The sequence below is a fragment of the Duganella sp. FT27W genome (assembly GCF_009295655.1).
Lineage (GTDB): Bacteria > Pseudomonadota > Gammaproteobacteria > Burkholderiales > Burkholderiaceae_D > Rugamonas > Rugamonas zoogloeoides.
Window position 1 is genome coordinate 1,081,040 of record NZ_WHIV01000002.1, and the last position, 115,343, is coordinate 1,196,382.

Annotated in this window: 97 protein-coding genes, 1 tRNA gene and 2 pseudogenes (2 of these 100 running past the window's edge); 53 read left to right on the forward strand and 47 right to left on the reverse strand. The window is 63.6% G+C overall.

Going from position 1 to position 115,343, the window contains the following annotated elements; genetic code table 11:
* A protein-coding gene (gene pepN / locus F8197_RS10920) for an aminopeptidase N (RefSeq protein ID WP_152881824.1) crosses the window boundary here: on the reverse strand, positions 1-1,443 show its 5' portion. 1,206 nt of this gene lie to the left of the window's left edge; the window shows 1,443 of its 2,649 coding nt (coding positions 1-1,443); it begins with the start codon at positions 1,441-1,443; its stop codon lies beyond the left edge, outside the window.
* 209 nt (positions 1,444-1,652) lie between these two features.
* Here pepN and F8197_RS10925 point away from each other — a divergent pair, with 209 nt between their 5' ends.
* Positions 1,653-2,339, forward strand: a complete 687-nt coding sequence (locus F8197_RS10925; protein ID WP_193333395.1) for a DUF4136 domain-containing protein — start codon at positions 1,653-1,655, stop codon at positions 2,337-2,339.
* Between the two features lie 90 nt (positions 2,340-2,429).
* Here the strand turns inward: F8197_RS10925 and F8197_RS10930 are convergent, their stop codons facing one another.
* The 5 genes from F8197_RS10930 to F8197_RS10950 form a co-directional block, all read right to left on the reverse strand.
* Positions 2,430-2,609 (reverse strand): CsbD family protein, encoded by a 180-nt coding sequence (locus F8197_RS10930; RefSeq protein WP_019923087.1) that lies wholly within the window; start codon positions 2,607-2,609, stop codon positions 2,430-2,432.
* Positions 2,610-2,712: 103 nt separating this feature from the next.
* Positions 2,713-3,204: a DUF6328 family protein gene (locus tag F8197_RS10935; protein ID WP_056141233.1), complete on the reverse strand. Its 492-nt coding sequence runs from the start codon at positions 3,202-3,204 to the stop codon at positions 2,713-2,715.
* Positions 3,201-4,175, reverse strand: coding sequence for a quinone oxidoreductase (locus tag F8197_RS10940; RefSeq protein ID WP_152881825.1), 975 nt, complete (start codon positions 4,173-4,175; stop codon positions 3,201-3,203). Before F8197_RS10940 ends, F8197_RS10935 begins: the two co-directional genes overlap by 4 nt.
* Positions 4,176-4,214: 39 nt before the next feature.
* Positions 4,215-4,601 carry a methylglyoxal synthase gene (locus F8197_RS10945; protein WP_152881826.1) on the reverse strand — a complete coding sequence of 129 codons (387 nt, stop codon included), beginning with the start codon at positions 4,599-4,601 and terminating at the stop codon, positions 4,215-4,217.
* 58 nt (positions 4,602-4,659) lie between these two features.
* Positions 4,660-7,182 carry an alkaline phosphatase gene (locus F8197_RS10950; protein WP_152881827.1) on the reverse strand — a complete coding sequence of 841 codons (2,523 nt, stop codon included), beginning with the start codon at positions 7,180-7,182 and terminating at the stop codon, positions 4,660-4,662.
* Between the two features lie 201 nt (positions 7,183-7,383).
* Between F8197_RS10950 and F8197_RS10955 the strand changes: the two genes are divergently transcribed.
* From F8197_RS10955 to rng, 8 genes are all read left to right on the forward strand, one after another.
* Entirely contained in the window at positions 7,384-8,109 is a 726-nt protein-coding gene (locus tag F8197_RS10955) for a YebC/PmpR family DNA-binding transcriptional regulator (protein WP_019923092.1), read from the forward strand.
* Between the two features lie 6 nt (positions 8,110-8,115).
* Positions 8,116-9,402, forward strand: coding sequence for a phosphoribosylamine--glycine ligase (gene purD, locus F8197_RS10960; RefSeq protein WP_152881828.1), 1,287 nt, complete (start codon positions 8,116-8,118; stop codon positions 9,400-9,402).
* A gap of 2 nt (positions 9,403-9,404) precedes the next feature.
* Complete coding sequence (hemF, locus tag F8197_RS10965) at positions 9,405-10,331, forward strand: oxygen-dependent coproporphyrinogen oxidase (RefSeq protein ID WP_152881829.1); 927 nt, start codon at positions 9,405-9,407, stop codon at positions 10,329-10,331.
* Positions 10,328-10,999, forward strand: a complete 672-nt coding sequence (locus F8197_RS10970; RefSeq protein ID WP_373996839.1) for a nicotinate-nucleotide adenylyltransferase — start codon at positions 10,328-10,330, stop codon at positions 10,997-10,999. The genes hemF and F8197_RS10970 overlap by 4 nt, the downstream gene beginning before the upstream one ends.
* Positions 10,999-11,682: a ribosome silencing factor gene (gene rsfS, locus F8197_RS10975; RefSeq protein WP_152881830.1), complete on the forward strand. Its 684-nt coding sequence runs from the start codon at positions 10,999-11,001 to the stop codon at positions 11,680-11,682. The genes F8197_RS10970 and rsfS overlap by 1 nt, the downstream gene beginning before the upstream one ends.
* 6 nt (positions 11,683-11,688) lie before the next feature.
* A complete protein-coding gene (gene rlmH / locus F8197_RS10980; RefSeq protein ID WP_056141254.1) occupies positions 11,689-12,159 on the forward strand; it encodes a 23S rRNA (pseudouridine(1915)-N(3))-methyltransferase RlmH in 471 nt (156 codons plus the stop codon).
* 2 nt (positions 12,160-12,161) lie between these two features.
* Positions 12,162-12,788, forward strand: coding sequence for a nucleoside triphosphate pyrophosphatase (locus F8197_RS10985; protein ID WP_152881831.1), 627 nt, complete (start codon positions 12,162-12,164; stop codon positions 12,786-12,788).
* A 62-nt stretch (positions 12,789-12,850) separates the two neighbouring features.
* Positions 12,851-14,329 carry a ribonuclease G gene (gene rng / locus F8197_RS10990; RefSeq protein ID WP_152881832.1) on the forward strand — a complete coding sequence of 493 codons (1,479 nt, stop codon included), beginning with the start codon at positions 12,851-12,853 and terminating at the stop codon, positions 14,327-14,329.
* Between the two features lie 70 nt (positions 14,330-14,399).
* On the opposite strand, the gene F8197_RS10995 is transcribed toward rng, so the two are convergent.
* Complete coding sequence (locus tag F8197_RS10995; RefSeq protein ID WP_152881833.1) at positions 14,400-14,612, reverse strand: hypothetical protein; 213 nt, start codon at positions 14,610-14,612, stop codon at positions 14,400-14,402.
* Between the two features lie 307 nt (positions 14,613-14,919).
* On the opposite strand from F8197_RS10995, the gene F8197_RS11000 reads away from it, so the two are divergent.
* Positions 14,920-16,551 (forward strand): ParB-like protein, encoded by a 1,632-nt coding sequence (locus F8197_RS11000; RefSeq protein ID WP_193333396.1) that lies wholly within the window; start codon positions 14,920-14,922, stop codon positions 16,549-16,551.
* 60 nt (positions 16,552-16,611) lie between these two features.
* Here the strand turns inward: F8197_RS11000 and F8197_RS11005 are convergent, their stop codons facing one another.
* The 3 genes from F8197_RS11005 to F8197_RS11015 are packed head-to-tail and all read right to left on the reverse strand — an operon-like array spanning position 16,612 to position 19,170.
* A complete protein-coding gene (locus tag F8197_RS11005) occupies positions 16,612-17,997 on the reverse strand; it encodes a caspase family protein (protein ID WP_152881835.1) in 1,386 nt (461 codons plus the stop codon).
* Positions 17,994-18,620: an anti-sigma factor gene (locus F8197_RS11010; RefSeq protein WP_152881836.1), complete on the reverse strand. Its 627-nt coding sequence runs from the start codon at positions 18,618-18,620 to the stop codon at positions 17,994-17,996. The genes F8197_RS11005 and F8197_RS11010 overlap by 4 nt, the downstream gene beginning before the upstream one ends.
* Positions 18,613-19,170, reverse strand: a complete 558-nt coding sequence (locus F8197_RS11015) for an RNA polymerase sigma factor (RefSeq protein WP_193333397.1) — start codon at positions 19,168-19,170, stop codon at positions 18,613-18,615. Before F8197_RS11015 ends, F8197_RS11010 begins: the two co-directional genes overlap by 8 nt.
* 260 nt (positions 19,171-19,430) lie before the next feature.
* On the opposite strand from F8197_RS11015, the pseudogene F8197_RS29445 reads away from it, so the two are divergent.
* The 8 genes and pseudogenes from F8197_RS29445 to F8197_RS11055 all read left to right on the forward strand — a co-directional run.
* Positions 19,431-19,571 (forward strand): annotated as a pseudogene (locus F8197_RS29445) (zinc ribbon domain-containing protein); the annotation flags it as partial.
* A 600-nt stretch (positions 19,572-20,171) separates the two neighbouring features.
* Positions 20,172-21,026 (forward strand): hypothetical protein, encoded by an 855-nt coding sequence (locus F8197_RS29090; RefSeq protein WP_229214484.1) that lies wholly within the window; start codon positions 20,172-20,174, stop codon positions 21,024-21,026.
* A 17-nt stretch (positions 21,027-21,043) separates the two neighbouring features.
* On the forward strand, positions 21,044-21,760 hold the full coding sequence (locus tag F8197_RS11025) for a hypothetical protein (protein ID WP_056141282.1): 717 nt from the start codon (positions 21,044-21,046) through the stop codon (positions 21,758-21,760).
* Between the two features lie 47 nt (positions 21,761-21,807).
* Entirely contained in the window at positions 21,808-22,821 is a 1,014-nt protein-coding gene (locus F8197_RS11035) for a zinc ribbon domain-containing protein (protein ID WP_193333398.1), read from the forward strand.
* Positions 22,822-22,869: 48 nt separating this feature from the next.
* Positions 22,870-23,628, forward strand: coding sequence for a hypothetical protein (locus F8197_RS11040; protein ID WP_152881841.1), 759 nt, complete (start codon positions 22,870-22,872; stop codon positions 23,626-23,628).
* A 73-nt stretch (positions 23,629-23,701) separates the two neighbouring features.
* Positions 23,702-24,823, forward strand: coding sequence for a hypothetical protein (locus F8197_RS11045; protein ID WP_152881842.1), 1,122 nt, complete (start codon positions 23,702-23,704; stop codon positions 24,821-24,823).
* Positions 24,820-26,478: a hypothetical protein gene (locus tag F8197_RS11050; RefSeq protein WP_152881843.1), complete on the forward strand. Its 1,659-nt coding sequence runs from the start codon at positions 24,820-24,822 to the stop codon at positions 26,476-26,478. Before F8197_RS11045 ends, F8197_RS11050 begins: the two co-directional genes overlap by 4 nt.
* Positions 26,465-27,271 carry a hypothetical protein gene (locus F8197_RS11055; protein ID WP_152881844.1) on the forward strand — a complete coding sequence of 269 codons (807 nt, stop codon included), beginning with the start codon at positions 26,465-26,467 and terminating at the stop codon, positions 27,269-27,271. The genes F8197_RS11050 and F8197_RS11055 overlap by 14 nt, the downstream gene beginning before the upstream one ends.
* 124 nt (positions 27,272-27,395) lie before the next feature.
* On the opposite strand, the gene F8197_RS11060 is transcribed toward F8197_RS11055, so the two are convergent.
* The 3 genes from F8197_RS11060 to F8197_RS11070 form a co-directional block, all read right to left on the reverse strand.
* Positions 27,396-28,424 carry a hypothetical protein gene (locus F8197_RS11060; RefSeq protein ID WP_152881845.1) on the reverse strand — a complete coding sequence of 343 codons (1,029 nt, stop codon included), beginning with the start codon at positions 28,422-28,424 and terminating at the stop codon, positions 27,396-27,398.
* Positions 28,414-29,067 (reverse strand): RNA polymerase sigma factor, encoded by a 654-nt coding sequence (locus tag F8197_RS11065; RefSeq protein ID WP_152881846.1) that lies wholly within the window; start codon positions 29,065-29,067, stop codon positions 28,414-28,416. The genes F8197_RS11060 and F8197_RS11065 overlap by 11 nt, the downstream gene beginning before the upstream one ends.
* 103 nt (positions 29,068-29,170) lie before the next feature.
* Positions 29,171-30,100, reverse strand: a complete 930-nt coding sequence (locus tag F8197_RS11070; protein ID WP_152881847.1) for a hypothetical protein — start codon at positions 30,098-30,100, stop codon at positions 29,171-29,173.
* A gap of 239 nt (positions 30,101-30,339) precedes the next feature.
* Between F8197_RS11070 and F8197_RS11075 the strand changes: the two genes are divergently transcribed.
* Complete coding sequence (locus F8197_RS11075) at positions 30,340-31,104, forward strand: hypothetical protein (RefSeq protein ID WP_152881848.1); 765 nt, start codon at positions 30,340-30,342, stop codon at positions 31,102-31,104.
* A gap of 151 nt (positions 31,105-31,255) precedes the next feature.
* Here the strand turns inward: F8197_RS11075 and F8197_RS11080 are convergent, their stop codons facing one another.
* From F8197_RS11080 to F8197_RS11090, 3 genes are read right to left on the reverse strand one after another with little or no spacing between them, the layout of a single operon-like run.
* Positions 31,256-32,650 (reverse strand): vWA domain-containing protein, encoded by a 1,395-nt coding sequence (locus F8197_RS11080; protein ID WP_152881849.1) that lies wholly within the window; start codon positions 32,648-32,650, stop codon positions 31,256-31,258.
* Position 32,651: 1 nt separating this feature from the next.
* Positions 32,652-33,275: a TadE/TadG family type IV pilus assembly protein gene (locus tag F8197_RS11085; RefSeq protein WP_152881850.1), complete on the reverse strand. Its 624-nt coding sequence runs from the start codon at positions 33,273-33,275 to the stop codon at positions 32,652-32,654.
* Positions 33,275-33,784: a TadE/TadG family type IV pilus assembly protein gene (locus F8197_RS11090; protein WP_152881851.1), complete on the reverse strand. Its 510-nt coding sequence runs from the start codon at positions 33,782-33,784 to the stop codon at positions 33,275-33,277. The genes F8197_RS11085 and F8197_RS11090 overlap by 1 nt, the downstream gene beginning before the upstream one ends.
* Positions 33,785-34,106: 322 nt before the next feature.
* Here F8197_RS11090 and F8197_RS29450 point away from each other — a divergent pair, with 322 nt between their 5' ends.
* The 14 genes from F8197_RS29450 to F8197_RS11160 all read left to right on the forward strand — a co-directional run bounded on the left by F8197_RS29450 (position 34,107) and on the right by F8197_RS11160 (position 49,578).
* A complete protein-coding gene (locus F8197_RS29450; protein ID WP_152881852.1) occupies positions 34,107-35,789 on the forward strand; it encodes a histidine kinase in 1,683 nt (560 codons plus the stop codon).
* Positions 35,790-35,843: 54 nt separating this feature from the next.
* A complete protein-coding gene (locus F8197_RS11100) occupies positions 35,844-36,488 on the forward strand; it encodes a response regulator transcription factor (RefSeq protein ID WP_152881853.1) in 645 nt (214 codons plus the stop codon).
* A 196-nt stretch (positions 36,489-36,684) separates the two neighbouring features.
* Positions 36,685-36,858: a Flp family type IVb pilin gene (locus F8197_RS11105; protein ID WP_152881854.1), complete on the forward strand. Its 174-nt coding sequence runs from the start codon at positions 36,685-36,687 to the stop codon at positions 36,856-36,858.
* 143 nt (positions 36,859-37,001) lie between these two features.
* Positions 37,002-37,577 carry a prepilin peptidase gene (locus tag F8197_RS11110; RefSeq protein WP_152881855.1) on the forward strand — a complete coding sequence of 192 codons (576 nt, stop codon included), beginning with the start codon at positions 37,002-37,004 and terminating at the stop codon, positions 37,575-37,577.
* On the forward strand, positions 37,574-39,019 hold the full coding sequence (locus F8197_RS11115; protein ID WP_373996840.1) for an ATP-binding protein: 1,446 nt from the start codon (positions 37,574-37,576) through the stop codon (positions 39,017-39,019). The genes F8197_RS11110 and F8197_RS11115 overlap by 4 nt, the downstream gene beginning before the upstream one ends.
* Positions 39,016-39,906, forward strand: coding sequence for a Flp pilus assembly protein CpaB (cpaB, locus tag F8197_RS11120; protein ID WP_152881856.1), 891 nt, complete (start codon positions 39,016-39,018; stop codon positions 39,904-39,906). The genes F8197_RS11115 and cpaB overlap by 4 nt, the downstream gene beginning before the upstream one ends.
* A 47-nt stretch (positions 39,907-39,953) precedes the next feature.
* Positions 39,954-41,576, forward strand: a complete 1,623-nt coding sequence (locus F8197_RS11125; protein ID WP_152881857.1) for a type II and III secretion system protein family protein — start codon at positions 39,954-39,956, stop codon at positions 41,574-41,576.
* A gap of 8 nt (positions 41,577-41,584) precedes the next feature.
* On the forward strand, positions 41,585-41,854 hold the full coding sequence (locus F8197_RS11130; protein ID WP_152881858.1) for a pilus assembly protein: 270 nt from the start codon (positions 41,585-41,587) through the stop codon (positions 41,852-41,854).
* A gap of 18 nt (positions 41,855-41,872) precedes the next feature.
* Positions 41,873-43,042: an AAA family ATPase gene (locus F8197_RS11135; RefSeq protein WP_152881859.1), complete on the forward strand. Its 1,170-nt coding sequence runs from the start codon at positions 41,873-41,875 to the stop codon at positions 43,040-43,042.
* Between the two features lie 9 nt (positions 43,043-43,051).
* Complete coding sequence (locus F8197_RS11140; RefSeq protein WP_019924814.1) at positions 43,052-44,395, forward strand: CpaF family protein; 1,344 nt, start codon at positions 43,052-43,054, stop codon at positions 44,393-44,395.
* Positions 44,396-44,403: 8 nt separating this feature from the next.
* A complete protein-coding gene (locus tag F8197_RS11145; protein ID WP_152881860.1) occupies positions 44,404-45,378 on the forward strand; it encodes a type II secretion system F family protein in 975 nt (324 codons plus the stop codon).
* Between the two features lie 2 nt (positions 45,379-45,380).
* The gene (locus F8197_RS11150) at positions 45,381-46,310 is read left to right on the forward strand and encodes a type II secretion system F family protein (RefSeq protein WP_152881861.1); all 930 of its coding nucleotides are present in this window, start codon (positions 45,381-45,383) and stop codon (positions 46,308-46,310) included.
* 14 nt (positions 46,311-46,324) lie between these two features.
* On the forward strand, positions 46,325-47,341 hold the full coding sequence (locus F8197_RS11155) for a LytR C-terminal domain-containing protein (protein WP_193333400.1): 1,017 nt from the start codon (positions 46,325-46,327) through the stop codon (positions 47,339-47,341).
* Positions 47,338-49,578, forward strand: coding sequence for a hypothetical protein (locus F8197_RS11160; RefSeq protein WP_152881863.1), 2,241 nt, complete (start codon positions 47,338-47,340; stop codon positions 49,576-49,578). Before F8197_RS11155 ends, F8197_RS11160 begins: the two co-directional genes overlap by 4 nt.
* Here the strand turns inward: F8197_RS11160 and F8197_RS11165 are convergent.
* The gene (locus F8197_RS11165; RefSeq protein WP_193333401.1) at positions 49,560-50,807 is read right to left on the reverse strand and encodes an O-antigen ligase; all 1,248 of its coding nucleotides are present in this window, start codon (positions 50,805-50,807) and stop codon (positions 49,560-49,562) included. The two genes, F8197_RS11160 and F8197_RS11165, sit on opposite strands and share 19 nt — an antisense overlap.
* A gap of 51 nt (positions 50,808-50,858) precedes the next feature.
* Between F8197_RS11165 and F8197_RS11170 the strand changes: the two genes are divergently transcribed.
* From F8197_RS11170 to F8197_RS11185, 4 genes are all read left to right on the forward strand, one after another.
* A complete protein-coding gene (locus F8197_RS11170) occupies positions 50,859-51,674 on the forward strand; it encodes a glycosyltransferase family 2 protein (RefSeq protein WP_152881865.1) in 816 nt (271 codons plus the stop codon).
* Complete coding sequence (locus F8197_RS11175; RefSeq protein ID WP_152881866.1) at positions 51,671-52,771, forward strand: glycosyltransferase family 2 protein; 1,101 nt, start codon at positions 51,671-51,673, stop codon at positions 52,769-52,771. Before F8197_RS11170 ends, F8197_RS11175 begins: the two co-directional genes overlap by 4 nt.
* Positions 52,772-52,773: 2 nt before the next feature.
* Entirely contained in the window at positions 52,774-53,862 is a 1,089-nt protein-coding gene (locus tag F8197_RS11180) for a glycosyltransferase family A protein (RefSeq protein WP_152881867.1), read from the forward strand.
* A gap of 85 nt (positions 53,863-53,947) precedes the next feature.
* Positions 53,948-54,181: a DUF6139 family protein gene (locus tag F8197_RS11185; protein WP_056141351.1), complete on the forward strand. Its 234-nt coding sequence runs from the start codon at positions 53,948-53,950 to the stop codon at positions 54,179-54,181.
* 119 nt (positions 54,182-54,300) lie between these two features.
* Here the strand turns inward: F8197_RS11185 and dnaE are convergent, their stop codons facing one another.
* Entirely contained in the window at positions 54,301-57,849 is a 3,549-nt protein-coding gene (dnaE, locus tag F8197_RS11190) for a DNA polymerase III subunit alpha (RefSeq protein WP_152881868.1), read from the reverse strand.
* 141 nt (positions 57,850-57,990) lie between these two features.
* Here dnaE and F8197_RS11195 point away from each other — a divergent pair, with 141 nt between their 5' ends.
* Entirely contained in the window at positions 57,991-58,902 is a 912-nt protein-coding gene (locus F8197_RS11195; protein ID WP_152881869.1) for a sulfurtransferase, read from the forward strand.
* A gap of 15 nt (positions 58,903-58,917) precedes the next feature.
* Here the strand turns inward: F8197_RS11195 and F8197_RS11200 are convergent, their stop codons facing one another.
* Complete coding sequence (locus tag F8197_RS11200; protein WP_056141357.1) at positions 58,918-59,562, reverse strand: response regulator transcription factor; 645 nt, start codon at positions 59,560-59,562, stop codon at positions 58,918-58,920.
* On the reverse strand, positions 59,549-61,231 hold the full coding sequence (locus F8197_RS11205) for an ATP-binding protein (RefSeq protein ID WP_373996841.1): 1,683 nt from the start codon (positions 61,229-61,231) through the stop codon (positions 59,549-59,551). Before F8197_RS11205 ends, F8197_RS11200 begins: the two co-directional genes overlap by 14 nt.
* Positions 61,232-61,440: 209 nt before the next feature.
* Here F8197_RS11205 and F8197_RS11210 point away from each other — a divergent pair, with 209 nt between their 5' ends.
* Positions 61,441-62,397 carry a VirK/YbjX family protein gene (locus F8197_RS11210; protein ID WP_152881871.1) on the forward strand — a complete coding sequence of 319 codons (957 nt, stop codon included), beginning with the start codon at positions 61,441-61,443 and terminating at the stop codon, positions 62,395-62,397.
* 30 nt (positions 62,398-62,427) lie between these two features.
* Here F8197_RS11210 and F8197_RS11215 read toward each other — a convergent pair whose 3' ends face one another.
* From F8197_RS11215 to F8197_RS11230, 4 genes are all read right to left on the reverse strand, one after another.
* Positions 62,428-63,753 (reverse strand): TolC family outer membrane protein, encoded by a 1,326-nt coding sequence (locus tag F8197_RS11215; RefSeq protein WP_373996842.1) that lies wholly within the window; start codon positions 63,751-63,753, stop codon positions 62,428-62,430.
* Positions 63,754-65,115: an HlyD family type I secretion periplasmic adaptor subunit gene (locus tag F8197_RS11220; RefSeq protein WP_152881872.1), complete on the reverse strand. Its 1,362-nt coding sequence runs from the start codon at positions 65,113-65,115 to the stop codon at positions 63,754-63,756.
* Positions 65,112-66,902, reverse strand: coding sequence for a type I secretion system permease/ATPase (locus F8197_RS11225; RefSeq protein WP_152881873.1), 1,791 nt, complete (start codon positions 66,900-66,902; stop codon positions 65,112-65,114). Before F8197_RS11225 ends, F8197_RS11220 begins: the two co-directional genes overlap by 4 nt.
* A 211-nt stretch (positions 66,903-67,113) precedes the next feature.
* Complete coding sequence (locus F8197_RS11230; protein ID WP_152881874.1) at positions 67,114-68,133, reverse strand: hypothetical protein; 1,020 nt, start codon at positions 68,131-68,133, stop codon at positions 67,114-67,116.
* 210 nt (positions 68,134-68,343) lie between these two features.
* On the opposite strand from F8197_RS11230, the gene F8197_RS11235 reads away from it, so the two are divergent.
* The 5 genes from F8197_RS11235 (at position 68,344) to F8197_RS11255 (ending at position 76,285) form a co-directional block, all read left to right on the forward strand.
* Positions 68,344-69,597 (forward strand): tetratricopeptide repeat protein, encoded by a 1,254-nt coding sequence (locus F8197_RS11235; protein ID WP_152881875.1) that lies wholly within the window; start codon positions 68,344-68,346, stop codon positions 69,595-69,597.
* Positions 69,598-69,760: 163 nt separating this feature from the next.
* Positions 69,761-70,555: an ABC transporter permease gene (locus tag F8197_RS11240; protein ID WP_152881876.1), complete on the forward strand. Its 795-nt coding sequence runs from the start codon at positions 69,761-69,763 to the stop codon at positions 70,553-70,555.
* Positions 70,555-71,925 (forward strand): ABC transporter ATP-binding protein, encoded by a 1,371-nt coding sequence (locus tag F8197_RS11245; RefSeq protein WP_152881877.1) that lies wholly within the window; start codon positions 70,555-70,557, stop codon positions 71,923-71,925. The genes F8197_RS11240 and F8197_RS11245 overlap by 1 nt, the downstream gene beginning before the upstream one ends.
* Before the next feature lie 79 nt (positions 71,926-72,004).
* Positions 72,005-73,219, forward strand: a complete 1,215-nt coding sequence (locus F8197_RS11250) for an FkbM family methyltransferase (protein ID WP_152881878.1) — start codon at positions 72,005-72,007, stop codon at positions 73,217-73,219.
* Positions 73,220-73,222: 3 nt separating this feature from the next.
* Positions 73,223-76,285, forward strand: coding sequence for a glycosyltransferase (locus F8197_RS11255; RefSeq protein WP_152881879.1), 3,063 nt, complete (start codon positions 73,223-73,225; stop codon positions 76,283-76,285).
* A 19-nt stretch (positions 76,286-76,304) separates the two neighbouring features.
* On the opposite strand, the gene F8197_RS11260 is transcribed toward F8197_RS11255, so the two are convergent.
* The 8 genes from F8197_RS11260 to F8197_RS11295 all read right to left on the reverse strand — a co-directional run bounded on the left by F8197_RS11260 (position 76,305) and on the right by F8197_RS11295 (position 86,132).
* Entirely contained in the window at positions 76,305-76,706 is a 402-nt protein-coding gene (locus F8197_RS11260; protein WP_373996843.1) for a GtrA family protein, read from the reverse strand.
* A complete protein-coding gene (locus F8197_RS11265) occupies positions 76,703-77,992 on the reverse strand; it encodes an NAD(P)/FAD-dependent oxidoreductase (protein WP_152881880.1) in 1,290 nt (429 codons plus the stop codon). Before F8197_RS11265 ends, F8197_RS11260 begins: the two co-directional genes overlap by 4 nt.
* A 2-nt stretch (positions 77,993-77,994) precedes the next feature.
* Positions 77,995-78,951: an NAD(P)-dependent oxidoreductase gene (locus F8197_RS11270; RefSeq protein ID WP_152881881.1), complete on the reverse strand. Its 957-nt coding sequence runs from the start codon at positions 78,949-78,951 to the stop codon at positions 77,995-77,997.
* A 9-nt stretch (positions 78,952-78,960) separates the two neighbouring features.
* Positions 78,961-80,940: a hypothetical protein gene (locus tag F8197_RS11275; RefSeq protein ID WP_152881882.1), complete on the reverse strand. Its 1,980-nt coding sequence runs from the start codon at positions 80,938-80,940 to the stop codon at positions 78,961-78,963.
* Between the two features lie 3 nt (positions 80,941-80,943).
* A complete protein-coding gene (locus tag F8197_RS11280) occupies positions 80,944-81,696 on the reverse strand; it encodes an SDR family NAD(P)-dependent oxidoreductase (RefSeq protein WP_152881883.1) in 753 nt (250 codons plus the stop codon).
* A gap of 1 nt (position 81,697) precedes the next feature.
* Complete coding sequence (locus F8197_RS11285; RefSeq protein ID WP_152881884.1) at positions 81,698-83,005, reverse strand: FAD-binding oxidoreductase; 1,308 nt, start codon at positions 83,003-83,005, stop codon at positions 81,698-81,700.
* Positions 82,996-84,435, reverse strand: a complete 1,440-nt coding sequence (locus tag F8197_RS11290; protein WP_152881885.1) for a UbiA family prenyltransferase — start codon at positions 84,433-84,435, stop codon at positions 82,996-82,998. The genes F8197_RS11285 and F8197_RS11290 overlap by 10 nt, the downstream gene beginning before the upstream one ends.
* 254 nt (positions 84,436-84,689) lie before the next feature.
* Positions 84,690-86,132 (reverse strand): DEAD/DEAH box helicase, encoded by a 1,443-nt coding sequence (locus F8197_RS11295; protein ID WP_373996844.1) that lies wholly within the window; start codon positions 86,130-86,132, stop codon positions 84,690-84,692.
* Between the two features lie 116 nt (positions 86,133-86,248).
* On the opposite strand from F8197_RS11295, the gene F8197_RS11300 reads away from it, so the two are divergent.
* Together F8197_RS11300 and F8197_RS11305 are read left to right on the forward strand one after the other, a co-directional pair.
* Positions 86,249-86,431: a hypothetical protein gene (locus F8197_RS11300; RefSeq protein WP_152881886.1), complete on the forward strand. Its 183-nt coding sequence runs from the start codon at positions 86,249-86,251 to the stop codon at positions 86,429-86,431.
* 426 nt (positions 86,432-86,857) lie between these two features.
* A complete protein-coding gene (locus F8197_RS11305) occupies positions 86,858-89,917 on the forward strand; it encodes a ligand-binding sensor domain-containing diguanylate cyclase (RefSeq protein WP_227012193.1) in 3,060 nt (1,019 codons plus the stop codon).
* Here F8197_RS11305 and F8197_RS11310 read toward each other — a convergent pair.
* The 5 genes and pseudogenes from F8197_RS11310 to F8197_RS11330 all read right to left on the reverse strand — a co-directional run bounded on the left by F8197_RS11310 (position 89,914) and on the right by F8197_RS11330 (position 99,507).
* Complete coding sequence (locus F8197_RS11310; protein ID WP_152881887.1) at positions 89,914-91,992, reverse strand: TonB-dependent siderophore receptor; 2,079 nt, start codon at positions 91,990-91,992, stop codon at positions 89,914-89,916. The genes F8197_RS11305 and F8197_RS11310 overlap by 4 nt on opposite strands.
* Before the next feature lie 107 nt (positions 91,993-92,099).
* Positions 92,100-93,812 (reverse strand): annotated as a pseudogene (locus tag F8197_RS11315) (methyl-accepting chemotaxis protein).
* A 177-nt stretch (positions 93,813-93,989) separates the two neighbouring features.
* Complete coding sequence (locus tag F8197_RS11320; protein WP_193333402.1) at positions 93,990-96,224, reverse strand: TonB-dependent receptor; 2,235 nt, start codon at positions 96,222-96,224, stop codon at positions 93,990-93,992.
* 109 nt (positions 96,225-96,333) lie between these two features.
* Positions 96,334-98,631, reverse strand: a complete 2,298-nt coding sequence (locus tag F8197_RS11325; RefSeq protein ID WP_227012194.1) for a bifunctional diguanylate cyclase/phosphodiesterase — start codon at positions 98,629-98,631, stop codon at positions 96,334-96,336.
* Positions 98,632-98,901: 270 nt separating this feature from the next.
* Positions 98,902-99,507 carry a LysE/ArgO family amino acid transporter gene (locus F8197_RS11330; protein WP_152881888.1) on the reverse strand — a complete coding sequence of 202 codons (606 nt, stop codon included), beginning with the start codon at positions 99,505-99,507 and terminating at the stop codon, positions 98,902-98,904.
* Between the two features lie 86 nt (positions 99,508-99,593).
* Here F8197_RS11330 and F8197_RS11335 point away from each other — a divergent pair, with 86 nt between their 5' ends.
* Positions 99,594-100,490, forward strand: coding sequence for a LysR family transcriptional regulator ArgP (locus F8197_RS11335; protein WP_152881889.1), 897 nt, complete (start codon positions 99,594-99,596; stop codon positions 100,488-100,490).
* 150 nt (positions 100,491-100,640) lie between these two features.
* On the opposite strand, the gene F8197_RS11340 is transcribed toward F8197_RS11335, so the two are convergent.
* A complete protein-coding gene (locus F8197_RS11340) occupies positions 100,641-101,333 on the reverse strand; it encodes an SOS response-associated peptidase (RefSeq protein ID WP_152881890.1) in 693 nt (230 codons plus the stop codon).
* A 3-nt stretch (positions 101,334-101,336) separates the two neighbouring features.
* Positions 101,337-101,699 carry a DUF5710 domain-containing protein gene (locus F8197_RS11345; RefSeq protein WP_019924774.1) on the reverse strand — a complete coding sequence of 121 codons (363 nt, stop codon included), beginning with the start codon at positions 101,697-101,699 and terminating at the stop codon, positions 101,337-101,339.
* An 85-nt stretch (positions 101,700-101,784) separates the two neighbouring features.
* On the opposite strand from F8197_RS11345, the gene F8197_RS11350 reads away from it, so the two are divergent.
* Entirely contained in the window at positions 101,785-102,450 is a 666-nt protein-coding gene (locus tag F8197_RS11350; protein ID WP_152881891.1) for a hypothetical protein, read from the forward strand.
* Positions 102,451-102,465: 15 nt separating this feature from the next.
* Here the strand turns inward: F8197_RS11350 and F8197_RS11355 are convergent, their stop codons facing one another.
* Positions 102,466-103,566: a Gfo/Idh/MocA family protein gene (locus F8197_RS11355; protein WP_152881892.1), complete on the reverse strand. Its 1,101-nt coding sequence runs from the start codon at positions 103,564-103,566 to the stop codon at positions 102,466-102,468.
* Between the two features lie 162 nt (positions 103,567-103,728).
* Between F8197_RS11355 and F8197_RS11360 the strand changes: the two genes are divergently transcribed.
* The 4 genes from F8197_RS11360 (at position 103,729) to F8197_RS11375 (ending at position 106,104) form a co-directional block, all read left to right on the forward strand.
* A complete protein-coding gene (locus tag F8197_RS11360) occupies positions 103,729-104,364 on the forward strand; it encodes a M17 family peptidase N-terminal domain-containing protein (protein ID WP_152881893.1) in 636 nt (211 codons plus the stop codon).
* A gap of 49 nt (positions 104,365-104,413) precedes the next feature.
* On the forward strand, positions 104,414-104,890 hold the full coding sequence (locus tag F8197_RS11365; RefSeq protein ID WP_152881894.1) for a DUF3016 domain-containing protein: 477 nt from the start codon (positions 104,414-104,416) through the stop codon (positions 104,888-104,890).
* Between the two features lie 78 nt (positions 104,891-104,968).
* Positions 104,969-105,448, forward strand: coding sequence for a helix-turn-helix domain-containing protein (locus F8197_RS11370; RefSeq protein ID WP_152881895.1), 480 nt, complete (start codon positions 104,969-104,971; stop codon positions 105,446-105,448).
* On the forward strand, positions 105,448-106,104 hold the full coding sequence (locus F8197_RS11375; RefSeq protein WP_152881896.1) for a nucleotidyl transferase AbiEii/AbiGii toxin family protein: 657 nt from the start codon (positions 105,448-105,450) through the stop codon (positions 106,102-106,104). The genes F8197_RS11370 and F8197_RS11375 overlap by 1 nt, the downstream gene beginning before the upstream one ends.
* A gap of 61 nt (positions 106,105-106,165) precedes the next feature.
* Here the strand turns inward: F8197_RS11375 and F8197_RS11380 are convergent.
* From F8197_RS11380 to ybiB, 7 genes are all read right to left on the reverse strand, one after another.
* Positions 106,166-106,244 (reverse strand) — tRNA-Ile (locus F8197_RS11380).
* 104 nt (positions 106,245-106,348) lie between these two features.
* The gene (rpoD, locus tag F8197_RS11385; RefSeq protein ID WP_373996845.1) at positions 106,349-108,604 is read right to left on the reverse strand and encodes an RNA polymerase sigma factor RpoD; all 2,256 of its coding nucleotides are present in this window, start codon (positions 108,602-108,604) and stop codon (positions 106,349-106,351) included.
* A gap of 455 nt (positions 108,605-109,059) precedes the next feature.
* A complete protein-coding gene (gene dnaG / locus F8197_RS11390; RefSeq protein ID WP_373996846.1) occupies positions 109,060-110,853 on the reverse strand; it encodes a DNA primase in 1,794 nt (597 codons plus the stop codon).
* An 86-nt stretch (positions 110,854-110,939) separates the two neighbouring features.
* Entirely contained in the window at positions 110,940-111,389 is a 450-nt protein-coding gene (locus tag F8197_RS11395) for a GatB/YqeY domain-containing protein (RefSeq protein ID WP_056141431.1), read from the reverse strand.
* A gap of 156 nt (positions 111,390-111,545) precedes the next feature.
* A complete protein-coding gene (rpsU, locus tag F8197_RS11400) occupies positions 111,546-111,758 on the reverse strand; it encodes a 30S ribosomal protein S21 (protein WP_008451879.1) in 213 nt (70 codons plus the stop codon).
* 354 nt (positions 111,759-112,112) lie between these two features.
* A complete protein-coding gene (locus tag F8197_RS11405; protein ID WP_152881897.1) occupies positions 112,113-113,318 on the reverse strand; it encodes an NAD(P)/FAD-dependent oxidoreductase in 1,206 nt (401 codons plus the stop codon).
* Between the two features lie 112 nt (positions 113,319-113,430).
* Positions 113,431-114,414, reverse strand: a complete 984-nt coding sequence (gene ybiB / locus F8197_RS11410) for a DNA-binding protein YbiB (protein ID WP_056141436.1) — start codon at positions 114,412-114,414, stop codon at positions 113,431-113,433.
* 111 nt (positions 114,415-114,525) lie between these two features.
* On the opposite strand from ybiB, the gene F8197_RS11415 reads away from it, so the two are divergent.
* Positions 114,526-115,343, forward strand: partial view of a 3-deoxy-7-phosphoheptulonate synthase gene (locus F8197_RS11415; protein WP_056141438.1) — the 5' portion only. The gene runs 241 nt beyond the window's last position; 818 of the gene's 1,059 nt are visible here — the first part of the coding sequence; it begins with the start codon at positions 114,526-114,528; its stop codon lies off the right edge, out of view.

Here is a 115,343-nt window from a genome sequence, read left to right on the forward strand (position 1 = left end):
CGGGTGGTTGCTGCGCTGGCTCAGGATGATGTCGAAGTTGCGTTTGACAGCATCGTAGCGGGTGCGCGCGGTGACCACCGGCGTGCCGGCCTGGCTGTACCAGCGTTCGAACTGGCGCAGGTCGCGGCCGTTGGCATCGGCCATGGCGGCGCGGAAGTCGTCGCAGGTGACAGCCTGGCCGTCGTGGCGCTCAAAATAGAGGTCCATACCCTTGCGGAAGCCGTCGCGGCCCACCAGGGTCTGGTACATGCGCACGACTTCAGCGCCCTTCTCGTACACGGTGACGGTGTAAAAATTGTTGATCTCGACGAACGAGTCGGGACGCACCGGGTGCGACATCGGGCCGGCGTCTTCCGGGAACTGCGCCTGGCGCAAGGTGCGCACCTGGTCGATGCGGGTAACGGCGCGGCCGCTGTCGCTGCCGATCATGTCGGCGCTAAATTCCTGGTCGCGGAACACGGTCAGGCCTTCCTTGAGCGACAGCTGGAACCAGTCGCGGCACGTCACGCGGTTACCGGTCCAGTTGTGGAAGTACTCGTGGCCCACCACGGCTTCGATGCCGGCGTAATCGACGTCGGTGGCGACGCGCGGGTTGGCCAGCACGAACTTGGTGTTGAAGATATTGAGGCCCTTGTTTTCCATCGCGCCCATGTTGAAGTCGCCCACGGCAACGATCATGAAGCGGTCGAGGTCCAGCTCGAGGCCGAAGCGCTCCTCGTCCCAGCGGATCGAGTTTTTCAGCGACTGCATGGCGTAATCGGTCTTGTCGAGATTGCCGTCTTCCACCCACACTTGCAGCAGCACGTCGCGGCCCGAGTTCAGGGTGTAGGTCTCTTCCTGGCACACCAGCCTGGCCGCAACCAGCGCAAACAGGTAGGACGGCTTCTTGAACGGGTCTTCCCACTTGGCATAGTGGCGGCCGTCGTCGAGGTCGCCCTCTTCGATCAGGTTGCCGTTCGACAGCAGCACCGGGTACGTGGCCTTGTCGGCGCGCAGCACCACGGTGTACTTGGCCATCACGTCCGGACGGTCGGGGAAATACGTGATGCGGCGGAAGCCTTCAGCTTCGCACTGGGTGAAGAAGTTGCCGTTCGACACGTACAAACCGGACAAGGTGGTGTTTTCCACCGGCGCGCACAAGGTTTCGATTTCCAGCACCACGTGCTCGGGCGCATCTTTAATCGTGAGCAGCACGCCGTCGATCTGGTACTCGCCCGCTTCCAGCAGCTTGCCGTTCAGCCGCAGTTGCACCAGTTCAATTTCCTCGCCGTGCAGGACGATATCGCTGTGCGTGCCTGCCGGGTTACGCTGCATGCTAATGCGGTTGGCAACAATGGTGCGGTTGGGGTCCAGGTCGAAGCCCAGTTCAACCGTATCGACCAGGAAGGCGGGAGGGGTGTAATCTTTGCGGTAAATCGTCAGTGGGCTGCTATCGGTGCGCATGGGATTGTGTTGGACGTTAGGCAAAAGTCTATTTTACCAATACCAGCGCCGCGCCGACGCTTGATTTTCCTCAAGGCCGGTCGAAAGTTGCTGATTTCCACGCTGCCGTAACATTCTGTAATAATGATGCGTAGTCTGTGTGTGCGACGTAAACTGTAGTACTGAACATACCGTCTTTCCCGCGTTTTCCCGTTTTTAAGAGGCCTATCATGAGATATCTCGCCATCCTGGCGACTGCCGCCGTCATGTTGTTGACCGGTTGCGCCACCACCATCCGCAGCGACGTTACCGCTTTTAACGCCTGGCCGGCAGACCTGCAGGCCAAAACCTACGCGTTCGAGGCGCCGCGCGGCGTGGACGATACGCTGGAATACCGGAGCTACCAGGTGCTCGTGAGCAATGAATTGAGCAAGCTGGGCTTCCAGCAGGCCGACGAGGGGCAGCAGCCAAACCTGATGGTGGGCATGAAATACCTGACCATCGACCAGCCGGTGCGCGTGATCCGCGAAGATCCGTTCATGGGCGCGCCATGGGGCAGCCCATACTGGGGCCGTCCCGGCTATGGCCGCTACGGCTGGGGCTATTCGCGCTGGGCTTACAGCCCGTTCTACGATCCGTTCCGCTACAACGGTTTCGGCGTGGAAGAGCGCATACGCCACCAGTACCAGCGCCAGTTGCGCGTGACCATCAACACCACCAGCGGCCGCAAGCTGTATGACGTCACGGTGCAAAACACCAGCAGCGTCGCTGCCACGCCGCACGTGATGCCGGCGCTGGTGCAAAGCGCGTTCACCGGCTTCCCGGGCCAGAGCGGCGTGCCGCGCCGGGTGGAAATCACCATCGATCCGAAGGTCGATACCGTGGTGGCTGGTCAGCCTGCCGTCAAGGCAAATTGAGGTTGAGTCGTTCCCGCCAATGCGGGAACGACGGACAAAAGAAAAGCGCCTGTGTTTGCACACAGGCGCTTTTTCTTTTACGTCAACCAATTACTTGGTGGCGATTTTAGCGGCTTCTTTCAGGTCGCCCACTTTTTCCTGGACTTTGCCTTCGCCTTGCTTGGCCAGGCCTTTTGCTTCTTGCTCTGGGCTGTCGATCAGATCGCCAACGCCTTCTTGAATTTTGCCGCCGATGTTTTTCAGTTTGCCTTCGATTTGGTCTTTGTTCATGATGGAACTCCTGGTCTGGGCAACAGCCGGAATGGCTTTGCATTGAGACCAGAATACTTCCCACTAGCAAACCCGTCTGTACGCTTGCGTACAAAAACCCGGACTACACGCCGGCATGCTTTTTCAGGTACTTGGGCATCCACCACCAGACCACCAAGATCAGCAGCGCCACCAGGCCGGACGTGATCAGGCCCACCATGGCGCCAAACACTTCCGAGATCACCAGGTCGGTGCCCAGCACCAGGGCAATGGCCAGCGTGAGTGAACCGCTGACCATCAGCTTGGTGGCCACGCGCTTGAAACGGGCCCGGTCCTTCAAAGGCCGCATCATGCGGTGCTGCACCGCTGGCGCACTCAGCAACACCAGGCTGGTGAGCGACAACACGAAGGTGGCCAGGAACAGCAGCTTCTCGCTATGGACGATGCGCGCAAAGCCACCGTTGAACGGCAGGATGATCAGGAAGGCCGTCAGCATTTGCGCACCCGGCAGCAGGATGCGCATTTCGCTCAGCATGTCCGAAAAATCGCCGTCGTCTTCGTCGTCATCCTCCTGGCGATGGCGCCCTTCGTTTTCGTCGAAAATCTGCTTGCTCATGGCAGCAGGATGGTCGAACCCGTGGTCTTGCGGCTTTCCAGGTCGCGGTGGGCCTGGGCCACGTCGGCCAGCGCGTAGCGCTGGCGCACGTCCACTTTTACTTCGCCGCTGGTCACCACGCCGAACAGCGAACGCGCCGCCGCTTCCAGTTCTTCGCGCGTGGAGAGATACGCCGCCATCGACGGCCGCGTCACGTACAGCGAGCCGCGCTTGGCCAGTTCGGCCAGCGCGAACGACTCCACCGGGCCCGATGCGTTGCCGAAGCTGACCATGGTGCCCAGCGGCGCCAGGCAGTCGAGCGAGGCGATGAAGGTGTCCTTGCCGATCGAGTCGTACACGGCGCGCACGCCCTTGCCGCCGGTGATCTCGCGCACCCGTTCCGTGAAGTTCTCGGTGTTGTAGTTGATGACGTGGGCGGCGCCGTGTTCGAGGGCCAGTGCAGCCTTTTCGCTTGATCCCACCGTACCGATCAGCGTCACGCCCAGCACCTTGGCCCACTGGCAGGCGATCAGGCCCACGCCGCCGGCAGCGGCATGGAACACGATGGTGTCGCCGGCCTTGAGCGCGACCGTACGGTGCAGCAGGTACTGTACCGTGAGGCCTTGCAGCATCATGGCGGCAGCGGTGTCGAACGCCACGTTCTCGGGCAGCACCAGCAGCTTGGACGCGGGCATATTGCGCGCCTGCGCATACGCGCCGATCGGGCCGCCGGCATAGGCCACGCGGTCGCCGACTTTTACTTCCGTCACACCCTCGCCCACCGCTTCCACCACGCCGGCGCCTTCCATGCCCAGGCCGGCCGGCAGCGGTTGCGGGTACAGGCCGGTGCGGTGATAGACGTCGATGAAATTGAGGCCGATGGCCTCGTGCCGCACTTGCGCCTCGCCGGGGGCCGGCGCCGGCAGGTCCACGTCCACCAGTTCCATCACTTCGGGGCCGCCGTGGCGGGAAATACGAATTGCCTTGGTCATCGTTTGCTCCAGTATGTAATGGTGGCAGTGTAGCGCGCGTTACGCGGTCGCAGCGCGCAGCTGCAATTGGGACAGCACCAGATGCGCCGACGAGACGTTGGTGGCGCACGGTGTGTTATGGACGTCGCAGGCGCGCACCAGGGCGTTGATGTCCGGCTCGTGCGGCTGCGGCGTCATCGGGTCGCGCAGGAAGATCACGCAGTCGATTTCGCCCTGCACCAGCATCGAACCGATTTGCAGGTCGCCGCCGAACGGGCCCGAATGCTTGCGGTCCACAGTGAGCCCCAGCTCGTTGGCCAGGCGCCCGCCGGTGGTACCCGTCGCCACCAGGTCGCAGGTGGCGAGGTACGCGCGGTACTGGCCGGCCAGCAGGATCATGTCGTCTTTTTTCTTGTCGTGCGCAATCAGGGCAATACGGGTTTTCATGGTCTCATCCGTTTATATGATTTACAGATGATACCAGCCCGGATTGCCCTCTTGACAGCTAGCTGACGACCACTGCCGCCACACCCGCCGTCACGGTGGCAGTGGTCGTGCGGGCCACCAGCGTGGCCGGTGCGCTGGTGCCCACCAGCTTGTTCACTTGGCGGAACTGCGCCACCAGCCGGCCCGGCGTGAGCGTGACCAGCGTGTAGCCTTGCGCATCGGTGTTCAGGTGCTTGATCCAGCCGTTGTTGCCGAGCGCCGCCAGTTGCTGCGCCAGCGCCAGCAGGCTGGTATTGAAGTCGCTGCTCGCCTGCAGGCCTGCCATTACCGCCGTGACGGTCGCTTCCAGCGCGCCTTCCGCCACGCCTTTCGCTGCCAGCGCGCCGCGCAGCTGCACCCGCAACTGTTCAAGCAACTGCGCCAGCGTGGGCGCGGCCTTGCCCATGGTGTAGTCGAGCAGGTTGAAGTTCAGGCTCACCGTGCCCACGCCCGGCACGGGAATCGCCAGTGGGTACGACACCAGTGTGCCGATGTCGCCCAGCGCAGATGCCGCGTCGCGCAGGTAACTGAAGAAGGAATCGGAGCTGATGCCCGCCGAGACCAAATCCACCATCACCGGCGTACCGCCGCCGGCAGCGTCGAAGTCGTCGTTGACGGTGCCGGCAAAGAAGGCGTGGATGTCGCCGGTGAGCGCCACCACGTTGCCGATGTTGTTGGACTTGAGGTGCGCCATCAACGCCTTGCGCTCGCCGTTGTAGCCATCCCACTGGTCGCAGTTAAGCAAGAAGCGCGCGAAGAACGGCGCCAGCGCCTCCTGCTTGCCCGACGCGGCAACGAAACTCGAGGCGGCGCCGTTGGCCTGCACATCCTGCTTGATATAGCCGAACGCGATGGTCTGCGCCGCTGCGCCGGCCTGCGCGGTGGCAGCAGCACCGCCAGCGGCGGCCGTGGTCACCGCCGCATACACGGCCACCGCCAGCCCTGCCTGGGTGGCGGTCAAGCCAGCGGCAACGCCGGCGCCAGCCTGCGCTTGCGCCGCGCCACCGGACAGGGCCGCCGTCATGATGGCGACCGCGCCATTTTGCGCGGTTCCGGCAGTCGCACCGGCGATGGCGGCAGCGACGATGGCACCCGCCAGCGCCACGTTGCCGGCAGTGGCGCCAGCCGTGGTACCCACCTGCGCGGCCACGGTGGGCACGGCGTTCAGGGCCAGCAGCGTGGCAATCGCATCGATGCCATTCATGCCCATGCGCAGCAGCGACACTTCATTGCCCCACAACTTCCAGGTACTGGTGGCAGCCTTCATCTTGTCCATCCACCACTGGCGCTGGGTGTTGCCGAGGATGGAGACACCGGCCAGCGGCGCCTGCCCTGCGGCGGTGGCGCCGGCGATTTTTTGCGCTTCGACGGCGGCCAGCGTCTGCTGCGGCACCAGGTAACGCGAGCCGATGCGGCCCAGCGGCTTGCCGGTGGCCGGATTGATGCTGGACTCGGGAATGATGTGATCGGAGCGGTACAGACGCTGGTCGGTCATCACCAGCTGCATCAGTTTGCCGAACTGGAAATCGCGGTAGATGCGGATGTTCTGGAACGAGCTGTCGGCCGCGTCGAACGACACGTCGGCCGGCATGAACTCGAACCACGCCTGGTTGGCGTTGCGGCGGCGGCTGGACTGGTGCAGGTCGGTGCCGTCGGCATTGGTGCTGCCGTCGTAGGTTTGCGCGTCCTGCCAGGAGTCGTCGGTGAATTCGTGGTCGTCCCACACGGCGATGAAGGCAAAGCGCTCGTGCAGCGCCTGCAAACGTGGATCGGTGCGGTACTGTTTATACAGGTAGCGGTAGTCGGCCAGGGTGTTGGCGTACTTGGCTGTGCTCGATCCCGCCTTGGCCACGCCGTCGGGCAGCGTCAGCGCGCCGTGGCGGCTTTCCACGGCGCCCAGCTGGAAATCGTCGCCCACGGTCTCATAGATGTAGTCGCCCAGGTGGACGATGAAGTCGAGCTGCTCGGCGGCGATCGACGTCATCGCGCCCCAGTGGTTCACGCTCCAGTCCTGGCAGGTCATATAGACGAACTGCAGTTGCGCGACGTCGGCGGTGGCCGCTGGCGCTGTCTTGAAGCGGCCCACGTTGGAGCGGGTATCGCCAGCGACGAACTGGTAGTAATAGACGACGCCCGGCGCCAGGCCCGTCACCTTGTGACGCACCGTGTTGTCGTACTGGCCAAGCAAAGGCAGGTGCACGTCCACTACCGGGGCGCCCGCCAGCACGGCGTTCGAACCGAGTGCGGCGCTGTTGTCGCCAGCGGTGACCAGCAGGCGGATCGCGCCGTCCTGGCCCGCAGGCGCGACGGCGACATTGTCGGCGGCAGCCGGCACGGCGCGCGTCCACAGCAGGATGCTGTCGGCACGCGGATCGCCCGACGCCACGCTTTGCGGGAATTTCCAGGCGCCCGTGACCAGCGGCGCGCCGGTGTCGCCCACCACGACGGTGTTATCGCTGCCACCGCAGCCGGCCAGGCCCGCGCCGGTCGCTACCGACGCCGTAATAAAACCGCCCCACTTCAAAAACCGCCTTCTGTCCATGTCGTTCCGCCTTTGCAACAGTATAAAAAAATAAAGGCTAACACCCGTATATGACAGCATCTCTACAAGAACTTGAGCGTTGCCTCTAGTAAACGGGAGCGACTGCGTCCCTGCCCCCGCTGGCGGTTTTGGCAAGGGGTCTTGTGCTAGAATACCGCCCTCACCGGATACCTCAAATCTACCGCCAAAGGACGACCGAACATGGCTGGACACAGCAAATGGGCCAACATCAAGCATAAAAAGGCTGCCACCGACGCAAAACGGGGCAAGATCTGGACGCGCCTGATCAAGGAAATCACCGTTGCCGCACGCATGGGCGGCGGCGACATCGCGTCCAACCCGCGCCTGCGCCTGGCCATCGACAAGGCGGCCGACGCCAATATGCCGAAAGATAACGTGCAACGCGCGATCACGCGCGGCACCGGCGGCGAGGACGGCGCCAGCTACGAGGAAGTCCGCTACGAAGGCTACGGCATCGGCGGCGCAGCCATCATCGTGGACTGCATGACCGACAACCGCGTGCGCACCGTGGCTGAAGTACGCCACGCGTTCAACAAGAACGGCGGCAACATGGGTACCGAGAACTCGGTATCGTTCATGTTCAAGCACTGCGGCCAGTTCCTGTTCGCACCGGGCACCAGCGAAGACGCATTGATGGAAGCGGCGCTGGAAGCTGGTGCCGAAGACGTGCTGACCGACGACGAAGGCGGTATCGAAGTGCTGTGCGGCCCGCACGACTTCGCCGGCGTGAAAGATGCGCTGGAAGCGGCCGGGTTCAAGGCCGAAGTGGCCGAAATCATCATGAAGCCCGCCACCGAGACGGTATTTACCGGCGACGACGCGCTCAAGATGCAAAAGCTGCTCGACGCCCTGGAAAACCTGGACGACGTGCAGGAAGTGTATTCCAACGCACTGATTGAAGACTGAGGACTTATGAAAATTTTGGTAGTCGGCTCCGGTGGCCGTGAGCACGCGCTGGCCTGGAAACTGGCGCAGTCCGAACGCATCCAGATGGTGTACGTCGCCCCCGGCAACGGTGGCACCGCGCACGACTCGCGCATGGTCAATGTCAACATCACCGACCTGCACGAGCTGGCGAACTTCGTCGAGAAAGAGCATATCGGCCTCACCGTCGTCGGCCCGGAAACCCCGCTGGCCGGCGGCATCGTCAACCTGTTCCGCGCGCGTGGCCTGAAGATCTTCGGACCCACCAAGGAAGCGGCGCAGCTCGAATCGTCGAAAGACTTCGCCAAGGCGTTCATGCAGCGCCACGGCATTCCGACTGCCAAATACCAGACCTTCTCGGACGTGGCGCAAGCGCACGCCTACATCGATGCCAACGGCGCCCCGATCGTCATCAAGGCCGACGGCCTGGCTGCCGGCAAAGGTGTGGTCGTGGCGCTGTCGCTCGAAGAAGCGCACCGCGCGGTCGATGACATGCTGGCCGATAACCGCTTCGGCGACGCCGGCGCGCGCATCGTGATCGAAGAATTCCTCGCTGGCGAAGAAGCGAGCTTCATCGTCATGTGCGACGGTAAAAACGTGCTGCCGCTGGCCACCAGCCAGGACCACAAGCGCCTCAAGGATCACGACGAAGGCCCGAACACGGGCGGCATGGGCGCCTACTCGCCAGCGCCAATCGTCACCCCGGCCATGCATGCACGCGTGATGCGCGAGATCATCAACCCGACCATCGCCGGCATGACCCGCGACGGCATCGTGTTCACCGGCTTTTTGTATGCCGGCCTGATGATCGACGCCGAAGGCAACCCGCGCACGCTGGAATTCAACTGCCGCATGGGCGACCCGGAAACCCAGCCGATCATGGCGCGCCTGAAAACCGACCTGCTGTCGGTGATGGAACACGCAGTCAACGGCACCCTCAACCAGGTCGAACTGGAATGGGACCGCCGCACCGCCGTGGGCGTGGTGCTCGCTGCCGCCGGCTACCCGGATGCGCCACTGAAAGGCGCCGTCATCAGCGCGATTCCGGCCGAAACGCCGGAGTCGGTCACCTTCCACGCTGGCACTGCGCTCGCTGGCGAGGGTCACAACGGCGGCAACCAGCTGGTGGTCACCGGTGGCCGCGTGCTGTGCTCCGTCGGTCTGGGTGACAGCGTCAAGCTGGCGCAGCGCCAGGCGTACGACGTGGTCGACCAGATCTCGTTCGACGGCATGCAGTGCCGCCGCGACATCGGCTGGCGTGGCCTGAAGCACTGATCATGTCCGCCGCACTCGCCGCCGCGCCCGACACCGCCGCCGTCAAGGCCTGGCTGCTCGACCTGCAAGAGCGCATCGTCTGCGCGCTCGAAGCGGTGGACGGCACGCCCTTCCTGCGCGACGCGTGGGACCGGCCCGAGGGCGGTGGCGGCATTTCGCGCCTGGTCGAAGAAGGCAATGTGATCGAGCGCGGCGGCGTCAATTTTTCGCATGTGATGGGTTCCAAACTGCCGCCATCGGCCAGCGCGCTGCGCCCGCACCTCGGTGGTCAGCCGTGGCAGGCGATGGGCGTGTCGCTGGTGATCCATCCGCGCAATCCGTATGCGCCCACGGTGCACATGAACGTGCGGTTTTTCAGCACCACGACCAACGAAGGCGAGCCGGTTTGGTGGTTCGGCGGCGGCATGGATCTGACGCCGTATTACGGTTTCGTGGAAGATGCGAAGCACTTCCACCAGACCTGCCACGATGCGCTGGCGCCGTTCGGCGCCGATCTGCATGGGCGCTTCAAAAAGTGGTGCGACGAGTATTTTTATCTGAAACACCGGCAGGAAGCGCGCGGCGTGGGCGGCATCTTCTTTGACGACGTCAACGAAGGCGGTTTCGAGCAATGCTTCGCCATGGAGCGCAGCGTGGGCGACGCGTTCCTGGCGGCCTACCTGCCGATCCTTGAGCGCCGCAAGGATAACGAATACGGCGAGCGCGAACGCGACTTCCAGGCGTACCGGCGCGGCCGGTACGTGGAGTTCAACCTGGTGTTCGACCGTGGTACCCTGTTCGGCCTGCAGTCCGGTGGCCGCACCGAGGCGATCCTGATGTCGATGCCGCCGGTAGTGAAGTGGCGCTATCGCTGGGAGCCGCAGGACGGCACGCCCGAGGCGGCGCTGTATTCCGACTTCCTGCCGCATCGCGACTGGCTGGCTGCGTGACCGGGCCGCACGCACAGCGGATCGCTCTGCTGGGCGGCAGCTACGATCCGGTTCACCTTGGCCATGTGGCGCTTGGCGCGCATTTCGCGCAGCTGCTGCAAGTGGATCAATTGCGCGTGGTGCCTGCCGGTTTGCCGTGGCAAAAATCCACGCTCAAGGCCACGCCCGACCAGCGCGCCGAGATGGTGACGCTGGCGTTTGCAAAACAACCGTTCCCGGTGGTGGTGGACATGCAGGAAATCGAGCGGGCCGCGCGCGGCCAGCCGACCTACACCATCGACACCCTGCGCGCAGTGCGCGCGGAACTGGGGCCGCAGGCCTCGATAACCTTTCTGATGGGAGCCGACCAGTTGCAGCGGCTCGACACCTGGCACCAATGGCAAGCGCTGTTCGACCACGCCCATATCTGCGTGGCCGCGCGACCAGGTTTTAGTATCGATGGCGCAGGGCTACCAGCCGCCGTCGCCGCGGCGTTTTCCAGTCGACTGGGAACGCCCGACAACATCCGCAACACGCCGCACGGTCTGACGTATCTGGCACAAGACTTCGCGGTGGATATTTCCGCCACTCAGATACGTGCGGCATTACAACGGGGGGAGCAGGCAAATTCGCTTATCCCGCCGCTAGTGCTAGACTATATTGAACAACATAATTTATACAGAAGCTAATGGACATCAAAAAATTGCAAGCCCTCGTCGTTGACGCCCTCGAAGACGTCAAGGCACAAGACATCACGGTATTCGATACGACCCACCTGACCAGCCTGTTCGACCGCATTGCCATCGCCTCCGGTACCTCCAACCGCCAGACCAAGGCGCTGGCCGCTTCGGTACGCGATAAAGTCAAAGCCGCCGGCGGCGACGTGTACGGCATGGAAGGCGAGGACACCGGTGAATGGGTGCTGGTCGACCTGGGCGACATGATCGTCCACATCATGCAGGCACCAATCCGCGCCTACTACCGCCTGGAAGAAATCTGGGGCGACAAGCCAGTGAAACTGGGCGCCGCCAAGCGCAAGGGCACCGTGGAAGCGGAAGAAGCAGCACCCAAGAAAGTCAGCTCGCACCTGGCCGCCGGCAAAAAAGCGGTCGATGCATCGCCTGTGGTCGAGAAGAAGACCCCGGCACGCAAGCCTGCCGCCGCCAAGGCCACCGCTACCGGCGAAAAGAAAACCGCCAAGCCGGCCGCCGTACCAGCCGGCAAGAAGATCAAGGTCGCCCAGCCAAAAGCGACCGTCGCCGCCGTGAAAGCGTTGAAAGCCACGCCGAAGCCGAAGGCCGCCAAGCCGAAAGCCGAAGAAGCGCCGGCCAAGACCGTCATCAAGCGTATCAAGAAACCGGCAGCGGAATAACGCTGTATGCAGCTGATCATCGCTGCGGTCGGCCACAAAATGCCGGCCTGGATCGAAAACGGCTACGCCGAATACGTCAAGCGCATGCCGCCCGAACTGAAGATCGTGCTCAAGGAAATCAAGCCGGTCGAACGTTCGGGCAGCAAGACTGCCGCCACCGCGATGGCGCTCGAGCGCGAACGCATCGAAGCGGCATTGCCGAAATCGGTGCGCATCATCGCGCTGGACGAACGCGGCAAGGACCTCACCTCGGTGGGCCTGTCACAGCAGCTCGAAACCTGGCAACAGGACGGCCGCGACACGGCCTTCCTGATCGGCGGCGCCGACGGCCTCGATCCTGCGCTCAAGGCACGGGCCGAGGGCCTGATCCGCATCTCCAGCATGACCCTCCCCCACGGCATGGTGCGCGTGCTGCTGGCCGAGCAGCTGTACCGCGCCTGGACCATCACGCAAAACCATCCCTACCACCGGGTCTGATCATGACAAACAGGTTAGTCGATAAAAAGATCTACCTTGCCTCGAAAAGTCCGCGCCGGCGTGAGCTGCTGCGCCAGGTCGGCATCGACTTCGAACTGCTGCTGCTGCGCGCCGACGGTCCGCGCGGCGCCGACGTCACCGAAGAAGTGCTGCCCGGCGAAGCGCCGCTAGCTTACGTCGCGCGCGTGGCGCTGGAAAAGGCCGTGTTCGCGCACGGGCTGCTCAAGCGCCGCCATCTCACCCCGCGCCCCGTGCTCACGGCCGACACCACCGTCACCATCGACGGCCAGATCCTCGGCAAGCCTGCCAACGCGCAGGAAGCGACCGCCATGCTCGAACAGCTGTCGGGCCGTACCCACCAGGTACTGACCTCGATTGCGGTGTGCAGCGCCGGCTTCCAGGAGCAGGTGACGCAGGTATCGGAAGTGCGCTTCGGCGTGCTGACGCCGGAAGCCATTGCCGCCTATTGCGCCAGCTCCGAACCGTACGACAAGGCCGGCGGCTACGGCATCCAGGGCCCGGCCGCGCAGTTCATCGAACACATTGCAGGGAGCCACTCCGGCATCATGGGCCTGCCCCTGTACGAAACCGCGCAGCTGCTGCGCCAGGCGGGTTTGCCGCTGCCCTAGCGGCCCCACTGGCGTGCGTGTATGATCGTCGTTCAAATAGCCAGCGCAGCCCGCGGAGACACATGAACGAAGACATCCTGATCAACATCACCCCGCAAGAGACCCGTGTCGCCCTGATATTGCAGGGCGCGGTGCAGGAACTGCACATCGAACGCACGCTCACGCGCGGCCTGGCGGGCAATGTCTATTCCGGCAAAGTGGTACGCGTTCTCCCCGGCATGCAGTCGGCCTTCATCGACATCGGCCTCGAACGCGCGGCGTTCCTGCACGTGGCCGACATCTGGGAAGCGCGCCCGCACGATGCCGCCAACAGTTCCACCGCCGGCGCCATCCCCACCCCGATCGAAAAAATCCTGTTCGACGGCCAGGTGCTGACGGTGCAAGTGATCAAGGACCCGATCGGCACCAAGGGGGCGCGCCTGTCCACGCAAATCTCGATTGCCGGGCGCATGCTTGTGTACCTGCCGCAGGATAACCATATCGGCATCTCGCAAAAGATCGAAAAGGAATCCGAGCGCGAAGCGCTGCGCACGCGCCTGCAAAAGCTGCTGCCGGCGGACGAGAAAGGCGGCTACATCGTGCGCACCCAGGCCGAGGACGCGTCCGACGCCGACATTGCTGCCGACGTCGAGTACCTGCGCAAGACCTGGAGCGCGATCACGCACGGCGCGCGCACCCTGCCCGCCACCACGCTGCTGCACCAGGACTTGAGCCTGGCCCAGCGCGTGCTGCGCGACTTCGTCCACGAGCACACCGCCACCATCCAGGTGGACTCGCGCGAGAACCACCTGATGCTGCAGGAGTTCGGCCAGGCCTACACGCCCGGCGTGCTGCCGCGCTTGCAGCACTACACGGGCGAGCGCCCGCTGTTCGACCTGTACGGCGTGGAAGAAGAAATCCTGCGCGCGCTGGGCCGCCGCGTGGACCTCAAATCCGGCGGCTACCTGATCGTCGATCAGACCGAGGCGATGACAACGATTGATGTGAACACCGGCGGCTTTGTCGGTGGCCGCAATTTTGCCGACACGATTTTCAAAACCAACCTGGAAGCCGCGCACGCCATCGCCCGCCAGCTACGCCTGCGCAACCTGGGCGGCATCATCATCCTCGACTTCATCGACATGGACAACACCGAGCACCGCTCAGCCGTGCTGTCGGAACTGAAAAAGGCGCTGTCGCGCGACCGCACCAAGGTGTCGGTCTCGAACTTCTCGGCGCTGGGCCTGGTGGAAATGACGCGCAAGCGCACCCGCGAATCGCTGGCCCACATCCTGTGCGAACCATGCCCGGCCTGCAGCGGCAAGGGGCAAGTCAAAACCTCGCGCACCATCTGCTACGAAATCCTGCGCGAACTGCTGCGCGAAGCGAAGCAGTTCAACCCACGCGAATTCCGCATCCTGGCGTCGCAGGAAGTGGTCGATATGTTCCTGGAAGAGGAATCGCAGCATCTGGCCATGCTGGGCGACTTCATCGGCAAGAAGATTTCTTTGCAGGTGGAGACGGCTTATCATCAGGAGCAGTACGACATCATTTTGATGTGACCCGAGGGCCGTCAAACATCACCAACCGATGAGTGCGACAGCGTCGCGCTCATCGATCGAGCTGCCGGAATCAAACCTGAAGCCCCGACGCAATCGACTCACCCGAAATCACTTCAAGACTGATATCTTCGTCAAGAAACCGCATGCGCTCATGCAGTTCAGGATCGACCAGCAGCACTTCTTCGCTATCGATCAGAAATGCAAAAAAAAACGGCATGTGCGCAAGCTGAGCGATAATCGTCCCGCAACCGATCCAGTTGGCCCGGTATTGCGTCACGATCACGCAGAGCCTTGATCGCGACGACGAAGGTTTCTTCTTTATTGTCGCTGCGCATACGCGTGGCCAGAATGTCGGCACTGAAGCGGCCTCCGCATGGCACATCCTTGTAGGTAATGTAGCCGTTCCTGACCAATGCCAGTGACACCAGCGAGGTCGCAAATTTTTCAGGACTTCTCATCATTACCCTCCTAGAATCCATCAGGTGCTGCTGCCTTGCGCGTCGGATGATGCTACGACATTTCACCAACCGCTGGTAACAAAGCCGTCACATTCCCCCGGTATGCTCACGCGTTTTCCTAACGGAGTTCCCATGCACTCGACGCGCCAGCGCCCTACCGGTTTTCCACGCCACCTGCCTTTGCTGCTCACCCTGCCACTGCTGCTGGCCGCCTGCGGCGGTGGCGATGCGAACCTGGATACGACGCCCACCCGCGCCATGACCGTGGTGGCCGCCACCGGCAAGGCCATGGCTGGCGCCGCTGTGACGGTGCAGGATGCGGCCAAAGCTACGGTCGGCAGCGGCACCACCGATGCCAACGGCAAACTGGTGCTGAACCTGCCGGCCAGCGCTGCCGCGCCGTTCCTGTTGACGGTCACGCCGACCTCGGGCAGCGCCCAGTACGCGGTCACGGTCAAGGAGACCGCCGTCAATGTCACGCCGCTGACGTCGGTGCTGGCGATGCAACTGCTGGGCACCACGCCGGCAGCGACCAGCGCCAGCCAACTGGCAGCCGTCGATGGGACAAAAATCGCCACCGCGCAAACCCAGCTGTCCACCGCGCTGGCCGATGCCATGCGCGCCATGGGCGTGTCTGCCACCTACGATTTCGTCAACGGCCCGCTGGTGCCCGGCAGCAGTACCGATGCCGCCGACAAGCTGCTCGACCAGCTGGCGGTCAAGGTCAGCGGTACCGATATCGACATCGTCAACACCAGCGGCGCCATCCTGGCGCAGAGCACCGGCGGCAGCGTGCCGCGTGCCACCGGCACGGCGCTGCTGGCCACGCCTGCCACCCCGACCGCGCGCCAGCAGCAACTGATGGCGATGGTGCCGGGCACCGCCGCCGCGCCGGTGTTCATCGAAGTGGCGCTGGACGAATTGCTGCCGACTCAACCGGCAGTCGGCTACGACCAGATCTATTACAAGCTCGGCCGTTACAGCGCCGAAGATCTGATCATGGACAAGACCAACAAGCCGAAGAAATTCGCCGAACTGTGCGAAGCCAACGGCCAGGACGACGTGGTGACCAAGACCGCCAACGTCACCGGCGCCACGCTGATCAAGCCACCCGCCGCGTTCGCGTGCAAGTCGCCGGTGGGCACCAAACCGGGCGACATGAAGACGGTCGTGGTCGGCCCTGGCGGCAAGCTGTACCTGACCGACGGCCACCACACCTTCAGCGCGTTCTGGAATGCCGACGGCGGCGTCAACCAGAAACTGAAAGTGTGGGTCAAGCTGACCGACAACCTGAGCAAGCTGAACGAAGTGGATTTCTGGAGCGCGATGAAGGCCGGCAAAAAAGTCTGGCTCAAGGACGGCGCCAACCGCCCTATCGTCACCGGCCAACTGCCGCAGCAGATCGGCCTCGCTGCCCTGGGCAACGACCCTTACCGAGCGCTGGTGTACTTCACCCGCGACGCCGGCTACATCGTCCCGGAAGCCAGCACCGAGTTCCTCGAGTTTTACTGGGGTGACTGGCTGCGCAGCAAAATCGACCTGGCCGGCTACGATCTGACCAGCAGCGCCAGCTACTCGTCGGCCATCCTCAAGGCCTCGCAGGCGATGGTGGCGTTGCAGGCGACCGACGTGGTCAGCGGTGGCAATACGGCCGCGTCGCTGGGCTGGTCCGGCAAGCTCGACACCAAGGCGCTGGATGACCTGGTCACGCCGACCGGCAAGCTGACCTATTCGATCGCCTACAAGAAGACGCTGGCCAAGTAACGCGCGATAGCGCTGCCGACGTTTCGGCAGCGCTTGCTGAGCATCGTCTCCGCCGGGGCATCAGCGTCCGGGCGGCGCCATCATCGACTGGTTGCTTTTCATCAGCGTGTCGAGCAGGTTGCGCACCGCTTCCGGCGAGCGGCTTTGCATCATGTCGAGCTGGGCCAGGTTGATGCGCGCGCGCGGGTAGTTGGCCTGCGCTGCCTGGGTCAGCCAGCGGCGCGCGGCCGCCAGGTCTTTCGGTACTTCGCGGCCTTCGTAGTACATCTCGCCCAGCTCGTTTTGCGCCACCGGGAAACCAAGCGTGGCCGCTTGCTGGAACCACTGGCGTGCGCGCTTGCTGCAGGCGGTGCGTGCGGCGCCGCCCTGGCAGGCCTGCTCGATGCGTCCGAGGGTGGTCATGGCCACCACGTTGCCCTTGGCGGCGCGGCGCTTGAGTTCGGCCACTTCCTCGGCGCCGGACTGGCCGACGCGCTGCTGCAATTGCCAGTCGAGCTCGGTCCAACCGCGCTCGTCGAGGTGGCGGTACCAGGCCGCATCGCCTTCGCTGCCCAGCGCGCCGGGCTTGTCGCCGGAACGGTAGCGGCCTGCCGGCTTTGCTGCACCGGCAACGGCGCCGGTCTTGTCTGGCGCCATCGGCGCGCCATAGCGCAGTCCCGGCGGCGGCCGGAAATAGGCATCGCCCACCAGCGATGATTCCACCCACGGCTGCTGGTCTTCCAGCGTGCGCCGCCGTACCTGGTCGGCCAGGGTGCGGAACAGTTCGGTTACCGGCAGTCCCGGCTGGCCGATCAGGCCGGCCAGCGTTTCGGTATAGATGCTGTTCTTGCGGCCGGTGCCATCTTCCGCCAGCTGGCCCGGCGCGGTCGAATAGGCCACCAGGGTGCCGCGCGGCGCCACCGCCGGCCCCAGGCCGAGGTTGCCGATGGCGCGCATGCGCACGGCCGGCATCGGCTGGAACGGGTTGTTGCGGCAGGCGTCGAGGATCACCATGTTGACCGCCGACGGCGCCAGCGCCAGCCGTTCGTGCAGGGCCGACAGCGGATACGCCTTGAGCGCCACCCCGGCTTCGCTGGTGGGCGACATATCGGTCGGGATCAGGTAATTGACGCCATTGATCTGCATGCCGTGGCCGGCGTAATACACCACCGCCGTGGCGCCGGCCGTCAGGCCGGTGGCGAACTGGCGCACCGTGTCGTACAGGGCGCTGCGGCCCAGGTCCTTGGCCACGGTGACGCGAAAGCCGGCGCGGCGCAAGGCGCCGGCGATCAGGTCGGCGTCGGCACGAGTGTTGGGCAGCAAGCCGTTGTTGTAGGCGCCGTTGCCGATCACCAGCGCCTGCCGTTCGGGCGGGGCCGATACCGGTTCGGCGGCGCGCACGACAGGCAAGCCTGACCACGCGGTCGCTACCAGCAGCGCCAGCAAGGTGCGGCGCTGAGGTCTCATCGGCGCACCAGCAGCACGTCTTCCACCAGCGGCGAGGCGGCCAGGCGGGCCCGCACCGGTTCGGCGCTGCCCGGCTCGTCGAGGGCGATCCACAATTCGCCCGATACCGACGGTCCCCACACGATGTGGCAACGGTTTTGCACCAGCAGCTCGGCCAGGTCGGCAAAGCGGGCGTCGCGCCGCACCACCAGCTTGAGGTCGGCGGCGCGCGCCGGCTGCGCGGCCGTGCCGCGATAGCTGACCGTGGGGGTTTGCTGGTCGAGGCGATAGACGTTCCAGCCCATTTGCACCGCGATCAACGCCACCCCCAGCGCACCGACCGGCGCCCAGCGCGCGGCAGCCAGTCCCTGCCACCAGCGCTGCCACCAGGCCGGCGCCGGTGGACGGCTGGCCTCCAGACGCGCGGCCAGCGCCTCGTAGCCGGCCAGCGGCGCGCGTTCGGCCACGCGCTGGCGCGCGGCAGCGGTCACGGCCTGCAGGAATTGCAGTTCCTGGCGGCCGTTGGCGTCATGCGCCAGCCATTCCTCCACCTCCTGGCGCCGGGCCGGATCGAGCGTGCGGTTCAGGTAAAACGGCAGCAGCTCGCGCAGGCGCAGGCGGTCGTCGTCGGTGTAGTCAGCCACGGTTGCCTCCCAGGTAATCGGGGCCGAAGGCCCGGGCCAAGCAGTCGCGGATACGCTGGCGCGCGTGGAACAGGCGCGACTTGAGCGTGCCTTCCGGCACTTCCATATCGCGGCTGGCCTCGGCCAGTCCCTCCTCTTCCACGGCGGTACGGTAGATCGCTTCGCGCTGGCTGGCGGGCAGCTTGTCGATGCACACCAGGATCGCCTGTGTGGCTTCGTCCTGCTCGATCCCGGTCAGCACGTTCCAGTCGAGGTTGCCGTGTTTGTCGGCGATCGCGGCGGTCAGTTCTTCCGTTTCCAGTTCGGTGGCCATGTCGCGCTGCCATTGCCGGATGCGGTTGTTGGCGATGCCGCACAGCCAGGTGGAAAACTCCGACAGGCCGTTGTAGGCGGCTGGCTTGCTAAAGGCGATAAACAGACTATCCATCGTGATTTCCTCCGCGCTCATGTCGCTCCAGACCCGGTAGCGCACATAGGCAAACAATTGCGGCTGATACACGCTGTACAGCCTTCTCGATGCTTGATCGTCGCGGTCGGCGATCCGGTTCAATAAATTTCTGACTTCCGCGCGCGGCAGATTATGCATAAAAAGGCGTGTTCAAAACAGCTGAAAAAATTGCGAAAAATAATGTGAACCGAATCGGCAAACGCTGCGATAGAGCTGGAAAGGACGCCAAAAAGCGTGCTTCAGGACTTTACGCTGCTATGCGGCAATTTTTCCACTTGACAATATTATTATTTGCATTTGGGAAACGTTACTTGTAAGATTCAGGTGTATTTTATACAATTTCTTTGGGGAACGGTAATCAAATGACGATTTGCACGAATTGCCAGACCATTAATGCTGCACATGCAAAATTTTGCAAAGGGTGCGGCACCGGTCTGACGCCAGCTTCGAGCGACACCCAGTGCGAGTGCGGTGCGCCGCTTGCTCCTGCGGCCAAATTCTGCCGCAATTGCGGCAAACCGGCTGCGCTTCCAGCCGCAGTAGCGGTGGCCGTACCTGTGTCCGAGCCGATTCCCGAGGCGGTGGCGGTGATTGATCCGGTGCCTGAGCCAGTGCTGGAGTCCGGTACTGTGATTGAGCCTCTGCCTGAGCCAGCACCGGTTCCTGAGCTCGTAGCTGAGCGTGAGCCTGCGCCGGTTGTCGAGCATGAGCCAGTGGCTGAGCCTGAACCAATTCCTGCGCCGGCACCCGAGCCGGTGCCAGTGCGGATGTTCGTGCCTGAGCCAGAACCGTTGGAAGCTCCGGTGGAGGAGCCTGCTAAGGCACCTGCACTCGATCGGGTGCAAGCGCCTGTGCTGGAGAATGCGCCTGAACCGATGCCCGCGCCGGTATCCATGCCCGTGCCTGAACCATTGACAGCTTCGGTGCAGGAACTTGCCCCGGCCCCCGAGCCGCGCCAAGCGCCTGTGCTGGAAACCAAGCCTGAGCCTGAACCGATTCCTGCGCCGGTACCAGAGCCAGCGCCAGCGCTCTTGTCCGAGCCTGAAGTATTGACGACTCCGGTGGAGGAGCCTGCTCCGGCCCCGGCAACCGAGCCTGTGCCTGTGCCTGTGCCAAAACCGGTGACCGAACCGGAAACGTTGGCGCAAGCTGAGCCACTGCCTGATCCGGTCCTTGTCCCGGCATCGACGATCGCCACGCCCGAAGCGCCGCCATCATCGCCACCGTGGTCTGCGCCTGTTTCAACCGAGCCGCCGGCCCGCAAGTGGGCGCTGATCGCTGCTGCCGCGACTGCGGTCGTCGCGCTCGCCGGCGGTGGCGCCTACTTCTGGCAGTCGTCCAAATCCGCAGCGCCAGTTGCAGCTCCTTTGACAGAGCCGACCAGCGGACCGGTGGCCGGCAATCCGGTGGCCAGCAATCCGGTAGCCGGCGAACCGGCGGCTGGAGCAACGACATCTGGAGCGCCGGCAGCCACCGCGCCAGCAGCGATCCCGCCCGAGGCAGGTGCACCTGCACCTGCAACTGCTCCTGCTCCTGCTCCTGCTCCTGCTCCTGCTCCTGTTCCTGTTCCTGTTCCGGTTCCGGCTACGGCTACGGCTCCTACCCCGGCAAAATCTCCCGCCCCGGCCCCTGCAGCAACGCAAGCACCTACCGCAGCACCAGCGCCGGCAGCGGCACCGAAAGCGACACCAGCCAGCCCCAAAGCCACGCCACCGGTCGCAGCCCCGCGCGTGGACCGCGCACCGGCGGCGCCGGCAAGCAACCCGCTCAGCGGCAAGATCAGCGCCATGCTCGACAAGGCAGAAAACTTCATCGCGCAGCGCCAGTTCGACAAGGCCATCGCCACTGCCGAAGCCGCGCTCGATCTCGATCCCGCCAGCGGCGCCGCCAGGGCTACGCTGACCAAAGCCAAGACCAAGCAATCCGAAGCATTGAAATCCGGCAGTTCCATCGAATAATCGCGAAAGGTCATACCATGAAAAAAACTACCCTTGCCGCCAGCGCCTGCCTGATTGCCGCGCTGACCGGTTGCGCCGCGCCCAACGGTCCCGGCGGTCCTGGCGGCGGTAACCAGCCAACCTCCGATAACAACACTACCGCCATCCGCTGCGGCTCGATGGCGCTCGGTGGCGCCGTGCTGGGCGGCCTGCTCGGCGGCAAAAAAGGCGCGCTCAAGGGCGCGGCCGTGGGCCTGGCCGCGTGCGCCGTGGTTGAAGTGGCCAGCCGCCAGACCAGCTCGTCCGCCGACGTGGAAAAGACCTACCGCACCGCCAACCGCAACGCCTTGCCGCCGAAAGCCAAGATCGTCGCCTACACCACCGCCGTCACGCCGCAGGGCGTGGCCCGGACCATGGAACCGATCAAGGTGCAATCGACGATCCGCGCCGTGTCCGGCACCGGCGAGCCGGTGCGTGAAGTGAAGGAGGTGCTGATCGCCTACGGTCCGGACGGCGAAGAGTTCAAGCGCGGCGAAAAAATCGTCAACGACAAGGGCGGTAGCGGCGAGTTCGACAACAGCTTCACGCTGCGCCTGCCCGAAGGCGCGCCCGAAGGCGTGTACAAGCTGCGCACCCAGTTGTACCTGAACGGCGCCATGGCCAGCACCAACGAAGGCGCATTGCAAGTCTTCAGAGGCGGCAAGGTCGCACTGCTGCCACGCGACGGCGCCATCGTGACGCTGGCGTCCCGCTGAACAAACCCAACTTCCATTCAAGAAATTCAATAACGAGGAGTATGTCCATGTCTGCTGTTCCAGTCTTTTGCGGTGCCTGCGGTAAATCCGCCGCTCCCGAATCGCGTTTTTGCGAAGATTGCGGCACGCCGCTGAAAACCGCCGCTGCCGTGACGCCCGATCTGACCAGCGCCGCAGCGCCGGTCATCCCGCTGCCGACACCAGCCCCGGCCCCTGTCCCGGCAGCAGCGACAGCCCCCACAACGGCACCTGCCCCCGCAGCCGCCACCGCGCGCGGCGTGGTCTTGCGCGACACCAATGCCGGCCCCGGCCTGGTGGTCGTGGATGGCCGCCAGTTGACGTTCACGCTCGAACAGCATTGGCGCAGCCCGACCAGCGCGCCGACGGTCAACACCCAGGTCGATGTCGCGCTCGACGCAAGCGGTCAGGTACTGGCGGTAACGCCGGTGCCGGAGTCGGTGCTGGCCAAGGAAAAGCTGGACAAGATGAAGGACGGCATGAACGACCTGAAGGACGAGTACCTGCCGAAACTGATGGTGCGCGTGGACCAGGTCGGCAAGCCGCTGCTGATCGCAGTCGCCCTGCTGGCCATCGCCTGGATCTGGCTGCCGGCCGTGTCGATAAACATCAGCGCCAGCATCGTGCAAAACCTGACGATGTTCGACCTGCTGCGCCTGGCCAACGTCAGCTCCAGCCTCGAAGGCATGATGCAAAGCGGTACCGGTAGCAGCGGCCTGTACGGCTTCCTGTGCGTAGTCGCCATGATTGCCCCGCTGGCCCACGTGTTCGTGGCCGACAAACGGGCGGCGTTCGGCCTGTTCGCACCGCTGGCCTTCCTGGTGCTGACCGGGCTGGGCATTTACCTGAAAATCCGCAACCTGACCAGCGCCGCCAGCGAAAGCATGCGTGGCTTCGGCGGCAGCCAGATGGGCGACTTTGCCGGCGCCATGATGAAACAGGCGCTGGCCGCCTTCTCGGTCGGCTACGGCAGCTACATCGCCCTGATCGTGGCGCTGTACCTGGCCTGGCGCGGCGTCCAGAAAGTTCTGGCAGCACGCTGATCGACACGACCACAACAACTATTTTGACCTTCCACACCAAGGAAACTCATGAACCGCATTCTTCGTAACGCTGCCCTGATCCTCTGCAACACCGCCCTGCTGGCCAGCCTGGCCGCCTGCAGCAAACCGGCCGACACCGCCGCGCCGGCAGCCGACGCCTCGGCGCCGAAGCCCAGCCTGCAAGACCTGCAAAACCCGAAAGCGGTGCAACAGGCCGTGGCCAGCACCCTGCCGCAGGGCGACAAGGCCACCCCGCTGACCAGCTACCGCAAGATCGACAGCGGCCACCAGGTGATGTTCCTCTACTACGGCATGTCGAGCCTGCCGGTGCCGTACGAAGACGTGGCGCAGATTTACTCGGCCGAGTACAGCCGCACCAGCGACGGCTTCCAGCGCAAGGACATCCTCAAGGCGCTGCAACCGCGCATCGACCAGGAAATCGAACGCGCCAAGGCCGGCCGCTACGTCATCCTCGAAAGCCGCGACGGCGCGCTGCTGGAGCGCTACAACTTCGAGAAGAAGACCTTCACCATCAAGGACATGACCAGCAACGACCGCTACACCTACTTCCACGACAACAGCCAGTACACGCTGGGCCAGAGCAACGCCACCGATTTCGCCAACCTGCCGGTACCGGACGAAACCAAGGCCCGCGCCATCGAGGGTTACCTGAGCAAGTACGCCCAGCTGCGCATGGAAGTCTACGGTTTTGCGCAAGATGCCGACCCGAGCAGCCGCCGCGTCAAGCTGCAGGTGATGAAAGTGCGCCTGTATAGCCCAAGCAACGAACTGCTCGCCGAGATCTAAACTCCGCCAGCCGCCGGCCCCCTGCTGCATGCGCGGGGAGCCGGCGGCGCCAACCACGTTACTGGTTCTACCTATGTTCAAGTCCTACCGCGCGCTGTACGCGCTTCCTGTCGTTGCCGCGCTGCTGCTGAGCGCCTGTGCGGTCAACCGCCAGGGCAACAACTTCAAATTCGGCATCGACGTCGACGAGCTGACCGCCTCCACGCTGCAGGAATTCCAGCTGGGCACGGCGCGTGGCGTCCTGCGCCGCACCCAGCAGAACCAGGTGCAAATCAAACTCTACGACCGCATGAAACTGATCGACCTGGGCCAGCTGTCCACGGTGCGCATCGGCGACGCGGTACGGTTTCCCGCGCACGACCTGATCCTGGTCCATGTGCCGACCGCCCACTGCCCCTACGCCTACCGGCTGTACCAGCTGAGCGGCTATGAAGTCGGCATGTGGAACCTCAACGATATCGCCGGCCGCTGCAGCATGCCGCTGTCGTTCAGCGCCGACGCCCAGAGCTGGGTGGCGCAGCAGCAGTCGGTACCCAACCCGGTGGCCTGGGCCTGGTCGAACGGCCAGCTGGTGAGCGGACCGCTGCCGCGCGCACCGGGCGCCGACAATGCCACCGCCAACCTGCCGCGCAACGGCGCTGGCACCATCGAAGGCAGCTTCCAGCGCGGCGACTCGGCGTCGGGCGCCGTTGCACCGGGCACAGTGATGTCGGGCCCTGCAGCGCCGGGTGCAGCGAGGTCGGGCACTATCTCAGGCGCAGGTATGTCGGGTACCGCAGCACCGGGCGTCGGTACGCAGGGCAGCGCCACGCAGGGCGTCGCTACGTCAGGGAGTGCGACACCGGGCTCAGCAACAGCAGGCGCTACCGCACCGGGGGTGAACACCCGGCCGGCAGCAGGCATGCGCTTCGAAACTGCCGATGGCGCGACCAGCCGCGCCGGCGCCGGCAGCACCGCTCCACGCGACAGCGCCGCATCGGCGTCGGCTCCTGCTGCTACGGCTGCGCCGGGGTCGGCATCGGCACCGGCCCGTGCCGCCTCAACGCCCGCGCCGCGCGCCAGCGCCCCGACTGGCACGCTCAAACGCGTGGACAGCGGCAGCTATGCACGTCTGCCCGACGCCAGCAGCGCCACGGTAGTGCCGCCCACCCGCATCATTTTGCGCAACAGTAACGGTGAAGGCGCCACGCAATGACGAAGACCGACGCGCCGCGTCGGCGTTTTGCGTTGTTCGGCCCGCAGCCACGCGCGCCGTGGGTCTGGATCATGGCGCTGGTTACCGGTGTCTATCTGCTGGTGGAGTGCGGCTTCAACTCGCGCCTGCTCGACGTGGTGGGTGGCATGCCCGACCAGGAGGCAGTCGAAGCCATCGAGGAAATCGGCCGCAGCCTGTCCGGAATTGCACTGGCGCTGATGTTCTGGCCTTGGGTGCTCAAGCGGGCCGCCGACAAACGCTGGAATTACTTCCTCACCGCGCTGGCACTGCTGGTGCTGACCATTGTCGTCGCCACGACTGTGTATCGCGGCGAACAGAAACTGGTGGACGGTATCGTCGAGCGCTCCAGCGCCGAGCAGCGCTTCCTGGCGACCAACCTCGTGGCCCTGCAAGGCGCCCTGGTGAGCAACAAGGTGCTGCTTGACGAGCTGCCGCTCACGCCTGAGCAACTGCGCGCACCCGACGGCAAGAGCTTCCTGGCCGTGTTCCCGCTGCTGGCGCTGTCCACGCACGAACTCGACCAGGTACTGCAGGCGCAAAAGCCGCTGATCCTGCGCGCCATGGCCGACCAGCTGCACGGCGGCGAGAGCGCCAGCTACAACCATTTTCTGACGTCGCGCGAAACGCTGATCGAGACCTATAACGATCACTATGTGCCGGCGTCCAACGCGTACCAGGACAGCCTGGGCGGCATCGGCGCGCGCCAGGACAAGGCCTGGAACGATTACCTGGCGCGCCTGCGCAAGCGCGGCGTCGATCCCGACAACGTGCCGCCGGCCTACTGGTCCGATATCCGCAAGGACGTGCGCAAGCGCGGCGTCAATGTGGCCAAGGACTGGGACCCGGGTGACCGTGCCGGCTTCGAACGTGCGGTGGGCCTATCGGTGCGCAGCGAGTCGGACAAGCGCTTCCGCGAGGGCGTGGCCAAGCATCTCGATGGCAATAGCCTGCCGCCGGGACTGGGCATGGGCGCCTTCTTCGGCCATGCCGTGGTGCAGGCCAAGTGGCGCAAGAGCCTGCATTACAAGAACAGCAGCTTCGCGCTGCCGGTCGAGCTGCCGCCACAGGCGCAGGCACCGCACTTCTTCAACCGCACCGTTTACCAGCGCGTGCTCGATGACGATGTGCGCGCCACGCTGCCGCAATACACGGCGCCGGTGGCCACCTTTGCCGATGGCGGCAAGAACAGCGACCTGGGGCGTGACAGCCTGCGCGCGCTGGCCGTGCCGCCGATCGCACTGGGCTTTTCCATCGTCGGCGCGCTGATCCACCTGGTCAAGCTGACGCTGTTCGTGATCCAGCTCGCCTGCGCCTGGGGATTCCTGAGCGGCATCGTCAAGGGCTTCTGCGTGCCGGCGCTGGCGCTGTTGCTGCTGGCGGTGTTCCACTTCATTCCTACCAGCGAGATCACGCGCCAGCCGCTGTACGACTATTTCGAGCAGCGCGGCGCCGGTCTCGGTGCAACCGAACCCAACTGGCAAGGCCGCACCGCCATGTACTTCACCCGCGCCGTGATCCACGCCCAGGTACCGGCCTACCCCTTGTTCGAGGCGATACGCCTGAACCTGCTGGGCGGCTACGAATTCGGCTACGAAAGCCATCAAAAGACAGGAAAATCCGATGCGAACAAATAACTTCATGCGCCCGCTGCTGCGGGCCGCCGCGCTGCTGGCTACGCTGATGACAGGGCAGGCAAACGCCGGCGCCCTGCCCGATGTGCAGAACGTGATGCAACTGGAACCGGAGGGCTATGTCCCTCTCAACAAGATCACCACGCCGCTGCTGTACCCGGTCCACACCGGCAAACCCTACAACACCAAGTTCCTGCTCAGCATAGGCCGCGAGAACCTGCCGCCCGACCTGCGCAAGCTGCAGCCCGACCTCGAGGACATCAACGAGTTCCGCGTCCACGCCCTGCTGCAACAGTTCGAGCCATACCTGAACGGACGCATGGAAGCGCTGCGCAACGCCAAGGGCTACCTGGTGCCGTTGCAGGCCAAGCTGGGCGAATACGATTTCCAGCGGCGCCGGTTTCCGCTGTCGCTGAACATGATGGTGACCAAGCCGAAGTCGCCCGACAGCTACCACTGCGCCGGCGCCTACGACGAATTCCGCCATACAAGGCTGAGCGCCTGCGTGTCGGCCACCAACTGGAACAACCAGAACAAGGCGTTCCAGTTCCTGGCCATCGACGACATGCAGCAGGCAGAACACATCAAGCGCCAGCTGCTCAACAAGCAGGCCGGGTTTTACTTCCTGATGCAAAACGACGGCCGTTTCCGCGTTGTCGATAACGCCAAGATGAAATACGGCGGCTTCATGGAACCGACGCTGGCCTCGGGCGTGCTGCCGGCGCGCGTGATCGGACTGCTGCTGGTCGATCACACCAACAGCGCCATCATCCTGGCGGGCGAGATGACGCCTTGATGCGCTGATGCGCTGATGCGCTAAAGCGTCGACTACCTGACGCGCGACTGCCATTGCCACTAAGGCTGCGGCTGCGGCTGCGGCCAAGGCTATGGCTATTGCTATTGCTATGACTGCGCCACGATTATTGCGGGGACTGCGCCTGCGATGCGGGTAGCGGCAAGGCATCGAGTACCAGGCCGGTGGCCTGCAACTGCTGCGCGGCCTGCACCGCGTCGCCCTGCCCTGCCGACAACAGATACGCGCCCTGGGCATCGGGACCGTGGACGATATTCAAGCCCAGCCGGTGCAACGCCAGCCGTATCGCGCCGGCGCTGGCGCGGTCGTCGAACACCACCTTCAGTTGCGCCGTCGCAGCGGCGCCAGTGCTCGCCCCCGCCTGCCCGCGATAGCGCGCGGCCTCCACATCGGGCGCTCCCACCTGTGCCAGCCGCCAGCTCTGCACCGATACCCCGGCTACAAGCACCGCCATCACCCCATACGCCAGGCCGCCCGGCAGCGGATGGCGCCACCATGCTTGCACGCGCGCCAGCAAGCTCCGCGCCGCTCGTTGCGTTGCCGGCTGGGTTGCCGGTGCTTGCTGCGTTGCCGGCTGGGTTGCCGGTGCTTGCTGCGTTGCCGGCTGGGTTGCCGGCGCTTGCCGCGTTGCCGGCTGGGTTGCCGGCGCTTGCTGCGTTGCCGGCTGGGTTGCCGGCTGGGTTGCCGGCACTTGCCGCGTTGCCGGCTGGGTTTCAGGAGGCATTGCTGACTGCGTTGCCGGCTGGGTTGCTGACTGCGTTACCGGTTGCGCTGACGGCTGCGCGACAGGCGACGCTAATGGCTCTATAGCAGGCACTACCGTCGGCTGCGCTGCCGATGACACGGCAGGCTGCGATGCGGCCTGCGGTAGCGCGGTTTGCTGCGGCGCGGATGCCTCGCCGTCAGCCAGCGCCGCCAGCACCTGGTCGAACGACACCAGCGGCGGCGCCGCCAGTTGCCGCTCGGATTCGGCGGCGCGCGCTTCCATCACCAGCAGGCGCTCCTGCTCGAAGCGCGCGCGCCAGTGCGGATGGCGGGCCATCATGGCGTCCATCCATGCCGCCTCCTCGGCGCTGGTCTTGCCGCACGCGTGCAGAAAGCACAAGCCGTCGAACTGTTGTTGGTCATCCTGCATGGTTGCCGCCCTTCTTGCCAGGTTGCAGACGTGCGCGCACGCAGTCGTCGAGTTTCTGCTTGCCGCGCCGGATCCAGCCGCGCACCCGTTCGAGGTTGATCTGTTCACCGGGCGGCGCCTGTGCCGCCAGGATCTCGGTCATCTGCGCGTGGCTCAGATCTTCGTCCAGGCACAGCTGCATCGCCAGCCGGAAATTGGGGCCGTCGCGCTCGGGCAGCTCGTCGATGCACCGCGCCAGCACGCGCCGCAAGGCCGCGCTGTCGGCCTGCTCGTCGGGCAGCGGCAGTTCGCACGCGGTATCGGGCGGCGGCTCGTCAGGCCACGGCGCCATCCAGCGCTCGCGGTAGTCCTGGCGCAGCTGGTCGATCGCGCACTGCGAAGTAATCAGCTTGGCCCAGGTGATGACGCCGGCCTTGCTGCTGTCGTAGGTCGAAGCACTGCGAAAGATCTTGATCCAGGCTTCCTGCACCGCGCGCGCGGCCAGCTCCTCGTTGTAGTTGACGACATGCAGCGCCAGCGCTTCGAGCTTGCCTTGCAGGCGCTGGTACAACCGTTGCTGCGCCTGGCGCTGTTGCTGCGTACTGCCCTCGGGCTGCCAGAAACTGCGCAGCAGCAGCGCCAGATCGTCGTCGTGCTGATTCATGAACTAGAGGCCGCATGGCCATGACCGGAAGCCGGCCATGCTACCGCATTTTTGACAACATTAACATTCCATGCGGAAATTTTTATGATGGCGCATGGCCCTCTTATTTGCGGCCTGCGGCCAGTGCCGCCTGCAGGCCGGCATCGCTCCATGCCAGCGGCCGGGTGGTGCCGGTTTCACCGCCGGAGAGCGTGATGCTATTGCGCGCGAAAGTGGCGTTCAGTGCCTGCAAGGCGCCCAGGCGCACGATCATCAGGTGACCCTGGTCGGGACGGTCGGCGCCTGCTTCGTGCATCGGGCTCATCACGGTGACTTGCCAGGTGCTGGTGCCGTTGCTGACGGTGTACACCAGGTTGTTGCTGGTGCGCTCGGGCTGACCGTTGCGGAACACCACCGTGGTGCTGGTGGAGCCGGCGTTGCTGATGGTGTAGTCGCTGGCCTGGCCCGCGCGGATACGCAGCCCGGTGGCGGTAAAGGAGAAGCGGTCGCCGCTTTCGCTGCTTACCACGTCGCCGGTGATCTCGCCGTCGGTGATCGTGTATTCGAGCGCGCCGGTGTCGGCGCTGACCACCCGCACCGACGGCGACCGGATCGCGGCCGACACCTGGCTGCGATCGGTGTTGCTCACCAGTTGAGAAATGCTGTTGCGGCCGCTATAGACCTGGTACGGGAAGGCGCGCGTGTGGCACTGCACGAGGGTGCTGACGCCGGCAACGGCGTCGTACGCCACCGTGCCGCCCAGGCCGCAACTGCCGGTGCCGCCGGCAGCCATTTGCAGCATGTTGACGGAAGCGAGCATCTGGTACGACATCCAGGCGGCAGTAAAGCTGGCCAGGTCCTGTTCGCTGGCGGTGGGCGGTGTCGTCGGCGTGGTCACGGGAGGCGTTACCGGTTGCGTGACCGGCGGGATTTGCGGATTGTCGGCGACGGCATCGGCCTCGCCGCCCCCGCCGCAGGCCGACAGGGCCAGGCACAGCGACAGGGTGGCCAGGGTGGTAACGCGGGCAGACGACAGGTGATGGATGACGCGCATGGAAAGCTCCTCGAAAAATTCAACGTTTGGTCCGCAGCACAGGCGGTGTTTTTCCTATTCGCTGGCGTGCGCCAAAAGTGGACAAACTTTTTGAATTTTTTTTGCCGAGCCCGTTGCCGGCCATTTCAGCTTGCAATCAAGGTTTACGCAACAAAGACGGGACTATTTGAACGGAAGTCGTACACGCAAAAATCGTTGTGATAGTGTTGATGTCGCAAATATAACGAGAAGGAGACGAAATGTACCAAACTCGACTTGCCCGCCGCTGGACGCCCCTGGCGCTCAGCCTTTCCCTGGTCTTCACCGGCGCGTCCGCCCTGGCCGCCGAGCAGCCCCCGCCCGCCCCCGCCCCCAGCCCCGCCATCGGCGACAACTGGACCTACCAGTACACTGACGCCCGCAACGGCGTCAAAGGCAATATCAGCCGCCTCGAAGTGTCGGCCATCGACACCACCGGCGTGCACGTGGACATCCACCGCCCCGGCGGTACCGCCCCCATCGGCAAGCAATTATTCAGCGCCGACATGAACCCGATCGACCGCGGCAGCATGCACTTCGCGCCGTCATTCGCGCGCTACGCCTTCCCTCTCACGCCGGGCAAGGAGTGGAACAGCGAGGCCGTGGCCGACAACACCAAGCTCGGCAAGCAGTGGCGCTATGCCATCAAGGGCAAGGTGGTGGACTGGGAAAAAGTGCGAGTGCCGGCCGGCGAGTTCCACGCGCTCAAGGTGATCGTGGAAGCCGAGTATCGCGGCAAGGACACCGGCCCCAACAGCGGCAACGGCAACCTGGTGGAGACCGTGTGGTTCGTCCCCGAGATCAACAACTTCGTCAAGCTCGACTACCGCGACACCGACTGGCAGGGCCGCACCGTCAACCGCGACGGCTGGGAGCTGGTATCGTACGGCCACAAGGCAGCGGCACCAGCCACACCGATGCCACCGGCCACACCGGCAGAACCGGCCCCGCTGACAGCACCGCCAGTAGCCAGCGCCACCCGCTGACCAGTTGCACTTCGGTAGCGGCTGAGAACGCTTCCAGCGACGCAGTGACGAATCGAAGCGTCTGAGAAAGCCTTCAGCGCAAGGCGCAGCGACGAAGACAGTACGCCAGGAGGCGAGGAACTGCAACGCCGCGATGGAGGCTTTATCAGCGCTACCGCGAGATGCGCATGATGGCGGAGGCTAGTTTGGAAAAGCACGGCGTCAGATCGCTGGTGGTAGCCGCATAACAGTACAGACCGACGGGCTTGGCCGCGTTGAAGCAGCGCGCCGGGGCGTCGGTCGAATTGGCCATGCATTTAAGAGTATCCTCGCCCTTTTCGCCGTCGACGCCGGTGCCCGACTTGAGCGCCGAACCGAGCCCCAGCGTAAACACGTATATCCCCTCGTCCTGCGACTTTTTCGCCATCGCCTCGACCAGGTTGCGGGCAGCACGGTTGACGTTGGTGAAGGTGACGGCATTGGTGACCTTGCGCGGAGAATCGGTAACGACAGCGAACTCGCGCAGGTTGGGATCGTTGGGCTTGCTTTCCGGGTTGTGGCCGTTGTACCAGTCGGGCAAGGCGCTGGCCTTGTCGTCGATGTCGTAGTAGTAGCGGCCATAGCGGTCGTAGCCGTAGGCGTAATTCGGGTTGCAGCGCTGGTCGGTCAGCACGCTGGCCTGCACGTCGGTGCGGTACAGGCCGCCCGGGGTGCCGGAACTGTCGTCGTCGGTGGTGATCACGCCGGCCTTGGTGCAATCGCTCGGGGTTTTCCAGGTCAGGTAGCTGGCGAACGAGTTCGGCGCGCCATCCGAGAAGAATACGATCACGCGCAGGTTGGAGCGGTTGTTGTTGGACGTGGGCACGCTGTTGAGCTGCTGGCGCGCCCAGTACATGCCCTCCGGCGACGCGGTCGAGCCGCTGAAGTCGAAGTCGTTGATGTGCTTGATCATCGAAGTGCGGTCGAAACCGCGCGCCACCGGGCGGATCGGATCATCGACCACCGCGCCGTACGAAAAATGGATCAGCCCCACGCGGTCCTGGTCGGCGTTGAACTGGTTGAGGAAGGTCTTGGCCGAGGCGATCACGTTGCTGCCCTGGTAGTACAGCGAGCCCGAGGTATCGAGCACCACGGCCATGTCCAGGTCCTTGCGCACCGCCTGCGAGGCCACGGCCGGTGACAATGGCGATACGCCGATGAAGCCCAGGAACGACAGCGGCATAGTAGCCTTGGCACCAACCGAGATCGTCACCATGCCGTTGTTGAACGCCACGTTGGGCGGGTCGAGCCTGGCGCTTGCGCCCATGTAGTTGGCCGGGAAATTGGCGTTGAAAAAGCGAATCGCGGCCGCCTGCGCATTGGCGCGCTGTTCAGTCTCATTCTTTCCCTGCGATACTGCACGGGCAGCTGCAAGGCTGGCGGCATCGGTGGCGGCGTTGAGCTTGTCTCGCACCATGTAAGTGACGCCCGTATCGACCACCAGTCCGACAACGGCCACCAGCAATCCGATGGCCAACGCCGTCATGACTGTCACGCTGCCTGTTTGTTTGGAATGCCTCGTGTACATATCAAAATACAGTCATTGAATAAAGGTTGGTACCGAAATTCGGCACGGTCAGGCCACCGCCGAGCGAGACATTGCCAAACATGACGTTGAAGCGATAAAAGCTCTCGGCGGCATATACAATCTCACCCTCGAACAAGTTCCCACTCATCAATGAAATGCGCGGCGCATTAGCCAGCGTAGGAATATTGTTACAGGCGCCTGTAGTGGTATTCCAGTTGGAGCAGGTCCACAAACGGCTCGCCGGCGCATAGCCGCTCACCCGGAAGCCAAGCCGGTTGACACTGTCATCCCAGCGATACTGCTCAAGCACCACGGTGCTGATCGCACCCGAACTGTCCTTGTATCCCATCAGCTTCGTGATGTAGAGCATGCCTTGCCCATTCATATCCAGCGGCGGTGCCGATTGCGCGACCGCGCGCATGATGGCCTGGCTATTGTCGGTCAGCTGCAGCTTGCTGCGCGCCGCCAGATTGGCAGCTTCGCGGCTCAGGTTGATCAAGACGATGTTGGCCTGCAGTCCACGCGCGAAATCGCTGACAACAAAGATCATGAACACCAGCAGCGGCAGTACCAGCGCGAATTCAATTGCGGCAACACCGCGCTGGCGTGGTTGGTAGCGCATCATCAATTCACCCCGGCATAATTTTCGTTGAGCATGGTCACCGCGACGGTAAACCGATACATACCGTCCTTGAAAAACGGTTTCATCAGCGGTGTCGCCATCGGCCAGGCGCAATCGAGCCGTATCACCAGGATGTCGCCCGCCTGCCCGAACATGGCCGCGTTGTACGACGTACTGTCGGTATAGGTGACATTGTTGGTGGTGATCACCGGCGTTACCTTGCTGAACAAACCCATCGAGGTGGTTTTCATGCGCTCGATAACCGCTTTATAGCGCTGCTGATTGGCACTACTGGGATCGGCGTCGGCAAGTCCGGTGATGGCGTAGCGGCCGCCCTCGCGCACCGCGTACTGCATCGTCAAATTAACGAAAAACATCAAGCTCAACTCGATCAGACCGACCAGCAACAATAGATAGACGGGCAATACGAGCGCCATTTCAACAACGGTCGCCCCACCTTGGCGGCGATGGACAAGCGAGCGCGGACGGAGCTTCCAACGATTTGCTTTCATTTGGTCATTTAAACTGTGTGAGGGCAAGGCAACAGGGGTGTTGCAGCCACATCGGTAAAGGCGCGATCGGTTTGGCGGCCAGGAGACATCGGCAAACAATTGGGTTGCCGATACCGCATTGTAGCCCGACTAAATTATTTCCGATATACATTTAAAGTTTTAAAATTGTAATAAAAATACGTGGTGTAGGAACCGCGACACAAAAATTGTTCATATTTTCATGTTTTTATTTTTACAACTTTTTTGAATAAACGCCATCATCGATAGTATGCCCATGAGTTTTTTTTGTACAATACAACACGCGTAATAGTCGGGAGAAACGGTGGTTGTATCCATCAACACAGCAACAGACAAGGCCGCCGATTCCGGAGCCGATGCTACAAGTGCCACGATGGTGTTCGGGATGCGACTCCTTCTGGCGACCTCCGCATTGCTGACGTTGTTCGTCGCACCAGCAGATCTGGGGTTCAACACCGCCATCGGCGCCACGATCTTTTTTTCCTACGCGCTTCACAGCGCGGTGCTATACCTGGCTGCGCGCCTGCACCGCAATCCTTTTTGGCACGGTCGCACCGTGTATTGGCTCGATCTCGGCTGGTATGCCTTGATGGTCTATTTTAGTGGCGGCAACAATAGCTTTTTCATCCCATTTTTCTTTTTCGTCATCCTGACCACGTCTTTCCAGTGGGGCTTCGACGAGGGTGCCCGTATTTCGCTGGCATCCGCGCTGCTGTTGACGGCAACTGCACTGGCCGTCAATCCGCATACCGATCCAGCCCATTTACTGGTGCGCGCAACGTTCGTGCTGGCGCTGGGCTATATGATTGCGTACTGGGGCGGCATGGGCATCGCCCAGCGCCGACGCCTGGGGCTGTTGCGCCACGTGAGCAGACTGTTCAACCCGCGCTTCGGTGTGGCACAGACCCTGACCTCGTTGCTGGAACAAACCCGCGAGTTCTACAAGGCCAGCAACTGCATTCTGCTGATGCGCGAGGACGAGGAAGCGAATTGGCTGCTGCGCTCGGTCAGCGCCTTACAGACCGGAGGCTCTGCTACCGTGGCGCGCATGTCGTCTGCCGCCGCCGCGCCGCTGCTGGCGTTCCCCCCACTACAAAAGGTCATCTATAACGAACCGCTCCACGCACGTTTGCCCTGGAGTGGCGAGGCCAGCACCCTGAACACCGATAGCGGACGCTGGGAGCCGCTCGATCCGGCCCATTGTGTGCAATTGGCCGACCTGTTCGACGGTCGCGCCTTCATCAGCGCACCCGTTCCGCTGCGCAAAGGCGAGGGTCGAATTTACGTGGTATCGAACCGTCAGCGCTTCGCGCGCAGCGATGCCAGTTTCCTGGCGCAGGTGTTGGGGCAGGCATTCCCCGTGATCGAAAACATTGCCTTGCTTGATGGCATGGCTACCGATGCCGCTTTTCGCGAACGACAGAAAATCGCGCGCGACCTGCACGACACGACCATCCAGCCCTACATCGGTCTGCGCCACGCACTGACCGCGATGCGTAACAGCGCCAGCACCGACAATCCGCTGCTGGCCGATCTCGATAAGTTGATCGCCATGAGCGGCGAGGTAATCGTCGACATGCGCGACTTTGCCCGTAATGTGCGAAAGAACGACGGTACCGGCGAGCCGGAACTGATGACAGCGCTACGCCGCCAGGCGCGCCAGATCCGCGAATTCTATGGCATCGACCTGGAACTGCGCCTGATGCCGGACGTGGCCATCAGCGACCGCCTTGCAGCGGAGGTGTTCCAGATCGTCAACGAAGGGATGAGTAATATCCGTAAGCACACCCGTGCGCGAGTCGGTGCGGTTACACTGTCGAGTGTCGATGGCAATTTGCGTATCGACATCGACAACGAAAACCCGGACGGCGCGTGCGCCGATTTCCGGCCCGGATCGATCGCTGAACGGGCGTCCGCGCTGGGTGGGAAAGTCGATATCACGCGCCCGGCCGGCGGCACCCGGGTGCGGGTCAGCATCCCCTTGTAAGTGCTCCGAAAAGGAAGTTCTGTGTCAAACCCCACCGCTCTGCCGATCCGGATCATGCTCGTAGACGATCACGCCACCCTGCTATGGGGACTCAAACGGCTGATCGAGGGTGCTGCGCCCGAGATGGAACTGGTGGCAACCGCCGGCGATCCCGAGCAGGCGCTGGTGGAAGCAGCGCGAACCCGGCCTGATATCGTGCTGCTCGACCTCGACCTCGAAGGGCGTAGTTCGCTCGAAATCCTGCCCGACCTGCTGCAAGAGCGTGCCGCGCGCGTGATCATCCTGTCAGGCAACCGCGACGAAGCACTGTTGGGCCAAGCCATGCGCCTCGGTGCGCGCGGCGTAGTCGGCAAGGATGCCGAGGCCGATGTCGTGCTGGCGGCCGTGCGCAAGGTGCACGGCGGCGAAATGTGGATGTCGTCTTCCATGATGACCGCACTGCTGGGGGGGCTGATGCGTCCTGCAGCGCCACCACCCATCAATCCGGAAGCCCACAAAATCGCCATGCTCACCGTCAAGGAGCGCAAGATCGTCCAGGCCGTTGTACACAGCAACGGCGCAGCCAACAAGGATTTGGCACAGCAGCTGTTTATCGCCGAACCCACGTTGCGCAACTACCTGACCTCGATTTATCAGAAACTCGAAGTCGCTAATCGTCTTGAACTGTACGTATACGCCACCAAGAACGATCTAGGTTGATATTTCCCCTCCTGCAGTCCCCTCCGACGTGACAAATGTCATACCTGATTCACCGTTTTGTCACGGTGATTTCAGGAGGTATGTCCGATGTGCAAGGAAAAGTGCCTCCGTATAATTCATTACATCAGCTCAAGTGTTGTTAAGTAGCTGAAGCCCAAACCGGGCAGGCAACATTAACCCACTCAAAGGAAATAACATGAACTCGATCAAAAACTTCATCAAAGACGAATCCGGTGTGACCGCTATCGAATACGCCCTGATCGCCGCACTGATTGGCGTCGTCGCTGCAGTCCTGATGAACACCATCGGCGGCAACGTCAAAGCGTTCTTCCAAAAAGTCGCCAACGGCACCGCAGCTACCCCGACCTAATCGTCGCAGCTGTTGTCAGCAGACACACGCCGGCGAAAAAGCTGGCGTAACTGCGCAGTATTGCAGCATAGTAAAAATGTCCGGCATGGATTGTTCCCGCCGGACATTTTCACATCGGATATCCCTTTTGCGCGGATGCGTTTATGAAATGGTTGCCTTTTATCGTACTGGTTGCCTTGCTGCTATCTGCAGTGTGGCATGACGTGCGTAGCCGCCGGATACCCAACCGGCTGGTGCTTGTCGGCATGGCGCTTGCCGGCGTGCTGCAACTGGTATTGCCAGCTGGAGCAGGACTGTTTATCGAGCCGTTCGGCAGCATCGGCATCTTGTGGTCCGCCGCCGGTTTCGGGCTGGGCCTGGCGCTGCTACTGCCCATGTATGCATTGCGCGCGCTCGGCGCCGGCGATGTCAAGCTGCTGGCCATGATTGGCGCCTTTGTCGGTCCGCGGGCCGTGTGCGGCATTGCAGTGACCGCGCTGGTGGCCGGGGGCGTGCTCGCGGTGGCGGTCGCGCTGCATCAAGGTACGCTGAAACGCATGCTGGCCAATTCCATGCACTTGATCATGAGCAGCGTTTTTGGCGCGCTTGGCGGTCAATCACCAGCCATTGAAGCACCCGCAGCACCAAGCGGCAAGCTGCCTTATGCCATTGCGCTGGCCTGCGGTGCACTGCCTTACCTGGTGGTCGCCGCTGTCTGCGGTGAAAGCCTGTTCGCGTGACCCACCCAATCGCCCCGTCCGCCGACACCGTTGCGCCAGCTTTCGCGCGCGCGCCTCGCGGCGTCGAAGAAACCGGCCTGCCCTTCTTGTTCCTGGTCGAATTGCTGATCAAGGTACTGGCCCGGCGCGGCCAGCTCAAGCTGCCAGAACTGGCCGGCCACCTGAAGCTGGCTGTCAGCGTGATTGACCCGCTGATTGCCTTCATGCGGACAGAAAAACTGTGCGAAGTCACCCGCCGTGGTGGCAGCGGCACCGACGCCGACCTTGCCTACCATTTGACCGAACTAGGCCATGACCGCGCGCGCCAGTGCATGGCGCGCAACGCTTACGCCGGCCCGGCACCGGTCACGCTGGCCGACTACCGGCGCCAAGTGGCCCTACAGAGCGTGTCCGACCTGCATGTCACGCGGGCCGATGTCACGCGCGTGTTCGATGACATCGTGGTCAACCAACAAGTGCTCGATCAGTTGGGTGCGGCGATGAACTCGGGGCGTGCCATTTTCATTCATGGCCTCGCCGGCAGTGGCAAAACCTATCTGGCCGAGCGCCTGCGCAACTTACTTCACGGCGACATCGCGCTGCCTTACGCCATCATGATCGATGGCGAGGTAGTACCGTTCTACGACCCGGTGCAACACCGCATTAGCGACGACAACGGGGCCGTATCATCGGATACGGGCGCGATCGACTCGATCGACAAGCTGCGCAGCATCGACCTGCGCTGGGTACGCGGCGTGCAGCGTCCGGCCACGCTGGCAGGTGGCGAGCTGACGCTGGAGATGCTGGATTTGCGCTTCGATCCGAACACCCGGTTATACCAGGCACCTCCCCATTTGAAAGCGAATAACGGGATGTTCATCATCGACGATCTCGGCCGCCAGCGCTGCTCGCCGCTGGAACTGATGAATCGATGGATCGTGCCCATGGATCGCGGAATCGACTACCTTTCGTTGCATACAGGTCACATTTTCGAGGTTCCGTTTGATGTAGTCGTGGTATTCTCATCGAACTTTCTTCCAGAGCGCCTGTCCGACGGCGCCTTCCTGCGCCGGCTCGGTTACAAGATCGAAGTGCCGCCGCAAACCGGGGCTGAATATGAGCGCGTTTTCCGACAAGTCTGCCAACAATCGGGCCTGGAGTTCGACCCGGATGCCTATCAATACCTGCTGCAGGAAAAGCATGACCGCGAAGCGGTGCCACTGCTGGCATGCTACCCGCGCGACCTGATCCGCCAGGTGTTGGACCTGGCCCGTTACGAAGCAAAACCGCCAGTACTCAATCGCGCCGCACTGGACTGGGCCTGGCACAATTACTTTGCCGGTGCCGCCACGCGCCGCACGGCTGCAGAGCAACATAAACGCATTGCCGGTCCGACCGGCGAGGCCGAAAGGGAACGACGCGACAGCGTTGCGCCGCTTAATCCGATGAAAGCAAACTCATGAGAAACACCCGGGCATTCGTAATGATCGCCGTGGCGCTGGTGTTAGCGCTCGTTGCCGTGGTGGTGGCCGCCCACTGGATTACCGATCAGGGCGCAGCGACCAACAAGAAGGTGGCCGTGGCGCTGATCGACATCCCTCTGGGAGCACGCGTCACACCCGAGATGGTCAACATGGTCGAGTGGCCAAGCAATGCCATGCCGCCTGGCGCCATTTCCGATCCCAAGCAGCTCGACACGCGTGTCACGCGTACTGCCATGGAGCGAGGTGAACCGATCATGGAAAGCAAGCTGGCGCCCCCCGGTACCACTGGCGGCCTCTCGGCAGTAGTGGCGCAGGGCAAGCGCGCCATGACCGTGCGCGTCAACGACGTGGTGGGCGTGGCCGGCTTTGCCCTGCCTGGCAACTTCGTCGACATTCTCGTCAACACCCAGGAGGAGGCCCGCAGCGACACGCGCAATAACCAGATACAAGCGCGCGAACAGGCCATCTCCAAGATTGTGCTGGAGCGCATACTGGTACTGGCCGTGGCCCAGGAATCGAACCGCGACGACACCAAGCCGAAAGTGGTCAACGCCGTGACGCTCGAACTGACGCCGGACCAGGTGGAAAAACTCGACCTGGCGCGCAGCGTGGGCACGCTGTCGCTGGTGCTGCGCAACCAGATCGATCCCAAGACCGCCGACACCGCCGGCGCCACTAAAGAAAGCCTGCTTGACCCCGACGGCGCGCGCGCCGCGCTGCTGGGGCGCAATCGCCCAGCGCCATTGCAGCAGTCGGTTGCCAAGTCGCCTTCCGCCGCGCAAGCACCGGTGCCGCATGCGCCGGCGCCGCGCGGTGACAAGGTTGAGGTCATCAAGGGCCTCGACCGCAGCACCCAGCAATTCTGATGTTTCAACAAAAAACGCTCCGTCACACCTCGCACAAGGATGCCCTGATGACCGTATTTCGCATGACCGCCAAGACGGCCCCCGCCAGCCTGACGGCACTGGCCATGCTGGCCGCACTGGCTTCCATCGCGCCAGCGACGTATGCGCAAGGCAAGGCCAAAGCGGCCACAGCTGCAACGCCGTCCGGCTTGCCTGGTTCGCCAGCCGGCAATGCCAGCAGCGTGCAACTGGCTCCGCAAATCGATCTGGCCGAAGGCAAATCGACCTTGATGCACCTGCCCTACCCGGCGGCCCGGCTGGCGGTCGGCGATGCGCGTGTGGCCGACGTCATCCTGATCAATCCGAGCGAGGTGTACATGCTGGGCAAAGCCACCGGCACCACCAACCTGATCTTGTGGAACAAGGCCAACCAGGCCACCATCATCGACATCAGCGTGGGAATCGACGCCGGACCGCTGCGCCAGCAACTTGCGACCCTGTTTCCGACCGAGCGTGACATCCAGGTCACCGTATCCGGCAACGCACTGATCCTGTCGGGCGCAGTGGCCGACACCATTCGTGCCGGACAGGTCGTCGCAGTGGCCACCGCCTACCTGCAACGCGGCGCGCGGGGCGCCATGAGCCAGGCACCCGCGCCAACCGCGCCGCCTACGTCGAGCGGCAACAGCTTGCCCAATGCCGGTGCAGGCAACGCTGCAGCGCCCCTCACCGCTGTCGATTCCGGCGCCAGCCTGCTGGGCGGCGGCACCGCCGTGGGCAGCGCTGCCAGCCGCGTAGTCAACATGCTGTCGGTGGCGGCGCCGCAGCAGGTGATGCTGGAAGTGAAGATCGCCGAAGTCTCGAAAAGCCTGGTGGACCAGTTGGGCGCGAGCATCGGTGTGGCCGGCACCGCCGGTAACTGGACCTACAGCCTGCTGTCGAATCTGCTGACCGGAAATGCCAGCAAGTTCGATGCGTTCAACGGCAAGAATGGCAACTTCGCTACCCTCGACGCCCAGAAGCGCGACGGCCTGATCAAGATCCTGGCCGAGCCAACCGTGATGGCAATCAGCGGCCAGGAGGCCAGCTTCCTGGCCGGCGGCAAAATCTATATTCCGGTATCGCAAGCGGGCGCCACCGGCTCGACCGTCGTCACGCTCGAGGAAAAGGAATACGGCGTGGCCGTCAAATTCACGCCTACGGTGCTGGAAGGTGGGCGCATCAACCTGCGCGTGGCGCCCGAGGTGTCGGAGATCAACCGCGAGGGCATCGGCATCAGCGCCACCGGTACCAATGCCACGGCCATCCTGCCGGCATTTACCACGCGCCGTGCCAGTACCACGGTGCAGTTGTACGATGGTCAGAGCTTTGCTATCGGCGGCCTGATCAGGAACAATGTCACCACCAGCATCAAGGCCTTCCCTGGCCTCGGTGAAATTCCGATCCTCGGCGCGCTGTTCCGCAGCAGCGATTTCCAGAGCGACCGCACCGAGCTGGTGTTCATTGTCACGCCGCACCTGGCGCAGCCGCTGGCGCCCAATCCGAAGCTGCCGACCGACAGCTATGTCCAACCGAACCGCTTCGACTTTTTCGGCATGGGCAGGCTGGAAGGCCGCGCGCCGGCATCTGCTCCAGCCCCGGCTGCGGCACCGGCAACACCACCGGCCGCCACCGGCTTCGACGTCAAATAGGAGACCGCATGGCCCGCTTATTCTTTTCCGCCACCCTCGGCGCCATGCTGGTGCTGGGCGGCTGTTCCATGTCGCCGCAAGTGGACCGCCAGTTTGGCGACAGCGTGCGCCAGGCCCAGGCGCAACAAACCCTTAATCTACACGCCGGCGACAACCGCTCACCGGTCAACGGCATGGACGGCAAGGCCGCCGAGTCTGTGTATGAAAACTATCAGAAGTCATTCCGTGCACCGGAGGCCCAGAGCAGTTCCTTGGGCGCGGGCTTGAGCACGCGTTAAGCCTACCAAGGAAGCCAATTGAAAATCGCCGTCATTTCCAAGGATGAACGCCACCTGCTGGACCTGGGCCGCCTGCTGCGCGCACGCCCGACCGGCGACGAGGTGGACTTGCTGTCGGGCGGCCTGATCCGGCTGGCCGGCATGGCCGACGAACAGTTGCCCGACGTGCTGATCATCGACCAGCCGTCCATTGCCGATGGCGACCTGATCCAGGTTGAACGCCTCAGCGGCCTGCATCCGACCATGGCCTTCATTGCGCTCACCAGCGAGAGTTCGTCCGATTTTCTGCTGCAGGCGATGCGCGCCGGCGTGCGCGAAGTGCTGCCTGCCCCGGTCACGTCCGCCACGCTGTACCCGGTGCTCGACCGCATCGCCGAAAAGCTGGGCCGCCGCCACCATGCCAGCGGCAAGGTACTGGCATTCATCTCGTGCAAGGGCGGCAGCGGCGCGACTTTTCTCGCCACCAATCTCGGTTACGCGCTTGCTGCCAGCGGCGCCAAGCGCGTGGCGCTGATCGACATGAACCTGCAGTTCGGCGACGCGTCGCTGTTCGTCTCCGACCACAAGCCGCTGGCCACGCTGTCGGACGTGGCCAGCCAGATCCACCGGCTCGACCCGTCGTTCCTGGCCTCGAGCATGCTGAGCATCATGCCCAACTACGGCGTGCTGGCCGCACCGTCCGACCCGGCCCACACCAGCGACGTCAAGCCCGACCATATCGACGCCATCCTCAAGCTGGCGCGCCAGCAGTACGACTTCATCATCCTCGACGTGGGCCGCAGCCTGGACGCGGTGACCATTCGCGCGCTCGACCACGCCGACCTGATTTTCCCGATCCTGCAAACGACCTTGCCGTACATCCGCGACAGCAAGCGCCTGTTGACGGTGTTCCGTTCGCTCGAATATTCGAAAGAGAAAATCCAGCTGATCGTCAACCGCCACGACAAGGGCGGCGAAATCCGTTTGAAAGACCTGGAGGCGGCATTCGACACCGACCAGATGCAGACCATTCCGAACCACTACGACGCTGCCGCCGCCTCGGTCAACCAGGGCGTGCCGGTGATGAAGCTGGCGCCCACCAGCCCGTTGAGTAAAGCGCTGGACGAATTTGCGCGCAGCCTCAGTGGCGAAGCGGCCGCCGTCAAACCGGTCAGCTGGATCGACAAGCTGCGCGGCCGCAAGGATTAAGGATCCACCATGAACACTCCCATTTCTCTGCGCGAGCGGCTTGAAACCGGCACCACGCGCGTGGTGGCCCAGCGCGTGACCGGCATCGACAACCGCGCCTACCAGGACCTCAAGCACCGCCTGCACCAGACCCTGCTCGACCGGGTGGACCTGGAAAGCATCCAGCGCCTGTCGCAGGACCAGATCAAGCTCGAACTGCGCACGCTGGTCGAGCGGCTGCTGGAAGAAGAATCGGTGGTCATCAACGACGCCGAGCGCAAGAATCTCACCCGCGACATCCAGAACGAGATGCTGGGCTTTGGCCCGCTCGAGCCGCTGCTGGAAGACCCCACCGTGTCCGACATCCTGGTCAACACCCACCGCCAGATTTACGTCGAGCGGCGCGGCAAGCTGGAGCTGACCGACGTCACTTTCACCGACAGCGCCCACCTGATGAAGATCATCGACAAGATCGTCTCGCGCGTGGGCCGCCGCATCGACGAATCGAGCCCGATGGTCGATGCGCGCCTGCCCGACGGTTCGCGCGTGAACGCCATCATTCCGCCGCTGGCGATCGACGGTCCGATCGTCTCGATCCGGCGCTTCTCGGCCGACCCGCTGCGGCTGGCCGACCTGGTAGCCTACGGCTCGATGACGGCCGACATGGCCGAAGTGCTGCAGGGTTTGGGCCGCGCCAAGGTCAACATCCTGATCTCGGGCGGTACCGGTTCGGGCAAGACCACCATGCTCAACGTGATCTCCGGCTTCATCGGCCAGACCGAGCGCATTGTGACGGTGGAAGACGCGGCCGAGCTGCAACTGCAGCAGCCGCACGTGGTGCGGCTGGAAACCCGGCCGCCGAATATCGAGGGCAAGGGCGAAGTCACGCAGCGCGCGCTGGTGCGCAATGCGCTGCGGATGCGCCCCGACCGCATCATCCTCGGCGAGGTGCGCGGCGCCGAAGCGCTCGACATGCTGGGCGCGATGAACACCGGCCACGAAGGCTCGATGGCGACCATCCACGCCAACACCCCGCGCGACGCCCTCACGCGCCTGGAAAACATGATCAGCATGGCCGCCGCCAACCTGCCCACCAAGGCCATGCGCCAGCAGATCAGTTCTGCCGTGGGCGTGGTGGTGCAGGTCTCGCGACTGCCTGACGGCAAGCGCAAGGTGATGTCGATCCAGGAAGTCACCGGCATGGAGGGCGAGATGATCACTATGCAGGAGATCTTCAGCTACAAGCAGACGGGCCTCGGCGACGACGGCACCGTGCACGGCCACCACAGCCCCAGCGGCATCCGGCCGCGCTTCATCGACCGCCTGCGCAATTTCGGCGTCACGGTGTCGAACACCGTGTTCGAACCGAGCTAAGGGCCAGCATGGATTACCGTTTGATCGTCTTCGGTTTGTGCGTGTTCGGCGCCGTGGCGCTGCTGGTGTGGGGGATTTACAGCAGCGTGCACAACGTCAAGGGGGAGCAGGCCAAGCGCGTGGCGCGGCGCCTGCGCAATGCTATTGGTGACGACGGTGCCGAGCTGGCCGTTTCGATCACCAAGGATCGGATGCTCAGCCAGGATCCGGAGATTCACCGCCTGTTGCTGCGCGTGCCGGGCATGCACGTGCTCGACCAGTTGCTGCTGCAATCGGGTCGCTCCTGGACCGCCGCCCGGCTGCTGATGATAATCGGCCTGTCGGCCCTGGCCGGGGTGGTGATTGCCATGGCTTTGGGCCTGCCGTGGAGCGGTTGGCTGGTGATGGGCGTGTGCGGCGCCCTGATTCCCTGGTGGTACCTCAATCGCGCCAAGGCGAGCCGCATCACCCGCATCGAACTGCTGTTGCCCGACGCACTGGACATGATGAGCCGTGCCATGAAAGCCGGCCATGCATTCCCTACCGCCCTCAAGATGGTGGCCGATGAAATGCCGATGCCATTGTCGGCTGAATTTCGTGCAGTGTTCGATGAAGTCAACTTTGGCATCGCGATGCCGGATGCGCTGATGGGCATGGCGCAGCGCGTGCCCAGCGCCGACCTGCGCTATTTCGTGGTGGCCGTGCTGATACAGCGCGAGACGGGCGGCAACCTGACCGAGTTGCTGGCATCAATCAGCGCGATCATCCGCGACCGTCTGCGTCTGCTGGCGCAAGTGCGCGTGATGTCGGCCGAGGGCAGGATGTCCGCCTGGGTACTGGGCTCGCTCCCCTTTGCGGTAGGCGGCATGATGTTCGCATTCAATCGCGACTTCCTCAATATCCTGTTCATCGATCCACAAGGCCAGCGCATGCTGATGGGCGCGGCAGGCTTGATGGTGGTCGGTTTCCTCGTGATCCGCAAGGTCACTAAAATCCGGATCTGAATATGAAACTGGTCCAGTTGATCTTTTTGATCGTAATTTTCATCATCGTGTTTGGCGGCGCCCTGGTGGCCGTCAGATTGTTTACCAATACCGCCGTGCGGGACCGGCTCGACGCCCTCACGGAACAACCGGAAACCCGGTTCGACCGCAGTCTCTGGTTGCAGCAACTGGTGAACCTGGCCTCGCCGCTGGCCAAGCTATCGGTGCCAGCCGAGGGCTGGGAAACGTCCGCCGTGCGCCGACGTTTCATCAACGCCGGTTGGCGCACCCCGGCCGCACCCGGGCTTTTCTATGCCGCCAAGACCGGGCTGGCGGTGGTGCTGCCCTTGCTGGTGCTGCTATACCTGAGCAGCACCTCCAGCCTGGCCGACAACACGACCAGGCTCGCCTACCTGCTGACGGCCGCCGCCATCGGCTATTACGTGCCGGGTCTCCTGCTCAACCACGTAATCAAACGGCGCCAGCGCGATATTTTCGAAACCTTCCCGGATGCGCTAGACCTGATGACGGTATGCGTGGAAGCGGGTCTGGCAATGGATGCGGCGCTGGCGCGCGTGGCGCAAGAGATTGGCCTCAAGAGCCTGGTGCTGGCCGAAGAGCTGCAATTGGTAACGCTTGAGTTACGGGCCGGCAGTGCCAAGGAAAAAGCGCTGCGCAACCTGTCGCTGCGTACCGGCGTGGAAGATGTCGATTCGCTGGTCACCATGCTGATCCAGGCTGACCGCTTCGGTACCAGCGTTGCCGATTCGCTGCGGGTGCAATCGGAAATGTTGCGTACCAAGCGCCGCCAGCGTGCCGAGGAACAGGCTGCCAAGATCGCACTCAAGCTGCTGTTCCCGCTGATCTTCTTCATCTTCCCGAGCCTGCTGGTGGTCATGTTGGGACCAGCGATACTGCAGCTGTATCAGGGCATTTCGAGCGTTTCCCAATGAGCAGAAAGCCGATCATGCGTCCGCTGGCATTTGCGTCGAAAACCATGTCCGCCCTGTGCGCGTTGGCCCTGCTGCAAGCCTGCGGTACCACACCACCGCCGGCGCTGGTGACCACGCCGCTGCTGCGCATCAGCGACGGCGATGGCGATCATCCCCGCTACGCCTACCGGCTCGGCCGCGCGTATGAACAGCAGGGCGACCTGGCCCGCGCCGACGCCGCCTATGCGCGCTCGCTGGCACTGGACCCGGACCAGTTCGACGCCCGCAACGCCCGTGCAGTGCTGCTGGCGAAACAGGGCCGCCTGGGCGAAGCGGCCGACCTGCTGCAGCAACTGTCCAGGGATTTCCCGACCCGGGCGCAGCCGCTGGGCAATCTCGGCTATCTCCTGCATTTGCAGGGAAACGATGCGCAAGCGGCTGCCACGCTGCGCGCGGCGCTGGCGCTGGACCCGGACTACGGTCCTGCCCGCGCCAATCTCTCGCTGCTGGGCGGCGGCAAGCTCGATACCCCTGCCGTCCTGCCAGTGGCTGCGGCGACGGTGACGCTGCAGCCGTTCGCCTTGACGACCGCGCCAACGCCGCAGTTGTCGCTGGTGCGCGTGGGACCCAATGAATTGCGTTTGCAAGCTGTGGCCAAAGTCGCCGCAGTGTCCATAGCATCGGCAACCGATAGCCACGCCAACACGCCCGAGTGCCTGCATATCATTAACGGCAACGGTATGCCGGGCGGCGCCGCCAGAATGCGCGACATGCTGCGCCAACGCGGTTTTGCCGCCGCCAGTTCTGTGCTTGGCAACCAGCGCGGCTACACCCAGGCGCGCACGGTGATCGAGTATGTGCCTGGCCAGCAACAACGCGCCAGCGCGCTGCGTACCGCGCTGGGCGGCCCCGCAACACTGGTACCGGTCGCCACCCTGCCGCGCCAGGTCACTTTGCGACTGGTGCTGGGCCAGGACCAGCACAACATCAATCCGAATTTGCTGGCGCGCCAAGAGCGCCCTGCCACCGCTTTCAACCAGGAGTCTCCATGAACCGAACCACCTCCTCCCGGTACCATACCGGCCACCTGCTCCAGCTCTTCCTGGCCGCCATCCTGGCGATGCTGCTGGCCGCCTGCGGCGGCGGCGGTGGTAACAGCGCCAGCGGCTGCGTGACGATTGACCCCAGCCGCGATCCGAACCTGCCCGGCTGCAGTACCGGCACCGGCGCCACCGCGCCCCGTATGACGGTCGCACTGACCGACAGCGCCAACGCCCCCATCACGACCATCAGCAACGACCGCCCGGGCAACCTGGTTGCGGTGTTCCGCAACGGCGCCAATGCGGCCGTCGCCAACACCGTGGTAACGTTTACCACAACCGACGCCACCGGTGTGTTTGTGCCAGCCGCCGGCACGGCAGTTACCGACGCCACCGGCACCGCGCGCGTGGGTCTGCCGGTGGGCACCACCGCTGGCGCGTTCACGGCCACGGCCAGTGCCAGCGTCGACGGCAAGACCGCTACCGCCAGCGTCAACTACACGGTCGATTATTCGGCCGTGACGCTGGGCGCCCTGTCGATCGCCCCCACCAGCCTGGCAGCCGGCGGCACCGCGGGTGTGCAAGTGACTGTCTTGAGCGGCACCACCCCGTATGCCCCACCGCTGGCAGTCACGTTCAGTTCGCCGTGCGTGACGGCCGGCAGGGCCCGTCTGATCACGCCGGTGACCACCGTGAATGGCGTGGCCAGCAGTTCGTACACCGATCTGGGGTGCGGCACTACCGACATCGTCACCGCCACCGCAGTGGTCAGCGGCGCCACTGTCACCCGCAGCGCCAACCTGACGGTGAATGCCGCCAGTGCTGGCCAACTGACGTTCGTGTCGGCACTGCCGCAAAACATTGCGCTGCGGGGCACCGGAGGCGCCGGGCGCCAGGAAACCGCCACCGTTACCTTCAAGGTGCTCAACGCCGTCGGCCAGCCGCTGGCCGGCCAGGTCGTCAACTTCGCGCTCAACACCGTCGTCGGCGGTTTGACAGTGAGCCCTGCCAGCGCCACCACCGGCAGCGACGGCACGGTATCGACAGTGGTCACTTCGGGCAATATCAACACCCCGGTGCGGGTGTCGGCCACGTTGCCAGGCAATGGCATCAGTACCGTCTCCGACCAGTTGGTGGTGTCGACCGGTGTGCCGGAGCAGGCCAGCTTCTCGCTCAGCGCGGTGATTCGCAACGTCGAGGGCGGTTCATTCAACGGTTGCCCGGCGCCGAACGGCACCACGCTGGCCGCGCGCCTGGCCGACCGCTTCCACAATCCGGCGCCGGACGGCACTGCCGTCAGCTTCACGGCCGAAGGCGGCACCGTCGATGCTTCGTGCCTGACCGGCGAGACCACCACCACGCTCACCGACGGTACCGTGATCAAGCAGAAGGGCACGCCAGGCGAATGCACGGTGCGCTTCTGCGCCGCCAGCCCGCGTCCGGCCGACGGCCGCGTGACGGTGCTGGCCTATGCGCTGGGAGAAGAAAGTTTTGTCGATGCCAACGGCAACAACCGCTTTGATGCCGGCGAAACATTCACTGACTTGGGCGACCCCTTCCGAAACGACCGCGCCGTCACCGACGCCAACGCCAGCGGCAGCGACGACGCTTTCACCACAGGCAATGCAGCACGGGTGTCCGGCGAGTCATTTATCGATACCAACGGCAATGGCGTCTGGGATGCGGCCGGCAACGGCATCTACAATGGCGTGCTGCGGGCGTCCGGCGTGGGCAGCGGCGATACCGTGCACCTGCGCCAGTCAATGGTGATGGTGCTGTCGAACAGTACCGCCAACGTCACGCTGCTCGGCCAGGCCGTCGGCGGCGCGCCCACCGTCGGTACGCTGGCGTTGAGCCAGTGCATCAGCGGCACGCCATTTGTCAACGACACCCGCACGTTCCGTTTCGCCATCCGCGACAACAATCCAACCGTGTTCGCCACCAACCGCCTGGCCGCGCATCCGAACGACAGCAACTGGCTGTTCGACCTGCCGGGCAACCCTCTGCCTGCCGGTACCAGGATCAACTTCAGCGTGTCCAACGGCATCTTGCTGTCCGCTGCCGATGTCGTGGTGGCCAACACCATACAGCCCGATTCGAGTGGCTGGATCTACCGGGTGCAACTGGCAAGCGACGCAGTCCAGAACGCTACCGGTTGCCTTAACCCGATCAACAGCGGCGCGCTGAACATCACCGTCACCACCCCAAGCGGCGTGGTCAGCAGCTTCTCCTACCCGGTCACCGACTGACGGGGCGCGGTCAGGCACAGGCCGGCCAGCATGAACAACATCAGCGCATAAAACACGCTGCTGTGGATGGTCCAGAAAATCACTTCGGTCAAGCCAAAGCCGAAGTAGCAGACCACCAGCAACATGCCGGCCAGCGCCGGCGCCGTGACATCGCGGCGCTGTGCCCTGCCACGGTGCAACTGACGGCGGAAGAACAGGAACGGCAGCAGCAGCGTGCCGGCCCAGGCCAGCAATCCGACCACGCCGCCGAACACGGTGGCGTGCAGCGCGTCGTTGTGGAAGTGGTCGAATTCGAGCACGTATGGCGGCGCTTCGCCACGGGCCACCATCGCCTGCTTGGCGCGGTCCACCGCCGCCACGCTGCGGCCCAGCCACGGGTGCTCGGCGATCAGCTCGGTGGCGGTGTGCCACAGCTCGAGCCGCACGCCCATATTGGTAAACGTGTTACCACCTGCGAAATATTGCTCGACATCGGCCACGCCCTGCATGGCCCGTTCGCGCGCCCCGGTTTGCGGCACCAGGAACGACATCGCCAGCAGCACCGGCACCAGCAGCGCTGCGCCCTTGCGGTAGCGGCCACCCAGCACATTGCCATAGCGCAGCAACAGCAGCACGGCCAGGATTGCGGCTACCCAGCCGCCACGGGTGCCGGTAGCGACCGAGCCGATCAGGCCCGCCAGCGCGCCCAGCACCGGCCACAGCACGGCGCGGCCATGGAAGTCGCGCGAGGCCGCCAGGCACATCAAGCCCATGCACAACGAAATATCGCCGAACGTAATCGCGTTGATCAAGCCGCCGGGGCGATCCATGCCCAGCACCCAGCGCTGGTAGCTGATGAACACTGCGCCAGCGACGGCGCCGGCGATCAGGCCCCACCACAGGAAGCGGCGCGATGGCCGCCACACCAGCACCACCAGCAGCGCGGCGGCAGCGGCCAGCGAACGCACCGGGCGCTCGAGGTCGCGCAGCCGCACTTCGGGGTCGAATACGTAGTATCCGAGGGCCAGCAACAGGGGAAAAGCAAAGGCCAGCAGCAGCGGCGCAAACTCGCGTATGTGCGGTGCGGCAACAGTACGGACGGCGCGCCAGCTGGCGATCGCCACCAGCAAGTAGACCAGGCTGAACAAGCCGGTGCCGCCGCGTGCGATCAAAAACAGGAATGGTGGCGCAAACAACAGGCTGTTGAAAAAGACAGTGCTGACAGGCTTTTGCGATAAGGTATTATGCATCATTCTTCTTGTGGTTCTTTCCGCGAGAGATCACCCTGCCCGCCTCCATTCATGCAACAAACAATCAATATTTCAGTCGTCATTGCGACCTACAATCGCCCGGATGCACTGCGCGCAGTCATCGAGGCATTCTTTCTCCAGGACGAGAAAAATTTCGAGCTCATTGTCGCCGATGACGGCTCGACCGACAACACGCGTGCCTGCGTAGCGGAGCTGCAAGCGCGCTCGCCGGTCCCGCTGCGGCACATCTGGCAAGAGGACATCGGCTTCCGCCTGGCGCGGGTGCGCAACCTCGGTATCGCGGCAGCCAAAGGGGACTATCTGATCTTCCTCGACGGCGACTGCATCCCGCAAAGCAGCTTTATCAGCCAGCATCGGCGGTTGGCCGAGCCAGGCTGCATGGTAACCGGTAGTCGCATTTTGCTCAGCGAAGCGCTGACTGCGCAGGTGCTGGCGGGCACCGTTCACCCGTTGCAACTGTCGCCGTGGGGCCAATTGAAGCTGCGTTTGAATGGCGGGCTGAACAAATTGTTACAACTTTGGTGGCATTTTCCCGACGTCAAACGCACATCGGACCGCTTTACCTGGCGCCGCATCAAGGGTTGCAATATGGCGGCGTGGCGCAGCGACATCGAACGCATCAACGGTTTCGACGAAAGTTTTACCGGCTGGGGCCACGAGGATGCCGATATCGTGCTGCGCCTGTTTAACGCCGGCATCCTGCGCAAGGATGGCGCATTTGCCACCGAAGTGCTGCACCTGTGGCACCGCGAAGCCGTGCGCGACCAGGCCAGCAGCAACAAGGCGCGGGTGGAAGCGCGCATGCTCGATAAAACCGTACGCGCCACGGTGGGGCTGGCCCAATGAACGCCCCCCTCAGATTGAGCATCGTGGTGCCTGCCTACAATGTGCAGGACTTTATCGTTGAAACGCTCGATTGCATCCTGCCGCAGATGCGCGACGGCCACGAACTGGTGCTGATCGACGACGGCTCCACCGACGCCACCGTCGAGCGCGCGCGCGGTGTGTTTGCCGCGTGGCCGCAATGCGCGGCGCGTATCGTGCAGCAGCCCAATGCCGGCGTGGCCGACGCCCGCAACAACGGCGTGGCGCAGGCGCGTGGCGAGTACATCCTGTTTGTCGACAGCGACGACCTGTTGCAGCCGGGCGCGCTGGACGGCATCGACGCCGCCATCGCCCAGTATGCGCCGGACGTGATCGCCACCGATTTCTGCATCTGGTACCCGGGCCGCACCGCCAAGCCGCTCGAATACCACCATTTGGGTTACCTTCCCAACGTGGTGGTGGAAGGACCGGAAGCGATCCTGTCCACGTATTTTGCCGACCGCCACATGTATGTGTGGTGCAAGATCATCCGGCGCGACATTTACCTGCAACTGGGGCTGCCGCTGTTCCCGTCGGGCCGGCTGTTCGAGGACATGGCCATCGTGCCGCGCCTGCTGGCCGCCTGCCGCACGCTGGTGTACGTGCCGCTGGTGCTGCTGCATTACCGCCAGCACCCGGTCAGCATCACGCGCGTGATCACGCCGCAGTGGTGTACCGATTTCGTGCTGGCGCTGGCCTCGGCCAGGCCGCACCTGGAAAATGCCGGCGCAACCGACAGCGCGGCCATGCGCGCCGAGTTCGATGGCGCCGCGACCCTGTTCTACCTGTGTGCGATCAAGACCTCGTTCCAGTTGCCGGCCTCGGCCAAGCCGGACCAGGTGCGCGCCGACGTGCGCAAGATTTACCTCGGCAGCCTGTTCGGTACGGTGGAAAAAACGCTGCACAACCTGGAAGCTGGCCAGCTGGCGTCGGTCACGCTGCGCAACGGCCGCCGCTGTGCGCGCCAGGTGCGCCAGGCGCTGGCCGACAGCACCGTGTTCAAGTGGCGCCAGACCATCAACCGCGCCTACAAAACCTGGCAAATGGCCAGGCAACAACGTCTTAGCAAAACCAACTGACCATGTCCGCCCCGTTTTCCATCAGCATCATCGTTCCCGCCTATAACGCTGCCGGTTTCATCGACGAATGCCTGGCCCACATCGTGCCGCAAATGGGGCCGGCCCACGAAATGATCGTGATCGACGACGGTTCGCGCGACGACACCGCCGCCCGCGTGCAGGCGCAGGCCGCCGCCGCGCCGCAATGCGCGCTGCGGTTGATCCGGCAAGCCAACCAGGGCCTGGCACAAGTGCGCAACGTGGGCCTGCAGGAGGCGCGCGGCGACTACATCCTGTTCATCGACAGCGACGACCTGCTGCAACCCGGCATCCTGGCGCGGCTGGACGCGGTAATCGCCAGCCATCATCCCGACGCGATCGCACTGGACTTTTCCATGTGGCACCCCGACCGGCCCGACAAGAACCGCGCCGTGCGCATGGGCTACACGCCCGAGACACTGATCACCGACGCCGACACTATCTTGGGCGTGTTCTTTGCCGACCGCCACCTGTACGCGTGGGCGCGCGTGATCCGGCGTGACATTTATGCGAGCTTCGACCAGCCGCTGTATCCCACCAAGCGCCTGTTCGAGGACGTGGCCGTCACGCCGCGCCTGCTGGCGCGCTGCCGCTCGCTGTACTACCTGCCGCAGCAGTTGCTGGCCTATCGCCAGCACCCGGTCAGCATCACCAAGTCGGTCAGCGCCGACTATTGCCGCGATTTTACGGCCGCACTGGGGCTGACCAAGCCGGCGCTCGAGCAAGCCGGTGTCAGCGCAAGCGTGCGCGACCACTTCGATGCCGTGGTCAGCTATTTCTATATCGGTGCGGTGAAGAACTCCTACCAGTTGCCGGCGGCGACCGGGCGCGTGGTGCGGCGCGAGTTGAAAGAGATTTATCGGGCCACGCTGTTCGGTACGCCCGACAACGTGCTGGACAAGATGGAGCAAGGCAGCCTGCGCTCGACCAGCCGCCGCGACGACCTGCGCGCCGCGCGCCAGGTACGGCAGGCATTGGCCAACAGCCTGGTGTTCCGCTTCAAGCAGACGCTGAGCCGCAAGGTCAAACTGTGGCAGCGGCAGGCGCGGGTACGGGCACTGGGGAAAGCATAATTTCCTTACCGCACCTGGACTTTAAGCGGACGCGCCGGGTAGGAAAAATCCGCTACCATAGGTTTTTCGCCCAAGGAGGTACCCCATGCGTGTAGATATTTATTACCGAGACGAAGCAGAAGGCAAGCACACCTACCTGGCTGTACCGGAAGGAAAAACCATTCCGGAAGAAGCGACCAGCACCGACTGGCACGTGGAAGCCGAGAAGGTCGAGGTCGATGACGACAACGGCGACCTGTCCCGCTACCATATCGCCGATCCGCTCGCGCAGATCGGCTCGAAAGGTTACGCCATCACCAGCGTGACCGCGCAACTGTAAGTCCTCGCCCACCTGCCACGCGGCCAGTTACCGCCGAACCGGAGCTCAGCGTACTGTCGTACGCTTGGACTCCCCAAGACGGTATCGGGCCGCTCGCTGCCGTGTTGCGAGGTCCCTGGTCAATACTCGATCAGCACATCTTGCGCGCCCAACTGCTGGCGCAGCGCCTGCTGCAAGTCGTCCGACGGCGCCACGCGCCACCCTTCTCCCAGTTGCACCGTGCACGCCACGCCCTGCGGCATGATGCGTGCCGACACCGGCAAGCCATCGGCATGGCGGTGTGGCGCCAGCACTTCCGCCATCTTGCGGACATCGAGCGTGACAGGCAGCGCCATCGCCAGCTGCTTGCCGTGCTTGACGCGGGCGCTGACGATATCGAACACTTTTTCCGCCGAAATGCGCAAGCCGCCCGAGAAGCGGTCTTCCGAAACCTTGCCGATCACGGCCAGGAACTCGTCTTCCTTGATCATGTGCTTGCACTCTTCGAACACCTCGGCATACACCGTCACTTCCACCACCGCGCTCTTGTCGTCGAGCGTGACGATCAGGAGTTTACCGCGCTGTGTCATCTGCGGGCGGATGCCGGTAATCACGCCGCACAGGATGCGCGGATCGCGCGACGGTTCCAGGTCGGCCAGCTTGGTGCGCGAGAAGCGGCGCGCCTCGGGTGCGAACGAATCGAACATGTGGCCGGACAGGTAAAAGCCCAGCGCCATCTTTTCCTCGGCTAGGCGCTGGCGGTCGGTGAAGATATCGGCCTTGACATAGTCCGGTGGCGGTTCCAGGTCGCTGTCGTCGCCGCCGAACAGGCTGACCTGGTTGGCCGATTTCAGTTGCTGGTCGGCGTACTCCATGGCAAAGCTGACCGATGCCAGCAAAATCGCGCGATCGACGTTCAGGCAATCGAACGCGCCGGCGCGGATCAACGACTCGATGGTGCGGCGGTTGATCTGTTTTTTATCGACACGCTTGCAGAAGTCGAACAGGCTGACAAACGGACCATCGGCCTTGCGCGCGGCGATAATCGCTTCAATGGCGTTTTGGCCCGCACCCTTGCAGGCGCCGAGGCCGTACCGGATTTGCGTGACTTTTTTACCGGTAACCGACGGCGCCGGGCCGTCCGGCACGAAGCGGTAGTCGGACTTGTTGATATCGGGTGGCAGGATGGTCAAACCGCAGATATCGATCGCGTCTTCGACCAGGATTTTTACCTTTTCCGTGTCTTCCATCGCCAGCGACATATTGGCTGCCATGAACGCGGCCGGATGGTGCGCCTTTAAATACGCAGTGTGGTACGACAGCAGTGCGTACGCGGCGGCGTGCGATTTATTGAAACCGTAGCCCGCGAACTTTTCCATCAAGTCGAAGATCTCGTCGGCCTTTTGCGCCGACAGGCCGTCCTTGGCGGCGCCGGCGCGGAAGATCTCGCGGTGCTCGGCCATCTCTTCGGCCTTCTTTTTACCCATCGCGCGGCGCAGCATGTCGGCGCCGCCCAGCGAGTAGCCGCCGACGATCTGCGCCATCTGCATCACCTGCTCCTGGTACACCATGATGCCGTAGGTTTCGGACAAAATGGATTCGGTACGCGGATCGGGATAGTCGAATTTTTCGCCGTGCTTGCGCTTGCAGAAGTCCGGGATCAGGTCCATCGGGCCCGGGCGGTACAAGGCCACGAGCGCGATAATGTCCTCGAAGCGGTCGGGCCGCGCATCCTTCAACATGCCCTGCATGCCGCGCGACTCGAGCTGGAATACCGCGACCGTCTTGGCCTTGGTGAGCAGGTCGTACGACGGCCGGTCGTTCAGCGGCAGCTTGGCCAGGTCGAAATCTTTTTCGACCGGGTCGAGCGCCTTGATGTAGCGGACCGCGCGGTCGAGAATGGTCAGCGTGGTCAGGCCCAGGAAGTCGAACTTGACCAGGCCCACGGCCTCGACGTCGTCCTTGTCGTACTGCGACACCACGCCGCCGTCGCCACCCTGGGTGTACAGCGGGCAGAAGTCGGTGAGCTTGCCCGGGGCGATCAGCACGCCACCGGCGTGCATGCCGATGTTACGGGTGATGCCCTCGACCTGCTGCGCCAGGTCCAGCAGTTGCGAGACTTCTTCCTCGTTCTGCTGGCGTTCCTTGAGCATCGGTTCTTCTTCAATGGCCTCGGCAATCGACACCGGCTTGCCCGGCTTGAACGGGATCAGTTTCGAGACGCCGTCGCAGAAGTTGTAGCCGAAGTCCATCACGCGGCCCACGTCGCGGATCGCGCCCTTGGCCGCCATGGTACCGAACGTGGCGATTTGCGAGACCGCATCGCGGCCGTAAAGGTCCTTCACGTGCTGGATCACCAGCTCGCGCTTTTCCTGGCAAAAGTCGATATCGAAGTCGGGCATCGAAACCCGTTCCGGGTTCAGGAAACGCTCGAACAGCAGGTTGTACTTGAGCGGATCGAGGTCAGTGATCTTGAGCGCGTACGCGACCAGCGAACCGGCGCCCGAACCCCGGCCCGGGCCGATCGGCACGTCGTTGTTCTTGCCCCACTGGATGAACTCGGCCACGATCAGGAAGTAGCCGGGGAACTTCATGTTGATGATGGTCTTGTTCTCGAAGTCGAGCCGTTCCTCGTAGCGCGGGCGTTCTTTTTCGCGCCGCACCGGATCGGGATACAGCTGCTCGAGCCGCTCTTCCAGTCCCTTCTTGGTTTCGGCGATCAGGAACTCGTCGATGGTCATGCCGGGCGTGGGGAAGTTCGGCAGTTGCGGCTTGCCCAGCGTGAGCGTCAGGTTGCAGCGCTTGGCGATTTCCACCGAGTTGTGCAGCGCGGCCGGCAGGTCGTGGAACAGCTCGCGCATCTCCGCTTGCGTAAGGAAGCGCATCTGCTCGTTGAACTTGCGCACGCGCTTGCCGTTGGCCAGCATTTCGCCCTCGGCGATACACACGCGCGCTTCGTGGGCGATGAACTCATCCTTGGAAATGAACTGCACCGGGTGCGTGGCCACCACCGGCAAGCCGAGCTTGGAGGCCAGCGACACCGCGTGGCGCACCTGCGCTTCCTGGTTGGCCTGGCCGGCGCGCTGGATTTCGATATAGAAATGACCAGGGAAAATCCTGGACCATTTTTGCGCGTTCTGCTCGGCCAGTTCCGGGTTGCCGTTTTCAATCGCCATGCCGACGTCGCCGAAGTGGGCGCCGGACAGGGCGATCAGGCCATTGGCAGGCGAATCGCCGGGCAGCAATGCATATTGCTGGTTGACCAGGTTGGCCAGCCACTCGGTGCGGATCTCGGCACGACCCTTGTACTGGTTGGTGAGCCAGGCTTGCGACAGCAGTTCGCACAGTTGCAGGTAGCCCATGCGGTTCTTGGCCAACAGCATCAGGCGTGACGGTTTGTCGCGGTTGTCGTCGTTGGTAATCCACACATCGACACCGACCACCGGCTTGACGCCCTTGCCTCGCGCCGCCTTGTAGAACTTGACCATGCCGAACATATTGGACAGGTCGGTGACCGCGAGCGCGACCTGCTTGTCCTTGGCGGCGCTCTTGACCAGGTCGTCAATGCGCACCAGGCCATCGACGATCGAGTACTCGGAGTGGACCCGCAGGTGCACAAAAGCCGGTCCGGCAGGGACTACCGCGCCCTCGTCAGGAGCCACCACTTGTTCGTTTGCTACCATGTTCATACGCTGCTCGATACTGGTTCAATAACCTGCTATTTTACCGCGCAACGCCTTGGCCCGGGCGGCGCCTATGCTTGTCGTCCGGCATTTTGCGTATAATGTCGCCTTCCCTCTTTTTTGATCCTGAACCGATCGATAACCACCATGTCCGCTAATACTGCTTTACAAGCTGAGGCGCATGCTGGCGCTCCTGTCGCCGCTGCCGCTGTCGCTACCGATCTCGCTCCCCACGTCAATATCGCTGCCTACAAATTCATCACCTTCGACGATACCGAAGCGATGCGGCCGCAATACCAGGACATCTGCGCGCGCCTGGGCCTCAAGGGCACCATCCTGTTGACCCCGGAAGGCATCAATATGTTCCTTTCCGGCCCGCGCGCCAACATCGACGAATTCCTGGCGTGGGTGCGCAGCGATGCCCGCTTTGCCGACCTGGAAGTGAAAGAGAGTTTGTCTTCCGAGCAGTCGCACAAGCGCATGCTGGTCAAGATCAAAAAAGAAATCATCACCATGCGCATGCCGCTGATCAAGCCGGAAGAAGGCCGCGCGCCGTTCGTCGAGGCGCACACGCTCAAGCGCTGGCTCGACAACGGCGTCGATGACCAAGGCAAGCCGGTGGTGATGGTCGATACCCGCAACGATTTCGAAGTGGACGTGGGCACGTTCGACCACACGGTCGATTACCGCATCAAGAAATTCACCGAGTTCCCAGACCTGATCGCCGCCCACAAGGACGACTTCGAAGGCAAGACCGTGGTGACCTTCTGCACCGGCGGCATCCGCTGCGAAAAGGCCGCGATCCACATGCAGAATATCGGCTACGACAATGTGTACCAGCTCGAAGGTGGCATCCTGAAATACTTCGAGGAAGTGGGCGGCGCCCACTACACGGGCGACTGCTTCGTATTCGACTACCGCACCGCGCTCAACCCGCAGCTGCAGCCGACCGAAACCGTGCAATGCTTCGTGTGCCGCGCCGTGGTCACCCCGCGCCAGCAACTGGCGCCGGAGTATGTGTACGAAAAATCCTGCCCGGCCTGCTTCAAGGCCGAATAAGCGACAACGGTTCGGTCAGCTCTCGTTTTCGAGCATGCTGATGCGGACCAGGTCGGCGACATTGTCCACGCCCAGCTTGGCCATCAGGCGGGCTTTGTGGACTTCCACCGTGCGCACGCTGATACCGAGGGCCGGGCCGATTTCACGGTTGTGGCGGCCCAATACCACCAGGTCCATCACTTCGCGTTCGCGCGGCGTCAGTTCGCCCAGCAGGCTGGCGTGACGGCTGCGGCGCTGCTGCTCGTGCTGTTCGCTGCGCGCGCGCGACAGCGCTTCGTCGATGGCGGCGATCAGCTTGGCGTCGTCGAACGGCTTTTCCAGGAAATCGACAGCATCGGCCTTGAAGGCGGCGCGCGCGGTGCCCACGTCGCCGTGGCCGCTCATGATGATGAAGGGGATGCGGCAGCCCTGCCGCGCCAGTTCCTGCTGCAAGGCCAGCCCGTCCATGCCCGACATGCGGATGTCGAGCAGCAGGCAACCGCGCCAGTTGGGTCGCCAGGTTTGCAGAAATGCTTCGCCGCTGGAAAACACGGCAGTACGGTAACCGCGCACGCCCAACAGCAACCCCAGTGCGTCGCGCACGGACGGGTCGTCATCGACGATGTAGACGGTCAGGTTGTGGGCGCTTTGTTCGAACGCGTCCGGATTATGCAGCGACATGATGCTCTGGCTCCTCGGCGCGTGCCAACGGCAGCGCCATTTTAAATATTCCCTTGTCTCCAACCTCGGCCCACAGTGCACCGCCGTGGGCCTCCATGATGGCCCGGCTCAGCACCAGGCCCAGTCCCAGTCCGCTGGCCTTGGACGAGACGAACGGCTCGAACAGGCGCGCGGCCAATGCCTGCGACACGCCCTTGCCGCTGTCCTCGATCATCAAGTGCAGGCAGGCGCGCCGCTCCGATGCCTGGCGGCCCCTGGCGCCGCGCCCGCCCTTGCCTGCTGCATCCACCCGCCAGCCCGACACCGTGATGCGGCGCGCGCCGGCCGGCTGTTCCTGCACCGCTTCCAGTGCATTGGCCAGCAGGTTGCGCAGCACCAGCTCGACCTGCAGCCGGTCCACCTGCACCTGCAAGGCCGGCACCGCCTCGATATTGAGCACCACTTCGCGCTCGCGCAACTGCGCCATGAACTGCTGGCTCACGCCCGCCACCAGGTGGCGCGCATCAACCGCCTCGAGCTTCATGGCGCCGGTGCGGAAAAAATCGCGCAGGCGCCGCACCACTTCGGCAGCCCGGCTCGACTCGGCGATCATGCGCTGCACCACGCTCTTGAGCATGGCGCCGCTCTCGCCCCGTTCGAGCAGGAATTCGCAGGCCTTGCCGTAAGTCCCCAGCGCGGTCAGCGGCTGGTTCAGTTCGTGCGCCAGGGCGGCCGCCATTTCGCCGGCCGCCGCCAGCCGCAACGACTGCTTCAAGTCGCTCGACACCTGGCGCAATTCATCGACCACGATGCCGATCGAAAAGCCCACCAGCGCCAGCACCACGTCGAGCATTTGCAACTCGTGCACGGCGATATCGCCGGCGTGGTTGAGCTTGACCAGCGCACCGATGCCCGCCTGCAGCACGAACACCATCAGTGCCGTACCATACAAGCCCTGCCGCGAGGCCGCCCACACCACCGGCAGGAACAGGAAATAGAAATCCTTGAATTCCGACGTCGCGATGCTGCCAAACACCAAATACAGCACGCCGATCGCCAGCGCCAGGTAGCCCAATGTTTCCAGGTTCCACACCGTATCACGCAAGCGCTGACGGGTCGGTGCGCTGGCCAGCATCCAGATCAGCGGCATCGACACCACCACCCCCACCATGTCGCCGATGCCAAAGCGCAGCACTGCCGTGCTCCAGTTGCCGGCCGGGATCAGGCCGGTGGCGGACAGCAGGCTGATATACACGAGGTCGTTGAGCAGCGAACCCACGGCCACGATCGCCACCCACTGGAACAGGCGCCCCCGGCTGTCGAACAGGCCGTCGCTGCCGAAGGTACGGCGCAGCGCTTCGCCCATCAGTCCGTAGCCCACGGTGAGCCACACCGACAGCAGCACCGTCAGCAGCAAGCCGGCCGGCATGCCGCGTACCAGGATTTCGCCAAGCGTCAACGCGATAAACCAGGGCAGCGCCGCGCGCCAGCCATGGCGCAGCCAAAACACCAGTCCCAGCGACGGATCGGGATTCCAGGGCGTGATGTTGAGACCGTACAAAGGGTCGATATAGGTGGCCCAGTCGAACAGCAAGTACAGCGCAATAAAGGCTGGAAACTGCAAAGAGCGAAGGGAAAACGCGGACCGCGACCAGGACATAATGTAAAGATTTGTATCGTATTGTAGCATTATGCCTCGCCGCCCATCAACGCGCAGCGCTTTTTACAACTAAGGGTTACCCTTAGCAACACCTGTTTCCGCCCCTCACATGGCCCCGCGCAGTCTCGTTCGACATGCGGGAACCCCCTTACGCTGGCGCCCCAATTGTCAGCCCCGAAGTGCAGGCCTACCATCGGTTCCTTGCGGTATGAACACCGCGCATACCACAAGGAAACATGATGTCGATCACATTGCACTCAGGCACGGTAGGCCTGACCGGGCTGCGCCGCTTGCGCGAGACCATCAAACTGTCCGCGCGCGCGCTGCTGCACCGCGAAGCGGTCGAGGGCTGGTTGCAATTGCTGAACTCGGCGCCATTGTTTTCCGACCTGGTCGCGGACCATCCGCGCATGGTCTACAAGGTGTTCCGCCCCTACTTCAGTAATACCATGGGTTACAAAGCCCGCCTCACCCTGTTGAGCGAACACTACCGCTTCATCCTGCGCCAGGGCCTGGGTCCGCTGACGGCGCTGGCGTCGAAAGACAAGGTGGTGCTGGCGCGCGTGACCGGCAAGAACGGCCTGCCTTATCATATCCAATTGGCGGCGGTCGAGCCGATGGAGCGCGAAGGCGAACTGGTCCTGCAGTTGGTGCAGGAAGATGAAGTGATCTACAACTGCGCGTTCTCGTTCCACCAGGGTGAGCGCGGCATGGTGCTCGGCGTCGGCTGCATGCAAGGCCCGCGCGGCGACCACGGCCTGCAAGTGATCAAGGACGCCACCCGCGAACTGCACGGCCTGCGCCCCAAAAACATGATGATCAAGCTGCTGGGCCAGATCGGTGTCGTGCTCGGTTGCGTCGAACTGCGCCTGGTGGGCAATGCCAACCGCACCGTGTGCCGCTCTTTACGCCAGGGCAAGGTGCATGCCGACTACGACGCGCTGTGGCAGGAACTGGACGCCACGCCGCGCGCCGACGGCGACTACCGCCTGCCCTGCCTGCCACTGGCAGAATTGGACCTGGCGGCGATCCCGTCGCGCAAGCGTTCGGAAGCGCGCAAGCGCCACGAGACCTTGACGGGCCTGGCCGACGACATCACCGCCAGCCTGCGCGCTTCGCGCCAGCCTATCGCTGGCAGCAAGGGCAGCGCGCCTGCCGCTGTCGTCCATGAACACGAGGGTTACGCGCTGGCGTAACAGTTCACCCCGCTGATTGCAACCGATGCATCAGCGGAAATACGCCGCCACTTCGCGCAAGGCGTCGGCATCGAGCACACCGGCCGCCGCCCGCAACTTCAGCATCGCCAGCAAATAGCTGTACCGCGCTTGCGCCTGGTCGCGCCGGCTCGTGTACAGCTGCTGCTGGGCGTTGAGCAGGTCGAGGTTGATGCGTACGCCACCCTTGATGCTTTGCTCGGTAGCCGTCACCAGCATGGCGCCCGATGCCACTGCCTTGTCCAGCGCGCGCAGCCGCGCCACGCTGGAAACCACCACCGCGTGCTGCTTGCGCAATTCCACCAATACCTTGTCGGTCGTCGCCTGCTGGTCGGCCTTGGCCTTTTCGGTGGCGGCCACCGCCTGGCGCGTGCCCGCGCTCACCGCGCCGCCGGAATACAGCGGCACATTGATCTGGAAGCCGATCGACTTCTGTTTCGAATCCTGGTTCAGGGTGTTGAGCGTGTCCGAATTGTTCTTGGCGTAGCTGGCCACCAGGTCCACCCGTGGCGTGTGGCCGGCGCGGGCCTTGTTGATTTCCTCGCGCGACGACGCCACCGCGAACTGCATGGCGATGATGTCGGGATTCTGGCGCAGCGCGATGTCGCGCCACTCGTCGAAGCGGATCGCCGCATCGGGCGCCAGGCGGAATTCGGCCGCCACGTCATCGACCGCGTGGACTTCCTGGCCGACGATGGCCGACAGCGCGGCCAGCGTGGTTTGCACATTGTCCTGCGCTTCGAGCACCTGCGCTTCGGCCAGGTCGAGCCGGGCCTCGGTTTCCAGCATGTCGGTCCTGGTGCCCTCGCCTTTTTCGAACAGGCGGTTGTTGACCGCGCGCTGCTCGAGATAGACGTCGCGCTGCACTTCGGCCAGGCGCAACTGGGTGTTGGCAAACAGCGCCTCGGTATAGGAACCGGCCAGGCGCAGGATCAGCTCCTGCTTGCGCGACGCAAACACCGCCGTGGCGTAGTCGGTCTGCCACAGCCCCTGGTGGTAGCGCGCGATCGCTTCCAGGCTGAACACGGGCTGGCGCACCTGCACCACCGCCGACTTGCTGCGGTACTCGAGTTCGCGCGACGGCGTTTCGATGCCATTGGTGATGTACACCACGTCGGCCTCTACCCGGCTGTTGGAATAGCTGGCCGACACGCTGGGCATCAAGGCCGAGCGACCCAGCACTTCGCTTTCGATGCCCGAGGCATACTCGTGGGTGGCGGCGCGGTAGGTCGGGTCGTTTTGCAGCGCCGACTGGTACGCCTGCATCAGGCTGATGGCGTGGGCGCTGCCCGCGTGCAGCAAGGTCAAAATGAAAATCGTTGGAGCGACAGGCTTCACTCAGTCCTCCGACAGCGAGGTTTTGGCGCGGTCGATCACCGGTTTCAACAGGTAATTCATCATGGTGCGCTCGCCGGTCTTCACAAAAATCTCCACCGGCATGCCGGGCCGCACGTCCATGCGGTGCTGGGCGATCATGCGGGTGCCGGCCGGCGTCACCTTTACCCGCACCTTGTAGGTGGCCGCGCCGGTGCGCTCATCGACCGCGCGGTCGGCCGCCACGTGTTCCACCACGCCGTCGATGTGCGGCGTGCGGTTCGAGTTGAAGGCCGAAAAAATCAGCTCCACCGGCAGCTTGGTGTGCACGCGGTCGATCAGGTTGACCGGCAGCAGCCCTTCCACCACCAGGCCGTCGTCAGCCGGCACAATGTCGAGCAGGCGCGCGCCGGGGGCCACCACGCCGCCCCGCGTAAACACGTTCAGGCCTACCACGATGCCGCCCACCGGCGCGCGGATTTCGGCGTTGGCCAGGTCGTAGTCGAGCGAGAGCATGCGGCCTGCGAGGGCGTCCGCTTCTTTCTGGGCGTCGTACAGAGCAGAGCGCACTTCCTTCTGGTATTCCTGGGTGCGCTGCACGCGGCGCAACGACAATTCCAGCACCTGGCGCTGGCCCCGGCTGATGTTGCCGATGTCTTCAGAGATGGCGCCGTTGACCTGGGCGTAGGTGCGCTCCACTTCCAGCAGGCGCGAACGGGCGATATAGCCCTCCTTGGCCAGGTCGCGCATGTTCTCGACCTGCTCCTTGAGGAACGCCAGTTGCTGCACCTTGGATTCGCGCGACTCTTCCAGGCCCCGGGTCTGGGCGCGCAGGCCGGCGATGTTTTCATCAACCGCCGCCAGCTCATTTTTGAGCGCCGACTCGCGTGCGCTTTTCAACTGCTGCTGGACTTCGAATACTTCGGCCGTGCGCGGGTCCGCCTTGTATGCTTGCAGCGACGCCGGGAACGCGATGGCCTTGCCGTCGCGCTCGGCCACTAGGCGCGCCTCGGCCGCGCGCGCGGCCAGGTACTGCACGCGCGCCACTTCCACCTGCGACTTCGGTGCGATGTCGCTCATCCGTACCAGCAGCTGGCCAGCCTTGACGATATCGCCGTCCTGCACCAGGATTTCGTTGACGATGCCGCCGTTCTGGTGCTGGATGGTCTTGCGGTTGCCTTCCTTGGCCACCGTGCCCGGCATCGGCACGCCCTTTTCCAGCGGCGCCAGCGTGGCCCACAGGAAGAAGCCGCCCACGCCCAGCAGCACCACCAGCCAGCCCAGCTTGCCGTAGCCGCTGGCGTCCGTGTGCACGGTCAGGGGCGACACATCGTGGCTGACCACGTCGGAGGCCAGCGCCTTCGATTCCGAATTCAATAATTTCATGGTTGCTCCTGGGCGGGCGCCGGCGCGGCTGGTACTGGCGGTTGCGGCTGCGCCGGGGCGCTTGGCTGCTGGGCCTGCGCATGCGCCTGCATCTGTTTCTGGTTTTTCTCTTGCAGCGCCTGCAGCACCTGCTTGGTCGGGCCGAACATTTCGACCGCGCCGTCGCGCAGCAGCAGCAACTTGTTGGTGATGCCGATGGCGCTGGTGCGGTGGGTGATCAGCACGATGGTCTTGCCGCGTGCGCGCAGATCGTTCACGGCCGCCAGCAAGGCATGCTCGCCGGCGTCGTCGAGGTTGGAGTTCGGTTCATCGAGCACCAGCACGGCGGGGTCGCCATACATGGCGCGCGCCAGGCCCAGGCGCTGCTTCTGGCCGCCGGACAGGCCGGCGCCGCCATCACCGAGCGGGGTGTCGTAGCCTTGCGGCAGGCGCAGGATCATGTCGTGTACGCCGGCGCGCTGCGCCGCCAGCACCACCTTGTCGGCCGCCACCTCGCCGAAGCGGGCGATGTTCTCGCCCACGGTGCCGGCAAACAGTTCGATATCCTGCGGCAGGTAACCGAGGTGTGGGCCCAGCTCGGCCTTGTTCCATTGATAGATGTCGGCGCCATCGAGGCGCACCTTGCCCAGCGCGGCCGGCCATACGCCCACCAGCAGGCGCGCCAGCGTGGTCTTGCCCGAGCCGCTGGGGCCGATCACGCCGACCACGTCGCCAGGCATCAGGCCGAACGACACACCGCGCAGCAAGGTCAGCTGGCCGCCAGGAGCGACGGCGCTCACGCCTTCCACCGTCAGCGTGCCGGTAGGCTTGGGCAACGGCATGCCCGCCTTGCGCGCCGGATTACCGTCGAGCAGCTCGAGCAGCCGGCCATACGAGCTGCGCGCGCCGGCATAGGTCTTCCATACCGCGATCACCTGCTGCACCGGCGCCAGCGCGCGGCCCAGCAGGATCGAGGCGGCAATCATCATGCCCGGCGTGATCTTGTTTTCCAATACCAGCAAGGCGCCGTAGCCAAGCACCAGCGATTGCAGCGCGATCTGCACGAACTTGGTGGCGGCCGCCACCAGTCCCGCCTTTTCGCTGGCCTCGCCCTGCAAGTGCAGGAATTTGCCGTGCAGCTTGAACCAGCGACCCATCAGGTTGGGCAGCATGCCCATCGACTCGATCACTTCGGCATTGCGCAGGTTGTTGGTCGCCAGCGAGGCCGAGGCGATCGACAGGGTATTGGCCTCGGCCAGCGGCTTTTTCGACACCCGCTCGTTGAGGAAGGCCAGCGCCACCAGGATCGCCGTGCCGCACAGCGCAAACACGCCCAGGCCCGGCTCGAAAATGAAAATCACGACCAGGTAGATCGGGAACCACGGCGCGTCGAAAAACGCGAACAGCGCGCTACCGGTCAGGAACTGGCGGATATTGGTCAGATCGCTCAAGGCCTGGCCGGCGTTGCCGCCTGTGCGCCGCAGATTCTGCTCGAAGGCGGCGGTGTACACCCGCTTGTTGAGTTCCATGTCGAAGCGGGCGCCGACGCGCACCAGGATGAAGCTGCGCACCAGTTCAAGCACGCTGATCATCAGGTAGGCGCCCAGGATCATTACCGTGAGCATCAGCAAGGTGGTCTCGTTGCGGCTGGTCAGCACGCGGTCATAGACTTGCAACATGTAGAGCGACGGCGCCAGCATCAGCAGGTTGGTGATGGCGCTGAACGCGCCCACCGTGAAAAAGGCGCGCTTGAGCGTGGAGAGGACGTCGGTGATTTCGTTACTGGGCGGAGAGAATTTGTTTTTCATTATGGGATAAGTTGTGACGAATCAACTCCACTGGATCGGCGGGGCCATTATCGCTCACAAAATTCCCTGAAAATTCACAATTTCCCACACGGGCCGCCATAGCTGCTTCCAGCCTCAATTTACTGGGGGCATCTGTTGGAAATTGGCACAATTTGACGCACAACGGCCCCGCTTTCCTGGGAAAGACGGGGCCGCCAGTGGATACGGAAGCTTAACGGGTAGTCGTCGTACGCCAGGTTGCCACGCCGGAAACGGTCCTGGTAGGGGTCAGCGCGCCTTCGAACAGGTAAGTCGCGCCGCCATTACCGCCCAGCGCGCCATTGACCTGCATTGTACCCGGCTGCGCGGTACGGGTGACGCTGCCGAACTGGCCATCCTTGCTCAACTGGCCAGCGGCGGACAGCCGGTAGCTGGCGTCCTGGTCGCGTACATTGACACTGGTGGCAAAAGTGGCCTTGGCGAAATCGACCGTCAGGCGACCGTCGGACAGGCTGGCGGCCGTGCGCTGGCCGGTGCCGGCGTCGCGCACGTAGGCTTCGCTGGCAGCCAGGGCGAAGCCGGCGCTGCCGCGCGCCGGCGTCACGTACGGCGTACCGTCTTCGCCACGGAACAGCACATAGACCTCGTTGGCGGCCAGGCGCCGGGTGCCGCTGGTCGCGACGGCCCCGGACAAATTCTCGAGGGTGGCGTTGGGCGCGCGGTCGATGACTTTTTCCCAGCGCCCCCAGCTGACCACTTGCGGCTGGGCGGCCAGGTCGGGTGGGCGCACATTGCCGGTGGCGCCGAACTGCGGCAACTTGGCTTGCAGGTCGCCACTCTTGCGGGCGTCGAGGTCGGGGTTGACACCGGTGGCCACCATGGTGCCGGCCATGGCCGACAACTCAACCCGGGCGTCGGCCGGACCAGCGGTATTGGCGAGGTTAGCAAGATTGGCAGTATTGAACGCAGGCGTGCCCAGGTTTCCCTGCGTAGCCGTAGTGCTCATTTCGCGAGCGAAACGCGCTTCGGTTTCGGGCCGCACGATCACCAGGCGCTGATCGGCCGTGCGGATATACAGGTAGCCGTCGCCACCGGTGCGCAAGCGGTCGCCGTCCTGGACCGTCGCGCCAACGCGGGCGGCATCGCCTTCCACCTCGGCCTGGCCGGCGACAAACACGATTTGTCCCGGCTCGGCGGCATGCGCCTGCGCTGCCAGCAGCGCCGCGATAATGAAGGTGAGTTGACGCGCCATGATGGAATTCCGGTGGATGATGCGTACGCCCGGATCTCGGACGTACGCCATGACACGTATTTTACCGAAATTAATTTCTGACAAGACAGTCGTTACACTTTGTATCAATCCTTGTAACCAGCCGTGACCGTCGATTCGGCAATTCCAGGCAGGTACGTTATACTGCCCGACCATTGCGCCGATTCCGGGGCGGCCAGTATTTACCCATCGATGACACTGCCAGGCTTCCTCCACCAACCGCTGTCGAAAACCGCCCCGCTGGCGATCTGCGCGCTGGTCCTGCTGGCCGTGGCAGGCGGCGCTGCCCGCGCCCAGACTGCGGACCTGGTGCAGGACCTGTACCGCGACGCCCTGCGGTCGATCGCCGAAGGCCGCCGCGACGACGCCACCGACGCCCTCGAACGCGTGATCGCCCAGGAGCCGCTGCACGCGGGCGCCTGGCTCGATTTGGCGCTGGTGCGCTGCGACCTGGGCAACATGGCCGAGGCCGAGCGCCTGTTCCAGGCCATCGAACAGCGCTTTGCACCACCACCGGAAATCCGCGAACTGATCGCCCAGGCCCGCGCCGGCGGCTGCGCCGGCTGGCAACCGCGGCCGTTGTACAGCGTCTCGGTCGGACGCGGCCTGAGCCGCAACGTCAACCAGGGCGCCAACAGCGCAACGTACCAGCCGGTGGACGGCGGCGACGGCCTGGTGCTGCTGCCCGACTTTTTGCCCCGGCGCGACCAGTACACGGCGCTGTCGGCCGACTATATCCGCGACCTCACGCCCAACGGCACCCAGGGCTTCGTGCAATTCCAGGGCCGCCGCCACGACAGCCTGCACGACTACGACAGCTATTCGCTATTCGCCGGCATCGACACGCCGTGGCGCATCAAACGCTGGAAACTGCGCACCACCGCCACCGTCGGCTACGCCACGCTGGGCAGCCAGTTGTACCAGCGCCAGCTCCAGCTGCAAGCGCAGTTGATGCCGCCGCTGCCGTTGCCCAAGACCCTGCAACTGTCGCTGCACACGGGCGTGACCCACGTCGATTACCAGACCCTCGACAATTTTCGCGGCACCACCGGCGAAGTGCGCAGCCAGCTGACCTGGCGCAGCGGCAACCAGTACGCCAGCGCCAGCTTCGGCCTGCTCGACGACAAGGCCGCCGAACAGCGTCCCGGCGGCAACCGCCACGGCAACAGCCTGTCGCTGCAATACCGGCAACTGCTTGGCGCCGGCACGGGCGAGCTTGGTTATACGCGCCAGACCTGGCGCAGCGCCAGCGCCTATGCGGAGGGCCTGATCGACGAGACCCGGCGCCAGCAAGCGCATATGTTACGCGGCGCCTATACCTACCCGTTGAGCAAGAGCCACAACCTGGTGCTCGAAGCGCGGCGCATTCACAACCGCGAAAACATCTCGATTTTCCAGTACGACGATACCCAATTGCAACTGAGTTGGCAGTGGTTGGGACCGTGATCAGCCCCTTCCCGGAGATTTAGTTACAGCGCGTAACAAGCTGTTACAACATATTAAGCTGGCAACTGGCTGCTATATAATCTTTCGATCATTATTGCAGGACTCCTATGGTCGTCGCCCCTCCACCACTGCTGCTGCCGCCTTGCGCCGGCGCCATGTTTTCATGAGCGTCATGCTGCGTGCGCTGTGGCACAGCCGTGGCTTCATCGGGGGTAGTGTCCAGCGCGACTTTCAGGCCCGTTACCGCAACACCATGCTCGGTGCCGCCTGGACCTTGCTCAACCCGCTGGCGATGATCGTGGTCTATACCGTGATTTTCTCGCAGGTAATGCAGAGCAAGCTGCCAGGCGAGGTCAGCCGCTTCGGCTACAGCATCTACCTGTGCGCCGGCATCCTGTCGTGGGGCCTGTTCGCCGAGATCGTCACGCGCGCGCAGAACATGTTCATCGACAACGCCAACCTGCTTAAAAAGGCCAACTTCCCGCGCATCTGCCTGCCGGCCATCGTGGCCAGCAACGCGCTGGTCAACTTCGCGATTATTTTCGGCCTGTTCACCGTCTTCCTGCTGGTATCGGGCCAGTTCCCCGGCGCCGTGTTCGCACTGCTGCTGCCGCTGCTGGTGCTGGAAGTGGCGCTGGCGATCGGCCTGGGCCTGGTGCTGGGCGTGCTCAATGTGTTCTTCCGCGACGTCGGCCAGTTTTTCCAGATCTTCATCCAGTTCTGGTTCTGGTTGACACCGGTGGTGTACCCGGCCGCGATCTTGCCGCCCGCGCTGCGCGACTGGCTGGTGTTCAATCCCATGGCAGCGGTGACGGGCGGGTTCCAGGACGTGCTGCTGCACGGCCGCGCACCCGACTGGGCCGGCCTGCTGCCGGCCGCGCTGTGCGCGCTGGTGCTGTGCGTGCTGGGCCTGCGGCTGTTCCGCAAGCGCGCCGGCGAAATGGTGGACGAGCTGTGATGGGAGCCATTACCGTTACCGGTCTGGGCAAGGCCTATAAGCAATATCCGACGCGCTGGGCGCGCCTGGCCGAGTGGCTGCTGCCATGGCGCGGCCCGCGTCATCGTGCCCACTGGATCTTGCAGGACATCGATTTTCATATTGCCGCCGGCGAAGCGGTGGCGCTGATCGGCATCAACGGCGCCGGCAAGAGCACGCTGTTGAAACTGATCACCGGCACCACCCTGCCCACCGTGGGCAGCGTGGCCACGCATGGCCGGGTGGCGGCCTTGCTGGAACTGGGCCTGGGTTTTCACCCCGATTTTACCGGCCGTCAGAACGTGCTCATGGCCGGCCAGTTGATGGGCCTGGACGCCGACCGCATCACCGCGCTGATGCCCGAGATCGAGGCATTTGCCGGCATCGGCGACTACATCGACCAGCCGGTGCGCGTGTATTCGAGCGGCATGCAGATGCGCCTGGCGTTCAGCGTGGCCACCTGCGAGCGGCCCGACATCCTGATCGTCGACGAGGCGCTGGCGGTCGGTGACGTGTTCTTTCAGCAAAAATGTTTCGACCGCATCCGTGGCTTCACGGCGGCCGGCACGACGTTGCTGTTCGTCTCGCACAGCATGGGCACGGTGATGGACATCTGCGACCGCGCGCTGTATATCCGCCAGGGCCGACTGGCCTTCGACGGCGCTCCGCGCACCGCTGCTGACCGTTACCAGGCCGAGCTGCTGGGCCACGCACCGGCCGATGCAGTGGCCGACACGACGGCCGCCATATCGGCCGACCCACAGGTCAACCTACCGGCCGCTGCGCGGTTCGACCATGCCGCCGGCGCCGCCCCGGTGAATGCCCAACCGGCATCGGCTGCGGACGACCTGCAACGCGTAGCTGGCGCGCCGGTGCTGGCCGGCAGCGCCGGCAGCATCGTTACCACTACTACCGACTGCCTGGGCGCCGCCTTTGTCGATGCCGGCGGCGCGCCGTTGGCCACCATCATTTCCGATCAACAGGTACGGCTGCGCATCGACTACCGCGTCCACCGCGCGCTCGACGATCCGCATATCGGCTTCAAGATCCGCAACCGCCACGGCGTGGTGTTGTTCGAAACCAATTCGTATTGCATGGGCCAGTTCCCGGGACCGGTGGACGCCGGCCAGGTACTGTCGGCCAGTTTTAGTTTCGGCATGACTCTGGCGCCGGAGCAGTACACCCTGACCGTGGGTTTCAGCAACGGCGGCTATGATGAGGGCAGCTTCCACGAAGTGCTCAACTACCTGCACGAGGTCAGCGCCTTCACGGTGCTGCCCAACACAGCAGCGATCCGCTGGGCCGGCATGACCAACCTGGCGCCACGGTTCGACTGCGAGCGGGTGTCATGAAATCGAGAAAGCAAACCGTGACTTATTCTGACTTCACTGCGCGCCGTTCGGTGCGCTCCGTCCTGCGCCGGGAGGCCGCATGCCCCTGATCTCGTATGCGCAAAACGCCGAGGACGTGCTGCTATGGCGCGCGCTGGGTGCGGTGCAAGACGGCTTCTATATCGATGTGGGCGCCAACGACCCGCAGGAAGGCTCGATCACCAAGCTGTTCTACGACGCCGGCTGGCGCGGCATCAACATCGAGCCGATGCCGGCGTACCGCGAGGTTTTACAGCGCGCCCGGCCGCGCGACATCAACCTGGCGCTGGCCTGCGGCGCGACCGACGGCAGCATCACGCTGTTCGACACGCCCGCCATCAACGGTTGGGCTTCGACCGACGCCGCCACCGCCCAGGCGCACCGCGCCGACGGCATCGCCGTGGTCGAGACCGAAGTGCCGATGCGCACCTTGGCCGGCATTTGCGCCGAGCACGCACCGGCCACCATCCATTTCCTCAAGATCGACGTCGAAGGTTTCGAAGCCGAAGTATTGCGCGGCATGGATCTGCGCCGCTGGCGGCCGTGGATCGTGGTGGTCGAGGCGACCTTGCCCAACAGTACAGTCACCAATCACGAGCACTGGGAACACCTGGTCCTGTCCTGCTGCTACCAGTTCGCTTTCTTCGACGGCCTGAACCGATACTACGTGGCCGATGAACAGGCCCACCTGCTGCCGCTGCTGGCGGTGCCGCCCAACGTCCTCGACGGTTACGTCAGCCATTACCTGGCCGAGGCGTGGCGCGCCATCGACGAGCTGCAAAACCAGCTGGCGCTGGCCGGGGTAGCTGCTGCCCGGGATCTGGAACGAGCGCGCGCGGCCAGCGCTACCGTGCAGCAGCACGCCGACGCCGCCGAAATCAGCCGGCGCGAGACCGCCGCCTGGGCGCAGGATCTCGAAGCGAGCCTCCATGCCGTTCATGCCAGCACGTCGTGGCGCGTGACCAAGCCGCTGCGCCTGGCAGGCCGTCTGCGCCAGGACGGCCAGCTGCGCACCTTGCTGGTGCCGGCGCCCCGGCGCGTATTGATGGCGCTGGCGCAAATGCCGCTGCTGCGGCGCCTGGCGTTTGGCGCGCTGCGCCGGGCGCCAGGGCTGGAAAAACGCTTCCTGGCCTGGTACGCATCGGTCCGTGGCAACGGCGCCGGCATCGTCCCGCCCGGCGTGCCGCGGGCGCTGGCCCACCTGCCGCAGTCGGCCCGCCACGTATTGGCCGACCTCGAACGCCCCCGTCCCACCCATCACCTTAGCGATCATTGAAGCATGCGACTAGCCATTGATTTACAAGCCTGCCAGCAGGGCGCCGCCGAAGCCGCCGCCACCGTAACACTGGTGCGGGCCGTGGTGGCAGAAGCGCAGGCGGCCGGCCACACCGTGCTGCTGTTACTGCACCACGCCTGGAACGCCCCGGCCGAACAGGCCGACCAGGCCGATGCTTTGCGCCAGGCGTTGGCGCTGCCCTGGCAAGCGGTATCGGCAGTATCTGCGGAAGCTGCGCCCGGCCAGGTCCAGCTGCAAGTGCTCGACACGCCGCGCGGCGGTGGCGCCTGGCGTGCACGCGCGGCCGACCTGCTGCGCGCCACCGTGCTGCAGGACTGGCGCGCCGATGTGGTCTGGACTCCGGGCCCGGCCGCCCCGGCCGATGCGGGCGCGACCGCTGCTGCCGCTGCCGATGCCCAAGCAGTGCCAGTGGCGTACGTCAGCGGGGAAACCACCGGCGCGGCGGTACTGGCGGCGCTGGTGGCCACTGGCGCGCGCCCGGCCCGGAAAACCGACGGTCAGGCAGCAGCAAAGCCCTTGCTGGCCGATGGTCAGGTCATAGGAAGGCCCTTGCTGGCCTTCCTGTCGCCGCTGCCGCCGCAATGCTCGGGGATCGCCGACTACAGCGTCGAGCTGCTGGCCCAGCTCGAACAATTCTATGAGATCGAACTGATCGTCGATGGTCCGCTCGACCCAGCCCTGGCACGGCGCTTCGCGGTGCGCGACTGCGCCTGGTTCGATCAGCATGCCGACCGCTACGCGCGCGTGCTCTACCACTTCGGCAACCACAGCGTGCACCAGCACCTGTTTGAACTGCTGCGGCGCCACCCCGGCATCGTGGTGCTGCACGATTTCTTCCTCAGCGGCGTGCTCGACCACATGGAGCGCAACGGCCACCAGCACGCCTTCCTCAATGCCCTGTATGCGTCGCACGGCCATACCGGCCTGCTGGCGCACGCGCGCCAGGGGCGCAATCCGTCGATCTGGGCCTTCCCCTGCAACAAGGAGGTGCTGGACCACGCCAGCGGCGTGATCGTCCACTCCGATTTTTCCCGGCGACTGGCAGCGCACTGGTACGGCGCCGACAGCGCCGTCCAGTGGCAGACCGTGCCGCTGCTGCGCGGCCTGCCGCCGCACTACCACGCCGATAGCGCCCGCGCCACAGCGCGCGCTGCGCTGGGCCTGGCCGACGACGATTTCCTGGTATGCAGCTTTGGCATGATGGGCGTCACCAAGCGCAACGACCTGCTGCTCGAAGCCTTCCTGGCCAGCCCGCTGGCGGCCGATCCGCGCTGCCAGCTGGTGTTTGTCGGCGCGCCCGACCCCGAGCAGTACGGCCGCACCATCGCGCAGAAGATTGCCGGCGCCGGCAGCCGTGTCCGCATCACCGGTTTTGTCGATGCCGGCCAGTACGCCACCTATCTGGCGGCTGCCGATGCCGCCGTCCAGCTGCGTAGCCATACGCGCGGCGAGACCTCGGCCTCGGTGCTCGACTGCCTGCTGTACGGCGTGCCCACGGTGGTCAATGCCCACGGCGCCAACACCGATGTGCCGACGGACGTGCTGCTGCAACTGCCCGACGACTGCGATGTGAATGCCCTGGCCGGCGCGCTGGCGCAGCTGCATGCGCCAACCACCGGCGCGGCCGTGCGCGCCACGCTTTCCACGCGCGCGCGCGCCTACATGGCGGCCCACCATGCGCCGCAGCAGGTGGGACCACGCTTCCGCGCCGCCTTTGAAACCCTGCATCAACACAGCCCGGCCCGCCACTACGCGGCGCTGGTGAACTCCTTGCAGGCATTGGGGCCGGCGCCGGCAGGAGCGCTGATGGACACGGCGCAAGCGATTGCCGCCAACCGCCTGCCGCAGGCGCCACGCCAGTTGTTCGTCGATATCTCGGCGCTGGTGGAGACCGATCTCAAGACCGGCATCCAGCGCGTGGTGCGCAGCATCCTGCTGCGCCTGATCGAATCGCCGCCGCCTGGCTTTCGGGTCGAACCGGTGTACTGCGACGGTGGCAACCGGCCGTATCGCTACGCCCGCGCCCACACCCTGCGCATGCTGGGCTGCGCGCCCATGGCGCTTGAAGATGCGCCGCTGGAGTTGCGCGCCGGCGACCGCTTCCTCGGCCTCGACCTGTACACCAACGGCACCGCTCAGAACCAGGAGCGGCTGCTCGACATGCGCCGCCGTGGCGTCGGCATCTACTTCGTGGTGTACGACCTGCTGCCGGTGCTCAAGCCGCAAGTTTTCCCGGTCGGCACCGAGACCTATTTTTCCGCCTACCTCGACACCATCGCCGCCGTGGCAGATGGTGCGCTGTGCATTTCGCGCGCGGTGGCCGACGAACTGCACGACTGGCTGGCGGCGCGCCCCGGTCGCCAGCGCCGCGATGCCTTACAGCTCGGCTATTTCCACCTTGGCGCCGACCTCGACGCCAGCGCCCCGAGCAAGGGCTTGCCTGCCAATGCCGCGCAGGTGCTGGCCGCCGTCAATGCCCGCCCCAGCCTGCTGCTGGTGGGTACGCTGGAACCGCGCAAGGGCCAGGCCCAGGCGCTGGCCGCCGTCGAGCTGCTGTGGCGCCAGGGAGTGGATGTCAACCTGGTGGTGGTCGGCAAGCAGGGCTGGATGGTCGACGCGCTGGTGCAGCAGTTGCAGCAACACGCCGAGCGTGATCGCCGGCTGTTCTGGCTAGCCGGCGTGTCCGACGAAATGCTGGGCAAGTTGTACCAGTCCTGCTCGGCACTGGTGGCGCCGTCGATCGGCGAAGGCTTCGGCCTGCCGCTGATCGAAGCGGCCCAGCACGGCCTGCCCATCATCGCGCGCGACCTGCCGGTGTTCCAGGAAGTGGGCGGCGACCATGCTTATTATTTCAGCGGCACCGAGCCCGCCGCGCTGGCCGGCGCCCTGCAGCAATGGCTGACCTTGCATGCGGCCGGCAGCGCCCCGCAGTCAAAGGCGATGCCATGGCTGACCTGGCAAGCCAGTACCGAACAATTGCTACGCCTGCTAGGCGGCCAGCACTGGCATCGTATGCTCGCGCCTGCCGCAGCTGGCAACGAATGATGGAGTGGGCGCTGCAGTATCAGCGAAACGAAAAGTGCTTGTGGCCCAGGTAACTGGTAAACACAGGCACGACCACGCCGACCCCGTGCGCAATTTCGGGCGCAAAATGGGTAACACCGAGCTGCGGCAACACGTAGCGTAGCAGGCCGACGCTGATGAGCCAGGTCTGCGCCACCGCCACCAGGTTGACCAGGATAAAGAAACCAGCGGCGCGGTGCACCGATTGCTTGCTGTCCTTGAAGACGAACAACTTGGCCAGCACGAACGCGGTGATCATGCCGGTAATGTAGGCACAGACCACCGCCGGCGAGAACGCCATCCACTGGTTGTAGACGATGCGCGAACCGAAGTTGACTGCAGCGGCGGTGCCGCCAGTCACCAGGAACACCAGGAACTGGCGCGACAGAAAGTTGCCGATCACGCGCCCGCTTCCCTGGCCATCTTGCGGCCGAAGTCGATGCTCTCGGAGATGCCGCGGTCTTCCGGATAATAGTACGAGGTATCGGCCACCCACAGGCCGCCCACCGGCAGCCGGGCCGGCGGCAGGCGGTCCAGATAGCCGGGCTCGCAGATCGGCTGGGCATAGCGGTAGCGGCTGGCGCGCATGTCGATGAAGTCGGCGTCGCTGAGCGACGGGTTGATCTTCTTCAGGTAGCGCTTCACTTTGTCCATGAACGCCTGGTCCGGCTCGGCATACTTGGGGTGTTCGCCCGGAATGTAGAACGGCACATAGACGATGTGCTCATTGCCCATCGGACGCAGGTTGGTGTATTCCACCAGTCCGGGAATATCCATTTCGTCATCGTTGGTGTTGAGCCAGAAATTGTCGGTGACGGCGCGGTGCAGTTTGGCGATCACGCAGACAACCGCGATGTTCTTCTTCGACGCGTACGCCTGCAGCAACTCCGGCGGCAGGTCGGGCATCACGCGCGGCACGTACGGCAGCGGAATGGTGCTGATGACCTTGTCGAACGCATCGAACTCGCCGGCCGCTTCCACCCCGGTCACCTTGCCGCCCGCGATGACAACCTTCGTCGCCGGGGTCTTCAGACGCAGCTCGCCGCCGTGCTTGACGATGTCGGCGCGCATGGCTTCAAGCACCGTGGCCGAACCACCATCGAGGTAGCCCAGCTTTTCCTTCATCAAGCTGGTACGCGACCGACCGATACGGCGGATGCGGCTCCAGATCCATGCCGCCGACAGGTTGTCGCTGTAATCGTAGAATTTGTAATCGAACAGGCGGCGCCACAGCACCTCCCAGGCCTCCGCGCCGACCGCGTTCTTGATCCAGTCGCTGGCGTCCACGCGGTCGAGCGGCTTCCAGTCGTTGCGCTTGGTCGACAGGAAAGCGTGCAGGCCGTAGCGGAACTTGGCGGGGAAACTTAGCCCCTTGAACTTGAGCAGCGCCACCGGATTGCCCCAGGCCTGCAGTCGGTTCTGGTACCAGTAGCCCATCTTGGTGGCCACCCAGTGCATCTTGGACGCCAGTCCCAGTTCGTCCAGCACCTTCAGGAAGGCGTGGTCGGAAATGGCGTGGAAGTGGTAATAGCGTTCGATCGACGTGCCGGAAAAATCGAAGTGTGCGGCCATGCCGCCCACCCGGTCATCGGCCTCGTACACCACCGGAATGTGGCCGTCGCGCGCCAGCTGGTAGGCGACCGCCAGGCCCATCGGACCGGCACCAAGGACGGCTATGCGTTGCTTCATATTCAAAACTCCAGGATGACTTTGCTGTATTTGGGATCGTTGAAGGTCTCATCGATGGCCTGCGCAAATGGCGTGCTCCTGACGCCAAACAGGCCTGGCCAGTCGGTCACCTCGAAGCTGTCGCGCGCGATCAGCGCAGACAGCTGCTGGGTGGTGAACGGCGGATTGCTGTCGAATTTGCCCCATAACCAGATCAGGCCGTAGAACAGCTTGTAAGGGATCTTGACGATCGGGGTGCGCGCGTGGGTCACACGCTTGATCTCGCGAATGATGTCGATGTAGTCGACTTCCTCGTGACCGCTGATATTGTGGACACCGTTCAGTTGTGGGTTCTCGATGCAGGCCATGATGACGTTGCTGAAGTCGCCCACATACAGCGGCTGGCGCATATAGCGGCCATGGCCCGGAATCGGGAACACCGGCACTTTTTGCATGAAGCGCGACAGCCAGCCCAGGTGTTTGCGGTCGAACCAGCCGTACATCAGCGTCGGACGCAGGATCGGGCAAGAGATGCCGCTGGCCAGTACCATTTCTTCCTGGGTGCGCTTGCTGCGGGTGTAGAAGTCATCGGCCACCGACACCACTACCGATGAGCTGATCGCCACCAGACGGGTATTGGGATGCTGCCTGATCAGGTCGAGTTGATGGCGGGTGGCGTCGATGTTGTTACGCACGAAGTCCTGCCAATCGTTGCCGCCGATCTGGGCTTGTAGCATCACCACCACTGCACCGTCGGTGAAGTGGCGCGCCCAGTCGCCCGGCTCGGCCAGGTCCGCGTACTCGACCGTGATGTTGGGCTGAACCTTGCGCAGCACGTCGAGATTGGCGCGGTGCTTGTCGAGCACCACCAGGTTGCGGTAGCCGCGCGCTTTCAGGCGCGCCACCAGGTTTTGTCCTACCAGTCCGGCACCGCCGGGGAGAACGATCTTGAGATCGCGGTCGATAGTCAGGTCAGTCATGCGAAGTCTTTAGCTTTGGTAACCATACAGCGCCACGCCCAGGTCGCGGTTGTCTTGCGACATGCCATAGGCCTTGGGCGACATGGGGTTGGCGATTTTGAGGGTGATGAGCAGCGCTTCGCCGGGGCGGGCGTTGTAGGCCACCGGTACCCGCTTGCGCTGCTGGGCTTGGTTGAAACGAACGTCGCCGGCGGGTTGTCCGTTGACGTACACCGTCACCTGCTGGGTCGCGTCCGGGGTGGGCAGGAAGGCCATCAGGTCCAGCACCACTACTCCGCTCTGCTCGGGAGAGGCGCGCAGCGCCAGCACTGCCTCGTTATCGTCCGACCAGACGAACTCGTCGCCAGTGCCGACGCCGGACCATCCGGAGGCCAACTGCGTGCGGGTAAAGCGTTCCGGCTTGTCCTTGACAGTCACCGTCTCCCGGACTAGCAGGCCCGGCGGCGTATAGCGGTGGAACGACAGTCCCATGGCGCTGTACACGGGCGGCACGCCAACCTTGTCTGCAGGACCGCTGTTGGTGACGCGGAAGTGCGCGGGCGAGGCCAGTTCCTCGGAACGACAGCGCACCGGCTTGCTAAAGGAAATATGCCACTGCTCATTGATGCAGAACAGGTCGTCGCCCTTGCGCTTGGCGTAGGCGGTAATACCGGTCATGTGCACCCACAGATCGCCCCAGCCCGGGCCATTCTCCAGGTCCAGCACGATGCGGCCCTGCGCGGGACGCAGTTTGACCAGCGCCTCGTACGCCTCCTGGACCGCCGGCTGGCGGTAATGGGCGATGTACTCGGGCGGCGTCTTGATCTTCTGGTAAACGCCCAGCCCGCACAGCAACACCAGCACCGTTGCGGCCACGTGCTTGTGGCGCCACTGCCAGATCAAATAGCAAAACAGCACGGCAGCACTGGCCACCATGCATGGCACGTTGTAGTAGAACAGCGCGATATAGGTCTGGTCGAGCATGTCCACGCCGGCCTTGGCGTAGTACAGCACTGCGACACTGGCGGCCAGAAACACTGCCGTCAGCGACTTGCCAAGCTGGCCCACGCGACCGCCAACTGCGGCGCTGCCGAAGTAGTTGAGCACCGCCAGTGCCAGCCCGCTCACCAGCGCCGCGCCCTGGCCCCAGTAGACGCCGACATACGTGAGCGCCTGCATCGCGGTGTTGCCTTTGTTGCCGCGGCCAAAGCGCAAATACTGCTGCACCGGCGTCGGCCGATCAATCAGGTTGGCGATGATGAATGGCACCAGGAACAGCAGCACGATGCCGCCGAACACCAGCAGCGCGCGGCCGTTGCTGCGGAACCATTGCTTGCTGGCGATTCGTGGCGTCTCGGAATGACGGCGCGACAGCAGATAGTTAGCCGTGACCATCACCACCAGCATGATGCCGATGATGGCGACAAACGAGACATGCCCATTGATCAGGAAACCGGTGGCCACGCCCAGCGCCACCAGCATGTCGGTGCGTCCGTACAGCAGGCGCGAGGCGGCCAGCAGCAACACGGCGAACGGGAAGAAATACAGGTGCGGGAACCACATGCCGTCGAACACGCGCCAGTCGCACAACGCTGCCGCCAGCAGGAATACCGACACGAACAGCACCGCCGCCGCAGTGGAACCGGCAATGCGGCGCATCAGCGCAAACACCACGGTAATCCAGGCGGCGTTGTACAGGGTCACGGCCAGCAGCTGTCCCGACAGCGGCGACGGCACCAGGCGCAGCCAGTCATGGAACACCAGTTCGCCTGCCGCCAGCACGTACAGGATGGCCGGGCCGGGGTGGTTGAAGCCTACGCGCGAGTAGTTGCCATAAATAAGGTGCAGCGATTTGGCATCCTGGATCAGCACCGAGTTGGCGGCGAAATCGCCGATCTCGACGTTGACCGCCATGATCTGCGGCCAACTGGTCCATGCCATCAGTCCAAACAGCAGCAGGAACAGCAGTATCGCCGGTAGCGGGGAAAAACGGGGGGGTACTTGGTTCATGGCTCAGATATTCATTTTATTGAAAACAACAGCGGGCAGATTGCGGATGACCAGCATGATCAGCGCCCATTTGCCCGGGGCGTAAATCACCGGTTTGCCGGCCGCCGAACCGTCGACGATCAGCCGGGCCACCGATTCCACCGGTGCCAGCCCGCGGGCCGCCAGGTGGGCGGTCATCGGCGTGGCCGTCGGTCCCGGCTTGACCAGCACCACCTTGAGCGCACTGCCGCTGCCCGCCATGCGGTGCTGCAGGCCTTGCGCATAACGCGTCACCAGGCCCTTGGCGGCGCCATAGATGTAGTTGGAGCGGCGGCCGCGCTCGCCGGCCACCGAGCCGATGATGGTGATCACGCCGCCGTGCGGCTCCATATGGCCGGCGAACGCTTCGGCGAACAGCGCCGGCGACACCGCGTTGACGTCCAGCGCCTCGGCCGCCAGCACCAGCTCGCGCTGGCATTGCTGCTGGTCCGGCAGCGTGCCGTGGGCGATCAGCACCTGCTGCGGCATGCCGTCGGCAACGATGGCGTCGACCAGCGCGCCGATCCCGGCCGGATCGCTGAAACCTGCGGCCAGCACCCGCACCGTCGAGCCGGCGCTGCGCACGCGCAGATCGGCGGCCACCCGCTCGGTGCGGTCGGCATCGCGGCCGACCAGGGTCAGGTCGACGCGCTGGCCGGTGACCCACAACCGCGCGCAGTGCTCGGCCATGGAAGAAGTAGCACCGATGATGACGATGCGCTTGAGTTGGTCGGACATCTTAATTTCCTATCAGGCGACGCGACAGGGCCGAACTGGTCCCAGGATCGCGGTATTGCAAGAATTCTGCGAGGCGCGGATAACCGCTTTCGAACAACTCGCGCGGCATGCGCGCATCCTTGGCCGCGTAGATGCGGCCGCCCGCTTCGCGCACGATGGCATCGAGCCGCTCGAGCAGGCGCAGGGTGCGCACGCCCCGGTTGGGAAAGTCCAGCGCCAGCGTGGCGCCGGGGCACGGAAAGCTCATCATGCCGGGCGCAGCGCGCTCGCCGAAGGTTTTGAGCACGGCCAAAAAGGAGCCGTCGCCGGAGGCCGCGATCTCGCGCAGCATGACGCCCACAGCGTCCTGCGCGACGGCACGCGGCACCACGCTCTGGTACTGGTAAAATCCGCGCGGACCGTACATGCGATTCCATTCCAGCAGATTGTCCAGCGGGTAGGAATAGCTTTCGTAATGGGCAATCGCCTTGCCGGCACGTAGCTTGTTGAGGTTGTAGTAGACGCTGTTGAACGGCCGCAGCGATAGCTGGTTGACCAGCGAAATCGGTGGCACGACTGGCATGGTACGCGGCTTTTTTCCCGCCTGAGCATCGGAGGCGCGGTACGGGATGTCGGCCTGGTTGGCGCGCATGAACAGGCCGCGCTGGTCGCGCGACAGGCAGTCGATCCACGACACCGTCTGCTCCCAGCCATGCTCCGACTCGTTGGCCAGCGCAAAGAATCCGTCGAGGCCGGAATACGGCACGGTCTCGGTCACCAGCCACGGGCCGGCGGCAGGACGCAGCTGCAGTTCGGCTTCCGTGACCACGCCAGTTAGGCCCATGCCACCGACAGTGGCGGCAAACCACTCGGGATGCATGGACGGTCCGCAATCGATCACCTCGCCATCGGTGCGCACCAGGCGCAGGCGCAGCACGTGGTCGCCAAACGAACCGACCCGGTGATGGTTCTTGCCATGTACATCGTTGGCGATGGCGCCCCCCACCGTCACCACCTGGGTGCCGGGCGTGACCGGCAGCAGCCAGCCATGCGCCAGGGTCAGGCGCTGGATATCGCGCAGCAGGACGCCCGACTCGCACACGATGCGACCCTGCCGGGGATCGAATGCGATGAAACGGTCCATGGCGCTGGTGCGCCACAACGCGCCGTCGGGGTTGAGGCAGACGTCGCCATAGCTACGGCCCATGCCGTGAGCGATGCCCGGGCCATCGGCAGCGGCCAGCTGGCGTGCCACCCGGGTGCGGTCGGTCAGCGCAAGCACCTTGTGCGGCCAACTGCCGAGCCGCCCCCAGGACGAGACTAGAGCCATGGCCAGCCCATAGCGCCGGCTACGATGATGAGGCCGAACACCAGCCCGGCCAGCAGGCTGGCACGGTCCTTGATCGCAAACACGACCGGGTCGTCATGCATATTGCCACGATGCGCCTGCATCCAGATCCAGCTGATCCAGAACAGCAGGACCGGCACCGCGCCCCAGACGATTTCGGGCTGGCGGTACAGCATCACCACGACGTCGCTGCTCAGGTAAAGCGCCAGCACCACGGCAGCCGAGTAACCGGAGGTGACGCCCATCGTCTGGATCAGCGGCGCGTCCGAAGTGTAGTAGCCACGCCCCTGCACCTTGGTCTTGCCGCCCAGCTCCTGGCCATGCAATTCGGCGTAGCGCTTGACGAACGCCAGCGACAGGAACAGGAAGACCGAGAACGCGAGCAGCCAAAACGACAGCATCTGGCCGATGGCGGCCGCACCGGCAATGATACGCAGTGTGTACAACACGGCCAGCGTGACGCAATCGACCAGCATCACGCGCTTCAAGCCCCACGAGTAGACGCACGTGACCAGGAAATAGACGCTGAGCCAGGGCAGGAAACTGCCACCGACGCGCCACGCCAGGATCACGCTGACGGCCAGTAGCACCGGCGCCAGCAGCACACCCATCCAGGCAGGCACCGCGCCCGACGCGAACGGCCGCAGCCGTTTGCGCGGATGCTGGCGGTCGCTCTCGAGGTCCAGCAGGTCGTTGGCGATGTAGACGGTGGACGCGCACAGGCTGAACGAGATGAACGCCAGCAGCAGCGTGCCCCACTGGGCGCCGCTGTCCACCTGATGCGCCGCCAACAGCGGCACGAACAACAGCAGATTCTTGAGCCACTGGTGCACGCGCAGGACCTTGCTCCAGCTCTTCAAGCCACGCGGCTGGGGCGGAAATTCGCGCTCGACCTTGCACAGGCCGGTGGCCTGCGCCGTTAAGCGGGTTGAACCGTTGACGACGATGGCGCGGCGCGCGCGGCGCCATACGGCCAGGTCGGCCGACGAATTGCCGGCATAGTCGAAGCCATGGGCGCCAAACCGCGCTTCCAGCGCCGCCGCCTTGTTGCTGCCGGCCAGATTGGTGACGCCGTCGCTGGCCATGACTTCGTCAAACACGCCAAGGTGGGCGGCGATATTGTCGGCAATCGAGCGGTCCGTGGCGGTGGACAGGATCAGGCGCCGGCCGGCGGCGCGCTGCTCCTTGAGCCAGTCGAGCAGCGGCAGGTTGTAGGGCAGCGCGGCGGGATCGAAGTCAGTGCGTCCGGCGAGCCGGGTCTTGAGTACGGCCTTGCCCTGCGACAGCCACAGCGGAATGCGCAGCACGTCCAGAGGACTATCGCGCGAAACCCGCAACGCGGTCTCGTGCAGCATATCGGTGTGGATCAGTGTACCGTCCAAATCGACGATCAGTGGCGGGGCGCCAGACATAAGGGAATCGTCGTCGACTGCTATCATAGTTTATTGAATCAAGAGAGAATAATCAATTTACCAAGTTTGAAGCCGCAGCAATACATTGGACACACTTTATTACAAAGAGCAGGCCGGGCTGGCTGCCGCTTGTTTTTGGCCTATATCTCTATAACCTGCAGCAATAAAACCACGCTGGCATGGTTTGCCTCCATGGCAGGGCACCACGGAAAAGCCGCCACAAAAAAGCAGCCGCGAGGGCTGCCAGTTGATTATTACTTCGGGACGCCGCCAAGCAAGACCGCCAGTTTTTGCTTGGGCTTACTGCTGCCCGCAGCGCCCGGCGCGGTTGCCGGCGCCAACGTGCTCTTGGCCGGTTCGTACGGCTTGAGGAACCACGGATCGACCTTGTCGCGGCGCGGGGACATGCCCATGCCGCGCGGGGCGCGGTCGGTCGGGCGACTGGCCGGGCCGCGGCTGCTGTCTTCCGGGCGGCGCGGATGGCGGTCGCCACGCTCACTGCGCTCGCCACGGTTGCCGCGCTCTTCGCCGGCGGGAGCGGCGCCATAGGCAGGCGCAGGATTGAAGCCTTGCAGTTCGCCGCGCTTGATGGTTTGTTTGATCAGCTTTTCGATGTCGGCCAGCAGGCGCTCGTCCTTGTCGGAGTAGATCGAGATGGCGTCGCCGGAGGCGCCGGCGCGGCCGGTGCGGCCGATGCGGTGGACGTAGTCTTCGGCGTTATACGGCAGATCGTAGTTGATCACGCACGGCAGGTCGGTGATGTCGAGGCCACGGGCGGCAACGTCGGTGGCGACCAGGATGTCGGTCTCGCCCTTCTTGAACGCTTCCAGTGCGGCCATGCGCTCTTGCTGGGTCTTGTCGCCGTGGATGGCGACCGCCTTCATGCCTTCGCGCTCGAGTTCGCGCGCCAGGCGCGAGCAGCCGATCTTGGTGTTGGAGAAGATGATCACCTGTTTCAGCTCGCGCTGGCGCAGGATGTGCGCGGTGACCGCGTGCTTCTGGCTCTCCGTCACCTTGTAGACAACCTGGGTGACCTTGTCGGCGGTCTGGTTGCTGCGCGCGACTTCGATGGTGATCGGGTTGCTGAGGAAGGTGTTGGCCAGCTTTTTGATTTCTGGCGAGAACGTGGCCGAGAACATCAGGTTCTGGCGCTGCTTCGGCAGCAAGTTGATGATGCGCTGCAAGTCCGGCAGGAAACCCATGTCCAGCATGCGGTCGGCTTCGTCCATGACCAGCATTTGGACTTGCGACAGGCTGATATTCTTTTGCTCGATATGGTCGAGCAGGCGGCCCGGGGTGGCGATGACGATTTCCACGCCGGCCTTGAGCAGCGCCGTTTGCGGCTTCATGTCCATGCCGCCGAATACCACGGTGGAGCGCAGCGGCGTGTGCTTGGCGTAGGCCTTGACGTTATCGGCCACCTGCACCGCCAGTTCGCGGGTAGGCGTGAGGATCAGCGCGCGCACCGGGTGGCGCGCCGGCGAGGTGCTGTGGCTGGCGTTGGCCAGCAGCATCTGGATAATGGGCAGCGAGAAACTGGCGGTCTTGCCGGTACCGGTCTGGGCCGCGCCCATGACATCGCGTCCTTGCAGCAGCACGGGAATCGCCTCGGCCTGGATCGGCGTCGGATGCTCGTAACCGGCTTCGTCGAGCGCGCGCTGGATCAGCGGCGACAGGCCAAAGTCGGCAAAGCGCACGCTGGCGACCGGCGCTACCGCTGCGACTGGCGCAGCCGGAGCGGCGGGTACAACTGACGCAACCGGCACAGCCGCGACGGCAACCGCCTCGGCTGCGGGCGCAGCAGAAGCTACCGGTGCTGCTGGTGCCGCAGAGGCTACCGGTTCTGCTGCTGGAGCCGCAGAGGCCACCGGGGCTGGTGCCGCAGGTGCGGGTTCCACAGGTACGACGGGTTCCACAGGTGCTGCTGTTGCCACAGGCACTACTGGTGCTGCGGGTGCTGCTGGTGCTGCGGAAGTTGCTGGTGCTGCTGGCGTGACTGGTGCAGCAGGTGCAATGGGGGCAGACGGGACGTCAACAGACGGGGTAGTGATCTCGGATTCGGACATAGTGTGTGGGCCGGCCCCTGGGGGACAACCAGCTTTCTTCAATAAACAACAGAATCCGCACCGGGGAAAAGGGACGGGTGCGGTGGCGGCGCTCTATACACGGCAGGCAGCACCGTAAACTATACCCTAAAAAGCGGCAAGTGCGCGAAAACACTGACTATTATCCAGAAATAATTGCATCAATGGCATGTATAATGCCAGCCAAACCATAGAATTATAAATAATCCACTACTCTCCTCCTGCCGGACGGCGTTGACCGGCGCCTCGAAAACTCCACCATGCCCGCGCTCCCTTCGTCCGCTTTGCCCTCCTTGCGCCCAGCCTTCGCGCTGCTTTGCCGCCTGTTGCTGTCCTGCTTGATCTTGCTGTCGATTCCGTTCGCTCCGGTGCTGGCAGCGGACTGGCCGATTTCTCCGGAGGCGGTCACGCCGTCGCTGCGCTTCAAGAAGCTGGGACCGCTGGGCGGGGACGAGCCATCGATGCTGGCGCTGCTGCAGGACCGCCAGGGTTATGTCTGGGTTGGCACCCATACCAACGGCCTGTATCGCTACAACGGTTACCAGGCGGTACGCTATGCCCACAACCCCGCCGATCCGCACAGCCTGCCGCACGACCGTGTCGCGGCCATTTACGAAGACGCCAAGGGCCGCATCTGGGCCGGCACCCAGAACGGCCTGGCGCGCTTCAATCCGGACACCAACAACTTTACGGTGATGGCGCCAGCCAAGGGCCCCAACAACCATCGCATCATCAAGCGCATCATTGCCGACGGCCGGGGCGGCATGTGGATAGCCAGCTGGGGCGGCTTGCAGCACTACCATCCGGACACCGGCAAGTTCACCGTATATGCCCACGATGCCAAAGATCCCGGCAGCCTGGCCAGCAACGACCTCAATGCGCTGGCGCTCGATGCCGGCGGTGGAGTCTGGGCCGCCACCTGGCCCGGCGGACTCGACTACCTGGCGCCAGGCGCCACCAGCTTCCTCCACCACCAGGTGGATCCGGCCGTCCGCGCCGATGCCCGCATCAATATCGTGCGTGCGCTGCAATTCGACCGCAATGGCGAGTTGTGGATCGGCACCGAGGCCGGTGTGGTGCACTGGGATGGCAAGCGCGACTGGAGTACGCGCACAGCCGTTCCCTCGCCCGCCAGCCGCATCACCGACTTCAACCTCGACAACCAGGGCCGGCTGTGGGCGACCACCCTGTCGGCGGGGCTGCTGCGCTGGAATCGGGAACGCGGCGCCTTCGACCAGTTTGTCCATGCCGCCGACGATCCGTACAGCCTGCCCGGCGACAACCTGCGCGCCGTGATGCAGGACCGAGGCGGCATGTTGTGGATCGCCTCGTTTACCGATGGCATTGCGCTGGCCAATCTCAGCAGCGAAGGTTTTACGCGCCACGTGCCATTTCGCATCGACCGCCGTGCCGCACCGGCCAGCAATGCGCTGCTGAGCCTGTCACGGGCGCCCGCGGGCCGGCTCTGGCTGGGCGGCAATGTGGGCATGAGCTTGTACGACCCCGGCACCCGCACGGTCGTCAAGACCTGGCAAGCCGATGACCGGACCCCGGGCAATCTGAGCCACTCCATCGTGTACAGCATGTACCAGCAGGACGATGGCAAGGGACCGCTGTGGCTGGGCACTTCGAACGGCCTCAACCGGCTCGACCATGTGGACGGCACGTTCCAGGCCATCCACTTCGGCAACACCGCCAGCGACTATATCAACCTCATCGCACCCGGCGCGGGCGGCGCGCTGTGGCTGGCCACCGGCAACAGCCTGATCCGCTACGATCCGGCCACCGACGCCCGCAAGATCTATTACAACGACCCGCAGGACCGCAGCAGCCGCAGCGTGGACGGCGCCTCCGCCGTGCTGGAGGACAGCAGCGGCCGGGTGTGGGTGGGCTCGGAATGGAATGGCGGCGGCCTCGACTGGCTTGATCCCGCCACCGGCATCTTCCGCCACTTCCGCCACGACCAGGCCGACGCCACCAGCATCAGCGACAACAACATCGTCAGCCTGCACGAGGACGCCAGGGGCCGCCTCTGGATCGGTACCAGCAAGGGGTTGAACCTGGCCGTGTTCGAGGCCGGCGGCAAGGTGCGCTTCACCTCGTACGCGGCGGCCATGCGGTCGCAAAAAATCCTCGCCATCGAACACGACCTCGATGGCAAGATCTGGTGCAGCACGCTGGCCGGCCTGTTCCGCCTCGATCCGGAGACAGGCAAGGTCAGCCTGTTTACCGCCGCCGACGGCCTGACCGAAGGGTTCACCGTCAACTCGTCCGCGCGCGGCGCCGATGGCACGCTGTACTTTGGCGGCGTACACGGCATGACGGCGGTCACACCATCGAAAGTGCGCAGCAACTCGGTGCCGCCGCAGGTGGCCATCACCGATATCACGGTGTTCAACCATTCGCTGCAAAACGGCAAGCCGCGCGCCGACGTCAAGGCCGAGGGGCCGGTTACCGCGCCCACCGCGCTGACCCTGTCGTCGGAAGCGTCGGTGTTTTCAATCGAATTCGCCGCACTCCACTACACCGACCCCGGCCAGAACCGCTACGCCTACCAGTTGCAGGGTTTCGACCGCGAATGGGTGCACACCGACGCCGCCCACCGCAGCGCCAGCTATACCAACCTCAACCCGGGCCACTACGTGTTCCGGGTCAAGGCCGCCAACCACCTGGGCGTGTGGAACGAGGAACCGGCCACCTTGCGCGTGACCATTACGCCGCCATTCTGGCAGCGCGGGTGGTTCCGCCTGCTGGGCGTGGCGCTGGTGGTGTTTACGTTGGCGCTGCTGTACCGGATCCGCATCGACCGCCTGACGCGCCACCAGTTGCAGCTTGAAAAAGTGGTGGCGGCGCGCACGGCCGAACTGGAGGAATCGAACCGCAAGCTGGCCGCGCTCAGCACCACCGACGGCCTGACCGGCGTAGTCAACCGGCGCGGCTTCGACCTGGCGCTGGCGGCCGAATGGCGCCGCGCCGCACGCACCGGGCAGCCGGTGGCGCTGTCGATGCTCGACGTCGATTTCTTCAAAAAATATAATGACCATTACGGCCACCAGGCCGGCGATGCCGCCTTGCGCGCGGTGGCCGACCTGATCACCCACCACGGCCGGCGCGCCACCGACATCGCGGCCCGCTATGGCGGCGAAGAATTCGCCCTGCTGGCGGCCGATACCGGTGCGGCCGACGCCTTCGAGGCGGCGCAGTCAATGTGCGCCGAGCTGGCGCGGCGCCAGTTGCCGCACGAGCAGTCGCCGTTCGGCATGTTGACGATCAGCATCGGGGTGGCAGTACTGGTGCCGGGCGACGACAACTCGCCGGACCTGCTGGTGGAAATGGCGGACCGGGCGTTGTACAAGGCCAAGCAGCGCGGGCGCAACATGGCCTTGCTGGCAAATTAAAGCTCGACTTTGACCCTGGCAGCCACGCTGCGCTCGGCGCCGGGCGTGACGTACAGGCCGGCCCACGACGACGTGTAGTACGTGCGGTTGAACAGGTTGAGCACGTCAAGCGACAGCTTGACCTGCCGGTTCAGCTGCCAGTAGCCGAGCAGGCGCGCGGTCGTGTACGACGGCAGCGAGTACGTGTCGGCATTGTTGCCCGAGCGTTCGCCCACGTGGTTGACGCCGGCGCCCACGCCGTAGCGGCTGCCGTCAGGCAGGCGGTCTTCGCGGATCGCCAGCATGCCGGCGCTCCATTTCGGCACGTTCATCAGGCGCGTGCCGGCCGCCAGGGTGCGGTCGCGGGTAACACGGGCGTCGTCGTAGGCGGCGTTGCCGCTCACGCGCCAGTGACGGCCGAGCTGCCCGGTCACGTCCGCTTCCACGCCGCTGCTTTTCACTTCACCTGCCGCCACCGAAAAGCCCGGCACGTCGCTGGCCGTGAGCACATTGGTCTTGGTGATGTCGTACACGGCGACGGTAGCGCCCAGGCGCTGGTCGGCGCTTTGCAGCTTCCAGCCCGCTTCGTAGGAACGCGATTTTTGCGGATCGAAAGCGTTGCCGTTGACGTCGATGCCGGTATTGCCCCGGAACGATTTGCCGGCCGACAGATACAGCGAACTCCAGCTGTTGGGCAGGTACGTGACGCCCGCGCGCGGCGACACCGCACTTTGCTTGCGCTGCAACTGGCTGCGGGCCACGCGGTTGACCAGGTCCTGGCTGTACTCGTCCCAGCGCAGGCCGGCCAGCAGTTTCCATTGTGCCGACAGGCTGACCTGGTCTTGCGCAAACACAGCTTTCACGCGCTGGCGTTCGTCCGAGCTCGTGGTGAGCGAGGTCAACGGACCGGCCACGCGGCCGTACACCGGTGCATAAATGTCGATTGGCGTGTTGGCCGAGCGCAGGATTTCCATGTTCATCCACAGGCGCGAAGCTTCGGCGCCGACCAGCAGCGTATGCTCCAGGCCGCCGGTGGCAAACTTGCCTTCGAGCTCGCCGTTGACCGAGGTATCGCGCGATGGCAGCGTGCGCCAGGTGGCCTGGCGGTTCAGGGTGCGGTTGTCCGCCGCCAGCGACGTCGCTTCCGTGTAGTCGCCTTCGAACGTGCTTTCCTTGTAGCTCGCGCCCAGGCGCGCGCGCCAGCCGTCGGCCAGCACCCGGTCCAGCGTCAGTTGCTGGGTCTTGCTGGAGAGGCGCATGTTTTTGTCGGTCGGCTCGTTGAGGATGCGGTCGCGCGGCAGCAGGCCCAACTGGCCGCGCACATTGATCACGCCGCGGTCGAGCGGGGTGTCGGATTTCAGGATTTCCGCTTCGTAGTTGAGCGTGGTGCGCGGGTCGATCTGCCAGGTCAGCGCGGGCGCCACCAGCATGCGCTTGTTATGCAGCAGTGACGAGCGCGGATCGCCCTCCTCCGTCATCAGGTTCAGGCGGTAAGCGACAGTGGAACTCAATGGCCCGGTGGTGTCCACCGTGGCGCGGCGCAGGCCGCGATCGTTGAAGCCCACCTCGGCCACGTGGCGCGCGGTAAATGCCGGCTTCTTGGTGACGATGTTGATGGTGCCACCCGGCTCGCTGCTGCCATAGATGGCGCCGGCCGGGTCCTTGAGGAATTCGAAGCGCTCGACGGTGGCGGTGTCGCGCGGCGGATTGTAGCCGCGTGCGCCGGGAAAGCCGTTGACCAGGAAACCCATGTCGGTGCTGGAAAAGCCGCGGATGCCGAAGTTGTCCCAGGTGCCGCCAAAATCGTTCAGGCGCGAAATGCCGCTGACGAAATCGACGGTATCGGCCAGGCGCATGGCGCCCAAGTCCTCGAGCTGCTCGATGTTGACCACGCGCACCGATTGCGGCACTTCGCGCAGCGGCGTATCGGTGCGGGTGGCGCCCCGGCTGGTGCCGGTGTTGTAGGCGGCGCTGCGCTCAGCCACCACGTTTACTTGTGGCAGGGCGACGTCACCGTCGGCGCCAGCTTGCGCGTGGACCAATGGCGTGGCGGACAGCAGGCCGAGGGCCAGCCAGGGCTTGAGGGGACGTAACATGGTGCTCCGTATCGATTTTGAAAGTTGCAGAACTATAATCGAGAATGATTATCATTTGCAATCTATCAAAACGGATAACAAGCTGTTACATCCGGTTGGTCACCTTGTTAAAAGGTTTCCCACTCGTCGCCTTCTGCCGTTTGCTTTGCGGGCTTTTTCGGCGCAGGCCTGGACGCAGCCACAGTGGCCAGGCGTGGCGCAACCTTGGCCGATGTCGCCGCCGCCACCGCGCGCCGGGCGGGCGTGGGCGCCACCGCCGCGCGTGTGCTCGATGCATGGATCTTGAACACGCTGACCACGTCGCTCAGCTGCGCCGCCTGGTTTTGCAGCGATTCGGCCGCAGCAGCCGACTCTTCCACCAGCGCGGCATTTTGCTGGGTGACCTGGTCCATCTGGGTAATCGCCGTGTTGACCTGCTCGATGCCGTCGCTCTGCTCGTTACTGGCGGACGAAATCTCGGCCATGATGTCGGTCACGCGGGTGATACTGGTGACGATCTCGCTCATCGTGGTGCCGGCCTGGTTGACCAGTTCCGAGCCGGCCTCCACTTTTTGCACCGAGTCGGAAATCAGTTGCTTGATGTCCTTGGCGGCAGCGGCCGATCGGTGCGCCAGGTTGCGCACTTCGCCCGCCACCACCGCGAAGCCCCGGCCCTGCTCGCCGGCCCGCGCTGCTTCCACGGCCGCGTTCAGCGCCAGGATGTTGGTCTGGAAGGCGATGCCGTCGATCACCGAAATAATGTCCTCGATCTTGCGTGACGATTCGTTGATCGAGGCCATGGTGCCCACCACCTGCCCCACCACTTCGCCGCCCCGGGTGGCGATACCGGAGGCCGACTGCGCCAGCTGGTTGGCCTGGCGCGCATTGTCGGCGTTCTGCTTGACGGTGCTGGTCAGCTCTTCCATCGACGAGGCGGTTTCTTCCAGCGAACTGGCCTGCTGCTCGGTGCGCGAGGACAGGTCCTGGTTGCCGCTGGCAATTTCCGCCGAGGCGGTAGCGATCAGGTCGGTGCCGCTGCGCACCTGCGCCACCAGCGCCTGCAGGTTTTCGGTCATGGTTTTGAGCGCCTGCATCAGCTGCCCCGTCTCGCACGACGACTTGACGGCGATGTCGCGCGTGAGGTCGCCTTCGGCCACGGCGGACGCGGCAGACACCGCTTCGCGCAGCGGCGCCGAGACAATGCGCGCCACCGTCACGGCCAATGCCAGGCCAATGCCGATACTGAGCACCAACAGCACGATCTACGTGACGCGCGCCGTGTTGTAGGTGGCGGTCGCGGCATCGCTGGCAGCGTCGCCGCCATCGATATTGAGTTTGACCAACTGGCCCGTGACGTCGGTCAGCGCACCGAGCACCTTGGCCGACGCACCGCGCGACAGCGCCCGCGCCGCCTCCTTGTCGCCGGCGGCCGATAGCGCGATCATCTTGGTATGCTCGGCCAGGTAGGCGGTCCAGTTCTGGTCGAAGCTGGCTACCAGCGCTTTTTCCTCGGGGCTGCTGATCAGTTTTTCGTAGGCCTCGCGGTGCGTCTTGATGGCAGCGAGCGTGGTGGCGATGCGCTGGTTGTAATCGGCATATAAGCCGGCCTCGTCGTTAAGCAGGTGCGACAGCTCCCAGCGGCGCAGGTCGCTGACATCGCTGCGCAGCTCCATCGCCATGCGCACGCTCGGCATCCAGTTCTCGGCCAGGTCGCTGGACGCCTGGTTGACGCGCGCCGTGGACAGGATGGAACTGACGCCCATGAACAAGGTCAGCAGTAACACCACGCCAAACGATACCAGCAACTTGGTGGCAATCTTCAGGTCATAAAACCATTTCACGGCGCGCTCCTGGGAACATACACGGGGTTCCCAGTATGCAGCGACCACTGGTCGCTCGCCAGCACCATCCGACGCTTGTATCTAGGCAGCAACAGAGCTCATGATATCGAGTAAATGTTGCACATAAAAAAGCGGCGCCCAGGTGACGGGGCGCCGCTTTTGATGGTGCTCAACTGGTTACAGCTTGCCGCTCAGGGTCAGGAAAACCTGGCGTGGCGCGCCGGTGAGCAGGGTTTGCGCCGTGCCGTTCGGGTCGCGGGCCTGGAAGCCGTTGGTGCCGACGGTGCTGATGTACTGCTTGTCGAACAGGTTGCTCACGTTCACTTGCAGCGACAGATCTTTCATGAAGCCCAGCGACTTGAGCTTGTAGCCGGCCGACAGGCTGCCGATCCAGAACGCGTCGACGCTGGCGTCGTTGGTGTAGGTGTAGTAGCGCTTGCCCGTGTACTTGCCGCCCAGGCGGGCGAACCAGGCGCCGCTGTCGTATGACGCTTCCGTGCTGAACAGGGTTTTCGGTGCGCCGGCCACCTGCTTGCCGTTCACCTGGACCAGGGTGGTGCCGTCCATGTAGTCGGACTTGTACTTGGAGTCGTTATACGTGGCCGAGTTGAACCAGCTGATCTGGCGGTTGATTTTCCACACGGCGATCGCTTCCACGCCCTTGGTATCGACCTTGCCGACGTTCACGAAGGTGGACGGGCAGCCGACGATGCCGGCGCAGGTGGCCACGGAGAGCTGGCGGTCGTCGAAGCGGGCGCCGTACACGGCCAGCGAGCCTTGCACCGCATCGCGCTTGAAGCGGTAGCCGAGGTCGATATTGGTCGAGGTTTCCGGTTTCAGGTTACCCACGCCGGCGTCGTACGCGATCTGGGTTTGCGAGAACGGACCGCCCACGCCAGGCTGGTGCGCACGCATGTTTTTCGCGGCCGAGGCGAAGATTTCGTCGTCGGCGGACAGCGCGTAGTTGGCGCCGACCTGCGGCAGGAAATTCTTCTCGGCCGTCAGCTTGCCAGCGGCGCGATTGCCGATGATGTTACGGGCAGCAATGTCCACGCTCATGCTCTTGAAGCCGGCGTTCACTTTCAGCTTGCCATCCATCAGTGCCAGGCTGTCCTGCAGGTAGAACTGCGAGGTGGTGGTGATGAAGTTCTGCTTCCAGTCGATCTGGAACGGGTTCGACAGGTAATACATGGTGTCGGCCGGGCCGGTGACCGCGTAGTAGGCGCGGGTGCCCGTGTGGTCCGAGCGCTCGCCCCAGGCGCCGAAGGTAACCGTGTGGTTGCCCAGCTCCAGGCTCGCATCGGCCATGATGCCGTTGCGGTTGATGCGGTATTCGGTGGTGCGGATCGACAGCGGGTTGGCGGCGTTGGTGGCGACGTACGGCGTGTACCAGTGGCCTTCGCCCTTGTTGTCGTGGTGGTAGCCGGTGGTCTTGAGGTTGAAGGACGGGGTCAGGTTCAGATCCAGGATCAGGCCGCTCAGATTGTCCTTGCGCAGGCCGCCGGCCGAGTAGTAGGCGTCGTCCATGCTGGTGACGTTGCCGCTGTACTGCTGCTTGGCGGCATTCAGGGCGCGCTGCCAGTCGGGCTGGTAGTTGTCCCAGTCGTAGCCGAGGCGGCCCAGCATTTCCTTCGACATATCCTGGTAGTCGACTTCCTTGCGGTCCGAGTAGTTGAAGAAGCCGGTCAGGCTGTTGCTCTCGCCAAAATTGAAGACGAAGCGGGCATTGACCTGGTCCTGGTCCTGGCCGCCTTCACCCTTGGTCTTGTCGCTGCGCTGGCGGGTGCCGCTCAGCGATGCCTTCATGGCGTCGCCGATCAGGCCGGTATCGACGCGGGCGAAGGTGCGCGACGTCGAATCGCTGCCCACGGTTTGCGACACGGTCAGGGCGCGCTCGTCGCTGGGGGCCAGCGTGAAGAACTGCACCGTACCGCCCAGATTGCTGGTGGACGCGGTGGCCAGCGAGCCGGCGCCCTGCGACACCTGGACGCGACCGATGTTTTCCGACGATACGGCACGGCTGATGTGCAGGCCGTTGTTATTGGCGTAGCTCATGTCGCCGAGCGGAATGCCGTCAAGCGTGAAGCCCAACTGGCTCTGGCTGAAGCCGCGCAGGCTGAACGACGTCGACCATTCATAGGCGCCGAACGGATCGGCCGACTGGAAGTTCACGCCAGGCAGTTTGTCGAGCACTTTCAAGGGGCTGGTGCCCGGCAACGCTTCGGCCAGGTCGGCCTTGTTGATGTTCTGCACCTGGCGCGACTGGCCGCGCCCCGTAATTTCCACGGTCTGGACCGGACCGGCCATGGCGGCTACGGTGGCGCTGTCGGCCGCTTCTTCCGCGTGAGCGTGGATGGCCAGGGCTTGCAACACGAGCAGGCACAAAGGTTTCAGGGGGAAGCGCTGGGACATGGCTGTTCTCTTTCTTGCTGGGTGAGTTGGTATCAATCAGCAAGATTGTAAGAACAGCATGTGACGTTGCGATGACGTGGCGATGACAGTTGAGTGACACTGCAACGGTCTAGGCGGCCTCGGCAGCTCTGCCCACGGCGAAGTCGAGCAACGCCTCCGGCGCGATTGGCCGCGAGATATGGTAGCCCTGCAAATAATGGCAGCCCATCTGTTCGAGGATGGCGGCCTGGCCGGCCGTCTCCACGCCCTCGGCCACCAGTTTCAGGCCCAGCGAATGGCCCATGGCGATAATCGCGTGCACCAGGCTGTTGCTGCGGTCGCTGTGCTCGATGTCCATCACGAATGCGCGGTCGATCTTGAGCGTGTTCAGGTGGAATTGCGTCAGGTAGCTCAGCGACGAGTAACCGGTGCCGAAGTCGTCCAGCGACACGCCCACGCCCAAAGCGCGCAAGCGGTCGATCACGCTGTGGACATGGCCGCCGTCGTCGATCAGCACGCGCTCGGTCAACTCCAGTTCGAGCTGGCGAGGCTGCAGGCCGTGGCGCGCCAGCGTCTGCTGCACCAGCGCCACGAAGAACGGATCGGCCAGTTGCCATGCCGAGACATTGATGCTGACCGTGACCGCGCCCAGCGGGCCGTCGCGCCAGGCCGCCATCTGGCTGCACGCCTGTTCGAGCACCCAGGCGCCCACCGCCACCACCATGCCGCTGTCTTCCGCCACCGGGATGAAACGGTCGGGCGGCACGTGGCCCAGTTGCGCGTTGTGCCAGCGGATCAGCGCCTCCACCTTGGTCAGCGTGCCGGTGCGGGCATCGACGATGGCCTGGTACACCAGGCGGAATTCGTTGTTGTCGATCGCTCCGCGCAGCGCGCCGTCGATCTCGAGCGCGCTCTTGGCGGCGGCGTTCATCGAATCGTGGAAGAAGCGCAACTCGCCGCGCCCGGCCTTCTTGGCCTCGTACATGGCGATGTCGGCATTGCGTATCAGGGTGTCGCTGTCGCTGCCGAGCGCGGGATAACAGGCCACGCCGATGCTGGCCGACACCCCGATCGCATGGTGCAGCAACTGGAAGCGCGCCGACAGCGCATTCAGGATGTGCTCGGCGCAGCGGCGCGCGGCCGGCTCCGCGCTGCCTGCCGCCAGGTCGGGCAGCACGACGATGAACTCGTCGCCGCCGAAGCGCGCCAGCAGGTCGTTCGGCCCCAGCAGGCCGCGCAAGCGCTGCGCGGTCTGGCGCAGCAGGTCGTCGCCGGTGGCGTGGCCGAAGGAATCGTTGACGCGCTTGAACTTGTCGAGGTCGAGGAACAGCACCACGCATTCGCGGCCTTGCTCGCGGCACTGTGCCACCTCGCGGGCCAGCGCCTCGGACAGCGCGTGGCGGTTGAAACAGCCGGTAACGGGATCGATACGCGCGGCCTGGTTGAGCAGGTCGTCCTTCTTCTGGCGCTCGGTAATATCGAGCAACTGCACCAGGCAGTACAACTGGCCGCGCTCGATATACGGCGAGCCGGCCATTTCCAGCGGCAGGCGCGCGCCGGAATGCAGGGTGACGACGGCGGTGTCGGTCATTGGGTATTGCACACCGGGCGCCTCGAAGCGGCGGAAATAGTCATCGGCCATGGCCGGAGTGAGCCTGGGCAAAATCTCGCTCAGGTGCTTGCCCACCAGGTCGGCCGCCTGCTCGAACCCCAGCAAGCGGGCGCCGCGCTCGTTGGCGACGTGGATGATGCCCCACCGATCGCGGATCAAAAAGCCGTGACTGAGGCTGTCGATGGTGCGCGCATAGCGCTGCTGCATTTCATCCTGCACTGCATAAATCAGGCCCAGCATCGACAGGGCTTTCAGGATGGACGTGCCGGCAAACCACAGCAAATACCATTGCGGCGGCAAGGTGGCGGCACTGACCAGGTTGAACACGCCGCGCGCCATCAAGGTGCAGCCGAGCAAGCGGTAACGGCGCTGGGCGCGGACCAGGCGCACGCCCATCCACACCATCACCAGGCCGAGCGCGGCGGCGCTGCCGGGCGGCACCCAGTGCGGATGCAATTGCCAGAGCAGATAAAATCCGGCCGTGGCAACGACCATGGCCGCCATGATCGAACGCCAGTGACGCCGCCGCAAATCGCCAAGAAAATATTGCGTGCCACTGTAATAACCGGCCATACCGATGACCAGCATCAGCGCGCAGACAAATAAACGCCAGGACGGCGATAAAACCGCCGCGCCGGCAAACCAGGTCAATCCGCCGGCCATCACAGCCGCCTGGCCGATACCCCATAGCAAGGCGTGCTTTTCCTTGCGGTGCATCAGCCATAAAAATACCAGCAATGCCACCAGTATGGCGTCCACCGCAAAGGCGGACGTCATCAGCGACAAGTTCACGTATTGTTCCGGCAGTATGCTCATCACCTGGCGCCGTTGGCGTGCTAACAATTTCTTGATGACACCTATTGTATGCCAGTAACAGGGGATATTTATATGCAAGCTGAAATTTAGGCGAGTGCTGAGCAGCGCTGGATAAAACCGGATTTTTATGCTGTATCCGGCTGCCAAGACGTCAACGCAGTACCTCTCTACCATGCAGTCGCGCCAAAAATGAGCATGATGGTGCTATTTTTTAGCTTTTTTACCACGTCGGCATGCGCCCTGGCGGCCGGTTCAGCCGCGCAGGTCGTTTTACAGGAAGAGCGAGACGGCCAGCAGCCACATCACCACCGCAATCGCTCCATCGAGAATACGCCAGGCCACCGGCCTTTTAAAAATCGGAATTAAATACTGTGCGCCCAATCCCAGGCTGAGAAACCAGATAATCGATGCCAGCATGGCGCCGAGGGCAAAATACCATGGTCCCTGGCCCGGTTGCTGGCCGCCGATGGAGCCCAGCAATACCACGGTATCGAGATAAACATGGGGATTTAACAGGCTGAATGCGAGCATGGCGGCAATTACCTGGCGCTGGCTGACGGCAGTGGCCTGTTTATCAAGATTGAAACTGGACGATTTGAATGCCGAACGCGCGGCGCGTACGCCATACCAGAATAAAAACGCCGCACCGGTAATTTTTATCCAGAATAAAAGGCCGGGCATATTATTAATGACTTCGCCCATTCCTGCCACGCCGGCGCCAATCAGCAATACGTCGCACACGATGCAAATGGCAATACAGGTATAGACATATTCGCGCTTCAACGCCTGGCGCAGCAGGTAGGCGTTTTGCGAGCCGATCGCGATGATCAGGCCGCCGCCCAGCCCGATTCCCTTCAATAAAGCGCCCAGTTCCATGCTTGCCTCCTGCAAAAAAACCACAGCTTAGCGGCGCCTCAAACATAAGTATAATTAATAATACTCATCAAATATTAGGGATGCTAATGAGCCGTATCGACTATCGGGGCCTTGCTGCGCTCGACGCCGTGGTGGAGCACGGCAGTTTCGACAAGGCCGCCGCTGCTCTTTCGATCACGCAATCGGCGGTATCGCAGCGCTTGCGCATGCTGGAAAACCAGGCCGGCGAGCTGCTCCTGCTGCGCAGCCAGCCGCCGCAAGCGACTGCAGCCGGCCACCGCCTGATCGCCCATTACCGCCAGGTGCGGCTGCTCGAAGCCGCCCTCGACAGCGCCAACATGTCCGGCGCGGGCCGCCCGGAACTGGCGATCGCAGTCAATGCCGACAGCGCCGTGACCTGGCTGCAGGAGGCGGTCACACCGCTGATGGCCGCCGGCGACTGCATGCTGCACATCACCATGGACGACCAGGATCACACCCTGGCCATGCTGCGCGAAGGCCGGGTGTTTGGCTGTGTCACCAGCGAAACCGCGCACGTGGCCGGCACCACTGCCACGCCGCTGGGCTTGATGCGCTACCACTGCCTGGCCACCCCGGGGTTTGCCGCGCGCTGGTTCCCCGACGGCTTGACGGCAGCCAGCGTGCAAACTGCGCCCGCGCTCGACTTCAACCGCAAGGATGCGTTGATGGCGCGCTTTATCGCCCAGGCCACCGGCTACCAGGGCCGTTACCCGCATCATTCGTATGCATCGTCGGAGGGTTTCGTGCGGTTCCTGGAGGCAGGTTTTGCGTACGGCATGGCGCCGCACCTGCAATGCGCGGCGCAACTCGAGGCCGGCACGCTGGTGGACCTGGCGCCGGGCCTGGTGCTGGACGTGCCGCTGATCTGGCATATGTGGGATATCCAGACGCCGTTTACCAGGGCGTTGTCGGAGCAGGTGATCACCACCGCGCGGCGCTGGCTATTGCAGCCGACGCGTTGAGAACCTGTCGCGGCAGGGAGTGAGGCGCGGCTTGCGCACCTCGACAGCAGGGCCGGCGTGGCGCGTCATTGCATGGCCGGCCATGCCTTTTCCTCGCGCGTTTATGGCTACCGAGGCATCGCAATCCGCTGCCTTCTGGCGGGATGGGTTCTAAAACAGATCGATCTGGGTAGACTGCGGCTCCGGTGGCTGCACTTTCTTCTTGCGCGGCGGTGGCGGATCGAACCAGGCGCGCATCAGTTCGGGCGGGAACTGCTGGAAATAGCTGCGCGCGCGTTCGGGATCGCGGCAGCGCAGCCAGTCGTCGTATTCGTCGGCGGCAATCACGATCAGCGAACGTTTTTCGTCACCGGGCTTGTGGAAGCGCCGCATCAGCGGATGGTCGTCGGCGTTGATGGTCAGTTGCGTGAACGAGTACTGGGGACCGTTTTCACCGGGCCACTCGCGCCACACGCCCGCGACGGCAAACGGCGCGCCGTCGGCGCGGCCGATCTGCCAGCGCTGGGCCGCGCCCGACTCGTAATTCGGTTCAAAAAATCCGGTCATCGGTACCAGGCACAGTTGCCCCTCGCGCCAGCATTTCGCGTACGAGCGCAACTGCGCCACGGTCTCGCTGCGGGCGTTCATGGTATCCCACGGCTTGACGCCGGGTGGAATCTGCCTGCGCGGCACCAGGCCGTAGGTGGCGGTGGTGCACACCAGCTGGCCTTGCTCGTTGTAGCGGATGATGGGCGCCGGGTAATCTTTCCAGCTCTCTGCCGGCCAGTCGTCGCCCTCGAACAGGCTCAACTGGAACAAATCGGCCAGCAAGTCGCGCGACGTGGGCCGGTAATTGGTACACAAGATTTAACCCCGCAGGCCGACCAGCAGTTGGGCAACGCTGTCGTGGGTGGCGGTCCAGCCGGATGTGGCCAACTTCGGTGCGCACACCGGGCAGGCCACGAACGGATCGCAGTCGTGCTCGAGGTCGATGAACAGCTTGCCCATCACCGGTTTGCCGGCATAGGAATCGACGGTGACCGGGCGATTTTTCAGCGAGGTAGCGGCCACGGCTGGCACGAAATCGGCGCCGCCGGGCGGCAGCCAGCGCGAGAACGCTTCGGTCGGTTTGCCATCGGGCACATACCAGGACTTGCGTTCGCCATTCCAGCGCGCGCCCAGGGCCTTGGCCTCGTCTTTTTCCGCAAACGGAACTTTAAGAAACATCATGCGGCATACTCCGTGACGAACAGTGACAAAGTCGCTATTTTACGCGTCTGTGAGAAAATGAGCGCTTGAACTCCGGAGACACCGTATGCCCTTGATCGAACCATTGACCCTCACCCTACCCGAGCTGGCCGAGCGCTGGCACATGACGCCGCAACAAATGCTGGCCGGCGCGGTGCCGCAAGTGCTGCCGATGTATTTCTATTTCGACGGCCTGGTGTTCGGCTTTGGCGACAAGTGGCTGCGCGTCAACGGCGACGCCGCCATCACGCAAGACCTGGACACGCACCAGACCCGCGCGGCATCGATCGAAATCGACCTGCAACGCCAGGCCCTGCACAAGCGCGGCCTGTTGAAACTGACGCAATGGGAAGAAGCGCTGAGCGACGACGAACTGGCCGAACACCAGGCCGAATCGGACCGCCTGGCCGGCGAAATCGTGCGCCTGACTGCCCTGCTTAAGCAACGCCACGAAGAACGCCAGCAACACGTGCGCAACGGCCTGTTGCGCGCGGCGCCGCGCACCTTGAGCGACATCGCCCTGCACGGCAAAACCCGCTTCCCGCAATTCGCCTTCATGCCCAACACGCCACCCGGCGCCGACAGCACCGAACGCGTGCCGCCCGGCACCGTGGTGGCGATGGAAGACGGCTTTCCGCTCAAGGACGTGCTGACCGATGCCGACCTGGTGATCTCGATGCTCGACATCAAGCTGGCGGAGGAAGCCGGGCTGCATCAACAACCCGGCCTGTAAGTTTTATTTCAACGTTTACTTGAGCGCAATACGCTTGTGTTCGCGCGCCGAGCGATACACCGCTTCGATAATGCGGATATCACGCAAACCCTCCTCGCCTGCCACGATGGGCGTGCGGTCTTGCAGCACGCACTGCGACAGGTGGTCGAGCTGGCCGGCGAACTGGTTGTTCGTCGCGTTCGGCGGCGCCGTGATTTCATTCTTGCGCCCGTCGCCCACCCACAGTTTCTGGCCCTGGTAGCCGGTGGCCGGCTCCATCTCGATGCGGCCCTTGTCGCCCATCAGCAGGAACTGGTTGCGGTTGGCCGAATACATCGACATGCACGAACCGATCACACCCGACGGAAACTCCAGCTGGAACTCGACCATGTCTTCCACATCGCGGAAGCGCGGATCGGACCGGTCGGTGGTTTCCTTGGCATACACCGACACCGGTTCTTCGCCCGTCATATAGCGCGCCGCCTGCAGCGCGTAAATGCCGATATCCATCAGCGAGCCGCCGCCCGACATCGCCTTTTTGGTGCGCCAGTTGTTGCCGCCCGTGGTGTAACCGTGCTCGGAACGGAAATAGCGCAGCTTGCCGATCGCACCCGAGCGCGCCAGCCGCCGCGCTTCGAGGTTGAATGGCTCGAAGTGGCAGCGGTAGCCGATCATCAATTTTTTTCCAGCCTGCTTGCAGGCGGCGATCATCGATTCGCACTCGACCGACGACAGCGCCATCGGCTTTTCGCACAACACGTGCTTGCCAGCCTTGGCGCCCCGGATCGTGTATTCGGCGTGCATCGATACCGGCAAGCAAATATAAACGATGTCGATGTCGGGATTGTCCTTGATGCGATCGTAGTTCTTGTAATCGTAGATATTCGATTCCGGCACGCCATACTCGCCCGCGACCTTTTTGGCCTTGACAGCGTCGCCGCTGACCAGCGCAACCAGCTTGCTGTGCTGGCAATACTTGAATTGCGGGATGATGACGCCGAGCCCGTAGCCGCCGAGACCGACGATCGCGTAGCCGAGCTTGCGGTCGGGATTGGCCCACACGGGGCCGGCCACGGCCGTTGCCGCCAGCACGCCACCAGCGGTCATGACCAGATTACGCCGAGTAAAATCCATCATCGTCTATCTCCATTGTTAGTTTGTCTTTCTGATTCGGTAATTTTAGTACACATGTTAGCGCTACAGAGCATCTCGACTATGGCGCGCGCCATAAATTTCGGCAGGGGTGCGCGCGGGCTTTACACGCTAAGATAAGCAACCGTATTGACCTGGAGCCTGGCCATGAATGACCCGCACACAACACCCGAACGCCTGCCCATCGGCACGCTGGACGGCGTCGAATTCGATGTCGCCGCGTGGGGACCGGCGCAAGCCGATGTCGACTTCAGCGTCGCCTGCATGTTCGAGCACGAGCAGGATGGCGCCCCCGTGGCCGGCGGCCTGCTCGGCCTCGACACCGCGCTGGGCGGCCAGTTGACGGCACTGCGCGCCAGCGGCAACTTCCGTGCCCAGGAGATGGAAACCATCCTGATCAGCCTGCCGCCAGCTACCATCCCCGCCCGCGCGGTACTGGTGATCGGCCTCGGCAAACCCGAAACCCTCGACGGCGACCGCCTGCGCCGCGCCACCCGCGTGGCAATGCGCGAAGCGATCCGCCAGGGCGCCCGCTCGCTGGCCTTCGCCCCCAGCGTGCTCGATGGCGGCCACACCGACAACGCCGGCCTCGACATGCCACGCATGATGATGGACGGCATGCTCAGCGCCCTGCGCGCCGAACACGCGCTGGCCGCCGCCGGCCTGGCGCCGCCACCGTCGGTCCAGCGCTGCACCTTCGACGTCGGCGCGCCGCGTCTGCACAGTTCGGGCGAGGCCTTTATTGCCGCCTTCAACGAGTTCGCCCAAGCACGCGGCGGATAATTCTTCGGGTATATTGGGGACTTCACCACGCCCACCTACGGGAGTCGCCATGCACCACCTGATCCATCCAGCCGTCATTGCCATGCTTACCTTGGCCGCCAGCACCGCCTCAGCGGCCGTCACCGTCACCTATGTCAACACCGAGAAGATGACCGACGTGCCGCGCTTCGAGACCGACCGCAAATCCATGGAAATCAACTTCCGCGAGTTCTTCGAAGAACTGGCCACCAAGCTGCCCGCAGACCAGGATTTAAAGGTGGAAATCCTCGACATCGACTTGGCCGGCGACGTGTTCCCGCGCGTGCCGATCCGCGACGTGCGCGTGACCAAGGGCAGCTACGACTTCCCCCGCATCCACCTGCGCTACAGCATCGAGCAGGATGGCAAAGTGCTGCGCAGCGGCGAGCGTGAGCTGGCCGACCGCAACTACCAATTGAACGTCAATAGTTATCGCAACGAGATGTATAACTACGAGAAGCAGATGCTTAGTGAGTGGTTCAAGAAGGATGTGTTGGCGGGGAATTGATGGAGCGAATGTTCCTTGAAAATTCCCCGGCACGGGTCATAATGTGTTCAGTTTACTGAACATTTTAGGAGTTGCACCATGCAACTACGTGAAGTCGGGATGCACGTCCATGAAAAGCGCAAGGAATTCGGCATCAGTCAGGCCCAACTGGCAAAGCTGGCCGGATTGTCACGCACGACGGTGAATCAACTGGAAACTGGCGTACTGGAAGACCTTGGCTATACCAAGCTCAATCACGTAATGGGACTTCTCGGCATGGGCTTCGACGCCAGCGATAGAGCCAAAAAATCGCCAGCACTGAGCACTGCCGCACGGACTGCCAGTACCAGCTACGCAAAGATCCTCAGCCCAGAAACGTTGAAGCATATTTTGCAGACGGGAGTGGTCCCGGAAGACTTCAAGCCACACATGATGACGCTGCTGGATGAAACGCCGGTGCCATTGGTATTGAGTGCGATCCGTGAAGTTTCGGTGGAAACCAACACGCCAGCCAAAGCGGTCATGAAGCATGTGGCTGCGATCGCGAAGTCGCTACATGCGCACAGGGCCGTTTGGTGATGGCAACCGAAACAACTTGGGAAGGCCTGTTTCAACACGCTTTGCGCCTGGTTGATGAAATTCACACCCACGGCAGCAAACACTTCACCTGGACTTTCGGCGGTGGAACTGTGTTGATGCGCAAATATCGGCACCGGCTCAGCAAGGACATCGATATCTTCGTCCCCGACCCGCAAGCCCTGAACTATGTGAACCCGCGCCTGAGCCAAGTCGCAGAGGATATCGCAGTCCATTATGAGGAGGCCAATAACTTCGTCAAACTGTTTTTGCCAGAAGGAGAGATAGACTTTGTCGCCTCTCCGAACCTGACCGAGAAGCCTTATGTCGAGGAAGAGATATTTGGCCGCTTGGTACGCGTCGAAACTGCGTCAGAAATCATTGCAAAGAAATTCTATCACCGAGGCCATCGACTGCTAGCGCGTGATATGTTTGATTTCGCTATGGTCGCAGCAATGGAACCAGAAGGATTGCGCCAAGCTGGTAAATTTTTAATCCGCCACATCACGTCGATCAAGGCCGTGCTTGGCGGAGATCTGACGAGCCTTCGCATGCAATTTGATGCCATCGACAAGATTGGATACCACGCCACCTTTGAGCAAGTGTGTGAGGTGGTCATGCTTGAATTGGATGCTGCGGCGATAAGCGTCGCCGATTAGGCTATCTGATTGGCAGTTAACGCAAAAGGGTTAGCGAACCTCGCTAACCCTTTGATTTTATTGGTAGGCCTCCCCAGAGTCGAACTGGGCACCAACGGATTATGAGTCCGCTGCTCTAACCAAGCATGAGCTAGAGGCCCGAGGTGATACCTGTGCGCTGGAGGTCTTGCCGGCCCCGCTGACGCGCGTTCGTTTTTTGGACGAACGCGCGAGGATAAGGGTTAGCAGCAGCGCGCGTCAAGTCTTAGTTGGCTTCCAGGAAGCTTTTCAGTTTGTCGGAACGGCTCGGGTGGCGCAGTTTGCGCAGCGCTTTTGCTTCGATCTGGCGGATCCGCTCGCGGGTGACGTCAAATTGCTTGCCGACTTCTTCCAGCGTGTGGTCGGTTGACATCTCGATGCCGAAACGCATGCGCAGCACCTTCGCTTCGCGTGGCGTCAACGAGTCCAGTACGTCCTTCACCACGCCGCGCATCGAGGCGTGCAACGCTGCGTCGGATGGTGCCAGCGTGTTGTTGTCCTCGATAAAGTCGCCCAGGTGCGAGTCGTCGTCGTCGCCGATTGGCGTCTCCATCGATATCGGTTCCTTGGCGATCTTCATGATCTTGCGGATTTTGTCCTCCGGCATTTCCATCTTGATGGCCAGCGTTGCCGGATCGGGCTCGGCGCCGGTTTCCTGCAGAATCTGGCGGGAAATCCGGTTCATCTTGTTGATGGTTTCGATCATGTGCACCGGGATGCGGATGGTGCGCGCCTGGTCGGCGATCGAGCGCGTGATGGCCTGGCGGATCCACCAGGTGGCATACGTGGAGAACTTGTAGCCGCGACGGTATTCGAACTTGTCCACCGCCTTCATCAGGCCGATATTGCCTTCCTGGATCAGGTCGAGGAACTGCAGGCCGCGATTGGTGTATTTCTTGGCGATCGAAATCACCAGGCGCAAGTTAGCTTCCGTCATTTCGCGCTTAGCCTTGCGCGCCTTCATTTCACCGGCCGCCATCTGGCGGTTGATGTTGCGCAGGTCGGGCAGCGGCAGCACCACGCGCGCTTGCAGGTCGATCAGGCGTTGCTGCAATTCCTTGATGGTCGGGATGTTACGGCCCAGGATGGCGCTGTACGCGTGGCCGGCGGCCACTTCGCCATCGACCCAGTCGAGGTTGGTTTCATTGCCCGGGAAGACCTTGATGAAGTGGGCGCGCGGCATGCCGCACTTGTTCACCGCCACATCGAGGATCTGCTTTTCGATGTGGCGCACTTCGTCCACCTGGCCGCGCAGGGTGTCGCACAGCTTCTCGACGACCTTGGCGGTGAAGCGGATGCCCAGCAGTTCGGACGAGATCGCTTCCTGGGCCTTGTCGTAGGCCTTGGAGTTGTAGCCCTCTTTTTCGAAGGCACGGCGCATCTTGTCGAATTGCAGCGAGATGGTGTCGAATTTTTCCAGCGCGGTGTTTTTCAGCGCTTCGAGCTGTTCGACCGAGTAGCCGGCGGCGGCGCCGGCGGAGTTGCCCGCTTCTTCCTCTTCCTCTTCTTCCTCTTCCTCGGCTTCTTCGTCTTCCTCGTCGTCGTCGCTGGCGGCGGCCGGGGCCGGTGCGGCAGCGGCGCCGTCGTCGCTTTCGTCCACTAAACCGTCGACGATTTCGTCGATCTTGATTTCGTCGGCGCGGATGCGATCGGAGGCGGCAATGATTTCGGCGATGGTGACCGGGCAGGCGGAAATGGCCTGGATCATGTCCTTGAGGCCGTCTTCGATGCGCTTGGCGATTTCGATTTCGCCTTCGCGCGTGAGCAACTCGACCGAGCCCATCTCGCGCATATACATGCGCACGGGGTCGGTGGTGCGGCCGAAGTCGGAATCGACCGTGGACAGCGCGGCTTCTGCCGCAGCCTCGGCTTCGTCATCGCTGGTGACGGTGGCGACGTTGTCGGACAGCAGCAAGGTTTCAGCGTCCGGCGCATGCTCGTAAACAGCGATGCCCATGTCGTTGAAGGTGCCGATGATGCCTTCGATCGCTTCGGGATCGATGATGTTTTCGGGCAGGTGATCGTTGATCTCGGCATACGTGAGGAAGCCACGTTCCTTGCCGAACTTGATCAGGGTCTTGAGTTTCTGGCGACGGCGCTCGAGCTCTTCCTCGGTCGCTTCGGTGTCCGAAGAGAACGCGTCCTTGAGCAGCGCTTTTTCCTTGGCCTTGCGGTCCTTGGCCTTGGCCTTGTCCACGGCCTTGAGCTCGGCGCGTTCGACCGCGTTCAGCGCGGCGACTTCGTCGTTTTCAGGCTGGAATTCCTTCGGCTTGCGCCCGCGCCGGCCGGGCACTTTGACCGACGGCAGTACGTAGCCCGAAGTATCGATGGCAGCCAGCGTGGCCGCGTCCGTAGTCTGGCTGACCACGGGCGGGTTGTTGCTGGCGACACGCGTTTCCGCCTTATCCGCTGTTTTAGCGGATTTTGCGGTCACTTTGCTCGGCTTTTCAGCCACATTGGATTCAGGTTTCTTGATTGGCACAGGCGCTTTCGATTACACAACGACTTGCTTATTTAGGATAAAGTTTCTTGCAGTTCCCTTGGAACCCACGTCTTCGAACTTGCCGACTTCGCAAGTCCGACAACACTACGACTACTTATACCTGGTCAGGCTCTGACCGCAAAATTCTACTGCATCAAACTCATGCGTAGTGGCAAGAAACGATGACTGGGTTAGACAACAAACATAAGCGAAGGTTCACCTTCACCTTATTTGTTTGTCCAGTACCCCGCCTGGATTTCCTGCCTGTCGATCAAGAACCTAACTCACTGAAAACAAACACACTCTGAACGGAAAAACGATGCCAAAACATACAACACTTAGCGTTTTATTATAGCACGTCACTTTTCAATATCCAGAGGGAAGCACCCTTGCCGCCCCTCTGTAAACCTGCAAAAACATGACGGCGATCAAGACGCCTCCACACTGCCACAATATTAGCGGTTTGCAAACTCCGCTTGCTTCTCTCTTTCCAGCTGAGCCTGCTGCGTGGTGATCTCGCGAAAGCGTGCAATGCTCTCCGGTGTGAGACCGGCCGCCGACAGTTGCATCAGCTCCTGTTTCAGCGCATCTTCCTTGATCTGGCGCACGGCGCTACGCAGGAACATGCGGTCAGCATCGACATCGGACTCCGCCCCCTGGGCGATTTCGCTGATGATCTCGTCGTATTCGTCGCCGAGCGACTTCAAATGCTGGGCAAACGCGGCAAAGCCACCATTCGGGCCCAGCGCCTGGGCGCCAGCCACCAGTTGCGCCAGCCGCTCGGCAGCGTCGTCGCCGAAGAATTGGAACGCTGCCAGGGCCGCTTCGTCGATATCGAGCGCCAGCGGCGGATGGGCCACCAGCAGGCGCACGATCTGCAATTCCAGTCCCACCGGCGCCGGCCGGCCGCTGCGACTGGGCGCCTTGCGCGACAGCGCCACCGGCTTGGCCAGCTCGAACAGCGATTCGATCTCGTGCGGCGTGGTTTGCGTCAATTGCGCCAGGCCGCGCACGATTTGCAGGCGCAGCGCGGTCGGCGTCATCGACTGCAACAAGGGCTTGGCGTCGAACTGCACGCGCGCCCTGCCCTCGGGGCTTTGCAAATCATGCTCACCGACCACTTCCTTGATCAGGAATTGCGACAGCGGCATCGCTTCGTGGATCTCTTGCTCGAATGCTTCGTTGCCATAGGTGCGCACATAGCTGTCCGGATCGTGCTCGGTGGGCAGGAACAGGAACTTGATGGTCTTGTTGTCTGCCACGTGCGGCAGGCACGCTTCCAGCGCGCGGCGGGCGGCGCGGCGGCCGGCCTTGTCGCCGTCGAAGCTGAAGATCACCGTGTCGGTCTGGCGCATCAGTTTTTGCACGTGGTGCGGGGTGCAGGCGGTGCCCAGGGTTGCTACTGCTTGCGGGAAACCCATCTGCGCCAGCGCCACCACGTCCATATAGCCTTCCGTCACCAGCACATAACCCGCATCGCGGATCGCCTGGCGCGCCTCGAACAGGCCGTACAGCTCGAAGCCCTTAGAAAATAATGGCGTTTCGGGAGAATTCAAGTACTTCGGTTCACCACCATCGAGCACTCGGCCGCCGAAGGCGATCACCTGGCCCTTGGTGTTTTTGATGGGGAACATCACGCGTTCGCGGAAGCGGTCGTAGCGCTTCTTGTTGCCACCGTCTTCATCCACGCGGTCGATCACCAGGCCGGCCTCGGCCAGCGCCACCACGTCGTAGTCGCGGAAGATGGCTTTTAAATTATCCCAGCCTGGCGGCGCGTAGCCGAGGCCGAAGCGCGCGGCGATCTCTCCGGTCAGGCCGCGTCCCTTCAGGTAGGCGATGGCGTCCGGTGCGGTGCGCAGCTGGGCGCGGTAAAAGTCGCAGGCCTGGGTCATGGCGTCGGACAGAGCCAGGCTCTGGGCCTGCATTTGCGCGCGCTGCGCGGGAGGAATCTTGTCGTCCTGCTCGGGGACGACCATGCCGACGTTTTGCGCCAGGTCCTTGACGGCATCGACAAAGCCCATGCCCGAGTATTCCATCAGGAAGCCGATCGAGGTGCCATGGGCGCCGCAGCCGAAGCAGTGATAAAACTGCTTGGTGGGACTGACGGTAAAACTGGGGGATTTTTCGTTATGGAATGGGCACAGGCCCATGAAATTGGCGCCGCCCTTCTTGAGCTGCACATAACGTCCGACAACGTCGACGATATCGACGCGGTTGAGTAAATCGGCAATGAATGATTGAGGGATCACAGGACTGGGGTGCCAGGGTAATTATTCAGACTATACCGCCGTGCTGATCCGGCTTTGACGCCGATCAAGCACGGCAGACCAACACATCAGGCCGGCGCCAGCGCCTTTTTGACCAGGGCGGACACGACCGTCATGTCGGCACGGCCAGCCAGTTTCGGCTTGACGATGGCCATGACCTTGCCCATGTCCTGCGGACCGGCGGCGCCCGAGGCGGCCACGGCGGCGGTCACTTCGGCAGCGATTTCCTCGTCCGACAGGCCGGCGGGCATGTAGGCGGCCAGCACGACCAGTTCGGCTTTTTCGATATCGGCCAGGTCGGCGCGACCGCCGGCTTCGAACTGGGTGATCGAGTCCTTGCGCTGCTTGATCATTTTTTCCACGATGGCAACCGTTTGCTGGTCATCGACTTCGATGCGCTCATCGACTTCCTTGCGCTTGATTTCAGCAAGGATCAGGCGAATCGTGGACAGGCGGCCGGCTTCCTTGGCGCGCATGGCGTTTTTCATGTCTTCGGTGATTTGTTCTCTCAGGCCCATGAGGACTCCTTATGAAGTTGTTTAGTGTAAATGCGCGACGTACAAAGACGAAAACCCGCTGCGGCGAACCGGAGCGGGCATTCTCTAGATGCAGCAAGATCCGACCCGGGGCAATGGCGCAAGATACGCCGCACGACCGGATTGGGTTGAGCAGTCTTAGAAGAGTTTTTTCGGCAGCTGTTGGCTGCGGATGCGTTTGTAGTGACGCTTGACTGCAGCTGCCAGCTTGCGCTTGCGCTCAGCCGTTGGCTTTTCGTAGAACTCGCGTGCGCGCAGTTCGGTCAGCAGACCGGTTTTTTCGATGGTGCGTTTGAAGCGACGCATTGCGACTTCGAACGGCTCGTTTTCTTTAAGGCGAATAGTGGTCATGTAAAAATTCAAACCGTTTGAGGTTATAGGGAGACAGAGACTATAGCAGCTTTTGCAGGAAAATGGAAGTCCATGGACCATCGAAACGGCCCACGCAGACGGCTTTGACTGCAAAAACAACAAGACGACGCCGAGTCAGCTCCCACATAAACTCCGGCAATCTTTCTGCTCCCGAAACTCCCCGGGCGATTGGATTGCACCTGCGCCGTTACAACTAGACGGTCAGTATAACAGGGAACGTCGAAAAACCGTAGCGAGCGGTTCGTTATCGTCGCGAGTAGCGGAGGCGTACGGAGGTACGCTGAGCAACGGAGCGGCGATAGCGGGCCGCGCAGTAGGTTTTTCGAGGTTCCGTCAGACTGCCTGTCCTGCTGCCACACCAGACGCCCAAGCCCACTGGAAGTTGTAGCCGCCGAGCCAGCCGGTGACGTCCACCGCTTCGCCGATGAAATACAGGCCCGGCACCTTGGTTGCCATCATGGTCTGCTGCGACAGGTCGCGCGTATCGATGCCGCCACGCGTCACTTCGGCCTTGCGGTAGCCTTCGGAGCCGTTCGGGCTCAGGGTCCACTGGTTGATCGCCGCGCCCAGTTCGCGCAGTTTCGCGTCCTGCATATCGGCCAGGCGGGCGTCGAGCGCAAAGCCGTGCGCCAGCAGCAGGCCTTCGGCCAGGCGCGTGGGCAACCATTGCGCCAACACATTGCCCAGTTGCTTCTTGATGGTGCCCTTGCCTTCGATCAGCGTCGCCGCCACATCGATCCCCGGCAGCAGGTCGATCACAATCGGCGTACCCGGGATCCAGTAACTCGAGATTTGCAGGATGGCCGGGCCGGACAGGCCGCGATGGGTGAACAGCAAATCTTCGCGGAAGCGCGCGCCGGTCGGGTTACGGCCCTTCAATGACCCGGTTTCCACTTCGACTTCCAGCGCGATGCCGGATAGCTCGGCAAACGGCGCCCACGCCTGCGGGTCGAACGTCAGCGGCACCAGTGCCGGGCGCGGCTCCACCATGCGCAGGCCGAACTGGCTCGCGATGCGGTAGCTGAAATCGGTGGCGCCGATTTTCGGAATCGACAGGCCGCCAGTGGCGATCACCAGCGCGTCCGCCTCGATGGTGCCGGTGTCGGTTTCCAGGATATAGACGCCATCGTTGTGCTCGACGCTGGCGATCTTGCACGGCATGCGCCAGTGGACGTCGCCTGCGGCGCACTCGTCCTTGAGCATCTCGATGATCAGCTCGGCCGATTCGGTGCAGAACAGCTGGCCGCGATGTTTTTCGTGGTAGCCGATCCGGTGTTTTTTCACCAGCGCAACGAAGTCGGCCGGGGTGTAGCGCGACAGCGCGCTTTTGCAGAAGTGCGGATTGTCGGACAGGAAGTTGGCCGGCGTGGTGTTGATGTTGGTGAAGTTGCAGCGGCCGCCGCCCGAGATGCGGATTTTCTCGGCCAGCTTGCCGGCATGGTCGATCAGCACCACGCGCTTGCCGCGCTGGGCCGCCGTGGCCGCGCACATCATGCCGGCGGCGCCCGCGCCGATTACTGCTACATCAAACTTTGCCATGCCAGTTCCAATCCAATAAGTTGCCACAGGGTGACGAAGTCGCTCGCCTCAGGGCAGCAATTACGACCGGGGCCGGGATTGTACAGCAGTGCCCCGCCCTGCCCGCCTTTTGCTACTCGATCGGCTCGCTCACGCGCTGGCGCGACTGCAAGGTGCGCGAGACCAGCAGGCATTGCGCCACCTGCTCGGCAATCGAGGCCGGCACCGGCACGTCGCCTTTCAACACCGCCGTGATCCAGGCGGCCGTGGTGGCAGCGTCTTTTTCTTCCGGCAGCAGCGGCAGTTCGATCACTTGCGTCTGCTTGGGCACCAAGGTGCTGCGCAGGCCGCCGTGGAACCAGTCGATCTGCTGCGCCTTGTTGGCGTTGGCCACTGTTTCGCCCTCGGTGCCGCGCATCAGGAACGCGTCGCCGCGCTCGTGCAGCGCCGAAGTGGTGAAATATTCACCGAGCATTTCCAGGTATTCGGGATGGGTGTACGACACCAGCCGCAACGCCGGCCCCACGAACGGCTGCATGATTTTCACCAGCGTGTGGGTGGAATTGCGCACGCCCAGCCGGCGGCGCAGCGACAGCTGGTATGCCAGCTTGGGCGCCAGCGCATCGATGGTAATGAACGCCACGTGGCCCTGGGCCATCGCTTCTTCCGCCTCGGCGCGGTGGCGCGCTGGCGTGATATCGAGCGCGGCAAAGACTTCGGCCGACGTCACGCGGCCGGGGTCGGTGGCCACGCCGTGCACCAGCACCGGCACGCCTTCGCGCGCCAGCAGCATGGCCAGCAACGGCGTCAAATTGGCCATCTTGCGCGCGCCGTTGTAGCTGGGAATGCATACCGGCGCATACTGGCCCGGCGGCGCCGTCAGCGGCTCGAACGAGCCTTCGGCGGCGTCGAGAAAGCCGGCGATTTCCTCGATCGATTCGCCCTTGATGCGCATCGACAGCAGGATGCCGCCGAGCTCGAGGTCGGAGACGCGGCCATCGAGCATGGCCTGATAAAGATCGTGGGCGTCGTCGCGCGACATGCTGCGCGCGCCGTTTTTGCCGCGGCCGATCTCCTTGATGAGTCGGGCGGCCAGGAATGGTTCGGATGTCGTCATAAGCTTCTACTGGAAGAATTTGGCTGTGGCGAAAAAACCCTGCTGACGAGGTCAGTATTGTTTACTTCGGCTACACTATACCTCCCCCGAATAAAATTCACGCAAAAAGCCATGATTTCCCCAGATATCGAAAATATCAACGTTACCTCGTTTGCGCCGATGCCGTCGCCGGAAGTCTTGCACAGCAAGCTGCCGCTCACCGACAGCGCGTCCGAGACCGTGATGAAGGGCCGCGAAGCCCTGCGTAACATTATCGACCGCGAAGACAAACGCCTGTTCGTGGTAGTCGGCCCCTGCTCGATCCACGACCCGGTCGCCGGCCTCGACTACGCGCGCCGCCTGAAAGCGCTGCAAGCGGAAGTGGCCGACACCATGCTGCTGGTCATGCGCGTGTATTTCGAAAAGCCGCGCACCACCACCGGCTGGAAGGGTTATATCAATGACCCCGACATGGACGATTCGTTCCGCGTCAACGAGGGCATGGAAAAAGCCCGCCAATTCCTGCTCGACGTCTGCGAACTGGGCCTGCCCACCGCCACCGAAGCGCTGGACCCGATCTCGCCGCAATACCTGGGCGACCTGATCGCCTGGACCGCCATCGGCGCGCGCACCACCGAATCGCAGACCCACCGCGAAATGTCGTCGGGCCTGTCCACGCCGGTCGGCTTCAAGAACGGTACCGATGGCGACATCAGCATTGCAATCAACGCCATCCTGTCGTCGGCGCACCCGCACTCGTTCCTCGGCATCAACGCGCAAGGCAATGTGGCGATCGTGCGCACGCGCGGCAACGCCTACGGCCACGTGGTGCTGCGTGGCGGCGACGGCCGTCCGAACTACGACTCGGTGTCGATCGCGATTGCCGAGCAGTCGCTGGCCAAGGCCAAGCTGCCGGCCAACCTGGTGGTCGATTGCTCGCACGCCAACAG

What these genes read in the sequence shown, in the direction of transcription:
- F8197_RS10925 (WP_193333395.1), top strand. Translation starts at nt 1,653, where the DNA reads ATGAGATATCTCGCCATCCTGGCGACTGCCGCCGTCATGTTGTTGACC.
- F8197_RS10930 (WP_019923087.1), bottom strand. Translation starts at nt 2,609, where the DNA reads ATGAACAAAGACCAAATCGAAGGCAAACTGAAAAACATCGGCGGCAAA.
- F8197_RS10935 (WP_056141233.1), bottom strand. Translation starts at nt 3,204, where the DNA reads ATGAGCAAGCAGATTTTCGACGAAAACGAAGGGCGCCATCGCCAGGAG.
- F8197_RS10940 (WP_152881825.1), bottom strand. Translation starts at nt 4,175, where the DNA reads ATGACCAAGGCAATTCGTATTTCCCGCCACGGCGGCCCCGAAGTGATG.
- F8197_RS10945 (WP_152881826.1), bottom strand. Translation starts at nt 4,601, where the DNA reads ATGAAAACCCGTATTGCCCTGATTGCGCACGACAAGAAAAAAGACGAC.
- F8197_RS10950 (WP_152881827.1), bottom strand. Translation starts at nt 7,182, where the DNA reads ATGGACAGAAGGCGGTTTTTGAAGTGGGGCGGTTTTATTACGGCGTCG.
- F8197_RS10955 (WP_019923092.1), top strand. Translation starts at nt 7,384, where the DNA reads ATGGCTGGACACAGCAAATGGGCCAACATCAAGCATAAAAAGGCTGCC.
- purD (WP_152881828.1), top strand. Translation starts at nt 8,116, where the DNA reads ATGAAAATTTTGGTAGTCGGCTCCGGTGGCCGTGAGCACGCGCTGGCC.
- hemF (WP_152881829.1), top strand. Translation starts at nt 9,405, where the DNA reads ATGTCCGCCGCACTCGCCGCCGCGCCCGACACCGCCGCCGTCAAGGCC.
- rsfS (WP_152881830.1), top strand. Translation starts at nt 10,999, where the DNA reads ATGGACATCAAAAAATTGCAAGCCCTCGTCGTTGACGCCCTCGAAGAC.
- rlmH (WP_056141254.1), top strand. Translation starts at nt 11,689, where the DNA reads ATGCAGCTGATCATCGCTGCGGTCGGCCACAAAATGCCGGCCTGGATC.
- F8197_RS10985 (WP_152881831.1), top strand. Translation starts at nt 12,162, where the DNA reads ATGACAAACAGGTTAGTCGATAAAAAGATCTACCTTGCCTCGAAAAGT.
- rng (WP_152881832.1), top strand. Translation starts at nt 12,851, where the DNA reads ATGAACGAAGACATCCTGATCAACATCACCCCGCAAGAGACCCGTGTC.
- F8197_RS11000 (WP_193333396.1), top strand. Translation starts at nt 14,920, where the DNA reads ATGCACTCGACGCGCCAGCGCCCTACCGGTTTTCCACGCCACCTGCCT.
- F8197_RS11005 (WP_152881835.1), bottom strand. Translation starts at nt 17,997, where the DNA reads ATGAGACCTCAGCGCCGCACCTTGCTGGCGCTGCTGGTAGCGACCGCG.
- F8197_RS11025 (WP_056141282.1), top strand. Translation starts at nt 21,044, where the DNA reads ATGAAAAAAACTACCCTTGCCGCCAGCGCCTGCCTGATTGCCGCGCTG.
- F8197_RS11035 (WP_193333398.1), top strand. Translation starts at nt 21,808, where the DNA reads ATGTCTGCTGTTCCAGTCTTTTGCGGTGCCTGCGGTAAATCCGCCGCT.
- F8197_RS11040 (WP_152881841.1), top strand. Translation starts at nt 22,870, where the DNA reads ATGAACCGCATTCTTCGTAACGCTGCCCTGATCCTCTGCAACACCGCC.
- F8197_RS11045 (WP_152881842.1), top strand. Translation starts at nt 23,702, where the DNA reads ATGTTCAAGTCCTACCGCGCGCTGTACGCGCTTCCTGTCGTTGCCGCG.
- F8197_RS11050 (WP_152881843.1), top strand. Translation starts at nt 24,820, where the DNA reads ATGACGAAGACCGACGCGCCGCGTCGGCGTTTTGCGTTGTTCGGCCCG.
- F8197_RS11055 (WP_152881844.1), top strand. Translation starts at nt 26,465, where the DNA reads ATGCGAACAAATAACTTCATGCGCCCGCTGCTGCGGGCCGCCGCGCTG.
- F8197_RS11060 (WP_152881845.1), bottom strand. Translation starts at nt 28,424, where the DNA reads ATGCAGGATGACCAACAACAGTTCGACGGCTTGTGCTTTCTGCACGCG.
- F8197_RS11065 (WP_152881846.1), bottom strand. Translation starts at nt 29,067, where the DNA reads ATGAATCAGCACGACGACGATCTGGCGCTGCTGCTGCGCAGTTTCTGG.
- F8197_RS11070 (WP_152881847.1), bottom strand. Translation starts at nt 30,100, where the DNA reads ATGCGCGTCATCCATCACCTGTCGTCTGCCCGCGTTACCACCCTGGCC.
- F8197_RS11075 (WP_152881848.1), top strand. Translation starts at nt 30,340, where the DNA reads ATGTACCAAACTCGACTTGCCCGCCGCTGGACGCCCCTGGCGCTCAGC.
- F8197_RS11080 (WP_152881849.1), bottom strand. Translation starts at nt 32,650, where the DNA reads ATGTACACGAGGCATTCCAAACAAACAGGCAGCGTGACAGTCATGACG.
- F8197_RS11085 (WP_152881850.1), bottom strand. Translation starts at nt 33,275, where the DNA reads ATGATGCGCTACCAACCACGCCAGCGCGGTGTTGCCGCAATTGAATTC.
- F8197_RS11090 (WP_152881851.1), bottom strand. Translation starts at nt 33,784, where the DNA reads ATGAAAGCAAATCGTTGGAAGCTCCGTCCGCGCTCGCTTGTCCATCGC.
- F8197_RS11100 (WP_152881853.1), top strand. Translation starts at nt 35,844, where the DNA reads ATGCTCGTAGACGATCACGCCACCCTGCTATGGGGACTCAAACGGCTG.
- F8197_RS11105 (WP_152881854.1), top strand. Translation starts at nt 36,685, where the DNA reads ATGAACTCGATCAAAAACTTCATCAAAGACGAATCCGGTGTGACCGCT.
- F8197_RS11110 (WP_152881855.1), top strand. Translation starts at nt 37,002, where the DNA reads ATGAAATGGTTGCCTTTTATCGTACTGGTTGCCTTGCTGCTATCTGCA.
- cpaB (WP_152881856.1), top strand. Translation starts at nt 39,016, where the DNA reads ATGAGAAACACCCGGGCATTCGTAATGATCGCCGTGGCGCTGGTGTTA.
- F8197_RS11125 (WP_152881857.1), top strand. Translation starts at nt 39,954, where the DNA reads ATGACCGTATTTCGCATGACCGCCAAGACGGCCCCCGCCAGCCTGACG.
- F8197_RS11130 (WP_152881858.1), top strand. Translation starts at nt 41,585, where the DNA reads ATGGCCCGCTTATTCTTTTCCGCCACCCTCGGCGCCATGCTGGTGCTG.
- F8197_RS11140 (WP_019924814.1), top strand. Translation starts at nt 43,052, where the DNA reads ATGAACACTCCCATTTCTCTGCGCGAGCGGCTTGAAACCGGCACCACG.
- F8197_RS11145 (WP_152881860.1), top strand. Translation starts at nt 44,404, where the DNA reads ATGGATTACCGTTTGATCGTCTTCGGTTTGTGCGTGTTCGGCGCCGTG.
- F8197_RS11150 (WP_152881861.1), top strand. Translation starts at nt 45,381, where the DNA reads ATGAAACTGGTCCAGTTGATCTTTTTGATCGTAATTTTCATCATCGTG.
- F8197_RS11155 (WP_193333400.1), top strand. Translation starts at nt 46,325, where the DNA reads ATGCGTCCGCTGGCATTTGCGTCGAAAACCATGTCCGCCCTGTGCGCG.
- F8197_RS11160 (WP_152881863.1), top strand. Translation starts at nt 47,338, where the DNA reads ATGAACCGAACCACCTCCTCCCGGTACCATACCGGCCACCTGCTCCAG.
- F8197_RS11165 (WP_193333401.1), bottom strand. Translation starts at nt 50,807, where the DNA reads ATGCATAATACCTTATCGCAAAAGCCTGTCAGCACTGTCTTTTTCAAC.
- F8197_RS11170 (WP_152881865.1), top strand. Translation starts at nt 50,859, where the DNA reads ATGCAACAAACAATCAATATTTCAGTCGTCATTGCGACCTACAATCGC.
- F8197_RS11175 (WP_152881866.1), top strand. Translation starts at nt 51,671, where the DNA reads ATGAACGCCCCCCTCAGATTGAGCATCGTGGTGCCTGCCTACAATGTG.
- F8197_RS11180 (WP_152881867.1), top strand. Translation starts at nt 52,774, where the DNA reads ATGTCCGCCCCGTTTTCCATCAGCATCATCGTTCCCGCCTATAACGCT.
- F8197_RS11185 (WP_056141351.1), top strand. Translation starts at nt 53,948, where the DNA reads ATGCGTGTAGATATTTATTACCGAGACGAAGCAGAAGGCAAGCACACC.
- dnaE (WP_152881868.1), bottom strand. Translation starts at nt 57,849, where the DNA reads ATGAACATGGTAGCAAACGAACAAGTGGTGGCTCCTGACGAGGGCGCG.
- F8197_RS11195 (WP_152881869.1), top strand. Translation starts at nt 57,991, where the DNA reads ATGTCCGCTAATACTGCTTTACAAGCTGAGGCGCATGCTGGCGCTCCT.
- F8197_RS11200 (WP_056141357.1), bottom strand. Translation starts at nt 59,562, where the DNA reads ATGTCGCTGCATAATCCGGACGCGTTCGAACAAAGCGCCCACAACCTG.
- F8197_RS11205 (WP_373996841.1), bottom strand. Translation starts at nt 61,231, where the DNA reads ATGCTACAATACGATACAAATCTTTACATTATGTCCTGGTCGCGGTCC.
- F8197_RS11210 (WP_152881871.1), top strand. Translation starts at nt 61,441, where the DNA reads ATGTCGATCACATTGCACTCAGGCACGGTAGGCCTGACCGGGCTGCGC.
- F8197_RS11220 (WP_152881872.1), bottom strand. Translation starts at nt 65,115, where the DNA reads ATGAAATTATTGAATTCGGAATCGAAGGCGCTGGCCTCCGACGTGGTC.
- F8197_RS11225 (WP_152881873.1), bottom strand. Translation starts at nt 66,902, where the DNA reads ATGAAAAACAAATTCTCTCCGCCCAGTAACGAAATCACCGACGTCCTC.
- F8197_RS11230 (WP_152881874.1), bottom strand. Translation starts at nt 68,133, where the DNA reads ATGGCGCGTCAACTCACCTTCATTATCGCGGCGCTGCTGGCAGCGCAG.
- F8197_RS11235 (WP_152881875.1), top strand. Translation starts at nt 68,344, where the DNA reads ATGACACTGCCAGGCTTCCTCCACCAACCGCTGTCGAAAACCGCCCCG.
- F8197_RS11240 (WP_152881876.1), top strand. Translation starts at nt 69,761, where the DNA reads ATGAGCGTCATGCTGCGTGCGCTGTGGCACAGCCGTGGCTTCATCGGG.
- F8197_RS11245 (WP_152881877.1), top strand. Translation starts at nt 70,555, where the DNA reads ATGGGAGCCATTACCGTTACCGGTCTGGGCAAGGCCTATAAGCAATAT.
- F8197_RS11250 (WP_152881878.1), top strand. Translation starts at nt 72,005, where the DNA reads ATGCCCCTGATCTCGTATGCGCAAAACGCCGAGGACGTGCTGCTATGG.
- F8197_RS11255 (WP_152881879.1), top strand. Translation starts at nt 73,223, where the DNA reads ATGCGACTAGCCATTGATTTACAAGCCTGCCAGCAGGGCGCCGCCGAA.
- F8197_RS11265 (WP_152881880.1), bottom strand. Translation starts at nt 77,992, where the DNA reads ATGAAGCAACGCATAGCCGTCCTTGGTGCCGGTCCGATGGGCCTGGCG.
- F8197_RS11270 (WP_152881881.1), bottom strand. Translation starts at nt 78,951, where the DNA reads ATGACTGACCTGACTATCGACCGCGATCTCAAGATCGTTCTCCCCGGC.
- F8197_RS11275 (WP_152881882.1), bottom strand. Translation starts at nt 80,940, where the DNA reads ATGAACCAAGTACCCCCCCGTTTTTCCCCGCTACCGGCGATACTGCTG.
- F8197_RS11280 (WP_152881883.1), bottom strand. Translation starts at nt 81,696, where the DNA reads ATGTCCGACCAACTCAAGCGCATCGTCATCATCGGTGCTACTTCTTCC.
- F8197_RS11285 (WP_152881884.1), bottom strand. Translation starts at nt 83,005, where the DNA reads ATGGCTCTAGTCTCGTCCTGGGGGCGGCTCGGCAGTTGGCCGCACAAG.
- F8197_RS11290 (WP_152881885.1), bottom strand. Translation starts at nt 84,435, where the DNA reads ATGTCTGGCGCCCCGCCACTGATCGTCGATTTGGACGGTACACTGATC.
- F8197_RS11310 (WP_152881887.1), bottom strand. Translation starts at nt 91,992, where the DNA reads ATGTTACGTCCCCTCAAGCCCTGGCTGGCCCTCGGCCTGCTGTCCGCC.
- F8197_RS11320 (WP_193333402.1), bottom strand. Translation starts at nt 96,224, where the DNA reads ATGTCCCAGCGCTTCCCCCTGAAACCTTTGTGCCTGCTCGTGTTGCAA.
- F8197_RS11325 (WP_227012194.1), bottom strand. Translation starts at nt 98,631, where the DNA reads ATGAGCATACTGCCGGAACAATACGTGAACTTGTCGCTGATGACGTCC.
- F8197_RS11330 (WP_152881888.1), bottom strand. Translation starts at nt 99,507, where the DNA reads ATGGAACTGGGCGCTTTATTGAAGGGAATCGGGCTGGGCGGCGGCCTG.
- F8197_RS11335 (WP_152881889.1), top strand. Translation starts at nt 99,594, where the DNA reads ATGAGCCGTATCGACTATCGGGGCCTTGCTGCGCTCGACGCCGTGGTG.
- F8197_RS11345 (WP_019924774.1), bottom strand. Translation starts at nt 101,699, where the DNA reads ATGATGTTTCTTAAAGTTCCGTTTGCGGAAAAAGACGAGGCCAAGGCC.
- F8197_RS11350 (WP_152881891.1), top strand. Translation starts at nt 101,785, where the DNA reads ATGCCCTTGATCGAACCATTGACCCTCACCCTACCCGAGCTGGCCGAG.
- F8197_RS11355 (WP_152881892.1), bottom strand. Translation starts at nt 103,566, where the DNA reads ATGATGGATTTTACTCGGCGTAATCTGGTCATGACCGCTGGTGGCGTG.
- F8197_RS11360 (WP_152881893.1), top strand. Translation starts at nt 103,729, where the DNA reads ATGAATGACCCGCACACAACACCCGAACGCCTGCCCATCGGCACGCTG.
- F8197_RS11365 (WP_152881894.1), top strand. Translation starts at nt 104,414, where the DNA reads ATGCACCACCTGATCCATCCAGCCGTCATTGCCATGCTTACCTTGGCC.
- F8197_RS11370 (WP_152881895.1), top strand. Translation starts at nt 104,969, where the DNA reads ATGCAACTACGTGAAGTCGGGATGCACGTCCATGAAAAGCGCAAGGAA.
- F8197_RS11375 (WP_152881896.1), top strand. Translation starts at nt 105,448, where the DNA reads ATGGCAACCGAAACAACTTGGGAAGGCCTGTTTCAACACGCTTTGCGC.
- F8197_RS11395 (WP_056141431.1), bottom strand. Translation starts at nt 111,389, where the DNA reads ATGGGCCTGAGAGAACAAATCACCGAAGACATGAAAAACGCCATGCGC.
- rpsU (WP_008451879.1), bottom strand. Translation starts at nt 111,758, where the DNA reads ATGACCACTATTCGCCTTAAAGAAAACGAGCCGTTCGAAGTCGCAATG.
- F8197_RS11405 (WP_152881897.1), bottom strand. Translation starts at nt 113,318, where the DNA reads ATGGCAAAGTTTGATGTAGCAGTAATCGGCGCGGGCGCCGCCGGCATG.
- ybiB (WP_056141436.1), bottom strand. Translation starts at nt 114,414, where the DNA reads ATGACGACATCCGAACCATTCCTGGCCGCCCGACTCATCAAGGAGATC.